Annotated in this window: 77 protein-coding genes, 2 tRNA genes, 1 other RNA gene and 1 pseudogene; 49 read left to right on the top strand and 32 right to left on the bottom strand. The window is 69.5% G+C overall.

What is annotated here, in order from left to right; all coding sequences use genetic code 11:
- The 7 genes from lpxK to QSG27_RS02675 all read left to right on the top strand — a co-directional run.
- Positions 1-825 (top strand): tetraacyldisaccharide 4'-kinase (gene lpxK / locus QSG27_RS02705; protein WP_306703609.1); only part of this gene is annotated, 825 nt, incomplete at its 5' end.
- Positions 818-1,726, top strand: a complete 909-nt coding sequence (locus QSG27_RS02700) for a lipid A biosynthesis lauroyl acyltransferase (protein WP_306703608.1) — start codon at positions 818-820, stop codon at positions 1,724-1,726. The genes lpxK and QSG27_RS02700, both read left to right, overlap by 8 nt.
- An 11-nt stretch (positions 1,727-1,737) precedes the next feature.
- Positions 1,738-2,406 carry a LysE family translocator gene (locus QSG27_RS02695; protein ID WP_306703607.1) on the top strand — a complete coding sequence of 223 codons (669 nt, stop codon included), beginning with the start codon at positions 1,738-1,740 and terminating at the stop codon, positions 2,404-2,406.
- Between the two features lie 129 nt (positions 2,407-2,535).
- Entirely contained in the window at positions 2,536-2,928 is a 393-nt protein-coding gene (locus QSG27_RS02690) for an NADH:ubiquinone oxidoreductase subunit NDUFA12 (RefSeq protein ID WP_306703606.1), read from the top strand.
- Between the two features lie 30 nt (positions 2,929-2,958).
- Positions 2,959-3,444 carry an outer membrane lipid asymmetry maintenance protein MlaD gene (gene mlaD / locus QSG27_RS02685; protein WP_306703605.1) on the top strand — a complete coding sequence of 162 codons (486 nt, stop codon included), beginning with the start codon at positions 2,959-2,961 and terminating at the stop codon, positions 3,442-3,444.
- Between the two features lie 148 nt (positions 3,445-3,592).
- Positions 3,593-3,874 (top strand): hypothetical protein, encoded by a 282-nt coding sequence (locus QSG27_RS02680; protein ID WP_306703604.1) that lies wholly within the window; start codon positions 3,593-3,595, stop codon positions 3,872-3,874.
- A gap of 90 nt (positions 3,875-3,964) precedes the next feature.
- On the top strand, positions 3,965-4,405 hold the full coding sequence (locus QSG27_RS02675; RefSeq protein WP_306703603.1) for a DUF2155 domain-containing protein: 441 nt from the start codon (positions 3,965-3,967) through the stop codon (positions 4,403-4,405).
- Positions 4,406-4,423: 18 nt separating this feature from the next.
- On the opposite strand, the gene aat is transcribed toward QSG27_RS02675, so the two are convergent.
- The gene (gene aat / locus QSG27_RS02670) at positions 4,424-5,062 is read right to left on the bottom strand and encodes a leucyl/phenylalanyl-tRNA--protein transferase (protein WP_306703602.1); all 639 of its coding nucleotides are present in this window, start codon (positions 5,060-5,062) and stop codon (positions 4,424-4,426) included.
- Between the two features lie 125 nt (positions 5,063-5,187).
- Between aat and QSG27_RS02665 the strand changes: the two genes are divergently transcribed.
- Both QSG27_RS02665 and QSG27_RS02660 read left to right on the top strand, forming a co-directional pair.
- Positions 5,188-5,841 (top strand): ribonuclease T2, encoded by a 654-nt coding sequence (locus tag QSG27_RS02665; RefSeq protein ID WP_306703601.1) that lies wholly within the window; start codon positions 5,188-5,190, stop codon positions 5,839-5,841.
- An 86-nt stretch (positions 5,842-5,927) separates the two neighbouring features.
- On the top strand, positions 5,928-6,224 hold the full coding sequence (locus tag QSG27_RS02660; protein WP_306703600.1) for a hypothetical protein: 297 nt from the start codon (positions 5,928-5,930) through the stop codon (positions 6,222-6,224).
- Here the strand turns inward: QSG27_RS02660 and accC are convergent.
- The 5 genes from accC to QSG27_RS02635 form a co-directional block, all read right to left on the bottom strand.
- On the bottom strand, positions 6,179-7,522 hold the full coding sequence (gene accC / locus QSG27_RS02655; protein ID WP_306703599.1) for an acetyl-CoA carboxylase biotin carboxylase subunit: 1,344 nt from the start codon (positions 7,520-7,522) through the stop codon (positions 6,179-6,181). The two genes, QSG27_RS02660 and accC, sit on opposite strands and share 46 nt — an antisense overlap.
- 20 nt (positions 7,523-7,542) lie before the next feature.
- Complete coding sequence (accB, locus tag QSG27_RS02650) at positions 7,543-7,992, bottom strand: acetyl-CoA carboxylase biotin carboxyl carrier protein (protein WP_306703598.1); 450 nt, start codon at positions 7,990-7,992, stop codon at positions 7,543-7,545.
- A gap of 23 nt (positions 7,993-8,015) precedes the next feature.
- A complete protein-coding gene (gene aroQ / locus QSG27_RS02645; RefSeq protein WP_014241158.1) occupies positions 8,016-8,465 on the bottom strand; it encodes a type II 3-dehydroquinate dehydratase in 450 nt (149 codons plus the stop codon).
- A gap of 125 nt (positions 8,466-8,590) precedes the next feature.
- Positions 8,591-9,355, bottom strand: a complete 765-nt coding sequence (locus tag QSG27_RS02640) for a substrate-binding periplasmic protein (protein ID WP_306703597.1) — start codon at positions 9,353-9,355, stop codon at positions 8,591-8,593.
- A gap of 33 nt (positions 9,356-9,388) precedes the next feature.
- Complete coding sequence (locus QSG27_RS02635) at positions 9,389-10,852, bottom strand: dynamin family protein (RefSeq protein ID WP_306703596.1); 1,464 nt, start codon at positions 10,850-10,852, stop codon at positions 9,389-9,391.
- Between the two features lie 186 nt (positions 10,853-11,038).
- On the opposite strand from QSG27_RS02635, the gene QSG27_RS02630 reads away from it, so the two are divergent.
- Positions 11,039-12,031, top strand: coding sequence for a cation diffusion facilitator family transporter (locus tag QSG27_RS02630; protein WP_306703595.1), 993 nt, complete (start codon positions 11,039-11,041; stop codon positions 12,029-12,031).
- Between the two features lie 70 nt (positions 12,032-12,101).
- Positions 12,102-12,671: a hypothetical protein gene (locus QSG27_RS02625; protein WP_306703594.1), complete on the top strand. Its 570-nt coding sequence runs from the start codon at positions 12,102-12,104 to the stop codon at positions 12,669-12,671.
- A 196-nt stretch (positions 12,672-12,867) separates the two neighbouring features.
- On the opposite strand, the gene QSG27_RS02620 is transcribed toward QSG27_RS02625, so the two are convergent.
- Complete coding sequence (locus QSG27_RS02620; RefSeq protein ID WP_306703593.1) at positions 12,868-13,197, bottom strand: hypothetical protein; 330 nt, start codon at positions 13,195-13,197, stop codon at positions 12,868-12,870.
- 110 nt (positions 13,198-13,307) lie between these two features.
- Positions 13,308-15,746: a methyl-accepting chemotaxis protein gene (locus QSG27_RS02615; protein ID WP_306703592.1), complete on the bottom strand. Its 2,439-nt coding sequence runs from the start codon at positions 15,744-15,746 to the stop codon at positions 13,308-13,310.
- A 503-nt stretch (positions 15,747-16,249) separates the two neighbouring features.
- Here QSG27_RS02615 and QSG27_RS02610 point away from each other — a divergent pair.
- Positions 16,250-16,514: pseudogene (locus tag QSG27_RS02610) on the top strand (helix-turn-helix domain-containing protein); the annotation flags it as partial.
- A gap of 520 nt (positions 16,515-17,034) precedes the next feature.
- On the opposite strand, the gene QSG27_RS02605 reads toward QSG27_RS02610, so the two are convergent.
- Both QSG27_RS02605 and QSG27_RS02600 read right to left on the bottom strand, forming a co-directional pair.
- Positions 17,035-18,213: a baeRF3 domain-containing protein gene (locus tag QSG27_RS02605; protein ID WP_306703591.1), complete on the bottom strand. Its 1,179-nt coding sequence runs from the start codon at positions 18,211-18,213 to the stop codon at positions 17,035-17,037.
- A 186-nt stretch (positions 18,214-18,399) separates the two neighbouring features.
- Complete coding sequence (locus QSG27_RS02600) at positions 18,400-18,996, bottom strand: DUF882 domain-containing protein (RefSeq protein ID WP_306703590.1); 597 nt, start codon at positions 18,994-18,996, stop codon at positions 18,400-18,402.
- 332 nt (positions 18,997-19,328) lie between these two features.
- Between QSG27_RS02600 and QSG27_RS02595 the strand changes: the two genes are divergently transcribed.
- Entirely contained in the window at positions 19,329-20,549 is a 1,221-nt protein-coding gene (locus QSG27_RS02595) for a L,D-transpeptidase family protein (RefSeq protein WP_306703589.1), read from the top strand.
- Positions 20,550-20,619: 70 nt separating this feature from the next.
- Here QSG27_RS02595 and QSG27_RS02590 read toward each other — a convergent pair whose 3' ends face one another.
- Positions 20,620-21,204, bottom strand: coding sequence for an HPF/RaiA family ribosome-associated protein (locus QSG27_RS02590; protein WP_306703588.1), 585 nt, complete (start codon positions 21,202-21,204; stop codon positions 20,620-20,622).
- A gap of 54 nt (positions 21,205-21,258) precedes the next feature.
- The gene (locus QSG27_RS02585) at positions 21,259-21,552 is read right to left on the bottom strand and encodes a DUF2934 domain-containing protein (RefSeq protein ID WP_306703587.1); all 294 of its coding nucleotides are present in this window, start codon (positions 21,550-21,552) and stop codon (positions 21,259-21,261) included.
- 268 nt (positions 21,553-21,820) lie between these two features.
- On the opposite strand from QSG27_RS02585, the gene QSG27_RS02580 reads away from it, so the two are divergent.
- Complete coding sequence (locus QSG27_RS02580; RefSeq protein WP_306703586.1) at positions 21,821-23,101, top strand: polysaccharide deacetylase family protein; 1,281 nt, start codon at positions 21,821-21,823, stop codon at positions 23,099-23,101.
- Positions 23,102-23,134: 33 nt separating this feature from the next.
- On the opposite strand, the gene QSG27_RS02575 is transcribed toward QSG27_RS02580, so the two are convergent.
- From QSG27_RS02575 to treZ, 5 genes are all read right to left on the bottom strand, one after another.
- Entirely contained in the window at positions 23,135-23,500 is a 366-nt protein-coding gene (locus tag QSG27_RS02575; protein ID WP_306703585.1) for a hypothetical protein, read from the bottom strand.
- Between the two features lie 108 nt (positions 23,501-23,608).
- A complete protein-coding gene (locus tag QSG27_RS02570; protein ID WP_306703584.1) occupies positions 23,609-23,935 on the bottom strand; it encodes a hypothetical protein in 327 nt (108 codons plus the stop codon).
- A gap of 519 nt (positions 23,936-24,454) precedes the next feature.
- Entirely contained in the window at positions 24,455-25,627 is a 1,173-nt protein-coding gene (locus tag QSG27_RS02565; RefSeq protein ID WP_306703583.1) for a PAS domain-containing sensor histidine kinase, read from the bottom strand.
- Between the two features lie 251 nt (positions 25,628-25,878).
- Entirely contained in the window at positions 25,879-27,945 is a 2,067-nt protein-coding gene (locus tag QSG27_RS02560; protein WP_306703582.1) for an amylo-alpha-1,6-glucosidase, read from the bottom strand.
- Positions 27,938-29,926 (bottom strand): malto-oligosyltrehalose trehalohydrolase, encoded by a 1,989-nt coding sequence (gene treZ / locus QSG27_RS02555; RefSeq protein WP_306703581.1) that lies wholly within the window; start codon positions 29,924-29,926, stop codon positions 27,938-27,940. The genes QSG27_RS02560 and treZ overlap by 8 nt, the downstream gene beginning before the upstream one ends.
- A 115-nt stretch (positions 29,927-30,041) precedes the next feature.
- Here treZ and QSG27_RS02550 point away from each other — a divergent pair, with 115 nt between their 5' ends.
- Positions 30,042-30,788, top strand: coding sequence for a ThuA domain-containing protein (locus tag QSG27_RS02550; protein WP_306703580.1), 747 nt, complete (start codon positions 30,042-30,044; stop codon positions 30,786-30,788).
- 43 nt (positions 30,789-30,831) lie between these two features.
- Here QSG27_RS02550 and QSG27_RS02545 read toward each other — a convergent pair whose 3' ends face one another.
- From QSG27_RS02545 to QSG27_RS02535, 3 genes are read right to left on the bottom strand one after another with little or no spacing between them, the layout of a single operon-like run.
- The gene (locus QSG27_RS02545; RefSeq protein WP_306703579.1) at positions 30,832-32,007 is read right to left on the bottom strand and encodes a zinc-dependent alcohol dehydrogenase; all 1,176 of its coding nucleotides are present in this window, start codon (positions 32,005-32,007) and stop codon (positions 30,832-30,834) included.
- A complete protein-coding gene (locus QSG27_RS02540; protein ID WP_306703578.1) occupies positions 32,004-32,756 on the bottom strand; it encodes an SRPBCC family protein in 753 nt (250 codons plus the stop codon). The genes QSG27_RS02545 and QSG27_RS02540 overlap by 4 nt, the downstream gene beginning before the upstream one ends.
- A complete protein-coding gene (locus tag QSG27_RS02535; protein WP_306703577.1) occupies positions 32,753-33,187 on the bottom strand; it encodes a DUF3775 domain-containing protein in 435 nt (144 codons plus the stop codon). The genes QSG27_RS02540 and QSG27_RS02535 overlap by 4 nt, the downstream gene beginning before the upstream one ends.
- Positions 33,188-33,327: 140 nt before the next feature.
- Here QSG27_RS02535 and QSG27_RS02530 point away from each other — a divergent pair, with 140 nt between their 5' ends.
- From QSG27_RS02530 to leuA, 4 genes are all read left to right on the top strand, one after another.
- A complete protein-coding gene (locus QSG27_RS02530; protein WP_306703576.1) occupies positions 33,328-33,978 on the top strand; it encodes an alpha/beta hydrolase in 651 nt (216 codons plus the stop codon).
- A 99-nt stretch (positions 33,979-34,077) separates the two neighbouring features.
- Entirely contained in the window at positions 34,078-34,464 is a 387-nt protein-coding gene (locus tag QSG27_RS02525; RefSeq protein WP_306703575.1) for a CidA/LrgA family protein, read from the top strand.
- The gene (locus QSG27_RS02520) at positions 34,461-35,183 is read left to right on the top strand and encodes an LrgB family protein (protein WP_306703574.1); all 723 of its coding nucleotides are present in this window, start codon (positions 34,461-34,463) and stop codon (positions 35,181-35,183) included. The genes QSG27_RS02525 and QSG27_RS02520 overlap by 4 nt, the downstream gene beginning before the upstream one ends.
- A 416-nt stretch (positions 35,184-35,599) precedes the next feature.
- Entirely contained in the window at positions 35,600-37,297 is a 1,698-nt protein-coding gene (leuA, locus tag QSG27_RS02515; RefSeq protein ID WP_306703573.1) for a 2-isopropylmalate synthase, read from the top strand.
- 162 nt (positions 37,298-37,459) lie between these two features.
- Here the strand turns inward: leuA and glyS are convergent, their stop codons facing one another.
- The 3 genes from glyS to QSG27_RS02500 form a co-directional block, all read right to left on the bottom strand.
- The gene (glyS, locus tag QSG27_RS02510; protein ID WP_306703572.1) at positions 37,460-39,547 is read right to left on the bottom strand and encodes a glycine--tRNA ligase subunit beta; all 2,088 of its coding nucleotides are present in this window, start codon (positions 39,545-39,547) and stop codon (positions 37,460-37,462) included.
- 1 nt (position 39,548) lies between these two features.
- On the bottom strand, positions 39,549-40,436 hold the full coding sequence (locus QSG27_RS02505) for a glycine--tRNA ligase subunit alpha (protein ID WP_149470337.1): 888 nt from the start codon (positions 40,434-40,436) through the stop codon (positions 39,549-39,551).
- An 89-nt stretch (positions 40,437-40,525) separates the two neighbouring features.
- Positions 40,526-40,795 carry a hypothetical protein gene (locus QSG27_RS02500; protein WP_306703571.1) on the bottom strand — a complete coding sequence of 90 codons (270 nt, stop codon included), beginning with the start codon at positions 40,793-40,795 and terminating at the stop codon, positions 40,526-40,528.
- A 181-nt stretch (positions 40,796-40,976) separates the two neighbouring features.
- Here QSG27_RS02500 and QSG27_RS02495 point away from each other — a divergent pair, with 181 nt between their 5' ends.
- Positions 40,977-41,204, top strand: coding sequence for a type II toxin-antitoxin system HicB family antitoxin (locus QSG27_RS02495; protein WP_306703570.1), 228 nt, complete (start codon positions 40,977-40,979; stop codon positions 41,202-41,204).
- A gap of 7 nt (positions 41,205-41,211) precedes the next feature.
- Here QSG27_RS02495 and QSG27_RS02490 read toward each other — a convergent pair whose 3' ends face one another.
- From QSG27_RS02490 to QSG27_RS02480, 3 genes are read right to left on the bottom strand one after another with little or no spacing between them, the layout of a single operon-like run.
- Positions 41,212-42,096 carry a S49 family peptidase gene (locus QSG27_RS02490; protein ID WP_306703569.1) on the bottom strand — a complete coding sequence of 295 codons (885 nt, stop codon included), beginning with the start codon at positions 42,094-42,096 and terminating at the stop codon, positions 41,212-41,214.
- Positions 42,097-42,147: 51 nt separating this feature from the next.
- Positions 42,148-42,894, bottom strand: coding sequence for a tRNA1(Val) (adenine(37)-N6)-methyltransferase (locus tag QSG27_RS02485; RefSeq protein WP_306703568.1), 747 nt, complete (start codon positions 42,892-42,894; stop codon positions 42,148-42,150).
- Positions 42,891-43,106 carry a putative signal transducing protein gene (locus QSG27_RS02480; protein ID WP_306703567.1) on the bottom strand — a complete coding sequence of 72 codons (216 nt, stop codon included), beginning with the start codon at positions 43,104-43,106 and terminating at the stop codon, positions 42,891-42,893. The genes QSG27_RS02485 and QSG27_RS02480 overlap by 4 nt, the downstream gene beginning before the upstream one ends.
- A 110-nt stretch (positions 43,107-43,216) precedes the next feature.
- On the opposite strand from QSG27_RS02480, the gene QSG27_RS02475 reads away from it, so the two are divergent.
- The 4 genes from QSG27_RS02475 (at position 43,217) to QSG27_RS02460 (ending at position 45,204) form a co-directional block, all read left to right on the top strand.
- Entirely contained in the window at positions 43,217-44,233 is a 1,017-nt protein-coding gene (locus tag QSG27_RS02475; RefSeq protein WP_306703566.1) for a polyprenyl synthetase family protein, read from the top strand.
- A gap of 109 nt (positions 44,234-44,342) precedes the next feature.
- Positions 44,343-44,419: transfer RNA gene (locus QSG27_RS02470), tRNA-Pro, on the top strand.
- 181 nt (positions 44,420-44,600) lie between these two features.
- A tRNA-Pro gene (locus QSG27_RS02465) sits at positions 44,601-44,677 on the top strand.
- A 122-nt stretch (positions 44,678-44,799) separates the two neighbouring features.
- Complete coding sequence (locus tag QSG27_RS02460) at positions 44,800-45,204, top strand: hypothetical protein (RefSeq protein ID WP_306703565.1); 405 nt, start codon at positions 44,800-44,802, stop codon at positions 45,202-45,204.
- Between the two features lie 4 nt (positions 45,205-45,208).
- On the opposite strand, the gene QSG27_RS02455 is transcribed toward QSG27_RS02460, so the two are convergent.
- On the bottom strand, positions 45,209-45,598 hold the full coding sequence (locus tag QSG27_RS02455) for a carboxymuconolactone decarboxylase family protein (RefSeq protein ID WP_306703564.1): 390 nt from the start codon (positions 45,596-45,598) through the stop codon (positions 45,209-45,211).
- A gap of 246 nt (positions 45,599-45,844) precedes the next feature.
- Between QSG27_RS02455 and QSG27_RS02450 the strand changes: the two genes are divergently transcribed.
- On the top strand, positions 45,845-47,974 hold the full coding sequence (locus QSG27_RS02450) for a hybrid sensor histidine kinase/response regulator (RefSeq protein WP_306703563.1): 2,130 nt from the start codon (positions 45,845-45,847) through the stop codon (positions 47,972-47,974).
- A 37-nt stretch (positions 47,975-48,011) separates the two neighbouring features.
- On the opposite strand, the gene QSG27_RS02445 is transcribed toward QSG27_RS02450, so the two are convergent.
- Both QSG27_RS02445 and QSG27_RS02440 read right to left on the bottom strand, forming a co-directional pair.
- The gene (locus tag QSG27_RS02445; RefSeq protein ID WP_306703562.1) at positions 48,012-48,212 is read right to left on the bottom strand and encodes a hypothetical protein; all 201 of its coding nucleotides are present in this window, start codon (positions 48,210-48,212) and stop codon (positions 48,012-48,014) included.
- A gap of 165 nt (positions 48,213-48,377) precedes the next feature.
- Positions 48,378-48,608 carry an SMc00767 family acetate metabolism repressor gene (locus tag QSG27_RS02440; RefSeq protein WP_306703561.1) on the bottom strand — a complete coding sequence of 77 codons (231 nt, stop codon included), beginning with the start codon at positions 48,606-48,608 and terminating at the stop codon, positions 48,378-48,380.
- A 367-nt stretch (positions 48,609-48,975) separates the two neighbouring features.
- On the opposite strand from QSG27_RS02440, the gene QSG27_RS02435 reads away from it, so the two are divergent.
- On the top strand, positions 48,976-49,869 hold the full coding sequence (locus tag QSG27_RS02435; protein ID WP_306703560.1) for an NAD(P)-dependent oxidoreductase: 894 nt from the start codon (positions 48,976-48,978) through the stop codon (positions 49,867-49,869).
- Positions 49,870-49,920: 51 nt separating this feature from the next.
- Here QSG27_RS02435 and QSG27_RS02430 read toward each other — a convergent pair whose 3' ends face one another.
- The 3 genes from QSG27_RS02430 to QSG27_RS02420 form a co-directional block, all read right to left on the bottom strand.
- Entirely contained in the window at positions 49,921-51,324 is a 1,404-nt protein-coding gene (locus QSG27_RS02430) for an FAD-binding oxidoreductase (protein ID WP_306703559.1), read from the bottom strand.
- Positions 51,325-51,598: 274 nt separating this feature from the next.
- Positions 51,599-55,207 (bottom strand): hydantoinase B/oxoprolinase family protein, encoded by a 3,609-nt coding sequence (locus QSG27_RS02425; protein WP_306703558.1) that lies wholly within the window; start codon positions 55,205-55,207, stop codon positions 51,599-51,601.
- 94 nt (positions 55,208-55,301) lie between these two features.
- Entirely contained in the window at positions 55,302-55,856 is a 555-nt protein-coding gene (locus tag QSG27_RS02420) for a GNAT family N-acetyltransferase (RefSeq protein WP_306703557.1), read from the bottom strand.
- Between the two features lie 320 nt (positions 55,857-56,176).
- Here QSG27_RS02420 and QSG27_RS02415 point away from each other — a divergent pair, with 320 nt between their 5' ends.
- The 23 genes from QSG27_RS02415 (at position 56,177) to lpxC (ending at position 82,367) form a co-directional block, all read left to right on the top strand.
- Positions 56,177-56,914 carry a TerB family tellurite resistance protein gene (locus QSG27_RS02415; RefSeq protein WP_306703556.1) on the top strand — a complete coding sequence of 246 codons (738 nt, stop codon included), beginning with the start codon at positions 56,177-56,179 and terminating at the stop codon, positions 56,912-56,914.
- A gap of 115 nt (positions 56,915-57,029) precedes the next feature.
- Entirely contained in the window at positions 57,030-58,853 is a 1,824-nt protein-coding gene (locus QSG27_RS02410) for an ATP-binding cassette domain-containing protein (protein WP_306703555.1), read from the top strand.
- On the top strand, positions 58,850-59,728 hold the full coding sequence (locus tag QSG27_RS02405; protein WP_306703554.1) for a DMT family transporter: 879 nt from the start codon (positions 58,850-58,852) through the stop codon (positions 59,726-59,728). Before QSG27_RS02410 ends, QSG27_RS02405 begins: the two co-directional genes overlap by 4 nt.
- Positions 59,729-59,738: 10 nt before the next feature.
- Complete coding sequence (locus QSG27_RS02400; RefSeq protein ID WP_306703553.1) at positions 59,739-60,437, top strand: N-acetylmuramoyl-L-alanine amidase; 699 nt, start codon at positions 59,739-59,741, stop codon at positions 60,435-60,437.
- A gap of 179 nt (positions 60,438-60,616) precedes the next feature.
- Positions 60,617-61,019, top strand: an RNA gene (gene rnpB, locus QSG27_RS02395) — RNase P RNA component class A.
- A gap of 554 nt (positions 61,020-61,573) precedes the next feature.
- A complete protein-coding gene (locus tag QSG27_RS02390; protein ID WP_306703552.1) occupies positions 61,574-62,071 on the top strand; it encodes a division/cell wall cluster transcriptional repressor MraZ in 498 nt (165 codons plus the stop codon).
- On the top strand, positions 62,068-63,081 hold the full coding sequence (rsmH, locus tag QSG27_RS02385; RefSeq protein WP_306703551.1) for a 16S rRNA (cytosine(1402)-N(4))-methyltransferase RsmH: 1,014 nt from the start codon (positions 62,068-62,070) through the stop codon (positions 63,079-63,081). The genes QSG27_RS02390 and rsmH overlap by 4 nt, the downstream gene beginning before the upstream one ends.
- A complete protein-coding gene (gene ftsL, locus QSG27_RS02380; protein WP_306703550.1) occupies positions 63,078-63,818 on the top strand; it encodes a cell division protein FtsL in 741 nt (246 codons plus the stop codon). The genes rsmH and ftsL overlap by 4 nt, the downstream gene beginning before the upstream one ends.
- Positions 63,815-65,620, top strand: coding sequence for a peptidoglycan D,D-transpeptidase FtsI family protein (locus QSG27_RS02375; protein ID WP_306703549.1), 1,806 nt, complete (start codon positions 63,815-63,817; stop codon positions 65,618-65,620). Before ftsL ends, QSG27_RS02375 begins: the two co-directional genes overlap by 4 nt.
- Positions 65,601-67,055: a UDP-N-acetylmuramoyl-L-alanyl-D-glutamate--2,6-diaminopimelate ligase gene (locus QSG27_RS02370; protein ID WP_306703610.1), complete on the top strand. Its 1,455-nt coding sequence runs from the start codon at positions 65,601-65,603 to the stop codon at positions 67,053-67,055. Before QSG27_RS02375 ends, QSG27_RS02370 begins: the two co-directional genes overlap by 20 nt.
- Complete coding sequence (locus QSG27_RS02365) at positions 67,052-68,545, top strand: UDP-N-acetylmuramoylalanyl-D-glutamyl-2,6-diaminopimelate--D-alanyl-D-alanine ligase (protein ID WP_306703548.1); 1,494 nt, start codon at positions 67,052-67,054, stop codon at positions 68,543-68,545. The genes QSG27_RS02370 and QSG27_RS02365 overlap by 4 nt, the downstream gene beginning before the upstream one ends.
- Before the next feature lie 10 nt (positions 68,546-68,555).
- Positions 68,556-69,641 (top strand): phospho-N-acetylmuramoyl-pentapeptide-transferase, encoded by a 1,086-nt coding sequence (gene mraY, locus QSG27_RS02360; protein WP_306703547.1) that lies wholly within the window; start codon positions 68,556-68,558, stop codon positions 69,639-69,641.
- A 13-nt stretch (positions 69,642-69,654) separates the two neighbouring features.
- The gene (gene murD, locus QSG27_RS02355; protein WP_306703546.1) at positions 69,655-71,058 is read left to right on the top strand and encodes a UDP-N-acetylmuramoyl-L-alanine--D-glutamate ligase; all 1,404 of its coding nucleotides are present in this window, start codon (positions 69,655-69,657) and stop codon (positions 71,056-71,058) included.
- Positions 71,058-72,179, top strand: coding sequence for a putative lipid II flippase FtsW (gene ftsW, locus QSG27_RS02350; protein ID WP_306703545.1), 1,122 nt, complete (start codon positions 71,058-71,060; stop codon positions 72,177-72,179). Before murD ends, ftsW begins: the two co-directional genes overlap by 1 nt.
- A 7-nt stretch (positions 72,180-72,186) precedes the next feature.
- Entirely contained in the window at positions 72,187-73,341 is a 1,155-nt protein-coding gene (gene murG, locus QSG27_RS02345) for an undecaprenyldiphospho-muramoylpentapeptide beta-N-acetylglucosaminyltransferase (protein WP_306703544.1), read from the top strand.
- A complete protein-coding gene (locus tag QSG27_RS02340; protein ID WP_306703543.1) occupies positions 73,338-73,589 on the top strand; it encodes a hypothetical protein in 252 nt (83 codons plus the stop codon). The genes murG and QSG27_RS02340 overlap by 4 nt, the downstream gene beginning before the upstream one ends.
- 7 nt (positions 73,590-73,596) lie before the next feature.
- Positions 73,597-75,012, top strand: a complete 1,416-nt coding sequence (murC, locus tag QSG27_RS02335; protein ID WP_306703542.1) for a UDP-N-acetylmuramate--L-alanine ligase — start codon at positions 73,597-73,599, stop codon at positions 75,010-75,012.
- Positions 75,013-75,023: 11 nt separating this feature from the next.
- Positions 75,024-75,950 carry a UDP-N-acetylmuramate dehydrogenase gene (gene murB / locus QSG27_RS02330; protein ID WP_306703541.1) on the top strand — a complete coding sequence of 309 codons (927 nt, stop codon included), beginning with the start codon at positions 75,024-75,026 and terminating at the stop codon, positions 75,948-75,950.
- A complete protein-coding gene (locus tag QSG27_RS02325; protein WP_306703540.1) occupies positions 75,947-76,897 on the top strand; it encodes a D-alanine--D-alanine ligase in 951 nt (316 codons plus the stop codon). The genes murB and QSG27_RS02325 overlap by 4 nt, the downstream gene beginning before the upstream one ends.
- 59 nt (positions 76,898-76,956) lie before the next feature.
- Entirely contained in the window at positions 76,957-77,844 is an 888-nt protein-coding gene (locus tag QSG27_RS02320) for a cell division protein FtsQ/DivIB (protein WP_306703539.1), read from the top strand.
- A 70-nt stretch (positions 77,845-77,914) separates the two neighbouring features.
- On the top strand, positions 77,915-79,177 hold the full coding sequence (gene ftsA / locus QSG27_RS02315) for a cell division protein FtsA (RefSeq protein WP_306703538.1): 1,263 nt from the start codon (positions 77,915-77,917) through the stop codon (positions 79,175-79,177).
- Between the two features lie 126 nt (positions 79,178-79,303).
- Positions 79,304-81,073, top strand: a complete 1,770-nt coding sequence (ftsZ, locus tag QSG27_RS02310; RefSeq protein ID WP_306703537.1) for a cell division protein FtsZ — start codon at positions 79,304-79,306, stop codon at positions 81,071-81,073.
- Between the two features lie 379 nt (positions 81,074-81,452).
- The gene (gene lpxC / locus QSG27_RS02305) at positions 81,453-82,367 is read left to right on the top strand and encodes a UDP-3-O-acyl-N-acetylglucosamine deacetylase (protein ID WP_306703536.1); all 915 of its coding nucleotides are present in this window, start codon (positions 81,453-81,455) and stop codon (positions 82,365-82,367) included.
- The last annotated feature ends 486 nt before the right edge of the window (positions 82,368-82,853 follow it).

Here is an 82,853-nt window from a genome sequence, read left to right as displayed (position 1 = left end):
ACGCCGGTGTGCATCGCCGTCGCGGAGGCGCTGCGCGCCCGCGGCATCGCCCCCGCCTTCCTCACCCGCGGCCATGGCGGGCGGGAGCGCGGCCCGCTGTCCGTCGATCCCGGCATCCATGATTCCGCCGCGGTGGGCGACGAGGCGCTGCTGCTGGCCGCCCACGGTCCTTGCTGGGTGGCGCGCGACCGCGCCGCCGGGGCGCGGGCGGCGGTGCGGGACAGGGCGTCGGTCCTGGTGATGGACGACGGTTTCCAAAATCCCGGCCTTGCCAAGGATCTGTCGCTGATCGTGGTGGACGGGGCGGTGGGCTTCGGCAACGGCCATCTCGTCCCCGCGGGCCCCCTGCGCGAGCCGGTGGCCCGCGGGCTGGCCCGCGCCGGGGCCGTGGTGGTGGTGGGCGAGGACCGCGCCGGGGTGGAGCGCCGGGTGGCCGGCGCCCTGCCCGTCCTGCACGCCCGGCTGGAACCGGCGGAGGAAACCCGCGCGCTGGCCGGGCAAAGGGTCCTGGCCTTCGCCGGCATCGGGCGCCCCGGGAAGTTCTTCGCCACGCTGGAGGCGCTGGACGCCCGCGTGGTGGAGCGCGTCCCCTTCGCCGACCACCACCCCTACCGCCCCGAGGAGGTGATGGCCCTGGTGGACCGCGCCGCCGCTCTGGGCGCGCTGCCCGTCACCACGGCGAAGGACGCCGTCCGCCTGCCCGGCGCCCTGCGCGCCCTGGTCCGGGTGGTGCCGGTGCGCGCCGTCTGGCGCGAGCCCGCCGCGCTCGACCGCCTGCTCACCCCCCTTCTGACTGGGCTTCCGACTGGAGTTCCGAATGGCTAAGCCGCGCGGCCCCCTGGCAACCTGGCTGACCCGCCGGGTCGGCTACCCGCTGGAGGCCGTCCTCGTCTACGGCTTCTGCGGCCTGTTCCGTGCCCTGCCGCTCGACCGCGCCTCGGCGCTGGGCGGCTGGATCGGGCGGACCGTCGGCCCGCGCCTGCCCGGCACGCGCACCGCACGCCGCAACCTGGAGCGCGCCTTCCCCGAGAAATCCCGCGCGGAGATCGACGCCATCGTCCTCGGCATGTGGGACAATCTGGGCCGCGTCATCGCCGAATACCCGCATCTGGAGGCGATCAGCGATTACGGCCCCGGCGGGCGGACCGAAGTGATCGGGGGCGAGCACATCCTCGCCCTGCGCGACGACGGCAAGGCCGGCATCCTGGTGTCCGGCCATTTCGCCAATTGGGAGGTGCAGTCCGTCTGTTCCCGCAAGATGGGGGCGGAACTGGCCGTGGTCTACCGCGCGCCCAACAACCCCTATGTGGGGCGCCTGCTGACCGAACTGCGCGGGGCGGCCTCCGGCACCCAGATCCCCAAGGGGTCCGAGGGCGCGCGCACGCTGCTGCGCGTCCTGACCAGGGGCGGGCATGTCGGCATGCTGATCGACCAGAAGATGAACGACGGCATCCCCGTCCCCTTCTTCGGGCGCGACGCCATGACCGCCCCGGCGGCGGCGCAGCTCGCCCTGCGGCTGGGCATCCCGCTGGTGCCCGCGCGGGCCGAGCGGCTGGACGGCGCGCGCTTCCGCATCACCGTGCTGCCGCCGGTCGAACCGCCGGACACCGGCGACCGCAACGCTGATGTGCGGATTTTGATGGAGCGCCTGAACGCTCTGTTGGAGCAATGGATTCGGGAACGCCCTGCCGAATGGCTGTGGCTGCACCGGCGCTGGCCCGACTGACGGAGAACATCATGCCCCTCGACCCGCATCTGCTTCAGCTCTACCTCGTCGCGGCGCTGGTGTTGACGGTGGCGCCGGGGCCGGATTCGCTGCTGGTCCTGTCGCGCAGCGTCATGGACGGGCGCAACGCCGGGGTGGTCGCCACCGCCGGCATCACGCTGGGCAACCTGATCCACGCGCTGCTGGCCGCCGCCGGCATCTCCGCCCTGGTCGCCGCCTCGCCGGCCCTGTTCGACGTGCTGCGCTACGCGGGCGGCGCCTATCTGGCCTGGATCGGCGGGCGGGCGCTGTGGAGCGCCCTGCGGACCGGCTTCGGCGGCCGCGACGGCGGCGAGGACGCGGCCCCGGCCAAGCCCGAGTCGGCCCCGGCGCACCGCGTCTTCCTCCAGGCGCTGCTGACGAACCTGCTGAATCCGAAGGTCATCCTGTTCTACCTCGCCTTCGTGCCGCAATTCGTCGCACCGGCGCTCGGCCATGTCGCCCTGCAGATCTTCCTGCTGGGCTCGATCCTCGGCGGGATCGGCTGCCTCTATTTGCTGGGGGTGGCGGCGCTCAGCGCCGGGGCGGCGCGGCGGGCGCTGTCCAACGCGCGGGTCCGGGCCGTTCTGGACGGCGTCGCGGGGGTCCTGTTCCTGGGATTCGCGCTGCGCCTGCTGCTGACCGACCGGCGCATCGCCTGACGGCAAATCCGTCAGGCGGGAAAAGACGTTGCAGAGTCTGTGGACGAGCGTGGCCGGGGGTGTCATAGTGCCGCCCGCGTTTAACCGGCCAGCCTGACGGGCCGATTGGCTTACCGACCGCGAGCGACGATGAGCGAGAAGATCTCCCTGATCACCTGGATGGCGAACATCCACATCCGGTTTGTCACCTGGCGCCGGGGCAACAAGGTCGGCACCGACCGCTTCGGCAACACCTACTACCGTTCCCCCAGCGCCATTGCCGCCGTGAAGGAACGCCGCTGGGTGATCTACGCCGGGGAGCCGGACGCCTCCAAGGTGCCGCCGGAATGGCACGCCTGGCTGCATCACACCACCAAGGCCCCGCTGCCCGAAGGCAACAGCGCCTTCCACAAGCCGTGGCAGAAGGAGCATGTGCCGAACCTGTCCGGCTCGCTCGGGGCTTATCGTCCGCCCGGACACCAGTATGCGGGCGGGCAGCGCGTGCGCGCCACCGGCGATTACGAACCCTGGACTCCAGGCTGAGACGCCCGCGCGGTCCTTTAGGAATCATTCATGCGCCGCAATGTGATCGAAACCGTGCTCGGCGGGGTCGTCCTCGCCGTGGCCGGCTTTTTTCTGGCCTTCGCCTACACCAGCGCCGATCTGCGCAAGGTGAACGGCTATGCCATCACCGCCAACTTCTCCAGCATCTCCGGCCTGCAGAGCGGGGCGGACGTGCGGATCAGCGGCGTGAAGGTGGGGTCGGTCACCGAACTGACGCTCGACCCGAAGAGCTATCAGGCGGTCGTGCACATGTCGATCCACCCGGACATCCAATTGCCCAAGGACACCGCGGCGGTCATCGCCTCCGAAAGCCTGCTGGGCGGCAAGTTCCTGTCGCTGGAGCCGGGCGGCGAGCCGGACATGATCAAGCCGAACGGCCGCGTCGAGTACACGCAGAGCACCCCCGGCATCGAACAGCTTCTGGGTCAGGTCATCTTCTCGCTGCAGAACATGAGCAAGCCCGGCCAGGAGGGTGGCGAGCCGCCCAAGCTGTAAGCGCCGCGGCAAGGACGCCGAGCGAACGGAGGGGCCTCACGGCCCCTTTTTTCGTTTCGGCATCCCTTTTCCCCTTCGCCTTCGGAACAGCCCCGGCCACGCTGCCGTTTCCTCCCGCAGACCCATCCCATCACGGAGGAGATCAGCGATGAAAGCGCGTTTCCTGGTTCTCGGCCTCGCCCTGCTCGCCGCCGCCTGCGGCGTCAACACGGAGGAGAAGGCCGCCAGCGGTGCGCTGGGCGGGGCTGCGGCGGGGGCCGTGGTCGGCGGGCCGGTCGGCGCGGTGGTCGGCGGGGCCGCGGGCGCCGGGGCCGGCACCGCCACCCAGAAGGTCGAGGAGAAGAACGGCACCGCCGGGCCATCCACCAGCACCAAGTCCACCGGCAGCAAGTCAAGCGGCACCAAGTCCGGTGGCGTCGTCACCCAGTAAGCGGGCATTCAGTGGACGGGGCGCCGCTTCCGGGATAGAAGGCTGTCGGGTTCCGGCCCACGCCGTTCGACATCACGGAAGCGATCCCCTGTGACGACAGTGACGACGACCTTGAAGACCCTCATCGGCAAAAGCGTTTGCGGCGCGGCCCTGGCGGCGGCGCTGCTCGGGCTTGCGGCCCCGGGCCTGCCCGGCCAGGCCGCCGCCGCCCCGGTGCCGGAGGAGATGGTGAGCCGCCCCGCCGCGAAGCTTCAGGGGTTGGACAAGATCACCGCCCGCACCTCCACCTTCACCATCGCGGTGGGAGAGACCAAAGCGCTCGGCAGCCTGCGCATCACGCTGCGTGCCTGCAAGGAGAATCCGCCCATCGAGCCGCCGGAAGCCGCCGCCTTCCTCGAAGTCATCGAGAACAAGCCCGGCGAGCAGGCGGAAGCGGTGTTCAGCGGCTGGATGTTCGCCTCCAGCCCCGCCCTGTCGGCGATGGAGCACCCGATCTACGACGTCTGGGTCCTGTCCTGCGAAGGCAATTGAGGCGAACCGGACGGTTCCTCAGTCCTTCCCCAGAAGCACCGCGATGGCCCTGTCCTGGTCCACGCCGCCGAAGTCCGTCGGCACCGCCAGCGCTGCGGTCAGCCGGCGGCGGTATTCGGTGCGTGGGATTTCCATGGCGCCGAACTGGCTCAGATGCTCCGTCACGAACTGCGCGTCCAGCAGCGTGTAGCCCGCCGCCCGCAGCCGGGCGACCAGATGCACCAGCGCCACCTTGCTGGCGTCGGTGGCGCGGCTGAACATACTCTCCCCGAAGAAGGCGCCGCCCAGCGCCACCCCGTACAGACCGCCGACGAGCCGGTTTCCGCACCAGCATTCCACGCTGTGGGCGAAGCCGCGCTCGTGCAGTTCGGTGTAGAGCCGCAGGATGTCGCCGTTGATCCAGGTCTTCGGGCGGTCCGGAGTCGGCTCCGCGCAGGCTTCGATCACCGCGCGGAAGGCCGTGTCGAAGCGCAGGTCGAACAGACCCCGCCGCACGGTCTTGCGCAGCTTGCGGGGGACGTGGAAGCCGTACAGCGGCAGGACGCCGCGCCGCTCCGGATCGAACCAGTACAGCTCTTCGGAGTCGGCGTTCTCCGCCATCGGAAAGATGCCGGCGGCGTAGGCGCGCAGAAGCAGCGATGCGGACAGCTCGATCATCGCGGCCACTATACCCGTTTGACCCCTCGCCCCCGCAACGTTATCTCAGCGCACCACTTCCGCGCGACAGGTGGTTCCCACCATGGTATGCAACGGATGAGCGCGTCCAAAGAAGGAAATCCAGCATGACGAAGCTATTGCCGGCCATCGCCGTCGCGGTGGTTGCGTTTCTCTTGATGACCGGCACGTCATGGGCGCAGCGCAAGGCGGAGCCCGGCACCTTCGATTATTATGTGCTCAGCCTGTCCTGGTCGCCCACCCACTGCGCCAGGAATCAGGGCGACGCCGATCCCGACCAGTGCGGGGTGGAGCGCAAGTTCGGCTTCATCGTCCACGGCCTGTGGCCGCAATACACCAACGGCGGCTACCCGGCCACCTGCACGCGCGATCGCACGGTTCCCCGCGCCGTCGTGGATGCCACCATGCCGGTGATGCCCAGCGTCGGGCTGATCGTGCACCAGTGGACCAAGCACGGCACCTGCACCGGCCTGCCCGTTTCCGACTATTTCGCGCAGGTCCGCGGTGCTTTCGCCAAGGTGAAGATCCCCGAGGCGCTCCAGGCACCGAAGCCCGACCTGTCGATCCCGGCAACCCAGGTGGAGCGGCTGTTTGTCCAGGCCAACCCAGGGCTGGAGCCGGAGTCGGTGGCGCTGGTCTGCTCCAAGCGCGACGTGGCGGAGGTGCGGCTGTGCCTGAACAAGGAGCTGGCCTTCATCCCCTGCGGCGCCAAGGTGGTGGACCGCTGCCGCCGCGACGCGATGCTGACCGCGGCGCCGTGACGGGGGATAAAATTCTCGGGTGACAACAGGGTCTTCACGGATTCAGGCACGGATTTCACGGATTTTTTTTTGGGCTTGCTCAGCCATTGCCGATCGAACAAGCGCGCGCTGGGCACGAATTGAAAAAAATCCGTGAAATCCGTGAAATCCGTGAAATCCGTGAAATCCGTGAAATCCGTGAAATCCGTGAAATCCGTGAAATCCGTGAAATCCGTGCAGTCCGTGAAGACCCAGTTACCCGCGAGAATCCTACACCCGCGCAAACGAAGAGAGCCCTTCTTCCCCGCCGGGAAGAAGGGCTCTCTTCATTCAGCCGTTTGGCCAGCCGTTCGACGCCTTACTTCTTCATGCCCATCAGCTGTTCGAGCCAGTGGATGTCGTAGTTGCCGTCGATGAAGTCCTGCTGCGCGATGATGCGCTGGTGCAGGGGCAGCGTGGTGTCCACGCCGCCGATCACATACTCCTCGATCGTCCGGCGCAGCCTCATCAGGCACTCGTTGCGGGTGGTGCCGTGGACGACCAGCTTGGCGATCAGGCTGTCGTAATGCGGCGGGATGCGGTAGCCGTCGTAGAGCGCCGAGTCGACGCGCACGCCCAGGCCGCCCGGCGCGTGGTAGCCGTCGATCTTCCCCGGCGAGGGGATGAAGGTTTCCGGATGCTCCGCATTCACGCGGCATTCGATCGAGTGGCCCTGGAACCGGATGTCCGCCTGCCCGTAGCCGAGCGGGGCGCCGGTCGCCACGCGGATCTGCTCGCGCACCAGATCGACGCCGGTGATCATCTCGGTGATCGTGTGCTCGACCTGGAGGCGGGTGTTCATCTCGATGAAGTAGAACTGCCCGTCCTCGAACAGGAACTCCATCGTGCCGACGCCGCGGTAGCCGATGGCCGCCGCCGTCTTCGCCGCCAGTTCGCCGATGAAGGCGCGCTGCTCGGCGTTCAGGGCCGGCGACGGGGCTTCCTCGATGACCTTCTGGTGGCGGCGCTGCACGGAGCAGTCACGCTCGCCGAAATGCACGCAGTTGCCGTGCTCGTCGCCGAGAAGCTGGATCTCGATGTGCCGGGGCTTGCCGAGATACTTCTCGATGTAGACCTCGTCGTTGCCGAAGGCGGCGCGCGCCTCGCCGCGGGCGAGCTGGTAGGCTTCCTTGAGCTGGTCGGGGTTGCGGGCGACCTTCATGCCCTTGCCGCCACCGCCCGCCGCCGCCTTGATGAGGATCGGATAGCCGGTCTCGCGGCCGATCTTCTCCGCCTCCTCCAGCGTCGGCACCGGGCCGTCGGAGCCGGGGACCACGGGCAGCCCCTGCTCCATCACCGTCTTCTTCGCGGTGACCTTGTCGCCCATGATGCGGATGTGCTCCGCGGTCGGGCCGATGAAGGTGAAGCCGTGCTCCTCCACCATCTCCGCGAACTGGGCGTTCTCCGACAGGAAGCCGATGCCGGGATGGATCGCGTCCGCCCCGGTGATCGACGCCGCCGACAGGATCGCCGGAATGTTCAGGTAGCTTTCGCGGGCCGACGCGGGGCCGATGCACACGCTTTCGTCCGCGAGGCGGACGTGCATGGCGTCGGCGTCGGCGGTGGAATGCACCGCCACGGTCTGGATGCCCATTTCGCGGCAAGCGCGGTGGATGCGCAGAGCAATCTCACCGCGGTTCGCGATCAGGACCTTCTCGAACATCGCCAAGGGACGGTCCCCGCTCACTCGATGATCATAAGGACTTCGCCGAACTCCACCGGCTGGCTGTCGGAGACCAGAACCTCGACAACCGTGCCGCCCCGCGGGGCCTTGATGGGGTTCATGACCTTCATCGCCTCGATGATGAGGACGGTCTGGCCGGCCTTCACCGTGTCGCCGACGCGCACGAAGGGCGTGCCGCCCGGCTCCGCCGCGGCATAGGCCGTGCCGACCATCGGCGAGGTGACGGCGCCGGGGTGGCTGGCCGGCTTGCCGGCCGGGGCGGCGGCCGAAGCCGCGATGGGAGCGGGAGCGGCGACCGGAGCGTGCACGGCCACCGTCTGGGCGGCGGTCGGGCGGGTGACGCGGATCCGCTTCTCGCCCTCGGCAAACTCGATCTCGCTCAAGCCCGTCTCACGCAGGAGATCCGCGAGCTTGCGGACCAGATCGCCGTCGATGTCGAAGCTTGCCATGGTGTTCGTAATTCCCGTGTTCCTTAGTCGCGCTCGAGGATATTCGCCATGGCGTCCAGCGCCAGCAGATACCCGTGCGGGCCGAAGCCGCAGATCATCCCCTTGGCCACCGCGGAAATGTGCGAGTGGTGGCGGATGGCCTCACGCTTGTAGATGTTGGAGAGATGCACCTCGACGATCGGCAGCTCGGACAGGATCAGCGCGTCCATGATGGCGACGGAGGTGTGGCTGTAGGCGCCGGCGTTGATGACGATGCCGTCATGCTCCGTCCGCGCCTGCTGAATCCAGGAAACGAGTTCGCCCTCGTGGTTCGACTGCCGGAAATCGATGGCCAGCCCGAGCTGTTCGGCGCGTTCCTGGCACGCGCCTTCCAGATCGTCGAGCGTCATGGAGCCGTAGATGTGCGGTTCGCGCACGCCCAGCATGTTCAGATTCGGTCCGTTCAGGACCAGAACGGAAGCGTCGATGGCCACGGGCCACGCCCCTTTTCCAAGATCGAGTCCGCGCGTTTATAGCACTTTGCGTCGCGCTGGCAATGCCGCATGGAGCGGTTGCCGCGCCCATTCGGCGTGTTCTGCCCCATTCGATGCGCAACGCTTCACGGTGCCGCGGACAGGTGGCGGCGCAGGATTTCCTCCATTGCGCCACCGTCCTTCAGCTTCTTCAATCCAGCGTTGAATGCCGCCAGGATCGCCGCCGCTTCCGGCGTGGCGCGGGAAAGAACCAGATGCTGCCCGGCGCGGGCGTAGGGCAAGGGGGCGATGCGGATCCCGTCGCCGGCCATCGCCTTGGCAATGGCGCTCTGCCCGGTGAATTCGTCGATGACGAAGGCGTCCACCCGGCCCGAGGCGACCATCCGCACGCAGGCCGGCAAATCCGCCGGGCTTTCCCGCGTCAGCGCGCCCGACGCGGCAAGCTCCGCCAATTCCGGCGGCAGGGCGTGGCCGACCGGCGCGCAGACCGTCCGGCCCCGGAAATCCTCCGGCCCGCGGAACGCCATGCTGCTGTGGGTGGAGAGATAGACGAGCTGCCGCGCCTCCAGAAGCGGGTCGGAGAACAGCATCTCCATCTCGCGGTCCCGCGTGCGGACATAGGGGAAGGTTCCCAGGAACTTGCCCGCCAGCACCCCATCGTAACCGCGGCGCCAGGGCATGAAGCGGATCTCGTAATGCAGCCCGACCTCGCCGAAGGCGCGGCGCACCATCTCGGTCAGCAGGCCGCCCTGCGGCAGCTCTTCCCCGGTGAAAGGCGCGAAGTCGTTGCCGGTGACGAGATGCAGGGTGGAATCGAGCGGCGCCGCCCGGGCGGTGCCGAGTGCCGCCAGCAGCAGGAGCATGCCCAGAAGGCACCGCCGGCCCGCCATCGTCCGTTTCCCCCCTGCCCTACGGCCGTCCGCTCACTCCGCCGCGGCGCGGTTGCGCCGCCCGGCGGGGTCGGTGAACAGGTCGTTGATGCGCTGGACATGTTCCGCCACCGCCTCGCGGATGGAGAAGATGCGCTTCTCGGCGCCGCCGCTCCAGCCCGCCGGCTTCTTGCGGAAGATCGAGCGGAAGAAGCGGGTGTTGCGCAGGAAGCCCTGCTGCAGGTTCAGGTCCACGTCGCCGAAACGCTCCGGCAGGCTGTGGGCGACCCGGCGGGCCAGGAAGGAGCGCAGCCAGAAATGCCCGGCGCCGAACAGGCCGGCCAGCAGCGCCAGCGCCACCAGCACCCCGACCGGCAGGCCACCGGCCCAGGCCGGCGGCGACTGGCTCAGCCAGGACAGGAAGGCCGACACCGTGTCCCCGCCGGCGAGGCTGGCGATGCCGCCGAACAGAGCGGCCAGGAGCGCCGCCCACACGGCGTCGCCGATCAGCACCAGCTTGCGCCAGCGCTTCATCGCCGCGACGAGCTGCGGCACGATCTCGCCCTTCAACTCCTTCACCAGGCTGTCGATCATGCCGACGATGCGGTAGGCGCGGGCGACCTCCACCTCGTTGATGCGCACCTGGAGTTCGGCAAGGTCGGCGTCGCGCCGCGACTCGTAGCGGGCGCGCACCGCGTCGTCGGCGATGGCCACCGCCGACTTGCTGTCGTAGAGCGCGTAGAAGCGGCCCGACACCAGCCCGGCCTGGGCGATGGCGCGCTGCCACGCGCCGAACACGGCCTCCAGATTGTCTTCCTTCGCCGTGGTGTCGATCTGGTTCAGGATGTAGCAGACCTTGCGGGCGTCGGCGCGGTCCACCGTCTTCGACACCAGATGCTTCAGCGTGTCCTGCATCGCCCCCGGCTCCGGGTGGCGCCCGTCGAAGAAGACCAGCACGAGGTCGGACAGCTCGACGATGTGGTCGACCAGCCGCAGGACGGAACGGCGCTGGTCGTCGGCGTCGAAACCCGGCGAATCGATGAAGATCTTGCCGCGCGCCCGGTCGCCGGACAGCGTCTTCAGTTGCAGATAGTTGTCGATGCGCTTGCCCTCGCCCGCCGCCACCTTCTCGATCTCGTCGGCGATCCGGTAGAAGGGAAAGCGCGGGTCGGCGTTCAGCGCGGTGCCCGGCAGGGCCTCCCGCCGGGTTTCCGGCCCGTGGCAGATCACCGTGAACTTGTCGTCCACCGCCTGGTTGCCGGTGTTCTGAAGCGGCGCGCCGAGATAGCCGTTGAGGAAGGTCGACTTGCCCGCGGAGAAGGTGCCCAGCACCGCGATCATCGGCCACCAGGGAATGCGCGTGGTCAGCGACTCGTGCGGCCCCAGCAGGCCCAGCCGGACCAGAACCCGGTCGAAATTGCGGAAGGTCGGAATGACCGGGAGAAGGTTCGGGTTTTCCGCACGGAGATGCGCGTCCAGCGCGGCGAGGCGCTGCTGGAGGGCTTGCCTGGGGGTCATGGCCGGCCGGGTCCCGTCTGCTGTGAATTGAGTGAGGTCTCGTGTCGGGGGCACTCTCTAGCACGAGGCGCCGTGTCGATGGACAGCGAAATCGCCGTGACCGGAAACGCCGTGACGGCGGCGCGGCATCGGTCCTATCCTGTGCGGACTCGTCCGTTTCCGTGCATGTCGGCAAGGGGCAGGCCAGTGACGCAAGGACCGCAGGGCGACGGCGCCCATCATCACGATCATCACCATCATCACGGGCATGGCCGCGGGCATGGGCATGGACATGACCACGGGCATTCCCACGCCGCGGCGGTGACCGCGGACAGCGAGCGGCGGATCCTGCTCGTTCTGCTGATGACCGCCAGCCTGATGGTGGTGGAGGTGGTGGGCGGCCTGCTGTCGGGGTCGCTGGCCCTGCTGGCCGACGCCGGGCACATGCTGACCGACGCGGCGGCCCTGGCGCTGGCGTGGCTGGCCTTCCGGCTGGGGCGGCGACCGTCCGACCGGCGGCGCAGCTTCGGCTATCACCGGCTCCAGGTGCTGGCCGCCTTTGTCAACGGCCTCAGCCTGTTCCTGCTGTCCGGCTGGATCCTGTGGGAGGCGGCGCAGCGGCTGATGCAGCCGCAGCCGGTCATGGGCGGCACCATGATGGCCGTGGCGGTCCTGGGCGGGCTGGGCAACCTCGCGGGCTTCTTCATCCTGCACCGCGGCGACCGCGAGAACCTGAACGTCCGCGGCGCCGCCCTGCATGTGCTGGGCGACCTGCTGGGCTCGGTGGCGGCGGTTGTGGCGGCGGGCGTCATCCTGCTCACCGGCTGGACGCCCATCGACCCGATCCTGTCGGTCGTGGTCGCCCTGCTGATCCTGCGCGGCGCCTGGGAGGTGGTGCGGCAGAGCGCCCACATCCTGGTGGAGGGCACGCCCGTGGGCATCGACGTGGACGACCTGCGCCGCACCCTGCACGAGGCGGTGCCGGCGGTGACCGACATCCACCACGTCCATGTCTGGTCCCTGACCGCGGAGCGCCGCCTGCTGACCATGCACGCCGTGGTGCCTCCGGGAACCGACCGGGACGCGGTGCTGCACGATCTGGTGGACACGCTGCGCGGGCGTTTCGGCATCGGCCACGCGACGGTGCAGGTCGAAACCGGCCCCTGCCCGGATCGCCGGGAAACCCGGCATGCGGCCTGACCCGCGCCACCTTTTGTGACCTTCTTTGGTGGTATGGATCGAAGGCGGCCGCTGAAACGTTGCTTTCGGCATGACTGCCGAACACGACCCTGACGACGCTCCCGGAAACGATGGCGGCGCCCTGCGCCTGACCGCGGAGGAACTGGCTTTCCTTCTCAGCGATCCGCTGGCCCAGGCGGACCGCGAGGAGCGCAACGCCCGCGCCAACCGGGCGCGCACCGAACGGCGCCGCAGCGACCCCGCCTATGCGGAGCGGCTGCGCAACGAGGACCGGCTGCGGCAGCGGCGGCACCGCGCCAAGGCGGCCATCGGCAGGCCCGAGCGGGAACCGGACCCGCCCGTCCCCCTGCCCGCCCTGTCGGCGGCGGACGCGCTCCGGCGCCTGGAAGCCCATCTGGACGGCGCCGCCACCGCGCAGGCCGCCCAACTGCGCCGCCGTCCGGAGGCTCTGCGGCGCTATGCCGCGGCCTTCGAGATCTACCGGTCCCTCGCCGACCGGGGGGAGCGCCCGACCCGCGGCGCCCTCGCCGCCGCCTTCGCCGCCCGACTCGGCCTCACGCTCACCCCGTCCCAGATCCAGAAGCTCCGCGATCAGGTGGAGGGTTTCGCCCGTCCCGGCGGCCCCTGGCACGCCGGCTGACCGGAAGGACGGAAAGGCCGATACAGCGCGTCACGCAGCGGGGCCGATGCGGGCTCCGTTCGGCCCGCAAACGGTCATTAACCCACTCTTAACCATGAATTAAGGAACCGTTAAGCCTGTTCGGGCGCTCCGCAGCGCCTTGCGATCCCCGCCGGGGCGCTGCGTGACGGGGTGTATCGGGCTTTGGGGGATCGTCTCACAGATCGGTCGGGGCGTCCGGTGCCGCAGCCCCAGGCTTGGTTTCGGGTTTCTGCGGCGCGGGCTCGGACGGCGCCGGACGGTTGCGGTCGAGCCGGCGGATGACGATGTCGCCTTCCGGCGTCACTTCCGGAGCCGCGAACATCGGCATCTGCCGCACCCAGCCCTCCAGGGCCTTCATCAGCAGATCGAGCCCTTGCCGGGCCTGTTCGCCCGGCTGGGCCGGCGGCGGGGCGGCGCCGGGCGGGGGCGGCGTGTCGGCGGCGCCCGCCGGAACCGCCCACAGGGCGCCCACGAGAATCAGAGGGATAAGGCGGCGCGCGGTCATGGATCGTCACTCCCGGTCGGTGAGGTGTCTTTCCCTGACAAACGTCCGCGCCGCCATTTTCATCGCACGGTTTTTCAAGCCACCCCGCCGAGGAGTGGCCGGTGGAGACCTCAGAACTCCTTCCAATCGTCCTCATCGGCGGAGGCGCGCTGCAAGGTGGCCGACGCCGCCTTGGGCCCTGCCGAACGGGCGGGAGCCGCCGCCTTGCGCACCGCCGGCTTGGTTGGGGCGATGCTGCGCCGCAGGGCCGGAGCCGCCGCGGCGTGGCCCGTTCCGCCGTGATGATGCGCGGCGGGGGCCGCCGCGAAGGCCGAGGCGTCCAGCTTGAAGAAGCTGACCAGCGACCGCAGGTCGGTCGCCTGGTTGGCGAGCGACTGGGCCGCCGCGGTGGTCTCCTCCACCAGGGCGGCGTTCTTCTGGGTCATCTCGTCCATCTGCGAGACGGTGGCGTTGATCTCGTCGAGCGCCGCCGCCTGCTCGCTGGAGGCGGAGGCCATCTCGGCGATCAGCCCGGCGACCTGATGGACGCCCGACACGATGCCCTCCAGCGCGTCGCCGGCCTTCTTGACCAGCTCCACCCCGTCCTTCACCTGGGCGTCGCTGTCCAGGATCAGGCCCTTGATCTCCTTGGACGCCTGAGCGGAGCGCTGGGCGAGATTGCGCACCTCCTGGGCCACCACCGCGAAGCCGCGCCCCGCATCGCCGGCCCGCGCCGCCTCGACCGCCGCGTTCAGCGCCAGCAGGTTGGTCTGGAAGGCGATCTCGTCGATCACCCCGATGATGTCGGTGATCTTGCGGCTCGCCTCCTCGATGCGCTTCATCGCCTCGATGGCCGAATCCGCCACCGTCCCGCCGGACTCCGCGGCGGTGCGGGCGTCGGAGGCCATGCCGTTGGCGCGCTGGGCGTTGTCGGCGTTGGAGCGCACGGTGGCGCCCAGCTCCTCCATGCTCGCCGCCGTCTCCTCCAGCGAGGACGCCTGCTGCTCCGTCCGCTCGGCCAGATCGCTCGATCCCAGCGAGACTTCGGACGCGGCGCCGGAAATGGCGTCGGTGGCGCGCAGGATCTGGCCGACGATCTCGCCCAGCTTGGCGGAGGTGGTGTTGACGTCGCTCTTCAGCGTCTGGAAGGCGCCCTGGTAGTCGCGCTCGACCCGCTTGTTGAGGTCGCCCTGGGCGAGCGCGCTGAGCACCGCGCCGAGGTCGGCGATGACCGCCTCCACCGTGTCGGTCAGGCGGTTGATGCCCGCCGACATGGTCTTGTAGAAGCCGTCCTTGCCGGTCAGGTCGAGGCGGCGCGACAGGTCGCCCTTGGACACGCCGTCGATCAGCGCGGCGATCTCCTCGCCGATCGCCGTCTCGCGGGCGCGCTGCGCCTCGTCGGCGCGGCGTTCCGCCTCCAGACGCTCGCGCTCGGCCTCGTCCATCGCCTTCTTCTGGATGGCGTTCTCCTTGAACACCTGGACCGCCTGGGCCATCTGCCCGATCTCGTCGCGGTTGGCGAGCGCCGGGATGGTCACCGTCAGGTCGCCGCCGGCCAGGTTCGTCATCGTCTCGGTCATCGAAACGACCGGCTTCACGATGGACCGCGCCACCGCCCAGGCCAGCAGCAGGCCGAACAGGAAGGCGCCGCCGGCGATCGCCATGTTGGCCGACAGGGTGCGGTCCAGGCTGGTTTCGGTATCGGCCTTGACGCCGTCGCGGTCCTTGGTCTCAAGCGCGACGGTGCGGTCGGACAGGTCGGCGAACTCCGCCCCGCGCGCGGCCATCGCGTCGATCAGCTTGGCGTTCTCCAGCATCACGGCGGCGGTTTCGCGGAACAGGGCGACGTAGCGGTCGGAGAGCTGGTCGGCGGACTGCGCCGTCGCCCGGCGCGCCGGGTTGCCCAGCCGCTCGGTCAGCCGGCGGATGGACTCGCCGAAGGCGTCGTTGCGCGCCGACACCTCGGCGATGATCGCCTCGTTCGGGCTGGTGAAGAAGCGCGAGGCGGTTAGGCGCGCCAGCAGAAGCTGCTCCTGCGCGAGGCCGGCGCCGGCCGCCGCCTCGTGCTCGCCGTCGGCGATCAGGGTTGAGACGAGCTGCGACACGGTTTCCCGCGCCTTCTCCCCCGCCGGGACGAGCTGCTCGGCGTAGAGGCGGTCACGGCGCTGGCGGAGCTCCACCAGCGCGTTGAAATCGGTCATGTAGCCGGCGAAGAGCTGGTTCATCCGCTCCAGCAGGACGCGGCGCTCCCCGGTCGTCCCGTCCAGGGCGCCCCGCAGGTCCTTGGCGAGGGTCGCCTGAACGGCGCGCACCTGCTCCGCCACCTTCGGATCGCCGGAGTTGTTGAAGTTGACCACGAGGCGGCGCATCTGGGCGACCTGCCCGTCGATGGCGCTGACCTGGATCGAGTGGTTGCTCACCGCCGCGTAGGATTCGAAGCCGTCCCGCGCCACCCCGAGGCCCCGCACGCCGATGGCGACGACCACCGCCAGCAGCAGCAACACCACGAGGAAACCGAAATAAATGCGGGTTCCGACCTTGAAGCGCCCCGCCAGACTGCTTGTCTGCATCGACCTGATCCTTTGATTGCGACCCGGCGGCGCCAGGGGACCGTCACCGCCGACCATCGCCGCCAACCGGCCCCGCCGGCCCGGCACCACCGGCCCGGCGCGGCCTGTGGCGCGAATTCTATTCCATGCGACCTATCCGAATTTGATTATCAAAGTGTTTCCACACCGCCCCGCCGGATCAGATCGCCACAATTTGAAATATTAAATATCATAACGGCGAGACAACATTCCATTTGTTCCCACGCCACGACGGCGCCGGACGCCGCAACCGGCACGCGCGATGCGGGCGGAGCACCGCAATCAGCGCCTTCATCATCCGTGCACCGGAAAGACGCCTGAAAACCCGTATTTCAAACCCATACTCCACTATGTGTATCCAAATCATGGTTCCGGCGCAGTAATTTCAGAGATTCCGCTTGCCTGACGCCAAAGCCTGTGTGAACAATCCGGTCAACATACTCAAATCCTACATATTTATTCGTAAGCATTGGAGTTCCAGGTCCATGAGCGAACCAGTGGTGCGCAAAAGGGGGCGACGCGGCTCGCCCGAATCCTGGTCGGTCGATGCACATGTGGGGCAGCGCGTCCGCATGCGCCGCACTTTGCTTGGCATGAGCCAGGAAAAGCTGGGTGAGGCCATTGGGCTGACGTTTCAGCAGGTCCAGAAATACGAACGCGGCTCGAACCGCATTTCCGCCGGAACGCTTTACCGCCTGGGACAGGTACTGGACGTTCCGGTCAGCTTCTTCTTCGATTGCTACGACGACCCGCAGGCCGCGACGGGAAAGGCGCCCGCCGCGGATGGAGCACGGATCGGCGACGGCGCCATCAGCCGCCGCGAGGCGCGGATGCTGCGCCTCTGGCGGGCCGCTCCGGAGGACGTGGGCGACGAACTGCTCTCGCTTCTCAGCTCCCTGTCACCGCACCTCCGCGACGCGCGGGACGAGGAGGACACCCCCTCGCCCGACGCCGTTCTGCCGGGCGCCTTTCACGGGGCCGGAATCGCGCTGGCCGTCCCGGTCCCGTCGAGAACCGCGGCCCCCTCCGACGGCATGGGACACGGCAAGGTCGTGGCGAAGGCCGTCAAGCACCGCGTGAAGGCCGAAAGCACCGGAACGGGCAAGCGGCGGCGTCATGGCGCCGTCTGGGACCCGGCGGACATCTACCGGGCCGGGAAACCGCCCGCCGGAAAGCCGAACAAGGCTTCCAACTGACGGCCTGAACGACGTCGGGGCGACGCCCCCCGGACGCCGCCCCGCCGATTTTGATGCCTTCAGAAAAGCCGGGTTCAGAAGCGCAGGATCGCCGCGGCCGAGGCGCCGGACGGCAAATCCGCCTTGCTCACCACATGCACCTCCCCGCCCCGCAGCAGCGTTTCCGTGGCGGCATGCTCGACGAGGTCGATGGCGCCGTCCGCCTCATGATGCAGGGGGAAGGCCCGGTGATAATCCTCCCGGAAATGCCCCCAAACCTTGTCGTTCTCGGCCACCAGCAGGACACCGACCCGCCCTTCGCGGGCCGCCACCATCACCTCTTCGGCCCGGGTCGTCGTGCGCTCCGCCGTGCTGCGGTCGCCATAGAGGGCGTTGAAGCGCTCCACCGCCGTCCGGCGGGTCGACTCGAACATCGGCTTGACCACCGCATAGGCCCGGCGGCGCAGTTCCTCCGCCTCCAGCGCGTCGGGGTTCGTCACGACGCCGCCCTGCATCAGGCCGTGCAGATGCGTGTCCTTGCGCAGGAGCCCCTGGATCTCCTCGTCGGCGACCACGACGAGCGGGCCGTGGAAGGGCTTCAGATGATCGCGCGCGCGGGCGCCGACCCGCCCGACATAGTCGATCAGATGAGCCTTGCGCAGCTCCTCCGGGTCGTCGCCGAAGCTGTGCGTCTTGACCATGGAGATGCCGCCCCGGTCCGTGCGGTCGGCGTGGCGGGCGGGCGGCGCGGAGTGCCGGTTGTTCTGGTCGTAGTCGGTTTCGGCGTCGATGTCCGCCACCCCCCGCGGCAGGTCCGCGTCCTCTTCCGCGATGCCGTTGCGGGTCGCGGAGAAGAGGCGGGCCCGCCCGGCGGTGACGGCCAGGATCATGAAGGTCCCGTCATCCGCCAGCAACGGCAGCAGGGGCCGCAGCGTGAAGCGGGAATTGATGGTCACCTCCTCCGGCAGTTCCACCGGCACGCGGTGAATGGCCGACACGCCCCTGGCCAGGAAGACAGCCAGACCGCGGTCCATGTGGCGCCAGAACTCGCCCTGCTCCAGCAGGTCGGACGCCGGCTTCAGGAACGCCTCCGCGTCGGGCCGGCGCAGGCCGTGCTTTTCGCACAGCTCGTCCTGGGCCTTCGAGATCAGGTTCCGCAGCCGGATCACGTCCTGGCGGATGTCGCGCCCGGCGATGTGGGTGGGCAGGAAGATGGACACCGCCGGCGCGGCGTCGACGGCCAGGAGCCGTTCCAGATCGTGTTTGCAGAACATCGCCTTCGTCGCCTTCTCGTGTTGCTCGTTCGGAGAGTTCCGACCGGAGCAACCGGCGCGTCGGCCTATGGTTCCGGGTCCCCTACCGACAGGGCAGGCGCCCGGACCGGGGGATACGGCAACTCAGTCTATGACGACGGTAACGATGGCTCGAACGATGGTTTGGCCCCGCACCGGGCCTGGGATTCACCAGGTCCGGACCGGGCCGGTGTCGATGTGCACGAAGCCGCTGCGCGGGTAGAAGCCGACCCCCCCGGCCTCCAAGCCGCGGGCGGCGGAGGCGATGGCCTTCAACTCCACGTCCGGCAGCATCACGTCGATGGCCATGCCGCGGGTGTGATAGCTCTCCTTCGCGACCCCGCGGGACCGGCGGCGGGCCATGGCGTTGGTCCGGCGGGACCGGTAGCCGCAGATGACGCGGAAGGGTTCGTCGCTGTCCAGCGTCCGGTGCAGCCGGGCCAGCACGTCGAACAGGCGCGGGTCGAAATGGCCGACCTGCTTGGCGCGGTGGTCGCGCAGCAGCACGTCCAGCTTCTTCAGCGCGTCCGGACGGTAAGCGCCATCGGCCCAGTAGACGCCGCTGAAACGCTCGTCGGTGTTGACGTTGTGGAGAGACAATCGGCGCACGCCACCGGCGAGGGGGGCCGCAAGGGCCGGGGCGGCGGGCACCAGGGCCGGAACGGCCAGGGCGGTCAGGGTCGCGGCGGCGAAGGTCAGAAACCCACGGCGGCCGGTCTCGCGCCCGTTCATCGGCGCGGCACGGTCGTCAGTCCCCAAAAGCATCACTCCCTAAATGCATTTTGGTGATCGGGCCGCGCCGTTCCATCGCCGGGCGACCCCTATGGATTGCTCGAATTAAGACCAAAATATTGTGGTCATACCGAACGTATATCCCTATAGGCTAGGGCTTGACCGGGATCAACCCGAAAATGGCCCGAATCGGTCACAAATCGGCCTCCGGCGCCGGCGCGGCGCGGCGGGCGGTTCCTGGCCGGACGGCCGTACGCCGATTTCCCGACCCCGCGACAGCATGCCCTCGCCTCGCCGGGTGGGGGTTGGCGTACTACATTCGATTGGAAGGACGGGGATCGGCCCCCGCCAGGCAAGGACGGACCATGCAGGCACTTCGGACGCTCAACAACCAACGGCGACGCCCGGCACCGATCCTGGCCGCGCTGACGCTGGCGCTGTCCGTCCTGGCCGGCACGGCCACCGCCCAGACCGTCTCCTACCGCGACACGCTGACCGGCTGGGCCGACCGGCTGGACGCCGCCGCCGCGGTCCTGGAAACGGAACCGGACCGTCCCATCGCCCGCATCGGGTCCGGCCCCCTCCTGAAGAAAGGCAGCAGCGGCGAGCGCGTGGAGCGGCTGACGCAGCGGCTGGCGGAGCTGGGCTTCCTCGACCGGGCTCGGCACGGCGACCTGTTCGATGACGGCGTGGACACCGCCGTGCGCGCTTTCCAGTTCAGCCAGCGCATGAAGGTGGATGGGCTGGTCGGCGGCGGCACGCGGGTGGCGCTGGACCGCAGCCCGCAGGAGGCGGCCACCCAGATGCGGCGCAGCGCCATGTCGATGCGCGCCTTCCGCGACACCGCACCGGACACCGTGATCCTGGTGAACCTGCCCAGCCAGACCACCACGCTGGTCCGCGACGGGCAGGAGGCGCTGACCATGCGCTCCATCGTCGGACGCCCGTCACGCGAAACGCCGATGCTTCAGGACCGGATCACCCACGTCATCGTGAACCCCACCTGGACCGTGCCCCCCACCGTCCTGAAGGAGGACAAGCTGCCGCTGCTGCGGGCCAAGGGCTCGCCGGGCATCGCGAACGCGGTGGTCTATCTGGACGGGGAGCCGGTGGAGCCGGCCATCGTGGACTGGCACAACGTGTCGCCGCGCCGTGTCCGCATCGTCCAGCAACCGGGCGACCACAACGCGCTGGGCCGGTTCCGCTTCAACCTGACCAACCCCTACAACATCTATCTGCACGGCACCAACGAGCCGAAGCTGTTCGACCGCGAGATCCGCACCGTCAGCTCCGGCTGCGTGCGCCTGGAGGACGCCCGCGGCATGGCCGAGGCGCTGCTGGCGAGCGAGCACATCTCGACGGCGCGGCTGGACCGCATGCTGGAGCGGCAGGAGCCGCAGTGGGTGAAGCTGAGCCAGCCGGTGCCGGTGCGCTTCGTGTACTGGACCGCGACGGTGGACGAGCGCGACGCGGTCCGCCTGCACCCGGACATCTACGACCTGAACGAGGACACGGCCCCCGCCGCCGCGCCGGAGTCCGCCGCCCCCGGCTCGCCCGATCCGATGCCCCCGGCCCAGCGGGCCTGAGGGCCGACGGCCCGGCGGGCCTGAGAGCCTGACGTGAAAAGCCCCCGCGCATGACGCGGGGGCTTTTGCTTCAGGTGGCGTGCAGTTCGGTGTCGGAACCGGCGGCGCGCCAGACCTTGGCGGCGGTCGGGCCGGTGTCGCCCGCGGTTTCCACATACTTCACCGGATCGCCGGTCTTGAGCTGGTCCATGTCCACGTTCAGGCAGCTGTTCCGGTGGAAGTAGAGCTGCGTCCCGGTGTTGGTCGTGATGAAGCCGTGGTCCTCCTTCGGGTAGAGCTGCGCCACCCGGCCCGGCTGTTCCGGATCGTGGGTCTTCACGTCGCGGCGCAGCTTGTCCTTGTACTCCTTCAACTGCCGCTCCGCGGCTTCGAAGGCGTCGCGGATCGAGGTCCGGACGTCCGGGTTGGCGTAGCGCTCCTTCGCCTTGTTCGGCTTGCGGCTGACCACGATGTCCTGGCCCGGCACCATCAGCTCGATATGGACATCGAAGACGTTTCCGGTCTTGTGCTGGCGGTGCTGGGCCTCCACGGCGACCCTCATGCCGACCAGCCGGTCGAACAGTTTCTCCGTCTTCTCCGCCCGTTCGCGGATGTAGGCTTCCAGCTCCGGCTGGGAATCCATGTTGTGGAAGGCGATTTCCAGGTTCGTGTCCATGGGATGTCCTCGTTAAGCACGGGGGAAGGCGGGCAGCGCGGCGGGGGGCCGCGCTCAGGACTCGCGGGCTTGGCCGGGAATGCGGAATTCCTCGCCCTGGTCGGCGATGCCCGGCATCTCGCCCTGGCTTTCCATGCTCAGCACCGGTTCGACCGGTTCGGTCCGTTCGGCGGTGTCGTCCGGACCGCGGGCCGGGTTCGGGCGCAGCGTGCCGCGGTAATTGTCCTCGATGGCGATCTCCTCGCTGGCCAGCTCCCAGTGGTCCCGGGCGCGGCCCTCCGGACGGCCCTCGCGTTCCCAGATCTGGTGAGCGCGCGCTCTGATCCGGCCTTCCAAATCATCCGCCATCCGGGCTGCCTCCTTTCCGTTCCCGTTCCGCACCCCGCCTCCTTGGGCGCACCCTTTGGGGAGCAGGCGCGCTTCCCGTCAACCGCGCCCGGACGCCGAAGGTTCCGCGCTCCGCAACAGCCGAAGCGGAGACGCTGGCCAAAGCGGCGCCGGCCAAAGCGGCGCCGTTTGAATTAATCCCGAAGGGGTGGTATTCGACGGATGCGACGGTCCGGGGGACATCTTTGAGACCCGGTCCGAGCAAGGAACCGAAGACGGGACCAGGATCTTGAACGAAGCGCCCCCCGCAAGGCCCACCGTCGCAAGCCCCCTCACGGCCCGTTTCGCCGAGGGCGCCCACCGTTTCCGCTCCGCCCTTCTCGCCTTGCCGCTGGCCGCGGCGTTGCTTTCCGCTCTGCCGGACGAAGCGGCCCATGCCGCGGACGGTCAACCGCTGCTGCAACTCGGCCTTTTCCAGAAGGAAGGGGATGCCTGGTGGGCATGGGACAGCCTGCGCCGGCGCTCCCCCGAACTGGCGGACGGACTCAGCCCGGCGGTCGTGCCGCTGGACACGCGGCGCCAGGGCGAGGGCGTCGCCTTGCGGGCCATCGCCCCGGCGGGGCTGGACGTGAGAACGCTGTGCCGCCGCATGGTCGGTGCCGGATTCGGCTGCCTCGTGCTCGACGCCGCACCGCCGCCCTCGCCGTCGCCGGTGCCGGTGGACAGCGCCAAGCCCGAACCGGACCGGACCGGCGGCAACGCCAACAGGCCGGACGTCGCCGTCACCTACCCGCCGGAAGCGGCACGGACCATGGCCGCCATCGAGAAGTCCGGGCGCCGCAAGGGCCGGTTGGGGGCGGTGATCCCCGACACGGCGCTGGACGTCATGCCGGCGACGCTGAAGGAGGAGGGCTGGAACCTCTGCGCCCTCACCTTCGACGACGGGCCGCACCGGGTGGTCACGCGCCAGATCCTGGACGTGCTGAACCGGGAGAAGATCCCCGCCACCTATTTCCCGGTCGCCAGCGTCGCGGAGAACCAGGGCGAGGTGATCCGCGACTTCATCGCCGCCGGACACGAGATCGGCAACCACAGCCTGACCCACTCCGACCTGCGCGCCATGGACGCCGAGGCGCAGCGGCACGAGATCGCCGAGGCCAACCGCATCCTGCGGGGGTTCGGCGCCGACCCGGTGCTGTTCCGCCCGCCCTACGGGCGCTACACGCCGGACCTGCTGGCCATCGCCCGCGAGGAGAAGATGAGCCCGGTGCTGTGGACCGTGGACACCCGCGACTGGCAGGTCCGCGACCCCGACCGGATCGTGCAGCATGTGAAGACGGAAGCGGGAACCGGCAGCGTGCTTCTGCTGCACTCCACCTACCCGTCCACCCTGACCGCCCTGCCCCGCGTGATCGCCGCGATGCGCGCGAAGGGCTGCGAGTTCGTCACCCTGTCGGAATGGATCGAGCGGATGCACCAGATCGCCACGCCGGCCATGGCGCCGACCATGGTGAAGGCGAACGGACCGGCGATGGACGCCAGCCGCCCGGCCCTGCGCACCGCCAACTGACCGGCGCCGGGCCGGCTTCGGGCCGGGCGCTTCCTACTTTCCAGCCTTCTGCTTGCGGATTTGCAGGTACTTGCGGATGGTCGCCTCGACCTCCGGCGGCAGCATGTTCCAGGCGCCGGACACCGATCCGCCCTTCACCTCCTCGATGGTGACGGTGGCGGCGAAGGTGAACTTGCCGGAGGCGTCGTCGACCCGCACCGTGATGCGCGCGGTCTGGCTGGGGATCAGGGACCCGTCGAAGCCCGTCGCCACGAAGCCCTTGTGGCTGATGGCCGCCAGCGGAAAGCTCTTGCCGTCGAACTCGATCACGCTGGACGATCCATTGGACGGGCCGGCGCGGCGCGGTGCGGTCTTCTTCTCGTCCTTGACGGTCACTTTCAGAAAATCGAACAAGCCCATGCCAGCCCCCGCCGATCAGCGCCGCCCATCGCCACGGCGCCTGAACTTTATGCGCGGACTAACGATGGGGAAGCAACCGTGATTTCCCCGGCCGGCGGCACGTCAACCTTACGGCGATACGATCCCCCCGCGGCGCTCCCGCCCGACGGACAGGGCGTCCTGCGCCCGACGGACGCACAGCAGGGCGAAGGGAAGCAGGATCACCAGGACCGCGGCCATGCCCACCGCCACCGTCAGCACCCCCGCCACGTCGGCCCCGCCCAGATGGGAGGCGAAGGTCAGCAGCAGATGGAGGATCAGAGCGGACAGCATCGCCGCCCCCAGCGCCGGCATGGCAAATCCCTGCAGGCGGCGGTCGCGTGGTCCACCGGTCGCCGCGCGTCCCGGCCAGCGCGGACGCGCCACCGGGCAAGACGTCCCATAGACATCCAGCATGGGCACCCCTCCCGTCACTGTTCATCCGGCGCCGGTTGGATTGGGGCAACACGGCGGGATGAGGCGCGGCCACTATAGCGGCAAAAACGCGCGGAGCCTAAAATCTGAAGTACTTATTCTGATTGGACGGGCCTCCCGCCAAAGGTTATGGGCGCGGTGGCGGCCCCCATCACCTCCCGCGTAGGCTCTCCACAGAGTCTGTGGATAACTGTGTTGACAAGACGCGGCTTTTGCCGATTCGAGGCAGGCGCCACAAGGCCATAGCCCGATTTGCCCAAAAATTGGGCATGTCACACAAACCATTGAAAGACATTGCCTTTCCCGGTTTGCGGAGGTGTTGCAGCGCTCCCGCCTGTCAAACGGATTCTGCCGCGGGACTCCCGATGCGGCGATTTCGCGCGGAGCTGTGCCCTGTTGACAACTGAATGTTCGGATTCCCCGCAAGGGGCACTCCGAATCCGCCGCATCCTCTCCGGGCGGCGAGGCCGGAGCGCCCGGCCACCCGCGCGAACGGCGGCATCACCGGCCGGCGCACACCCCTTGGGTCAGGGTCACCGTCACGGCGGTTCCGCCGCCCGGCTTGCTGTAGACCCGGATGCTCCCGCCCATGCGCTCCACCAGCGCCTTGCAGATCAGCAGGCCGAGGCCGCTTCCCACCTCCCCGTCGGCACCGGGTACGGCGTGGTGCAGATCGATGCGGAACAGATAGGGCTGAAGCTCCTCCGGGATGCCCAGCCCGTTGTCCTGGACCCGCACGGTCACCCGCCCGTCCACCATGGCGGCGGACAGCATGACGATGCTGCCCGAGGGCGAGAAGCGCACCGCGTTCTCGATCAGATGCTTCAGCACCGTGTTCAGCGCGGACAGGTCGCCCAGCACCGGGGTGGCGAAGATGCGGTTGACGATCAGGATGTCGCGGGCACGGGCGCGCGGCTCCAAATCCTCCAGAACGTCCTGGAGCAGGCCGCCCAGCTCATAGGCCCGCAGGTCCAGGGGAACCTGATTCAGTTGCAGGCGGGACCACAGCGACAAATTCTCGATCGTCCGCATCATCTGCCGCCCGGCGTCGCTGCACAGATCCGCATAGGCGCCCAGACGCGCCGTTCCCCGGCCTTCCCCGCCGCCCCCCAAATCGGACGCCACATCGGACGAGATCATCTGCGTGGCCCCCAGGATGGCGCTCAGCGGGTCCTTCAACTCCTGGCAGATCTGCCCCAGGAAGCGGTTCATGCGCGCGACCGTGTCGGCAAGCTGGTCCACCCGCAGGGTGCGCTGCGCCTCCTCGTCGTGGCGGCGGGTGATGTCGGTGACGAAGATGCAGGAGCCCGCCGCCGTGCCGCCGTCCGGGCCGGAGTCGCCGTCCAGCCGCGATTCGTTGAAGATCACATGGAGCGGCGTCCCGTCGGAGCGCGTCAGGGTGACCTCGTAGCTGCGGTGCGGGGTGAGGTCGCGGATGGCCGCCTGCCGCTCCAGGACGCTTCGGCTCTCCTCCGTCGCATAGGCCAGGAGATGGGTCCCGGCCAGCTCCCCCGCCCGGTAGCCGAGCAGCGCGCACAGCGCCGGGTTGACGCCGATGGTGACCAGATCGCGGTCCACCACCCAGCAGGCTTGGGCGCTCTGGTCCAGAATCCGGCGGCTCAGCCCGTCCCAGTCCACCGTGGGGCGCGAAGCCTTCGACAACAGCGTCAGCATAAGCCCTCCCGTCCTCATCCGGCCGGGTGAACACACGGAAGCATGTTCGTGTACTTCCCATTCACCCCGCCCTCGATGATAGGCACGGGCGGCAAAAACCTTCAACAGAATGTGGGTTTCATGTCGGTTAAATTGTCGTCATCGATTCGTTTTTTTCCGCATTGCAACTTTCTTTTCAGTAACCGGACGCATTCCATGACGATTCGTCTTGCGTTCTTACCACGCCTTTCATGGGCGCGGCGGCGGCAGGGTCAGGATGTTTCGTCCTCCGCCGTCGCCGCCCAGCAGCGCAGCACCTCCGCGACGCTCCAGGCCTGCGAAATGCAGCCGCGGGGGCTGAAGGGCGGTTCGGCGTCGAAGATTTCGGCGATGGTGCCGATCCCCGCCTGATCCAGATGCGGCAGAAAGCCGCGGAGCAGGTCCCGCGCCCCGGCCTTGTCCTCCGGATGCAGCTTCAGCCACGCCTCGACATAGGGACCGATCAGCCACCCCCACACCGTGCCCTGGTGATAGGCGGCGTCGCGGGCGCGCAGGTCGCCGAAGTACTTCGGCTTGTAGTCGCGGTGCCCCGGCGCCAGCGAGCGCAGCCCGACCGGGGTCAGCAGCCGCTGCCGCACCGTCTCCACCACCGGGTCCCAGCGGGCGCGGTCGAGCACCGGGTTGTCGAGCGAGACGGCGAAGATCTGGTTGGGCCGGCAGGCGTCGTCGTCCCCCCGCTCCCCGTCCACCACGTCGTACAGGTGCCCGGCCCCGGCGCACCAGAAGCGCGCGTTGAAGGAGGCGCGGGCCTGCTCCGCCAGTTCCGCCAGGGGGCGGGCGGCCTGGGCCTCCCCCTCCTCCGTCAGCCAGCCGGCGGTCAGGCACAGCGCGTTGTACCAGAGCGCGTTGATCTCCACCGCCTTGCCCCGGCGCGGGGTGACCACCCAGTCTCCGACCTTCGCGTCCATCCAGGTGAGCTGATAACCCTCCCGCCCCTGGCGCAGCAGCCCGTCGCCGGTGTCCACGGCGATGCCGAAGCGGGTGCCGCGCCGGTGGTGGTCGATCACATCCACCAGCCGGGGCAGCAGCAGCCGCAGCGTGTGCCGGTCCCCGGTCGCGCGGACATAGCGGTTCAGCGCGTGGAAGAACCACAGCGTCGCGTCGGCGGTGTGGTACAGCCCCTCGTCCTTGCCGTCGGGGAACATGTTGGGGATCAGCCCGTCGCGGATGTAGTGCGCGAAGGTGCGCAGGATCCAGCCGGCCTCCATGTGGCGCCCGGTGGTCAGGGTCAGCCCCTCCAGGCTGATCATGGTGTCGCGGCCCCAGTCGGTGAACCAGTGGTAGCCGGCGATCACCGTGCGCACCTCGTCCCCCTCGGCGCGGGCGCGCATCTGGTCGGCGACGCGGCCCGCCGGAACGAACAGGAAGCTGTCCGCCGACAGAACCAGCTCCGCCATCGGCCCGTCGCGCAGCGAGGGGTGCGCGGCCCCGACGATGCGCCGCCGCCGCTCCTTCTCGAAGCGCAGCACGTCGGCGGGCGGCAGCGCCCAGAGCCGCTGCCAGGGCTCCGTGGCCGCGACGAAGCTGAGCGTCTGGCCCTGGCTCAGCGGGCCGCTGAAATAGCCGGGGGTCCACAGCGAGCCGCGCGACTCGTAGCCGCGCTCCGCCTCCACCGGATAGACGATGTCGCGCCGCGCCCCGCCGTCCAGGGTCAGGGGAAGCTCCGCCCCCTCGATGGTCATGCGCAGCACCGGCAGTTCCGGCCCGGCCCAGATCTCATACTCGTGGCCACGGGCGGTGACGCGGTAGTCGCGGGCCAGCGGCTCGTCCACCGCCGACTCCAGCTTGCGGAAGGCCATCACCGGGCGAAGCCTCAGGCAGATCGGCTGCGGCGCCGTCACCACCCGGTAGGTGACGTGGACGATGTTCTGCAGGTGCGGCAGCACGACCTGCTTTTCGATCACCACGTCGCCGAACTCGTAGCGCCAGACCGGCAGCCCCGACTCCATCCGGAACTCGGCGAGGCCGGAGGGGGCGGCGTCCGACGGGTAGTTCGGGTCGGGCCATTGGTCCGCCTGCGGGTTGTGGCCGGTCAGCCGCCGTTCGGTGCCGTCCGGCTGGATCAGCACGTCGTTGAGCTGGCTCAGCATCACCACGCGGCCCAGCGGCGCCGGAAGCGCCGCCACCAGCAAACCGTGGTAGCGCCGCGTCACCGCCCCCGACAGGGAGGAGGAGGCGTAACCGCCCAGCCCGTTGGCGACCAGCCATTCGCGGGAAAGCGCGGCGTCCGGCGCGGATCGCAGGACGTCGCGCGTGATCTTGCGGACGAAATCAGCCATGGGTCTCCTGAGCGCTCGCGCTGTTGCGTTCGTCCCCCTCACGCTCCTCATCGGGGGTCTTTCCGGGGGCGTCTGCGGGGGCCAGGACGACCGCCGCATGGCCGGGGACCCGCCAGCCGCCGTCCGGCAACGCCACCGCCGCCATCCCGCAGCCGCCGTAGCGCGGGTCCTCGCTGGACCACAGCAGCGCCCATTCCCGGCCGAGGGGGGGCGCCAGCAGCGGTTCCGGCAGAATGTCCAGCCGCAGGTCGCGCCCCAGATTGACCAGCAGCAGCCGGTCGTCCCCGTCCCCGCCGAAGAAGCGGAGGACGAAGCTCTCCTCCCCCAGCACCGCGCCGTCCAGCCCGCCGTCCCCCTGCGCGCGGAACACCGGGTCCTCGCGGCGCAGGCGCAGGAGGTCGCGGTGCAGCGCCCAGACCTCCGCGTGGGTTTCCCGTTCGCGATGGTCCAGCTTGGAGCTTCGGAAGGTCTCCACGTCCTGCGGACGCTTCAGGCGGGCGCGCATGGCGGGTGTGGCGAGGCTGGGGAACTGGGACAGGAAGTCCGCCCGCCCCTCCTCCACCCTGGCGGCCAGGTCCGGTTCGTGGTCGGCGAAATAGTGGAAGGGGCTGCTGGCCGCGAACTCCTGGCCCTGGAACAGCATCGGCGTGCCCGGACCCAGCAGGGTCAGCGCCGTCATCGCCCGGCAGCGCCCCGGCGTGGTCAGGACGTGGACCCGCAGGCCCCGCCCGGAATTGGCGATCTGGTCGTGGTTCTGAAGGAAGGCGACGAAGGCCGGGCGCGGCAGGCCATAGGCCGGCGTGCCCCGCCGCTGGCTCTGCCAGCGGTACCATTGCCCCTGATAGAGGAAGCCGTGCCTGACGGCGGACACCAGCTCCTGCGGCGTGCCGCGGTAGTCGGTGTAGTAGGCTTCGTTCCGCCCGGTCAGCGCGACCAGGGCCGCGTGGTGGAAATCGTCGTTCCAAAGGGCGTCCAGCCCATGGCCGCCCCGCTCCGCCGGCGTCGCCATGGCGGCCTGCTGGGACTCGTTCTCCCCGATCAGCAGCGTGGCCCGCCCGCGCGCCGCCCGGCGGACGGCCCGCCCGATCTCCTGGATGATGTGCGGGGTGGAGCGGTCGAAGATCTGCTGGGTGGCGTCCAGCCGCAGCCCGTCCAGATGGTACTCGTCGATCCAGAAGGCGGCGTTCGCCAGGAAGAATTCCCGCACCGGCCCGCAGCCGGGGCCGTCGAAGTTGATCGCGTCCCCCCACTCGTTCCGGTAGCGGGTGGTGAAGTAATCCGGGGAAAAGCGGGACAGGAAATTCCCGCTGGGACCGAGGTGGTTGTAGACCACGTCCAGGATCACCGCGAGGCCCAGCGCGTGCGCGCGGTCCACGAAGCGCCGCATGTCGTCCGGCTCCCCGTAGAGCCGGGTCGGGGCGAACAGGTCCACCCCGTCATAGCCCCAGCCGAAGCGGCCTGGAAACTCCGCCACCGGCATGAGTTCCAGAACCGTCACCCCCAGCTCGGCCAGAGACGCCAGTTCGCGCATCGCCGCGTCCCAGGTGCCCTCCGGCGTGAAGGTGCCGATGTGCATCTCGTAGACCACCTGCCCCCGCAGGCTGCGGCCCGCCCAGCCGGCGTCGGTCCAGGCGAAGGCGGACGGGTCCACGACCTGCGACGGCCCCTCCGGCCCGTCGGGCTGGAAGCGCGAGGCCGGGTCGGGGAAAGCCGGGCCGTCGTCCAGCCGGAACCGGTAGAGGCTGCCCACCGGCACTCCCTCCGCCACCGCGGAGAAATAGCCGCCGCCCTCCGCGTCCAGCGCCACCGTTCGTTCCCCGGACTCGCTTTTCGGCCCGACCAGCAGGCTGACGCTGCGGCAGGCGGGCGCCCAGACCCGCGCCAGCACCCGGTCGCCCGGTGCGGGCTCGACGCCTATGGGGCAACGGCGGGCCGGGGTGACCAGACCGTCATGACGCGCTGCATCGGGGAGACTCGACACTTGACCTTCACACCGCAATGTTTCGACCATCGTCCCCCAAACAGGCGCCGGCCCCCTTCGTCCCACAAGGAGCCGCTCCGGCGCCGGTTCGATCCGCCCTGGAAGGTCATCCGCCATGCCGAACCCCGCGCCGCGCGTCCTGATCTGGAACGAGTTCCGCCACGAGCGCCGGGACGAGACCGTGAAGGCCCATTACCCCCAGGGCATCCACGAGGCGCTGGCAGCACCCCTGCGCGCCGCCGGCCTGACCGTGGACACCGCCACGCTGGACGAGCCGGAGCACGGTCTGCCCGAGGAGCGGCTGAACGCCGCCGACACGCTGGTCTGGTGGGGCCACCGCGCCCACGCGGAGGTGCCGGACGCGGTGGCGGAGCGGGTGAAGCGGCGGGTGACCGAGCATGGGCTGGGCCTCGTGGCGCTCCATTCCAGCCATTTTTCCAAGCCCTTCGTGGCGCTGATGGGCACCGGCTGCTACCTGAAGCACCGCGTGGCGGCGGAGAAGGAGCGGCTGTGGGTGGTGGACCCCGGCCACCCGGTGGCGGCGGGCATTTCCGACCGCATCGAACTGGACCGGGAGGAGATGTACGGCGAGCCTTTCGACGTCCCGCCGCCGGACGATCTGGTCTTCGTGAGCTGGTTCCAGGGCGGCGAGGTCTTCCGCAGCGGTTGCGGCTGGCGGCGGGGGCTGGGCCGAGTCTTCTACTTCCGGCCCGGCCACGAGACCTACCCCACCTACCACCACCCGCAGATCCAGCGCGTGATCCTGAACGCCGTCCGCTGGGCGGCAAGGCCGGAGGGGCTGGAGGCGCCGGTGCGGGGACGGCGGGACACCCCGCTGGAGCCTCTCCCGCCCCGCTCGTAAAGGGCTCAGCCCCACACCCCGAGGCTTTCCGCGGCGGCACCGGTCACGGCGCGAAGACGACCCGCATGCAGTCGTCGGCCTTTTCCTTGAACATGCGGTAGCCCTGCGGCGCGTCGTCCAGCGCCCATTTGTGGGTCAGCAGGTAGGAGGGGTCGAGTTCGCCCTTCCCGATGTGCTCGAACAGGCGCTTGACGTAACGCTGTCCGTGCTGCTGCCCCATGCGGAAGGTCAGCGCCTTGTTCATCGCCGCCCCCATCGGGAACTTGTCGATGAACCCGCCGTAGACGCCGACGATGGACAGGGTCCCGCCCTTGCGGCAGCACTGGATCATCTGGCGCAGGACGGCGGGCCGGTCGCTCTCCAGCCGGAGGGCCTGCTTGCCGCGGTCGTACCAGTCCTCCAGGGCGGAGGCGCCGCTGTCGGCCTCCATGCCCACCGCGTCGATGCAGACGTCCGGCCCGCGCCCGCCGGTCATCGCCAGCAGGGCGTCGTAGATGTCCACGCGGCTGTAATCCAGCGTCTCCGCCCCCGCCTTCATCTGGGCGGCGCGCAGCCGGTCCGGAAAGCGGTCGATGCCGATCACCCGCTCCGCCCCCATCAGGGACGCGCTCCTCATCGCCATCTGGCCGACGCCGCCGCAGCCCCAGACGGCCACCACGTCGCCCGGCTTGATGCCGCCCATGTCGGCGGCCATGTAGCCGGTCGGCACGGCGTCCGAGACGAAGACCGCCTGCTCGTCGGTCACCCCCTCCGGCACGCGGAAGCAGTTGGTGTCGGCGAAGGGGACGCGGATGTATTCGGCGTGGCTGCCGGCGTAGCCGCCGAAGGCGTGGCTGTAGCCGAAGATGCCCGCGGTGCAGTGCCCGTAGGCCATCTCCTCGAAGGCCGGCTGCGGGTTGGAATTGTCGCACAGCGAGAATTCCTCGTGCCGGCAGTGCCAGCATTTGCCGCAGCCGATGATCGACACCGTGATCACCCGGTCGCCGCGGTTCAGCCGCGTCACCTCCGGCCCCTTCTCCACCACCTCGCCCAGGAATTCGTGGCCGATGATGTCGCCGGCCCGCATGGTGGGGACGTAGCCGCCGATCAGGTGCAGATCGGACCCGCAGACCGAGGACAGGCCGACCTTGACGATGGCGTCCCGCGGCCCGAGGATCGTGGGGTCCGGCACGCGCTCCACCCGCAGGTCGTTGACGCCGTTCCAGCAAAGCGCCCTCATCCCGTCACCTCCTGCATGCTCGGCAGCGCCCGGGAACGCTCGGCCCTCCCGCTCGGCTGCCCGTCGATGGTCGGAAGTTCCCCAACTTCCATGATCCGTTTCAGGCGGCGCAGCGCCTCGCGCGCCTGCTGTTCCGGCGCCATGCCGAACAGGCGGGACACGGCGTGGCCGCCTTCTCCGCCCGGCGGGTGGTAGGCCAGCGTCAGGCTGACCTCCGTCCCGCGCCCGCCCGGCGCCGGCCGGAACAGGACGGTGCCCCGGTGCGGCAGGTCCGCCCCCTCCAGCGTGTGCCAGGTGATGAGTTCGTTCTCGCGCAGCTTGTCCAGCCGGCTGGTCCAGACCACCGGCACGCCACCGGGACCGTGGGCCTTCCAGCGGCTTTCGGTGTCGGACAGCACCTCCACGGCGTCGAGATGGGGGAACAGGGCCGCCAGATGGCGGACGTTGCGCCAATGGCGGAACAGCCGGTCCGCCGGGACGGCGACGGTGACGTTGGCCTGGGTGGTCGCCGGTTCGCGGCGCAGCGCCGGCAGCGCGGCCTGCCGCAACGGGCTGGACAGCGGCACGCCCGCCGCCCCGGCCAGGAACAGCCCGCCGCCGAGCGCCGCCAGCGCCCAGCTTCCCCGCCGCGCCCCGGCATAGCCCAGCGCCGTGCCGCCCAGGATGGCGGCCCAGCGTTCGAGCGCGCCGGCGGAGCCTTCCATGCGCCGCCCGCCCATGCGCCGCCTGCCGTCCCGGCTCCCGGTCATTGCCCGTCCTTCCTTTTCAGCAGATCCAGCTCGTACAGCCCCTTCATCAGGTCGTCGTGCAGGTCGATGCGCTCCGCAATGTCGGTGTAGTGGGTGGCGTCGGGCGCCCGCCCCGCCTCGTCCAGCGCGCGGTCCCACTGGTTCCCGGCGAAGTCGCCGCGCCCCACGAGCATGACGGCGCGCAGTTCCATCCGCTGTTCGGGCGAAAGGTCCTCCAGCATCCGGCGAAGCTGGTCCAGCGCGCCGCTGGCGTCGGAGGACAGGATGCTGAGGGCGTCGAGATCGGTCGGGTTCCGCGAACCGCGTTCGCTGCGCTGCTCCCCGAGGTCGATGTTGCGCATTCCCGCAAGGAAACGCTGACGGTCGGCCACGGCCTCGTGCGCGAGGTCGGCGGCCTGCTTCACGGTATCGACCGAAATCTGTTTGAGCATGGGTCGCACTTCTTTTCAGTTGCACGGCTTTGCCCGACGCCAACAGCCGGACCGGGGGTTCGTCCCGCCGAAAGCGTTAAGCAACGCGAAGCGGGGGAGCGGTGTTACATCGGCAGAGTTCCGGCGAGCAGGAGAATCCCATGCCGCTTCTGTCGGCCCAGACCGCTGATGTGACGGAGGATGGACACGCGCCCGTGACCCTGGACACCGACCGGGGGACCGTGGAAGGGCGCCTTTATCCGGCACCGGCTCCCCATGGCGGTCTGGCCGTCCTGTGGATCGGCGGCGTCGGCGGCGGATTCGATTCGCCGGCCCGCGGGCTTTACCCGCGGCTGGCCCGGGACCTGACCGCGGACGGCATCGCCTCGCTGCGCGTCCGCTACCGCAACCCCCGCGCGCTGGACGAGGCGGTGTACGACGTGCTGTGCGGCCTGACCTTCCTCGGCCGGATGGGCATCCACCATGTGGCGCTGGTCGGCCATTCCTTCGGCGGGGCGGTGGCGATCCAGGCCGCGGCGTCGAACCGCGGGGCGGTCTGCACGGTGGTGACGCTGGCGACCCAGGGCCTTGGCACCGACGCGGTGGCGGACCTGAGCTGCCCGGTGCTGCTGATCCACGGCGAGGGCGACGAGGTGCTGAAGCCCATGTGCTCCATCCACGTCCACCGCATGGCGCGCGAGCCGAAGAAGCTGGTCCTGATGCCCGGCGCCGGGCATGGACTGGACGAGACCGCCGAGGCCGTCTGCCACGAGGTACGCGACTGGCTCAAGGCTCAACTGCTGGAGCGTTAGGGCATATCCTCTCCCCGGCGGCGGCGTCAGGGATTAGGGTGCGGCCATCCTCCCGAAAGGCCCCCCGATAAGCCTCCCTGAAAAGCCCGGAGCCCGCCGATGCTCGGCACCCTGACGCTTCTCCTCTCCTGCCAATTGGCGGGCGAGCTGACCGCCCGCCTGCTGCACCTGCCCGTACCGGGTCCGGTGCTGGGCATGGTCCTGCTGTTCGTCGGCCTGCTGGTCCGCGGCACCGTGCCGGGGCCGCTGCAGGAGACGGCGGGCGGCATCCTGCGCCACCTGTCGCTTCTCTTCGTTCCGGCGGGGGTCGGGGTGATGGCCCACCTGAACCGGCTGGGCGAGGAGGCCCTGCCCATCGCCGCCGCCCTGCTGGGCAGCACGCTGATCGGCGTCGCACTGACCGCCTGGGTGATGAGCGTGATGAGCCGCCGCGGTCCCGACGCTGAAGGCTCGGGCGGGGCCGGAAACGGAAAGAACGCCCGATGAGCCCCGATTTCCACGAGATCTGGGTCTACCTGTCGGCCAGCCCGCTCGCCGGCCTGACCCTGACGCTGGTCGCCTATCAGGCGGGGATGTGGGTGTTCGAACGGTTCGGGCGGCGGCCCGCGCTGAACCCGGTGATGATCGCGGTGCTGCTGATCGCCGGCATCCTGATGGTGACCGGCATCGATTACCGCACCTATTTCGACGGCGCGCAGTTCGTGCATTTCCTGCTCGGCCCCGCCACGGTGGCGCTGGCGGTCCCGCTCTACCGGCAGTTCCAGCAGGTCCGCCGCTCCGCCGTGGCGCTTCTGGTGGCTTTGCTGACCGGCTCCGCCGCGTCGGCGCTGAGCGCCGTCGCCATCGCCTGGGCGCTGGGCGCGTCGGAGCGCACGCTGCTGTCGCTGGCGCCCAAGTCGGTGACCTCCCCCATCGCCATGGGCGTGTCGGAGCAGATCGGCGGCCTGCCCTCCCTCACCGCGGTTTTCGTGATCCTGACCGGGATCGTCGCCGCGTCCTTCGGCACCTGGGTGCTTAATCTCGTCCGGGTGAAGGACTGGCGGGCACGCGGCTTCGGCCTGGGGGTGGCCGCCCATGGCATCGGCACGGCCAGCGCCCTTCAGGCGAACGAGGTGGCCGGGGCCTTCGCCGGGCTGGGCATGGGGCTGAACGGGCTGGCGACGGCGATCCTTCTGCCCGTCCTCTACCGCCTGTTCTTCGGATGACCCGTTCTTTGGAGGAGCGGGGTTGAAAACCCGTTTCCGCGAAAGAAGATTTCATGCAATCGCGGCTTGACACAGCAAGCCTGCCTGCGCAGAGTGTGGGCCATGATCCGCATCGACCACACGAACGCCCTTCTGCGACTTATCACCCCGGCGCTTTGAGCGTCCGGGCTGTCTGCGTTCGCCTGTCCTGTTTCCTGGTCGAAGTGTCTGTTTTCCCATGAGCACCCACAGTCTGCGCCATTTCGGCACGCGCCCTTGCGGGGCGAAACGTGTCTCCCGGCTGGGGCCGGGGCTGCGACTTAGGAACGGTCGCTGAGCCGCCCGGCAGCTCGGCGACCGTAGTCCCGCCGGTCCCCACACGACACGAGACAACGCCCCGCACAGAATCCGGGGCTCCCAAGGGATCACGAAGCGTCATGAACCACATCGCCACCCCCGCCGCCGCCACCTCCGCCAAGCACGAGAAGTACGTTCCCTTCGCCCCGGTGAAGCTGACCGACCGCCAGTGGCCGAACCGCTCCATCGAGAAGGCGCCGGTCTGGTGCTCCGTGGACCTGCGCGACGGCAACCAGGCGCTGATCGAGCCGATGGGTCCGGACCGCAAGCGCGCGATGTTCGACGCGCTGCTGAGGATGGGCTTCAAGGAAATCGAGATCGGCTTCCCCGCCGCCTCGCAGACCGACTTCGACTTCTGCCGCGAGATCATCGAGGGCGGCAAGATCCCCGACGGCGTAACCATCCAGGTGCTGACCCAGGCCCGCGAGGAGCTGATCCGCCGCACCTTCGAGGGCATCAGGGGCGCCAAGCGTGCCATCGTCCATCTGTACAACTCGACCTCCGAGCTGCAACGCCGCGTCGTCTTCGGGCTGGACCGCCAGGGCATCGTGGACATCGCCATCGCCGGCACCAAGCTGATCAAGCAATTGGCCGCCGAGCATCCGGAAACCGAGATCGTCCTGCAATATTCGCCGGAGAGCTTCACCGGGACGGAGCTGGACTTCGCCCTGGAGATCTGCGAGGCGGTGATGGAGACCTGGGGCGCCGGCGCCGACAACAAGGTCATCCTGAACCTGCCGGCGACGGTGGAGATGTCCACCCCGAACATCCACGCCGACCAGATCGAGTGGTTCTGCCGCAGCATGAAGAACCGCGAGGCGGCGATCATCTCGCTCCACCCGCACAACGACCGCGGCACCGGCGTGGCGGCGGCGGAGTTGGGCATGCTGGCCGGCGCCGACCGCGTGGAAGGCACCCTGTTCGGCAACGGCGAGCGCACCGGCAACGTGGACGTGGTCACCCTGGCGCTGAACCTGCTGACCCAGGGCGTCGATCCGGAGCTGCGCATCGACGACATCAACGAGATCGTCCGCGTCTCCGAATACTGCACGCAGTTGCCGGTCCATCCGCGCCACCCCTATGCGGGCGAGCTGGTCTTCACGGCCTTCTCCGGTTCGCACCAGGACGCCATCAACAAGGGCCTGAAGGCGCTGAGCAAGTCCAACCACGGCAAGTGGGAGGTTCCGTACCTGCCCATCGACCCGCAGGACCTGGGCCGCAGCTACGAGGCGGTGATCCGCATCAACAGCCAGTCGGGCAAGGGCGGCATCGCCTATGTGCTGGAGAAGGACTACGGCATCCAGATCCCGCGCCGCCTGCAGATCGAATTCTCCAAGACCGTGCAGCGCATCGCCGACGAGACCGGCAAGGAGTTGGCCCCCGCCGACATCCACGCCGCCTTTAAGGCCGAGTATCTGGACATCGACGCCCCGCTGGCCCTGATCGAGCATTCGACCGAGCCGCGCGGCCCGAACTCCGGCGCCCGCGTCCTGAACGTGGTGGTGTCGCGCGACGGCGTGGTCCGCACGCTGAAGGGCTCGGGCAAGGGTCCGATCGACGCCTTCCTGGACGCTCTGCGCCAGGGGGCCGGCATCGACCTGCATGTGGTGGACTACCGCGAGCACGCCGTGGGCGAGGGCGAGGACGCCCAGGCCTGCGCCTATGTCGAGGTGAAGACCAAGGACGAGCGCACCCTGTTCGGCGTCGGCATGGACGCGGACATCGTGACCGCCTCGCTGCGCGCCCTGGTCAGCGCCGCGAACCGCGCCGCGCGGTAAGGGGTTCGGGGAAAGGAAAAGGGGCGCCCGGCTGGGGCGCCCCTTTTTTGTTGGGCGGGTGGGAGTGTCCGAGACGGGCCCCCTCCCTAACCCTCCCCCGCTCCGCAGGGGAGGGAACTTTGGAAACGACCCCTCTCCCGCGCAGCGTGGGAGGGTGGGGGCTTACCCCTCGATGCGCGAGAAATCCGCCACGGCGTTCAGCGTCGCCCGGATCTGGCTGAGCAGGCGCAGGCGGTTGGCCCGCAGGTCGGCCTGCTCGGCGTTGACCGTCACCTTGTCGAAGAAGGCGTCCACCGGGCCGCGCAGGCTGGCCAGCGCCGCCATGGTGCCGGTGAAGTCCTCCTTCGCGAGCAGCGGCTGGGCCGTCTCACCAGCGCCGGACAGGGCGCCGTAGAGGTCCTTTTCCTCCGCCAGAGACAGCAGGGCCGCATCGACCGGCTGGTCGTAGGCCTTGCCGTCCTTCTTCTCCTCGATGCGGACGATGTTGCTGGCGCGCTTGTAGGCGGCGAGCAGGTTCGCCCCCTCTTCCGACCCGACGAAGGTCTGGAGCGCCTTGACGCGGGCCAGCAGCCGGACGAGGTCGTCCTCGCCGCCCAGGGCGAACACCGCATCCACCAGATCGTGCCGCACGCCCTGGTCGCGCAGCGTGACCTTCAGCCGGTCGGCGAAGAAGGCCATCAGGTCGGCGGCGACCCCATCGGCGGCGGCAAACCCGCCGACCGTGTAGGCGCCGTGCGCGGCCTTGAAAAGCTGCGTCAGGTTCAGCCGCAGCCCGTTCTCCAAAATCAGCCGGATGATGCCCAGCGCGGCGCGGCGCAGGGCATACGGGTCCTTCGACCCCGTGGGCTTCTCGTCGATGGCGAAGAAGCCGACCAGCGTGTCCAGCTTGTCGGCCAGCGCCACGGCGACCGACACCGGGGCCGTCGGGCACGAATCGGACGGGCCGAGCGGCTTGTAATGCTCGGCGATCGCCTCGGCCACCGCCGGGTTCTCGCCCTCGCCCAGCGCGTAGTAACGGCCCATGATGCCCTGGACCTCGGGGAACTCGCCGACCACCTCGGTCACGAGATCCGCCTTGGACAGCAGGGCGGCGCGGGTCGCCGCGTCCGCGTCGGCGCCGATGGCGCGGGCGATCTCCGCGGCCAGGACCTGAACCCGCGTGACCTTCTCCGCCACCGTGCCGAGCTTCGCGTGGAAGGTGATGGCGCCAAGCTTGGACACGCGGTCTTCCAGCTTCGTCTTGCGGTCCTGGTCCCAGAAGAACTTGGCGTCGGACAGACGGGCGCGCAGGACGCGCTCGTTGCCGGCGACGATGGCCTTGCCGCCGTCCGCCGTCACCGTGTTGGCGACCACGACGAAGCGCGGAGCCATCTTTCCGGCCTTGTCCAGCAGGGCGAAATACTTCTGGTGCGTGCGCATGGAGGTGATGAGAACCTCCGACGGCACGTCCATGAACTTTTCGTCGATGGTGCCGACCAGCGCGACCGGCCATTCGACGAGGCCGGCGACCTCCTCCAGCAGCCCGTCGTCGGGGGAGAGGGTCAGCCCCTCCTGCGCGGCCAGCGCCTCGGCGTCGGCCTTGATCTTGGCCTTGCGCTCCGCGCGGTCCAGCACGACATGGGCGGCGCGCAGCTTGGCCTTGTAGTCGGCGAAATCGGTGACCGTGAAGGCGTCCGGCGACAGGAAGCGGTGGCCGCGGGTCGTATTGCCGAAGGCCAGCCGCCCTTGCGCCCCGCCCAGGTCGAAGGAGCCGTCCAGCACCGCCCCGCCGAACAGCGCGATGATCGAATGCAGCGGGCGCACCCAGCGCACCGTGCCGGTGCCCCAGCGCATCGACTTCGGCCAGGGGAAGTCGCCCATGACCGCCGGGATGATCTCGGCCAGCACCTCCGCGGTGGCGCGGCCCTTCTTCTCCGCCACGGCGAAGTAGAAGACGCCCTTGCCCGTGTCGCGCTGCTCGCACTGGTCGAGGCTGGTCAGGCCGGCGGACTTCAGGAAGCCGGCGACCGCCTGCTCCGGCGAGCCGACGCGCGGCCCCTTCTTCTCCTCGCGCACGTCGGCGGTGCGCTCGGCCAGGCCGTCGATCACCAGCGCGAGGCGGCGGGGGGTGGAATGGGCCTCGGCCTTCTCGAAGGACAGGCCGTTGGCGGCCAGCTTCTCGGTGACGAGGCGCTTGAGGTCGTCCGCCGCACGCGCCTGCATGCGGGCCGGGATTTCCTCGGAAAAGAACTCGATCAGAAGCTCGGGCATGTTACTTGGCCCCCCCGGCGGTCCACGCCTCGCAGCAGGCTTTGGCCAGCGCGCGCACGCGGCCGATGTAGGCGGCGCGCTCCACGACGCTGATGACGCCGCGCGCATCCAGCAGGTTGAAGAGGTGCGACGCCTTGATGCACTGGTCGTAGGCCGGCAGCGCGACGCCCTTGGCGATCAGCGACTGGCACTCCGCCTCGGCGTCCTTGAAATGCTGGAGCAGCATGTCGGTGTTGGCGTGCTCGAAGTTGTGGGCCGAATACTCGACCTCGGCGCGCTTGAACACGTCGCCGTACTTCACGCCCTGGCCGTTGAAGTCCAGGTCGTAGACGTTCTCCACGCCCTGCACATACATGGCCAGACGCTCCAGCCCATAGGTCAGTTCGACCGCGACGGGGTCGCACTCGATGCCGCCGACCTGCTGGAAGTAGGTGTACTGGGTGACCTCCATGCCGTCGCACCAGACCTCCCAGCCGAGGCCCCAGGCGCCCAGCGTCGGGCTTTCCCAGTCGTCCTCGACGAATCGGATGTCGTGCAGCGACGGGTCGATGCCCAGCACCTTCAGGCTTTCCAGATACAGCTCCTGCGGGTTGGCCGGCGAGGGCTTCAGGATCACCTGATACTGGTAATAGTGCTGGAGCCGGTTCGGGTTCTCGCCGTAGCGGCCATCCTTCGGGCGGCGCGAGGGCTGCACATAGGCCGCCTTCCACGGCTGCGGACCGAGCGCCCGCAGCGTCGTCGCCGGGTGGAAGGTGCCCGCACCCACCTCCATGTCGTAGGGCTGGAGGATCACGCAGCCCTGCTCCGACCAGAACTGGTGGAGCTTGAGGATCAGGGCCTGAAAGGACAGGCCGCGGCTGTCTTGGGAAGACCCGCTCTGGGAGGCCATCGGCGGTCACTTATGATTGGTGTGGAAAATCGCGCCGCACGATACGCGGCGGTATCCCCGGAATCAAGCGCCCGCCAAGGGTTTAAGGTTCAGCGCCCGTAGGGGCAGGCCGGGCGGCCGCAGGCCACGGCGGAGCGCGGGGCGACGTAGGCGCCGCACTCCGGGCACTTCTCCATGTCCTCGGTGGTCACCTGGGGCGAGCCGCCGCCGGTGGTGGAGGCGGGCTTTCCGGCGCCGCGCCGTTCGCGTTCGCGCAGGCGTTCCCGCCCGACCGCGCCGACGCGGTTGTACCAGCGCCAGCCGAACCACACGGCGCCGATCACCAGGATCAGGAACAGGAGCTTGGAGAGACTGAACATGGGGGAGGATTAGGGCCTGCGGGGCGGCCCGGTCAAGAGCGGCCTTCACCCCAAAAGGTTGGTCCGCCGAAAATGGACCGAATATCGAAAGATGCAGCCGTCCAGCGCAAAGAATCCTTGTCGTCCGGAGCGGAAGCGGCACCTAATGGAGGAAAACCGCGCCCAGAGGAGACGCACCGTCATGAACGCCAGCGCCTATCCGGTCATCGTCCGCCCCCTGCCCCCGGAACAGGGCGTCGGCTATGTGGCCGAGGTGCCCGACCTGCCGGGCTGCACGGCGGGCGGCGCCACCCCCGCCGACGCCAGCACGGCGGCGCTCGACGCCATCGCCGCCTGGATCGAGAACGCCCGCCGCAGCGGCGAGCCGGTCCCCCCGCCGTCCGAGCGCCTGCGCGAAGTGACCCAGTGACGCCGGCTCAGAGGCCGTAGCGCGACCACAGGGCACGTTCCTCCACGGCGGCCAGCGCCGCCGCGGGGAGGTCCGCCGCGAGCCGGTCCAGCGCGCCTGCACCCAGGATTTCGCCCACCGGCGCCTCCACGCGGAAGCCCATGCGGCGGAACCAGCGCCGGTCGTCCTGCACCACGCGCAGCCGCACCTTCTCGCCGAAGCGGCCCCGCATGACGGTGCGCAGGTCGCCGATGCCGTCGATCAGCCCCAGTTCCAGCGCGCGCCGCCCCGCCCAGAAGGCGCCGGAGAACAACTCCTCCTCCGGCCCGCTCAGACGGGCGCCGCGGCGGTCGCGGACCATCGCCTTGAAGGCGTCGTGAATCTCCGCCTGGATCGCCTTCAGATGGGCCACCCCGTCCTCCCGCTCCGGCGAGAAGGGGTCGAGGATCACCTTCTTGTCGCCCGCGGTGTAGAGCCGGCGCTCGATGCCGTAGCGCTGGATGAACTCGTGCGCGCCGAAGCCGGAGGACACCACGCCGATGGAGCCGAGGATGCTGCTCTCGTCCGCCCAGATCTCGTCCGCCGCGCAGGCCAGCCAGTAGCCGCCCGACGCCGCCGCGTCCTCGCAGAAGGCGAAGACCGGCACCTTCTTCTCGGTGGCGAGGTCGCGGATGCGCTTGGCGATCAGCGCCGACTGCACGGGCGACCCGCCGGGCGAGTTGACGACCAGCGCCACCGCCGCCTGTGTCTTCGGCGCGAAGGCGCGTTCGATCAGCCCGGCCGTGCCGGCCATGGTCAGACCCTGCCGGAAGGCTCCGGCCTGCCCGATGATGCCGGACAGGCGGAGGACGGACACGATCGGCCCGGCGTCGCGCCAGGGGCCGAACGGGAGTTTGGCGAGCAGCTTCGTCATGTTCATCGCCGGTTGAAATGGTGGCGCTGAGGCTGGATTGAAAGCACCGGCTTAAACGATCAGCGGTTCCATGCCGCACAGAATCCGCTGCGCCTGCGCGCTGTAAGCGCCGTCGGGGCCGTGCAGCACCAGCCCCGCGGTGAAGCGCGCCGGTGAGCGCCCCCCTTTTTTCGCCGCCAGCAGGATGCGCCGGGCCTCCTCCCCCGGTTTCGGCCAGAGCGGGACGAGCACAAGAGAACCGAATCGGGCGCCGTGCAGGGCGGCCAGGATCTCGTCCACCCGGTCGGCCCGATGGACCATGGTCAGCGTGCCGCGCGGCTTCAGCAGGACGGCGGCGAAGCGCACCCAGTCGGTCAGCCCCGCCTGCCCCTCCACATTGGCGGCGGCCTTCCAGGGGTCGGGGGGCAGGCTGGCCGCCCCGGCCCGCAGGTAGGGAGGGTTCATCATCACCCGGTCGAAGCTTCCGGGAACCAGATCCGGCGGCGGGGCGAGCAGATCGCCCTCGAGGACGGTCACCCGGTTTTCCATTCCGTTGAGGGCGGCGTTGCGCCGGGCGAAGTCCGCCGCCTCCGCGCGCTTCTCCAACCCGGCGATGGCGGCACCGGGAACGCGCGCGGCGAGGCACAGCGCCGCCGCCCCGGTGCCGGTGCCGGCGTCGAGCACCCACTCGCCGGGCTCCGCGGCGGTGAAAGCGGCGAGCAGAACGGGGTCGATGGCGGCGCGGTAGCCGGCCTGCGGCTGAAACAGGCGCACCCGGCCGTTCAGAAGGGTGTCGAACGCTTCGTCCCCCACCCTCACGCCCCCAACTCCTCTCCCGCCTCGCGGAGCAGGCGGCAGGCGCGGGCGTGGTCGTCCTCGGCCACCATCAGGCGGCGCGGGATGGCGCCGATGGAACCCTCCAACACGCTGGTGTGGGTGTCCAGCACGATCCCCTCGATTCCCGCGTCGGCCAGCAGGGCCAGAAGCCAGCTCAGGCGGACCGGATCGGTGGTGCGCAGCAGTTCCTTCATGAAATCCCGGCTGTTCTGCGTCCCTGGACGCCTTGCGGACTTGACCGAAGAGGCTATGCCGTTATGCTCCCTGCCGGAATTCGTCACGTCAATCATCATTGGAGTCGACCTTGGCGGTCGTGACCAACCTCGAGCCGAAACGGCGGAAGTCCACCCCGCTCGACGATCTGACCGCCCTGGTGGCCGATGACCTGAGCGCGGTCAACGAGATCATCGTCCAGCGGATGCATTCGTCCGTGGAGATGATCCCGCAGCTTGCCGGCTACCTCATCGCCGCCGGCGGCAAGCGGCTGCGCCCCGTCCTCACCCTCGCCGCCGCCGAGCTGTGCGGCTACAAGGGCGAGGATCACAAGATGCTGGCCGCGGTGGTGGAGTTCATCCACACCGCCACCCTGCTGCACGATGACGTGGTGGACGAGAGCGACCTGCGCCGCGGCCTCGCCTCGGCCAACGCGGTGTTCGGGAACAAGGCCAGCGTGCTGGTCGGCGACTTCCTGTTCTCCCGCAGCTTCGAACTGATGGTCGAGGTCGGGTCGCTGGACGTGCTGCGCATCCTGTCCAAGGCGTCCGCCGTGATCGCCGAGGGCGAGGTGCTGCAGCTCCGCACCACCAACGACACCGAGACCAGCGAGCAGGCCTATCTGGAGGTCATCAAGGCCAAGACGGCGGAGCTGTTCGCCGCCGCCTGCCGCGTCGGCGCCGTCGTGGCCGCCCGCCCGCAGGCGGAGGAACTGGCGCTCTACGACTACGGCATGAATCTGGGCATCGCCTTCCAGCTCGTGGACGACGTGCTGGATTATTCGGCCTTCCAGGCGAAGCTGGGCAAGACGGTCGGCGACGACTTCCGCGAGGGCAAGATCACCCTGCCGGTCGTGCTGGCCTTCCGCCGCGGCAACGACGAGGAGCGGGCCTTCTGGCGCCGCACCATGGAGGAGCTGGACCAGCGGGAGGGCGACCTGGAGCGCGCCCAGGAGCTGATGGCCAGGCACAACGCGCTGAAGGACACGGTGGAGCGCGCGCGCCACTATGGTTCCATCGCCCGGGACGCGCTGGGCCTGTTCCCCGACACGCCGGTGAAGGCCGCCCTGCTGGAGGTGCTGGATTTCGTGATCGAGCGCGATTTCTAAGCACACCGAACTTTTTCGCCGCCGGGGGTGATTTTCACGTTGCAGCCCCCGGTTCAAGCGGCTATATACGCGGCCCACGGTGACGCCGGCCACGGCGCCACCGACGGACCGGAGAGTAGCTCAGCCTGGTAGAGCACTGCTTTCGGGAGGCAGGGGCCGGAGGTTCGAATCCTCTCTCTCCGACCAGTACGGCAAAGGGCCGGTGCGGCAACGCACCGGCCCTTTCGCTTTTCCGGCCAAACGCTTCCTCTCCGCCCCCCGGCAAAAAAACATACCGCAAATGCCGCTTAATACCGTTGCAGCCGGTCCGCAAAGGGTCTATACACCCGGCCCACGGCGACGCTGGCAACGGCGGCACCGATTGGACCGGAGAGTAGCTCAGCCTGGTAGAGCACTGCTTTCGGGAGGCAGGGGCCGGAGGTTCGAATCCTCTCTCTCCGACCATCACGCAAAGGGCCGATGCGGCAACGCATCGGCCCTTTCGCCTTTTCCCTCTCCGCCGCCGCGGCACAGGCCGCGCTCCCGCCTGTTGTTCGTTTCAGGCGGAACCGGCAGGGAGCGGACCCATGGAACAGGCGATCGGACGGGAACCCCAGGCGGCGGGCGGCCCCGTGGGGATGGAGATCGACGTCCAGGCCGTGGCGGTGTCCCGCGCGGTGCGCGATCTGGTCCAGCCGCAGGGCTTCCGCCCCCGCGACATCGGCGGCGGCGGCATGGCCTGGAACCGCCGCGGCGGCGACGACACGCACGAGATGATCACCTGCAACGGACGGCTGAACGGCGACCCCGACCGCGCGGAATGGACCGCCGGACGCTACGGCGACCGCGGCGGCTTCGTGGAGGTCACCGGCCTGACGCTGCGCGGGGCGCTGGACGCGCTGGCCGTGCTGCCCAGGCCGGTGCGGGTGGACGGGTCGCTCGCCGAGGGCATCTATCCGTCGCTGGAGGACGCCCTCGACGACATCGCCTGACGGATCACTTCAGCGCCTCGTCGATCTCCACCTGATAGCCCTTGGCGAGGCGGTTGGTCTCGTTGGCCATGCCGACGACGGCCATCAGCTCACCGAACTGGGCGTCGGTCATGCCGGCCCGCCGGGCGGCGGCCTCGTGCGAGCGGATGCAGTAGTCGCACCCGTTGGTCACGCTGACCGCGACGAAGATCATCTCCTTCACCAGCGGGTCCAGCGCGCCGGGGGCCATCACCTCCTTCAGGCTGTCCCAGGTGCGCTTCAGCGTCGGCGGGTGGTGGGCGGCCATCTTCCAGAAATTGTTGACGTCCGGCACGTTGCGGGCCGCCTTGATGTCGTCGTAGACGGCGCGCACCTCGGGAGCGGCGTCGGCGTGCTCGATGGGCTTCAGGGCCATGGGGGCTGTTCTCCGGGCAGGGGACGTGTGGTTCGGCGCCATTGTCGCCGCTTCCGCCCCGCGGAGCCATGAAGAAGGACGGCGGGAAGGGCGGCGCCCTCATCCCTCCTGCAACCGAAAGGCATAGGGCCGCCGGAAAGTTCAGGTTGCCCCGGATGCCAGGGACCGGCATAGCTTTCCGCTCAAGCCCTGCGCACGGTGCCCACCCGCCGCGGCCCCTCCTCCCCGCCCCCAACCCGGCAGCCCATGCCCCTTCGCTACCTCGACGCCCTGGCAACCGAATCGGCGGGAATGGTGCGCCTGCTGCGCATCCTGCTGGTGGCTTCCGTCCTGGTCCCCAGCCTGCTGTTCGCCGCCATCGCCTGGCATGACCATGGCGAGGTGGAAGCGGAGGCGGAACGCAACATCCGCAAGACCGTGCTGATCCTGCACGAGCATACGCGGAAGGTGTTCGACACGGTCGAACAGGTTCTGGACCGGATGGACGAGCGGACCGCGGGCATGAGCTGGGACGAGATCGGACGTTCCGAAGACCTGCACGGCTATCTGCGCACGCTGATCGAGGAATTGCCGCAGATCGGCATCGTCGGGATGATCGATCCCAACGGCACGGTGCGCAACGGCAGCCGCCTGTTCCCGATCCCGCCGACCAACGTCGGCGACCGCGAGTATTTCCGGACGCAGGCATCCGCCGACGCCGGCGCCTTCATCAGCGAGGCGATCACGGGCCGCGGGTCGGGCAAGCGGCAGTTCAACGTCACCCGCCGCCGCTCCGCCGCGGGCGGGAGGCCGTTCGACGGCATCCTGCTGACCGCGGTGCCGACCGACTATCTGGTGGACTTCTACCAGCTCGTCGTCTCCGATCCGAAGGAATCGATTTCCCTCGTGCGCCGCGACGGTTCCGTCCTCGTGCGCTTCCCCTCGATGGGCGACCGGCAGACGCGCCACGCGGCGGACAGCACGCTGCTCGGCGCCATGGCGGAAGGGCGGACGGAGGGCGTGTTCCGCACGCGGGGCCGCATCGACGGCGTGACGCGGCTGAACGGCTTCATGCATGTCGCGCCCTATCCGATCTACGTCACCTACGGCGTGCCGATGAACGAGATCCGGGCCGGCTGGGCGCGGAACCTCCTGATCTACGCCGCCTTCGCCGTGCCGGCGACACTGGCGCTGGTCGGCATCACCCTGCTGGCGCTGCGCCGCGCGCAGAGCGAGATGCGGGCGGTGCGCCGCTGGTCCCAGGAGGCCCGCGCCCGCGAGGCGCTGGAGAACGCGCTGCGCCAGTCGCAGAAGCTGGAGGCGCTGGGCCAGTTGACCGGCGGCGTCGCCCACGACTTCAACAACCTGCTGACCGCCGCCCTGGCCAACCTGCACCTGATGGAACGGCATCTGCCGGCGGACGGCATCCGCTACCTGGACGGCACCCGCACCGCGCTGGAGCGCGCCCGGACGCTGACCGGGCAGTTGCTGGCCTTCTCCCGCCAGGAGGCGGTGGACCCCAAGGTGCTCGATCTGGGGGACAGCCTGCGCACCATGGCCGATCTCTTGGAACGCTCCATCCGCGCCGACATCGCGCTGGACTGGACGCTTCCCGTCGCGCCGGTGCGGGTGGAGGTGGACCCGGTCCAGCTGGAGCTGGCGGTGCTCAACCTCGTGGTCAACGCCCGCGACGCCATGCCGGCGGGCGGGCGCATCCGCATCGCCGCGCGCCGGGAGGACACGCCCGACGGCCCCCTGGCCGTTCTGGAGATCACCGACACCGGCAGCGGCATGCCGCCGGAGGTCGCCGCCCGCGCCTTCGAACCCTTCTTCACCACCAAGCCGCACGGCAGGGGGACGGGGCTGGGGCTGTCGATGGTCTACGGCTTCGCCCGGCAGTCGGGCGGCAACGCCACCATCTCCAGCGCTCCGCGCCGCGGCACCGTGGTCCGCGTCACCCTGCCCCTGTCCAGCCGGACGCCGGAGCCGGAAGCGGTGCCGGAGGCGGCGGCGGAGATGCCGGACGGCCCGGTGCGGCTGCTGGTGGTGGAGGACAACGCGCTGGTCCTGATGGCCACCGTGGAAGGGCTGACCCAGGAAGGCTTCGAGGTGGTGACCGCCGACCATGGCGCCGCCGCCCTGGAGATCCTGGAACGGGACGCGGCCTTCGACGTGATCGTGTCGGACGTGGTGATGCCCTACGGCGTGTCGGGAATCGATCTGGCGCGGCGGGTCCAGGAGCGCTGGCCCGGCATCCGGATTCTGCTGATTTCCGGCTACAGCCCGGAATCGCTGACCGGGCTGAAGGCCGACGCCGCCGTCCTGCCCAAGCCCTTCACCCCGGACCAGCTCGCCGCCCGCGTCCGCGCCCTGCTGCGTCCCGTGAAGGCCGCCTGACGGGCTAGGCGGCCGGTCACGCGGCCGGGAAGGCGGATCAGAGCAGCACGCTGATGAACATCGGCGCCCACAGCACCGCCGACCAGACGAGGCCCAGGAAGATGCCGTGCGTCAGATCGGTGAAGGTCGGCTCCGACAGGCAGTGCATGCGCCAGAACGCTTCACGGTCCGCCGTGCCCTGACGCTGCCCCTGACGCTGCCCCTGACGCTGTGGAGGGAGTTTCTGCGCGTCTTTCATGACCGTTCCCTTGTTGCGGCCCAAATGGGAAAGGAACCGGCGAAGGGCGCCGCGGTTCCGCGCCGGGGCGGGAACATTGGTTGGGCAGGATGAAGGATACCGAAAAAGGAAAAGGCCCCCTGCCCTTTCGGGCGGGGGGCCTTCCATACGAATGGGATGAGCCGCTTACTTCGTGCGGATCATCGGGGTGAGCTGGTCGCCCCAGTTGCCCGTCGCGTTGTGATAGCGGGCGGTGCGCATCAGCTCGACCGTCACGCCGGCTTCCACGGCCTTGACGACCGCGTCGTTCAGGCGGTGCAGGCTGTTGGCGAGGACGCGGATGGCGCTTTCCTGCTCGGCGGTGAGGTTCGTGCCCTCGTCCGGCGGCGCATCCTGGAAACCCGGCTGATTCGTCATGCGGCTATCCTTCCCTTGTTCTCCGGCCCGGGTCTTGCGGCCCCGGCTCTGGCCCTGGTTCACCGGCACCGCTGCGCCGGCATGGCCGGGTGCTGCGCTGCAAACCCGGCATTCAACGTCTTAACACATCACGCGCCGGGAGCAAGGGCGCGGCGAGACAACCTCGTTCGAAAGATCCATGCCTCCCGCGGCAGAGTGCCGCTGGCCGGGAGCACCGGAACGGGGAACGGTCCCGCCGCACTTCAATCATGCGGCGCCCCGTCGGACGGCATTTGATCGGAAGGCGCCGCCGGCCTAGCTTTGCGGTCCAAGGGCAGCCGCCGACAAAAACAATCCGCAGCCGACAACAACGAAGAAAGACAGGAACATGGCCGACACCGCGACCGACTCCCGCTCCGTCGCCTTTCTGGGGCTTGGCACGATGGGCTTTCCCATGGCCGGCCATCTGGCCGTCCGGGGCGGCCACCGGGTGACCGTCTACAACCGCACCGCCGCCAAGGCCGACGCCTGGGTGTCCCGCTTCGGCGGCGCCACCGCCTCCACCCCCGCCCTCACCCCCGCCGAGGCCGCCCGCGACGCCGAGTTGGTCTTCCTCTGCGTCGGCGGCGACGACGACGTGCGGGCCGTGGCCGGCGAGGCCATGAGCGCCATGAAGCCCGGCACGATCATCGCCGACCATTCGACCGTCTCCGCCACCGTGTCGCGCGAGATGGCCGCGCTTGCCCACGAGCGCGGCCTGTTCTTCCTCGACGCGCCGGTGTCCGGCGGGCAGGCCGGGGCGGAGAACGGGGTGCTGACGGTGATGGTGGGCGGCGACGCCGACGCCTTCGCCCGTGCCCAGCCGCTGATGGGCTGCTATGGCCGCTCCGTCACCCACATGGGGCCGTCGGGCGCCGGGCAGTTGACGAAGATGGTCAACCAGATCTGCATCGCCGGGCTGGTCCAGGGGCTGGCCGAGGGCATGGCCTTCGCGCAAAAGGCCGGGCTGGACGGGCACAAGGTGGTGGACGTGATTTCGAAGGGCGCCGCCCAGTCCTGGCAGATGGACAACCGCGCCAAGACCATGCTGGACGGCCGGTTCGACTTCGGCTTCGCGGTGGACTGGATGCGCAAGGATCTGGGCATCGTGCTGGACGAGGCACGCAACAACGGCGCCACCCTGCCCGTCACCGCCCTGGTGGACCAGTTCTACGCCGACGTCCAGGCGATGGGCGGCAACCGGCTGGACACCTCCAGCCTGATGAAGCGCCTGACCCGCTGAGCGGAGGGGGGAGCGGAGGGGGGAGCGCCGGGACACTCCCCTTCCCTCACCTCACACCCGGACGACCTTGCCGGGGTTCATCAGGTTGTCCGGGTCGAAGGCGCGCTTCAGCTCGCCCATCACGGCGAAGGCGGCGCCGGCCTCCTTCTCCAGGAACTCCAGCTTGCCGTAGCCGATGCCGTGCTCGCCGGTGCAGGTGCCGCCCATGGCCAGCGCCCGGTCCACCATGCGGTCGTTCAGGCGCTTGGCCTCGGCCAGCTCCTCCGGCTTGTCGGGGTCGATGACGTAGACGAGGTGGAAGTTGCCGTCCCCCACATGGCCGACCAGCGGGGCCAGCATGGAGGAGTCGGCGATGTCCTTCTTGGTCTCCAGGATGCAGTCGGCCAGCCGCGAGATCGGCACGCACACGTCGGTCGGCCAGCCCTTCGAGCCGGGGCGCAGCGCCAGCGCGGCGTAGTAGCCGTCATGACGGGCCTGCCAGAGCTTGGAGCGGTCCTCCGGACGGGTCGCCCAGGTGAATTCGGTCCCGCCATTCTCGCCGGCGATGGCCGAGACCATCTCCGCCTGCTCCGCCACCCCGGCGGCGGTGCCGTGGAACTCGAAGAACAGGGTCGGGGCGACCTTGTAGTCCAGCTTGGAATACTTGTTCACCGCGTCCATCTGCACCTCGTCCAGCAGCTCGATGCGGGCGACGGGGATGCCGGACTGGATGGTCTGGATCACCGTGTCCACGGCGCCGCGGATGTCGGCGAACGGGCAGACGGCGGAGGAGATCGCCTCCGGAATGCCGTAGAGGCGCAGCGTCACCTCGGTGATGATGCCGAGCGTGCCCTCCGCCCCGACGAACAGGCGGGTCAGGTCGTAGCCGGCGGCGGATTTGCGGGCGCGCCCGCCGGTCTTGATGATCCGGCCATCGGCCAGCACCACGGTCAGCCCCAGCACGTTCTCGCGCATGGTGCCGTAGCGCACGGCGTTGGTGCCGCTGGCGCGGGTGGAGGCCATGCCGCCCAGCGAGGCGTCGGCGCCGGGGTCGATGGGGAAGAACAGGCCGGTGTCGCGCAGATGCTCGTTGAGTTGCTTGCGGGTCACCCCGGCCTGGACGGTGACGTCCAGATCCTCCGGGCTGACGCGCAGGATGTCCTTCATGCCCGACACGTCGATGCAGACGCCCCCGGCCAGCGCCGCCACGCCGCCTTCCAGCGAGGTGCCGGTGCCGAAGGGCACGATGGGCAGCTTGTGCTTCGCGCAGAGCTTGACGATGGCGCTGACCTCCTCGGTGGAGGTGGCGAAGGCAACGCCGTCGGGCGGGAAGTTGGGGTGGTAGGACTCGTCCTTGCCGTGATGCTCGCGCACCGCCGCGGCGGTGGTGAAGCGGTCCCCAAGCAGGGCCTTGAACTCGGCCTTCATCTCGTCGGTGAAGGCGACGCGCGGCTGGGCGGCGGGTACGGCGGTCATGGACGGAATCTCCCGGGGGTCCTTCTGGCACGGTGATGTGCGGTGGTAGGACCGGAGAAGCTAAGCCCCGCCGCCCGCACAGGCAAGCCGGACCATGCGCATGGGTGGGACGAGGGTTCCGATCCCCTCTCCCGCCCCGGGAGAGGGTGGCGCCGAAGGCGCCGGGTGAGGGTCAACCGAAGATCAATGAACCTATTCTCGGCAGCACCCTCACCCTTCCCGCGCGTCGCGCGGGCCCCTTCCCTCTCCCCAGGGGGGAGAGGGGGTTGCTCCCTCACGCCTCGCCGTAGCCGCCGCCGCCCGGCGTCTCCACAACCAGCACGTCGCCCTCCGCCATCGCCGTCTTGTCCTGGGGGCCGAGTTCCTCCACGGACCCATCGGCGCGCTGGACCCAGGTGCGCCCGATCTGACCGGGGGCACCGCCCTTCAGCCCGAAGGGGGGCACGCGGCGGTGGTTGGACAGGATCGCGGCGGTCATCGGCTCCAGGAACTTCAGCCGCCGCACCACCCCGTCGCCACCCCGCCAGCGCCCCGCACCACCCGATTCGCGGCGGATGCGGAAGCTCTCCAGCAGCACGGGGAAGCGCCATTCCAGCACCTCCGGGTCGGTCAGGCGGGAGTTGGTCATGTGGGTGTGCACCGCGTCCGTCCCGTCGAAGCCGGGACCGGCGCCGGAGCCGCCGCAGACCGTCTCGTAATACTGGTAGCGCGCGTTGCCGAAGGTCGTGTTGTTCATCGTCCCCTGGGCCGAGGCCAGCACCCCCAGCGCGCCATACAGCGCGTCGGTCACGCACTGGCTGGTCTCGACGTTGCCGGCCACCACCGCGGCGGGATGGCTCGGCGACAGCATGCTGTCCGGCGGGATGACGATCCGGATGGGCTTCAGGCAGCCCTCGTTCATCGGGATCTCGTCGTCCACCAGCGTGCGGAAGACGTAGAGCACCGCGGCCCGGCAGACCGCCGTGGGGGCGTTGAAGTTGCTGGAAAGCTGCGGGCTGGTGCCGGTGAAGTCCACCGTGGCGGTCCGCTCGTCCTTGTCGATGGTGATGCGGACCTTGATGACCGCGCCGTTGTCCAGCTCCTGCACGAATTCGCCGTCGGTCAGCACGTCGATGGCGCGGCGGACCTGCTCCTCGGCGTTGTCCTGGACCAGCGTCATATAGGCGTTGACCGTCTCCAGCCCGAACTGGGCGACGACGCGGCGAAGCTCGCGCGCGCCCTGCTCGTTGGCGGCGATCTGGGCCTTCAGGTCGCCCAGGTTCTGCGCCACGTTGCGCGCCGGCTGCGGGCCGGCGGTGAACAGGGCGACGACCTCCTCCTCCAGGAAGCGGCCCCGCTCGACCAGTTGGACATTGTCGAGAAGGACGCCCTCCTGGCCGATGTCCGTGCTGTCCGGCGGCATCGAACCGGGGGTGATGCCCCCCACATCGGCGTGGTGCCCGCGCGAAGCGATGTAGAACAGCACGCGCCCGCCCGCCTCGTCGAAGACCGGGGTGACGACGGTGATGTCCGGCAGATGAGTGCCCCCGTGGTAGGGGTCGTTCAGCATGTAGACGTCGCCGGGATTCATCGTGCCCCGGCGCCGCTCCACGACGGCGCGCACGCTCTCGCCCATGGAACCCAGATGCACCGGCATGTGCGGCGCGTTGGCGATCAGCCCGCCGTCCGCGTCGAACAGGGCGCAGGAGAAGTCCAGCCGCTCCTTGATGTTCACCGAATAGGCGGTCTTCTCCAGCGTGAAGCCCATCTGCTCCGCGATGGACATGAACAGGTTGTTGAAGACCTCCAGCATCACCGGGTCGGCCCTGGTGCCGATGGCGAGGCGTTGCGGCAGCTCCTCGAAGCGGGTCAGCACGAGGTGGTTCTTGCGGGTGACCTCGGCGATCCAGCCCGGCTCGACCACCGTGGTGGCGATCTTCTCCTTGATGACGGCGGGGCCGGTCACGCGGTTGCCGGGCTGAAGCTGGTCGCGGTCATAGACCGGGGCCTCGCGGTCCGTGCCGCCGGTGTGCAGGGTGACGGTGGCGAGACGGCGCGGCAGGGCGCCGGTGACGTTGGGCAGATCCGCGTCGTCGGCGCTCTCGGTGCGGCCCACCGCCTCCACCGACACGGCCTCGACCACCAGGGCCTTGCCCTCCATCATGAAGCCGTAGCGCTGGCGGTGCGCCGCCTCGAAGGCCGCGGCCATGGCGTCGAGCGGCCCGAAATCGACGACCAGCGGGCTGTCGGAGCCCTCCACCTTGATGTGCGCCTTGCGCAGCACGGACAGCCGGTCCTCCGGCACGCCCTGGCGGGTCAGCTCCTTGCGCCCTTCGGCCTCCAGCGCGGCGAGCGTCCCGGACAGCTCGTCCACCAGCGCCGCGTCCAGCCGGGCTTCCACCGCGCGCTCGCGGATCGCCACCGTGTCGGCCAGACCGATGCCGTAGGCGGACAGCACGCCGGCGTGCGGGTGCAGGAACACCTTCTTCATGCCCAGCGCGTCGGCGACCATGCAGACATGCTGCCCCGCCGCCCCGCCGAAGCCGTTCAGCGTGTATTGGGTGACGTCGTAGCCGCGCTGGACCGAGATTTTCTTGATGGCGTTCGCCATGTTGTCCACGGCGATCTTCAGGAAGCCCTCGGCCACCTGATGCGGGGTCATCGCCGTCCCCAGCGCCTCGTTCACCTCGTCGGCCAGATCGGCGAACCGCTCGCGCACGATGGCGGCGTCCAGCGGCCGGTCGGCCTCCGGCCCGAAGACGTGGGGGAAGAAGTCGGGGTGCAGCTTGCCGACCATCACGTTGCAGTCGGTCACTGTCAGCGGCCCGCCGCGGCGGTAGCAGGCCGGGCCGGGGTTGGCCCCGGCGCTTTCCGGTCCCACCCGGAAGCGCGCCCCGTCGAAGAAGCAGACCGAGCCGCCGCCCGCCGCCACGGTGTGGATGTGCATCATCGGGGCGCGCATCCGCACCCCGGCCACCACCGTGTCGAAGGCGCGCTCGTACTCCCCGGCGTAGTGCGACACGTCGGTGGAGGTGCCGCCCATGTCGAAGCCGATCACCCGGTCGAATCCGGCCATGCGCGCGGTGCGCACCGCCCCGACGATGCCGCCCGCCGGGCCGGACAGGATGGCGTCCTTGCCCTGGAACCAGCGCGCGTCGGTCAGGCCGCCGTTCGACTGCATGAACATCAGCCGGACGCCCGACAGCTCCCCCGCCACCTGCTCCACATAGCGGCGCAGGATCGGCGACAGGTAGGCGTCCACCACGGTGGTGTCGCCGCGCCCGACGATCTTCATCAGCGGGCTGACCTGATGGCTGACCGACACCTGGGTGAAGCCGATGGAGCGGGCCAGCGCCGCCACCTGCTTCTCATGCTCCGGATAGCGGTAGCCGTGCATCAGCACCACCGCGGCGGCGCGGAAGCCGTCGCGGAACGCCTGCTCCAGTTGCACCCGCACGCCGCGCAGGTCCACGGGCTTCAGCACCGTGCCGTCGGCCTTCACCCGCTCCGGCACCTCGGCCACCCGCTCGTACAGCAGTTCGGGAAGGACGATGTGGCGGGCGAAGATCTTCGGGCGGGCCTGATAGCCGATGCGGAGCTGGTCGCCCAGCCCCTCGGTGATCAGCAGGAGGGTGCGCTCGCCCTTGCGCTCCAGCAGGGCGTTGGTGGCGACGGTGGTGCCCATCTTGACCGCCTCGACCTCTTCCGCCGGGATCGGCTGGCCGGGGGCGAGGCCCAGCAGGTCGCGGATGCCCTGGATGGCGGCATCGCGGTAGCGCTCCGGATTCTCCGACAGCAGCTTGTGCGTGATCACCGACCCGTCCGGGCGCTTGGCCACGATGTCGGTGAAGGTGCCGCCGCGGTCGACCCAGAACTGCCACCGGCCCTGCGCTTGGGACGCCATATCCCACTCCCTGATGTCTTGGCTTTCGGGGAGTGTGACGATACGCCGCCGCGGGTCAAGCGGTGGAGGGCGAAAGGGTGGGATGCGGCGTGTTTCAGGCGGCCTTGAGCAGGGCCGGCAGCCCGTCCAGCACGGCGTTCATGGCGCCGGCCCCGTCCTCGAACGCTTCCAGCGCCAGCGAGAACTGGGAGGGGCGCGGCAGGTCGAAGGTGATGGCGAACTCCCCGCCCTCCCGCTCCATCGTTCCGCCGAAGCGGCGCGACAGGGCGCGCATGCGGGTGTTGTCGGCCAGGCACATCATATGGACGCGCCGGATGCCCCGGTTGGCGGCGATGGACAGCGAACGGCGGACCAGGGTGGACCCGACCCGCCGCCCCTGAAGGCCCTTCTCCACGCTGATCGCCAGTTCCGCGGCGCCGGGCCACAGCAGCCGGTCGAAGCACAGCTCCACCGCGCCGCGCAGCTCGCCCCGGTCGAACACGCCGACCAGCGTGGTGCGCGTCCAGTCCAGCGATTCGCAGTGCTTGACGATGGTCGCGTCGGAGACGGTGCCGGTGAAGCGGGCGTAGCGGTCCGCCGCGTCCAGCCGCAGCAGATGCGCCTGGTATTGGCCGCGTTCGGCGGGAAGAAGCTTGCGGATGGCGGACATGGGGAGACTCGCGGTGCTTGATTCGGGACATCGCACTGTCTTGCGGCGTCCGCTTCCCCCATCGGCGCCCTGACCGGCGCCTCGTTTTGTTGCAATGCAACATGGCGGAGACTAGGCCGAAGGGCAAGGCCCCTTATGACAAATGCATGATGCTGTTGCGGTGCAGCAACAGGAGCCGGAGGCCGGGAATTCCATACCCCGAATGGATGAAAAAGCCCTTCCGTGCGAAGATGCTGGAAAACAACGCAAAAGGATGGGCCGGTTGGCGCGTTGCCGGACAGCCGGTATGCTGCGCCCAGCGGTCGAAAGGCGGATAAGACATGAGCATCTGGGGCAGCGTCCTGGGCGGGGCGGCCGGTTTCACCATCGGCGGCCCGATCGGGGGCCTGATCGGTCTGGCCGCCGGCTTCGCGGTGGGGCGCGGCATCCGCGGCCTGTGCGGCCCGGCGGACGCCACCAAGTCCATTGCTTTCACCATCGGCGTGATCGCCCTGTCGGCGAAGATGGCCCGCGCCGACGGCGTGGTGAAGCGGGTGGAGGTCGACACCTTCAAACGCCTGTTCCGCGTCCCGCCGGAGGAGCTGGACACGGTGGGCCGCGTCTTCGACCTCGCCCGCCAGGACACCCACGGGTTCGAGGAGTACGCCCAGCAGATCGCCGGCCTGTTCGAGGACCGCCGCGCGGTGCTGGAGGAGCTTCTCGACAGCCTGCTGGCCATCGCCGAGGCCGACGACGAGCTGCACGAGACGGAGGTCGAGTATCTGCGCACCGTCGCCCATATCTTCGGCTTCGCCGACGCCGAGTTCGAACGCATCGTCGCCGGGCACCACATCGCCGGCACGCCGAACGAGACCGATCCGTATGGCGTACTCGGCGTCTCGCGCCGGGCCAGCGACGAGGCGATCAAGGCCGCGCACCGGCGGCTGGTCCGCGAGCATCACCCGGACGTGCTGATCGCCCAGGGCATGCCGCAGGAGTTCGTCGATCTGGCGACGCAGAAGGTCGCCGCCATCAACGCCGCCTACGACCGGATCGGGAAGGAGCGCGGGCGGGGGTGAGGGGCCCCCAACGAAACACCCCCGCAACGCATCCCCGCCCCGGCGCAATCGGGTGTCGCGGCCCTGGTGACCGCACGCTATATAAGCACACCTCCGCACACCGCACCGTTGGGTCATGGCTCCTCCCGCTCCGATCACCGCGCTCCAGGGCGTGTCCGTCACCTTCGGCGGACGCCCGCTGTTCGAAACCATCGACCTGTCCATCGGGCGGGGCGACAAGGCCTGTCTGGTCGGGCGGAACGGGTCCGGCAAATCGACGCTGATGAAGGTGCTGGCCGGCATGATCCAGCCGGACGGCGGCACCGTCTTCACCCAGCCCGGCGCCCGCATCGCCTATCTGCCGCAGGAGCCGGACTTCACCGGCTGCGCCACCGTGCACGACTATGTCGCCGCCGGCCTGCCCGCCGACGAGCGGGACGAGGCGCACCGCGTGGACGCCGTGCTGGACCGGCTCCAGGTGCCCGGCCACCTCGACCCCAACACCCTGTCGGGTGGCGAGGCGCGGCGCGCGGCGCTGGCCCGCACGCTGGTCGGCGCCCCCGACGTGATGCTGCTGGACGAGCCGACCAACCACCTCGACCTCCCCACCATCGAGTGGCTGGAGGAGGAACTGCTGGCCTACCGCGGCGGGCTGCTGCTGATCTCGCACGACCGCAGCTTCCTGAACCGGCTGGCGAAGCGCACGCTGTGGCTGGACCGCGGGACGGTGCGCGCCACCGACCGCGGCTTCGCCGAGTTCGAGACCTGGCAGGCCGAGGTGTTCGAGTCGGAGGAGATCGCCGCCCAGAAGCTGGACCGCAAGATCGAAGGCGAGATGAAGTGGCTGCGCGAGGGCATCTCGGCCCGGCGCACCCGCAACATGGGCCGCGTGCGCGCCCTGCTCCAGCTCCGCACCGACCGCGCCGAGCGCATCAAGGGCGGCCAGCAGGCCAAGCTCGCCGTCGCCGAGGCCGAGCGCGGCGGGCGTCTGGTCATCGAGGCCGAGCGCATCGCCAAGGGATTCGATTCGGCGGATGGCCGCAAGACCATCGTCAAGGACTTCTCCACCCGCATCCTGCGCGGCGACCGGGTGGGGCTGATCGGGCCGAACGGGGCCGGCAAGTCCACCCTGCTGAAGATCCTGACCGGCCAGATGGAACCCGACAGCGGGACGATCCGGCTGGGCACCAACCTGGAGACCGCCTATTTCGACCAGCGGCGCGAAGGGCTGGACCCGGAGGACACGATCCGCAAGGTGCTGTGCCCCTTCGGCGGCGACAGCGTGATGGTCAACGGCCAGCCGCGCCACGTCGCCGGCTACATGCGCGACTTCCTGTTCGACACGCGCCAGCTCGACAGCCCGGTGAAGGCCCTGTCCGGCGGCGAGCGCAACCGGCTGCTGCTGGCCCGGCTGTTCGCGCGGCCCAGCAACATGATGATCCTCGACGAGCCGACCAACGACCTCGACATGGACACGCTGGACCTGCTGGAGGACGTGCTGGGCGATTATCAGGGCACGCTGCTGCTGGTCAGCCACGACCGCGACTTCCTCGACCGGCTGGTGACCAGCACCATCGCGGTGGAGGGGGACGGGGTGATCGCCGAATATCCCGGCGGCTATTCCGATTATCTGGTGCAGCGCCCGCCGCCCAAGGAGAAGGAGAAGGCCGCCCCGGTCAAGGCGAAGCCCGCCGCCGCGGCGCCCAAGCCGAAGGGCAAGCTGAGCTACAAGGACCAGCGGGAGTTGGACGACCTGCCGGCCCGCATGGACAAGCTGACCGCCGAGGTCACGAAGCTCGAATCGGCGCTGGCCGACCCCAACCTGTTCGCCCGCGACGCTGCGAAGTTCCAGAAGACGTCCGATCAGTTGCAGGCGAAACAAAGCGAGCTGGCCGCCGCCGAGGAGCGCTGGCTGGAGTTGGAAGCCCTGCGCGAGGAGTTGGAAGGCGGGCGCGGATGAGTCTGCGCGACTCGCTGCTGGCGCTCCTGGTCATGGCGATCTGGGGCCTGAACTTCGTCGTCGCGAAATGGGGCCTGGCGGAGTTCCCGCCCCTCTTCATCATGGCGCTGCGCTTCATCGCGGTGGCGGCGCTGATCCTGCCCTTCAAGCGCATCCCCTGGCGCGCGGTGCCGCCGATCGCCCTGCTGTCGGTGACCTTGGGCTCCGTGCATTTCCCGCTGATGTTCATGGGGCTGAACGGCATCGACGCGGCCACCGCCTCGCTGGCCGCGCAGGCGCAGGTGCCCTTCTCCTCCCTGCTGGCCGCGCTGATCTTCAAGGACACGCTGGGCTGGAGCCGCGCCATCGGCATGGCCGCCGCCTTCGCGGGCGTCGTGGTCATCGCGGGGGAACCGCGGCTGTCCGGGTCGCTGGTGCCGCTGTTCATGATCCTGGGCGCCAGCTTCGCTTTCGCCATCGCCAGCATCCAGATGAAGATGATCGTCGGCGTGGACGGATTCGCGCTGAACGGCTGGATGGCCCTGTTCGCCGCCCCCCAGCTTCTGCTGCTCTCCCTCCTGTTCGAGGAGGGGCAGATGGCCGCGCTGTCCAACGCCACCCTGTGGGGCTGGGGGGCCATCGCCTACATGGCGGTGGGCGTGACCATGGGCGCCTATGGGATGTGGTACCCGCTGCTGCGGAAATACTCGGTGAACCAGACCATGCCCTTTCTGCTGACCGTTCCGGTCTTCGGCGTGGCGGCGGGCGTTCTGCTGATGGGCGATCCCTTCACCCTGCGCCTGCTGCTGGGCGGTCTGTTGACCGTGGGCGGCGTGGCGGTCATCGTGAAGCGCCGCCCGGCGGCGGTGGCGGAGAAGGTCACGAATCCGACCTGAGGGAGCCGGAATGACGCGCACGGGCACCGGATGCATCGACCGCCCCTCCCCCAACCACGGCCCCCGGCCCGAGGGGGCGCGGGTGGAGCTGCTGATTCTCCACTACACGGGCATGCCCACGGCGGACTCGGCCCTGACGCGGCTGTGCGATCCCGAGGCCCAGGTCAGCGCCCACTACACGGTGGACGAGGACGGCACCGTCTACGCCCATGTGCCGGAGGACCGGCGCGCCTGGCACGCCGGCCTGTCGTCCTGGCGGGGGCGCAGCGACGTGAACAGCCGCTCCATTGGAATCGAGATCGTCAACCCGGGGCACGAGTTCGGCTACCGCCCCTTCCCCGCGGTCCAGATGGCCGCGGTGGCGGATCTCTGCCTGGACGTCATGGGCCGGCATGGGATCGCGCCCGCCGACGTGCTCGGCCACAGCGACATCGCCCCCGCCCGCAAGGAGGACCCCGGCGAGCTGTTCGACTGGCCGGGACTGGCCGCCCGTGGAATCGGGCTGTGGCCCGACCCCGCCGCCGCGGACGACTCGTGCGATTCCGCGGAGGATGTGGCGGCGCTTTTGGGACGCTATGGGTACGACGCCGCCGAATCGCGGGCGCTGCTGTCCTTCCAGCGCCATTTCCACCCCGAACACCTGACCGGCGAGGCCGATTCGGAAACGCTCCTGCGTTTGCGCGCCCTGCTGCGGATGACCGGGCGCTGAGGGCCGGAGGGCGACCACAGAGGCACGGAGACACAGAGGGCCGTCCGGCTTCATGCCGCCGAATCGAATCCCGAATGTCTGCGCGCCCCCATCCCTCCGTGTCTCTGTGGTGAATTCCCCGACCGGAGGCCGAAACCCGCCATTGCGAATCGGGCGGCGACCCTATACACAATGCCGCGCCAGATGGCCGGATGGCCGCCTTCGACCTTTTGGATCGGGGGAGGAAAGTCCGGGCTCCACGGAAACACGGTGCCGGCTAACGGCCGGCGGGGGCGACCCTAGGGAAAGTGCCACAGAAAGCAAACCGCCACCGGCCTCGTGCCGGCGGTAAGGGTGAAAGGGTGCGGTAAGAGCGCACCGCGCGCCTGGCAACAGGGGCGGCACGGTAAACCCCACCGGGAGCAAGACCGAATAGGGGCGGCACGGCCCGCCATCTCTTATGGGATGGTCTGGGGCCAAGCGCGTTTCCGCGCCGCCGCCCGGGTTGGTTGCGTGAGGCGCCGGGCAACCGGCGTCCCAGATGAATGGCCATCCATCAGGGTAACCTGAGGACAAAACCCGGCTTACAGGCCATCTGGCACTTATCCCCACCACGTCCGGATTACTGACCTACCCCTTTGCCGCAGGCGCGGCATGGGATGGCCCCCCGCTGTCCCCAGATTTCCCCAGCTTCATCCACAGCCGGTGGATAACTGTGGGGCAAATTCCCATGCCGTCCCATGCCACATCTCGCTAGGTTACCCCAGCAGGCTATACCATTCGTAGGGTACGATTCGACCTTATGGAAAGCCACATCATAGGAAGCATTCGCGGGAGTCCTGGAACATCCTGCGAACTCTGTTAGGCAATGGCGCGTTTTTGCTCATTAGAGCGCTGATATATTGCCGATTCTCGCCGATTCCGCTCACCTATTTGCACGGCGGCAACACATCAGGCGAAAAGTCTTGACAGCACCATCTGAATACTGGCGGGGGCGTTGACGCCCACCCTGTCCCATGCTATCCCATGAAAGCCCAGTTCGGAGGGGGAACTACCCAATCAAGGTAGCCAAACCGGGCGCGTTCAGCGGCAAGAGCGGATAGGGCCTCGCGACGGCGGGGTCCGGCAACGGGAGAAGGGGGGCGTTCGTCAGGCCGATGGCCATTTTCCTGTCCACATACGTCAACAAGGTTGACAGGAAAGGCCGCTGCTCCATCCCGGCGCAGTTCCGGCAGTCGCTTGCCAAAACGTCGGCTCCCGGCACCGTCTATCTCTGGCCCTCGCTGAACCATCAGGCGCTGGAAGGCGCCGATCAGGACTATCTCGACGTCCTGTCCGAAAGCCTGGAATCCCCCGATCTGGATTCGGACGAGCGCGACATGATCGAGACCTTCATCTTCGGCAAGCTGATCCCCGTCTCGCTGGACGGCGAAGGCCGGATCGTCCTGCCCAAGGAACTGGCGGAATTCGCCGGAATCGACGAGGAAGCCGCCTTCATCGGCCGCCGCAAGACCTTCCAGATCTGGGAACCCGGCGCCCTGAAGGCCCATGAACAGACGCTGCGCGACCAGGTCGTGCGCAAGGACATTTCGCTGAGCCAGATCGTCGCCAAGGCGTCCCGCGCCGCCGCCGGCCGGGCGGGGGAGGGCGCATGATCGTGAAACCCCCTGCCCCCGCCCCCATCCCCTCCGCCGCCCCGGCCTCGCCCCACATCTCCGTCCTGCTGAACGAGGTCGTGGACGCGCTCGCCCCGCGCGACGGCGGCGTCTATGTGGACGGCACCTTCGGCGCCGGCGGTTACACCCGCGCGATTCTCGACCGGGCCGACTGCCGGGTCTGGGGAATCGACCGCGATCCGGAAGCGATCGAGCGGGGCCGCAAGCTCGCCCTCGCCTATCCGGGCCGGCTGGAGATCGTCGAAGGCCGATTCGGCGACATGGACCGGCTGCTTGCCGAACGCGGAATCGAATCGGTGGACGGCGTGGCGCTGGACATCGGCGTCTCCTCCCCGCAGATCGACGAGCCGGAGCGCGGCTTCTCCTTCCGATTCGACGGCCCGCTCGACATGCGCATGGGACGGGATGGGCCGACCGCCGCCGACGTGGTGAACACCGCCACACAGGCCGAACTGGCCGACATCATCTTCCACTACGGCGAGGAGCGCATGGCCCGCCGCGTGGCCCGCGCCATCGTCGCCGCGCGTCTGGACACCCCCTTCACGCGCACGAAGCAACTGGCCGACGTGGTGCGGTCGGTGGTGCCGAAGGGGAAGGGCGACGCCATCGACCCGGCGACCCGCACCTTCCAGGCGCTGCGAATCCATGTGAACGACGAGCTGGGCGAGCTGCGCCGCGGCCTCGCCGCCGCCGAATCGCTGCTGAAGCCCGGCGGGCGCCTCGCCGTCGTCTCCTTCCATTCGCTGGAGGACCGGGATGTGAAGACGTTCCTGAAGGAACGCTCCTCACCCCCGCCCTCCCCGTCCCGACACGCGCCGAGCCTCGCGGCGGACGCGCGGTCCCCGTCCTTCCGACTCCTGTCGCGCAAGCCCATCGTGCCGACGGACGAGGAAGCCCACAGCAACCCCCGCGCGCGCTCCGCCCGGCTGCGCGCGGCAGAACGCACGGCGGCGCCGGCCTATCCGGCGCCCGGCAAGGAGGCGGCATGAAATACAAATCCGCGCTTTTCTGGGGTGGCCTGATCGCCGCCGCCGGCTTCGTCCTGTTCGAGACCAGCTACGAGGTTCAGGAGCTGGAGGAAAAGCTGGGCTCGCTCAACCGCAAGATCATGGTGGAGCAGGAGGCCATCCAGATTCTGAAGGCCGAGTGGAGCTTCCTGAACGACCCGACGCGCCTGGAGAATCTGTCGCGCGAGCATCTGACGCTCCAGCCGACCGAGGCGCGCCAGTTCGTGGCGATGAACGTCGTCCCGATGCGCCCGACTCCCGCCGTGGCGCCGGAGGAGGCTCCGGCCCCGCTGCCGCCGATGGTCCGCAACCAGACTCCGGGCAAGGCGCCGAACGTGGCGACGGCCTCCACCGGGGACAGCGCCGTGGGCGGCGGCGCCATTGTCCAGGGCGGCGTTCAGGGCGGCGTCCGCGGCGGCGTGATTCCGGCCTCGGCCACGCCCATGAAGCCGGCCCCGATCAAACCCTCGGCCATCGTGCCCGCGTCGGCCAAGGCCCCGCCCCTGCCCGCCGCCGCCAAGGCCGCCCCGGCCCCGGTGCTGACCACCCGGCCGACGGAGATCGCCACCAAGCCCGCGGGCGTCCTGCCCAAGACGCTGACCCCGCCGCCCGCCGCCCGTCCGCAGCCGCAGCAGGCCGGCTTCCAGGCCGCCCCGCCCCCGCCGCAGGCCCATGACAGCATCGGCGTCCTGGTCGCCCGCCTCGGAGCCAACCGATGAACGTTCCGCCGCCCGGCATCGATCCCGCGCACGGCGCCTACGGCGTTCCGCCCCCGGCTTCCAAGCCGCGGACGTCGCTGTCGGTCGCGCTGGAACAGAGCCGGAACCGGTTGATGGTGACCGCGGCCATGGTCGCCGTGGTCTTCACCGCCATCGGCGTGAAGCTGGTGGACGCGACCCTGTTCAACCACGCGGCGGAACCGCGCCCGCGCATGGCCGCGGAGGTGGACGCCCCGCCGGTCAACCGCGCCGACATCGTGGACCGCAACGGCAACCTGCTGGCGACCTCGCTCGCCACGCAGTCGCTCTACGCCGACCCGAAGCTGATCAGCCGCCCGGACGAGGTGGCGCGCAAGCTGACCACCGCCCTGCCGGAGCTGGACTACAAGGATCTGCTGGGCAAGCTCAGCGGCGACAAGCGGTTCGTCTGGATCAAGCGCAACCTGACGCCCAAGCAGCAGGCCGCGGTGTTCCGGCTGGGCCTGCCCGGCGTCTATTTCGAGCGGGAGGAGCGCCGCTTCTACCCGGCCTCCAACCTGACCTCCCATCTGGTCGGCTTCACCGGCGTGGACAACAACGGCCTCGCCGGGCTGGAGCAGCAGTTCAACAAGCGCCTGACCACCGACCCGAAGCCGTTGCAGCTTTCGATCGACCTGCGCCTTCAGCACATCCTGAAGAAGGAGTTGCAGGCGACGATCGAGGAGTTCAGCGCGATCGGCGCCACCGGCATCGTCTACGACGTGCGCAACGGCGAAGTCCTGTCGATGGTGTCGCTTCCCGACTTCGATCCGCACAACCCGACGGGGCTCGACCCGGACACGCTGTTCAACCGCGCGACGCTCGGCGTGTACGAGATGGGCTCCACCTTCAAGATCTTCAACACGGCGATGTCGCTGGATTCGGGCAAGATCCGCGTCTCCGACACCTTCGACACCATCAACAACATCCAGGTGGGCCGCTTCACGATCCGCGAATACCACCCGTTCCGCCACAACCTGACGGTGGCGGAGGTGTTCCAGGAATCGTCCAACCTCGGGTCGGTGCGCATGGCCCTGACGCTGGGCGTGCAGCACCAGAAGTCCTTCCTGACCAAGCTGGGCATGACCCGCCCGACCGCGCTGGAGCTGCCGGAGAACGGCTGGCCGCTGGTGCCGAACCCGTGGCGGGAGGTCAACACCATGACCATCTCCTTCGGCCACGGCATGTCGGTCAGCCCGATGCACACGGTGAACGCCGCCGCGGCGATCATCAACGGCGGCGTGCTGCACCCGCCGACCCTGCTGAAGCGCGACCCGGCGGCGGAGATTCCCGGCGAGCAGGTCATCAGCCCGAAGACCTCGGCGATGATGCGCCGGCTGTTCCGCTTCGTGGTCACCGACGGCACCGCCAAGGCGGCCAACGCCAAGGGCTACGTCGTTGGCGGCAAGACCGGCACGGCGGAGAAGCAGAAGGGCCGCAGCTACGCCCGGAACTCCCGCATGTCGTCGTTCCTCGGCGCCTTCCCGATGCACGACCCGCGCTACGTCGTCTATGTCCTGGTGGACGAGCCGAAGGGCACCAAGAAAACCTACGGCTTCGCCACCGGCGGCTGGGTCGCCGCCCCCGCGGTCGGCCGGATCGTGAAGCAGATCGGCCCGCTGCTGGGCGTCCAGCCGGTGGACGAGGCTTCGCCCGAGATCGTCAACGCCACCTTCATCAACACCGCGGGTCAGACGACTCCGCCCGCACCGCCGCCTCCGCCCGCGCAACCGAAAGGCAGCACCGTTGCTTCTGTCCCACCTGCTGGCAACAAGCCGCGCTGACGCGGCGCCCTCCTCCGTCGAGGTGCCAGCCGTCACTGTGACCGGGCTGACCGCGGACAGCCGCGCGGTCAGGCCCGGTTTCGTCTTTGCGGCCCTGCCCGGCGCGAAGGCGGACGGGCGCGCCTTCATCGCCGACGCGCTGGCCCGCGGCGCCGTCGCGGTGGTGGCGCCCATGGGGACCGCCCTGCCCGCCGGCAGCGCCGCGCTTCTGGTCGAGGACACGCAGCCGCGCCGGCTGTTCGCGCGTCTGGCCGCGGCTTTCCACGGGCGGCAGCCGGACACGGTGGTGGCGGTGACCGGCACCAACGGCAAGACCTCCACCGTCCAGTTCGCCCGCCAGATGTGGGACCTGATGGGCCTGAAGGCGGCCAGCCTGGGCACGCTGGGGCTGATCGGGCCGGGGCTGGACGATTACGGCGGGATGACCACGCCGGACCCGGTGTCGCTGCACCGCGACCTCGCCGCCGTGAAGGACAAGGGGATCGAGCATCTGGCCATGGAGGCGTCCAGCCACGGGCTGGAGCAGTTCCGGCTGGACGGCGTGGTTCTGAAGGCCGCCGGCTTCACCAACCTGACCCGCGACCATCTGGATTATCACGGCACCATGGAGGCTTACCTCCAGGCGAAGGCGATGCTGTTCGGGCGGGTGCTGCCCGATGGGGGAACCGCCGTCCTGAACGCCGACAGCGGGACCTTCGCCGAGCTTGCCGGGATTTGTTCACAGCGCGGTCACCGCGTCTTCGGCTACGGTCTGGCCGGCCGCGAGATCCGGGTGAACGGGGTCGAGCCGCTGGCCCATGGCCAGCGCCTGGACCTGACGGTCCTGGGCCGCGATCTCACCGTGGACCTGCCGCTGGCGGGCCGCTTCCAGGCGTGGAACGTGCTGTGCGCGCTCGGCCTGGTGATCGGCTCGGGCGCGGACCGCGACGCGGCTCTCGCCACCCTGACGCGCCTGGACGGTGTGGCGGGACGCCTGCAGCACGTCGCCACGCACCCCTGCGGGGCGGCGGTCTATGTCGATTTCGCCCACACGCCCGACGCGCTGGAAACGGTGCTTCTGGCGCTGAAGCAGCACGCCCGCAACCGCCTGATCGCGGTGTTCGGGTGCGGCGGCGACCGTGACCGGGGCAAGCGGCCGGTGATGGGGGAGCTGGCCGGCCGTCTGGCCGACCGCGCCATCGTCACCGACGACAACCCGCGCACCGAGGTGCCGGCGGCCATCCGCAAGGAGGTCCTGGCGGGCCACCCGGCCCTGGAGGAGATCGGCGACCGGCGCGAGGCCATCCGCGCCGCCGTCCGCAGCCTGCGGCCCGGCGACGTGCTGGTGATCGCCGGCAAGGGACATGAGCATGGTCAGATCGTCGGGACGGAGGTCCTTCCCTTCGACGACGCGACCGAGGCAAGGGCCGCCGTGGCGGAGGTTGGAGCAGCATGAGCGAGGCAAGGACCGTCCTGTGGACCGCCGAGGACGCCGCCGCCGCCACCCGCGGCCAGGCGACGCGCCCCTGGGCGGCGACCGGCGTCGGCATCGACAGCCGCAAGGTGGCGCCGGGCGACCTGTTCGTCGCCGTCAAGGGACCGAACTTCGACGGGCACGACTTCGTGGCGAAGGCGCTGGAGGCCGGCGCCGCCGCCGCGCTGGTCAGCACCGTGCCGCCCGGCGTGCCGGGCGACGCCTCCCTGCTGGCGGTGGAGCAGGACACGCTGGCGGCGCTGGGCGACCTCGGCCACGTTGCGCGGCTGCGCACCCAGGCCAGGGTGGTGGGTGTCACCGGATCGGTCGGCAAGACCAGCACGAAGGAGGCGCTGCGCCACGTCCTGTCGGCGCAGGGGCGGACCTTCGCCACCGAAGGCAGCCTGAACAACCATTGGGGCGTGCCCCTGTCGCTGGCCCGCATGCCGGCGGACAGCGAGTTCGGCGTGTTCGAGCTGGGCATGAACCACGCCGGCGAGCTTGGGCCCCTGTCGCGGCAGGTGATGCCCGACGTGGCGGTCATCACCACGGTCGAGGCGGCGCATCTGGAGTTCTTCGACTCCGTCGAGGCCATCGCCGACGCCAAGGCCGAGATCTTCGAGGGCATGAACCCCAACGGGGTCGCCGTGCTGAACCGCGACAACCCGCATTTCGGGCGGCTGCTGGCCGCCGCGCGCACCCGGGGGTTGAGCCGCATCTGGAGCTTCGGGTCCCACGCCGACGCCGACGCGCGTCTGGTGGATTTCTCCCTGCACGCCACCTGCAGCACCGTGACCGCGGCCGTCCGGGGCGAGCGCATCCAGTATTGCCTGGCCCTGCCCGGCAAGCATTGGGTGATGAACAGCCTCGCCGTCCTGCTGGCGGTGAAGGCGCTGGGCGCCGACGTGGCCGCGGCGGCGCGCGCGCTGTCCACCATCGAGCCGGTCAAGGGCCGCGGCACGCGCAAGCGCGTCCACGCCGCCCAGGGCGCCTTCACCCTGATCGACGAGAGCTACAACGCCAGCCCCGCCGCCATGGCCGCGACCTTCGCGGTCCTCGGCAGGATCGACCCCGGCGCCGGCGGCAGGCGCCTCGCCGTGCTGGGCGACATGCGGGAGCTGGGCGACCGCGCCGACACCCTGCACGCCGGGCTGGCCGAACCGCTGCGCGAGGCGCATGTGGACGCGGTCTACGCCTGCGGCCCGCACATGCACGCGCTGTTCGACCGTCTGCCCGCCGCAATGCGCGGCGCCTGGACGGAGACCAGCGCGGAACTGGCCCCGATCGTCGCCGGGGCGGTGCGCGGCGGCGACGTCCTGCTGATCAAGGGCTCGCTGGGCAGCCGCATGGCGACGGTGGTGGACGCCCTGTCCGCCCTGGACACGGACAACGCACGACCCGAAAAGAACAACAACGGCTCCCCGCCCGCGGCTGACACGGATCAGGCCGCGGCGCGCGGACACAAAGGCTGACCGCTCCACGATGCTCTACAACCTGCTCTTCCCCCTGGCGGACGTCTTCACGCCGTTCAACCTGTTCCGGTACCTGACCTTCCGGACGGGCGGCGCGGTGCTGACGGCGCTCGTCATCAGCTTCGTCTTCTTCCCGCGCCTGATCGCGTGGCTGAAACGCAAGCAGGGCGAAGGCCAGCCGATCCGCTCGGACGGGCCGGAAAGCCATCTGAAGAAGAAGGGCACGCCCACCATGGGCGGCCTGATGATCCTGATCGCGGTGTCGATCAGCACGCTGCTGTGGGTGGACCTGACCAACGCCTACACCTGGATCGTGCTGCTGGTGACGATCGGCTACGGGCTGATCGGTTTCGGCGACGACTATCTGAAGCTGACCAAGCGCAACACCAAGGGTCTGTCCGGGCGCTTCCGCCTGACCTGGGAGATCATCATCGGCGTCGCCGCCGCCGCCGCCATCATGTATGTGTCGGCGCCGCCGCTGTCCGGCGGTCTGGCCGTGCCCTTCGTGAAGGATTTCCTGATCCAGCTCTCCTGGTTCTTCATCCCCGTGGGCGCCTTCGTCATGGTGGGCGCCTCCAACGCGGTGAACCTGACGGACGGGCTGGACGGGCTGGCCATCGTGCCGACGATGATCGCGGCGGGCTGCTTCGGCCTGATCGCCTACCTCACCGGCAACGCGATCTTCGCCAACTATCTCCAGATTCACCATGTGCCCGGTGCTGGTGAGCTTGCCGTTTTCTGCGGGGCTCTGGTCGGTGCGGGGATCGGATTCCTCTGGTACAACGCGCCCCCCGCCATGGTCTTCATGGGCGACACCGGCTCGCTGGCCCTCGGCGGCGCGCTGGGAGCCGTCAGCGTGGTCACCAAGCACGAGATCGTGCTGGCGATCATCGGCGGCCTGTTCGTGCTGGAGACGGTGTCGGTGATCGTCCAGGTCGCCTCGTTCAAGCTCACCGGAAAGCGGGTGTTCCGCATGGCCCCCCTGCACCATCACTTCGAGAAGAAGGGATGGGCGGAGTCCACCGTGGTCATCCGCTTCTGGATCATCGCCTCCATCCTGGCCCTGGTCGGCCTGTCCACGCTGAAGCTCCGCTGAGGGTTCCCGCCCGATGATCAACCTGTTCTACATGGAAGGACTGCCGGTGGCGGTCATGGGGCTCGGCAAGTCCGGCCTCGCCACGGCGGAGGCGCTCAGCGAAAGCGGCGCCGAGGTGTGGGTGTGGGACGACAACGCCGCCAGCCGCGCCGCAGCCCTGGACAAGGGTTACAAGGTCGTGGACCTGACCACGGCGGACCTGTCGGAGCTGACCACCATCGTCTGGTCGCCGGGCATCCCGCACACCCACCCGGCCCCCCACCCGGTGGCCCTGCGCGCCCGCGCCGCGAACATCGAGCTGGTCTGCGACATCGAGCTTCTCGCCCGGTCGGAGCGGGATTCGGCCTACATCGGCATCACCGGCACCAACGGGAAGTCCACCACCACGACCCTGATCGGCCATGTGATGGACGCCGCCGGGCGGCGCATCGCGGTGGGCGGCAACCTGGGCACTCCGGCGCTGACCTTCCCCTCGATGGGGGCCGGCGGCAGCTACGTGCTGGAGATGTCGAGCTACCAGCTTGAGCTGACCTACTCCATCACCTTCGACGTGGCGGTGCTGCTGAACATCACGCCGGACCATCTGGCCCGCCACGGCGGCATGGACGGCTATGTCGCCGCGAAGAAACTCGTCTTCCACCGCCAGACCAGGCCGCGCACCGCGGTGATCGGCGTGGACGACCCGCATTGCCGCGCGATTTACGACGAGTTGAAGGCCAAGGGCGATCAGGTGATCTGGCCGGTCTCCGCCCTGGGTCCGGTGCCCGGCGGCGTCTATGCCGAGGGCGGCTGGCTGATCGACGACACCCAGGGCGACGCGGAGCGCGTGGCCGACCTCGCCACCTTCCCGGCGCTGCTCGGCACGCACAACCGGCAGAACGCCGCCGCGGCCTATGCGGCCTGCAAGGCGGCGGGCGTGCCGGCCCCGGCCATCGTCGCCGCCATGACGACCTTCCCCGGTCTGGCCCACCGCCAGCAGCTGGTGCGGACCATCGACGGGGTGCGCTTCGTCAACGACAGCAAGGCGACCAACGCCGACGCGACGGAAAAGGCGCTGGCGACCTTCGACCCGATCTATTGGATTCTCGGCGGTCAGGCGAAGGAGACCGGGCTGGACGGGCTGGAGGCTTACGCCCCCCGCGTCCGCCACGCCTTCCTGATCGGCGAGGCGTCGGACCGCTTCGCGGCGTGGCTGGAGGCCAACAAGGTCCCGCACACCCGCTGCGGCACGCTGGACGTGGCGGTCAACGCCTCGGCGGAGCTGGCGCTGGCCGAGGCTCTGCCCGGCGCCTGCGTGCTGCTGTCGCCGGCCTGCGCCTCCTGGGACCAGTTCGCGAATTTCGAGAAGCGCGGCGAGGCCTTCGCCGATGCCGTGAACCGCCTGGAAGGCAACAGCGAACCGGGAGAGCGCGCCTGATGGTGACCTTCGACCGCACCGACCAATCCGTCTTCGGCCGCTGGTGGTGGACGGTGGACCGCTGGCAGCTTGCCGCGCTGGCGGTGCTGATGGCGCTCGGCACGGTCTTGATCACCGCGGCCAGCCCGCCGGTGGCGGAGCGCATCGGCATCCAGGACACCTTCCATTTCGTCGAGCGCCACCTGCTGATGCTGATCCCCAGCGTCGCCATCATGTGCGGCGTCTCGCTGCTCAGCCCGCGCGGCGTGCGGCGGGTGGCCCTGGTGGTCTTCCTGATCGCGGTGGCGCTGGTCTACGCGACCCTGGTCGTCGGCGTGGAGATCAAGGGCGCGCGGCGCTGGATCCATGTTCCGGGCCTGTCCATCCAGCCGTCGGAGTTCGTGAAGCCCGCCTTCGCGGTGGTCGGGGCGTGGCTGTTCTCGCTGTCGCGCACCAACCCGGGCTTTCCCGGCACGATCCTGTCGATCCTGCTTTACGGCGTCACCGTCGGCGGCCTGCTGCTCCAGCCCGACCTGGGCATGACGGTGGTGGTGTCGGCGGTGTGGTTCTCGCAGTTCTTCCTGGCCGGGCTGAACATCATGCTGGTCGCCGGCCTCGGCGTGGCCGGCGTCGCCGGGCTCATCGGCGCCTACTTCATGCTTCCGCACGTCCACAGCCGCATCAACCGCTTCCTCGACCCGTCCAGCGGCGACACCTATCAGGTCAGCCGCTCGCTGGAAGCCTTCGCCAACGGCGGGCTGATGGGCACCGGCCCCGGCCAGGGAACGGTGAAATACTCGCTGCCGGACAGCCACGCCGACTTCATCTTCGCCGTCGCGGGCGAGGAGATGGGGCTGATCTTCTGCCTCGTCATCATCCTGCTGTTCGCCTTCATCGTGCTGCGCGGCTTCGCGCGGGTGTTCAACGACACCAACTATTTCGTGCTGCTGGCGGCGAGCGGCCTGCTGATCCAGTTCGGCCTTCAGGCGGCGATCAACATGGGCTCCGCCCTGCACCTGATGCCGACCAAGGGCATGACGCTGCCCTTCATCTCCTATGGCGGCTCCTCGCTGCTGGCGCTGGGCTTCGGCATGGGGATGGTGCTGGCGCTGACCCGCAAACGCTTCGGCCCGGCGGAGTGACCTGACCATGGCCGACACCACACAGCGACCGATCGTCCTCGCCGCCGGCGGCACCGGCGGGCACTTCTTTCCGGCGGAAGCGCTGGCGCGGGAACTGCTGGCCCGCGGCGAGGCCGTGGCCCTGGTCACCGACAAGCGCGGCCAGGCCTTCGGCGACAGCCTGCCGGAGGTGCCGGTCCACCGCATCCGCTCCGCCGCCCCCGGCGGCAACCTGCTGGCCAAGATCAACGCGGCGTGGCAGATGGGCCTCGGCCTGCTGGGCGCCAACGCGCTGATGCGCCACCTGAAGCCGGCGGCGGTCGTCGGCTTCGGCGGCTACCCCTCCGTGCCGACCGTCTACGCCGCGGCGCAGGCCCGCGTGCCGGTGATGCTGCACGAGCAGAACGCCGTGCTGGGCCGCGCCAACCGGATGCTCGCCGCCGCCGCCCGCCGCATCGCCGTGGCCTTCCCCGAGGTCGCCGCGGTGAAGGAGGAGCACCGCTCCCGCCTGGTCCGCACCGGCAACCCGGTCCGCCCCGCCGTCGCCGACCGGCGCGACGCGGCCTACGCCGTTCCCGCCCCCGGCGGCCCCGTCCGCATCCTGGTGATGGGCGGCAGCCAGGGCGCCCGCGTCTTCTCCGAGGTGATCCCGGAGGCGCTGGGCCGCCTGCCCGCGGACCTGCGCGCCCGCATCCATCTGGCGCAGCAATGCCGGCCCGAGGATCTGGAGGCCGCTCGCGCCGCCTACGCCCCGATGGGCCTGGGCGGGCTGGAGCTGGAGAGCTTCTTCCGCGACGTGCCGGACCGGCTGGCCTCCTGCCACCTCGCCGTCACGCGGGCCGGCGCCTCGACCATCGCGGAGCTGACCTGCATCGGGCGCCCGGCCATCCTGGTGCCCTACCCCCACGCCATGGACGACCACCAGACGGCCAACGCGCGGCAACTCGCCGCCGCCGGGGCTGCGTGGCTGATGCCGCAGACGGACTTCACCGCCGCCGCGCTCGCCGCCCGCCTGACGGAGCTTCTGGAATCGCCGGACGCCCTGTCCGCCGCCGCGCGGGCCGCCCACGGCTGGGGCATGGCCGACGCCGCGCGCCGGCTGGCCGACGCCGTGCTGGACATGATCGCCAGCCCGAACCCCACCAACCCGAACCACGCCCGAACCAAGGAAGCCGCGGAATGAACAAGGCCACGCGCAGCCCCTTCGCACGCCCCCGCTCGTCCCGGCCCCTCTGCGACTGGCCGGCGGACATGACGCGGACCGAAGGCGCCTGGAGCAACCGGCCCGCCTGCCCGCTGCTGCCGCGCGCCGGCGCCGGCTTCCTGCGCGACCGTCTGCACGTCGCCACCGGCGCCCAGCCCCTTCCCTACGGCCTGTCCGACATGGCCGTGGACGCCACCCTCAGCCTGATGCTCCGCCGCGGAAAGTAATCCAGACATGCGCGCCCTCCCCCTCTCGATCGGCACCATCCATTTCGTCGGCATCGGCGGCATCGGCATGAGCGGCATCGCCGAAGTGCTGCGCAACCTCGGCTACACCGTCCAGGGCTCCGACCTGGCGGAGAGCGCCAACGTCAAGCGCCTGCGCGGGCTGGGCATCCGGATCGACATCGGCCACCGCGCGGAGAACATCGCCGGGGCCGCGGTTGTGGTCGTCTCCTCCGCCGTCAAGCGCGACAACCCGGAGGTCGTGGCCGCCCGCGCCGCCCTGGTCCCGGTGGTCCGCCGGGCGGAGATGCTGGGCGAGCTGATGCGCCTGAAATGGGCCATCGCCATCGGCGGCACCCACGGCAAGACCACGACCACCTCGATGGTCGGCAACATGCTGGAGCACGCCAACCTCGACCCCACGGTGATCAACGGCGGCATCATCAACGCCTACGGCACCAACACGCGGCTGGGCTCCGGCGACTGGATGGTCGTGGAGGCGGACGAGAGCGACGGCACCTTCATCAAGCTGCCGGCCTGCATCGCCGTCGTCACCAACATGGACCCGGAGCATCTCGACTATTACGGCACCTTCGACAACGCGCGGGCCGCCTTCGACAGCTTCGTCCAGAACATCCCCTTCTACGGCTTCGCGGCGCTGTGCATCGACCACCCGGAGGTGCAGGCGATGATCCCGCGCGTGTCGGACCGCCGCATCATCACCTACGGCTTCAGCCCGCAGGCCGACGTGCGCGCCGTGAACATGCGGCTGGGCACCGAGGGCGCCGAGTACGACGTGGTGATCGACGACCGCCACACCGGCGAGAGCCGGACCATCGCCGGCGTGCGCCTGCCGATGTACGGGCCGCACAACGTCCAGAACTCGCTGGCCTGCTTCGCCGTAGGCAACGAGATGGGCCTGCCCGACGTGGTGATGCGCGACAGCATGGCGAAGTTCCAGGGCGTGAAGCGCCGCTTCACCAAGACCGGCGTGTCGAACGGCATCACCGTCATCGACGATTACGGCCACCACCCGGTGGAGATCGCCGCCGTCCTGAAGGCCGCCCGCACCGCCGGCACGGGCCGCACCATCGCCGTCGTGCAGCCGCACCGCTACTCGCGCCTCGCCAACCTGTTCGAGGAGTTCTGCACCTGCTTCAACGACGCCGACGCGGTGATCGTGGCCGACGTCTATGCCGCCGGGGAGCAGCCGATCGAGAACGTCAACCGCGACAGCCTCGTCGAGGGCCTGCGCATGCACGGCCACCGTCAGGTGCTGGCCCTGCACGGGCCGGACGAACTGCCGCAGCTCGTCCGCGAGATCGCGCGGTCCGGCGACCTCGTGGTCTGCCTGGGCGCCGGCAACATCACCCAGTGGGCCAACGCCCTGCCGGGCGAGCTGGACAAGCTGCCGGGCAAGGCGTGACGGGTCTTCCGATGACAGCCCTCTCCTCCACCCTCATCGACCGGATGCCCGCCTGCCGCGGACGGCTGACCGCCGCGGCGCCGCTGGCCAACGTGACGTGGTTCCGCGTCGGCGGTCCGGCGGAGGTGATGTTCCGCCCGGAGGACGCCGAGGATCTGGCGGGCTTCCTGGCCGCGCTGCCGGACGACGTGCCGGTGACGGTGCTGGGTGTGGCGTCCAACCTGCTGATCCGCGACGGCGGCATCCCCGGCGTGGTCATCCGGCTGGGCCGCGGCTTCGCCGGCATCGCGGCGGACGGGACGACGCTGGAGGCCGGGGCCGCGGCGCTGGACCTGAACGTCGCCGGCGTGGCGCGCGACGCCGGCATCGCCGGGCTGGAGTTCCTGTCCGGCATCCCCGGCACCATCGGCGGCGCGCTGCGCATGAACGGCGGCGCCTATGGGCACGAGATCAAGGACGTTCTGGTCTCGGCCCAAGGCGTGACCCGCCGCGGCGGGCGCGTGTCCTACGACAACGCCGGCATGGGCTTCACCTACCGTCACGCCGGGGTGCCGGAGGACGTCATCTTCACGGCGGCGACCCTGCGCGGCGCGCCCGGCGACCCGGCGGAGATCACGCAGCGCATGGCGGAGATTTCCGGCAAGCGCGCCGACACCCAGCCGGTCCGCTCCCGCACCGGCGGCTCCACCTTCAAGAACCCGCCGGGCCACAAGGCGTGGGAGCTGATCGACCGGGCCGGCTGCCGCGGCCTGACGCTGGGCGGCGCGCAGGTGTCGGAGAAGCACTGCAACTTCCTCATCAACCAGGGCGCGGCCACCGCCGCCGACCTGGAGGCGCTGGGCGAAGAGGTCCGGCGCCGCGTGTTCGAGACCTCCGGCGTCACGCTGGACTGGGAAATCAAGCGGGTCGGCGTGGCCCGCGAAGGAGCGTCCGCATGACCACCCCCCACAAGAAGCACGTCGCCGTCCTGATGGGCGGCTGGTCGGCGGAGCGCGAGGTGTCGCTGGTCAGCGGCGCCGGCGTCGCCAGGGCGCTGGAGGAGGAAGGCTACCACGTCACCGCGGTGGACGTGCAGCGCGACCTGGACGGGCTGCTCAAGGCGCTGACCGACCCGCGCCCGGACGTGGTGTTCAACGCCCTGCACGGGCGCGGCGGCGAGGACGGGACCATCCAGGGCGTGCTGGAATTCCTCGGCATCCCCTACACCCATTCCGGCGTGCGGGCCGCCGCGGTCGCCATGGACAAGGCGATGACCAAGGCGCTGCTCGCCCCGGTCGGGGTGCGCTCGCCCAAGGGCCTCGTCCTCACCAAGGGCGAACTGACCGGCGGCGCGCACCCGATGCCCGCCCCCTACATCGTCAAGCCGGTGGACGAAGGCTCGACCGTCGGCGTCACCCTGGTGCGCGAGGGACAGAACAGCCCGGTCGGCGACGCCTGGACCTTCGGCGAGCGCGCCCTGGTCGAGGAGTTCATCCCGGGCCGCGAGTTGACCGTGGGGGTCATGGGCGGATTGGACGGTGATATCCGTGCCCTGACCGTAACGGAGATCCGGTTCGAAGCACAGGTGTATGACTACACGGCTAAATACAGCGCCGGCCACGCCGTCCATACTGTGCCCGCGCAGATTCCCGAGGACATCGCGGAGGAAGCCAAGAGATTGGCCGTACTGGCGCACCGAACATTGGGGTGCCGCGGCGTTTCGCGCAGCGACTTCCGCTGGGATGATAGTAAAAGTGGTACCGAGGGACTGTATTTTCTGGAAATCAACAACCAGCCCGGGATGACCCCGCTGTCGCTGGTGCCTGAACAGGCCGTGTCCGTGGGGCTCTCCTACGGGGCTCTTGTCGCTTGGATGGTGGAGAACGCCGCATGTCAACTCGACTGAGCATCGATCCGCAGTTCCGTGCCGGCTTCGGGGGTTCTGCGAACCGGGGCCGCGACGACATGCCCGTTCCGCCGCGCGCCATGGCGAAATCGGCCCAGAAAGGCAACCGCCGCCGCGCCTGGCCGCGCTGGACCCGCCCGGCGGTCAAGGCGGCGATCCTGCTGACCCCGGTCCTGGTGGTCGCCGGCATGGCCGTGTCGGCGTGGCAGCGCGGCACCTTCGCCGAGACGACCGCGGCGCTTCAGGAAAGCCTGATCCGGACCAGCGCGTCCGCCGGATTCGCCATCGCCGACGTGCTGGTCGAAGGCCGGACCGAGACCGACCCCGCGTCCATCCTGCGCGTGATCGGCGTGCAGCGCGGCGACCCGATCCTGGCCGTCACCCTGGCCGACGCGCGGGAGAAGCTGGAAAGCCTGCCCTGGGTGGCGTCGGCCTCCATCGAGCGCCACCTGCCCGACACCCTGTTCGTCCGCCTGACGGAACGGGAGCCGATGGCGATCTGGCAGCACGACCGCAAGTTCACCGTCATCGACCGCGAGGGCCGCCCCCTGGCCGACGCGGCCGAGTTGGCGCGCCGCGGCAACCGCCGGATCGAGACGCTGCCGCAGGTCGTCGGCGCCAACGCGCCGATGCAGGTGCCGAAGCTGCTCGCGGCCCTCGACAACGTCCCGGCGCTGCGCGAAAAGGTGAGCGCCGCCACCTGGGTCGGCGACCGCCGCTGGGATCTGAAGCTGAAGAACGGTGTCGTGGTGAAACTGCCGGAAGCCCGCATGCAGGCCGCGCTGCGCCAGTTGGCGGAGATGGACGCGACGGGCCAGGTCCTCGACCGCGACATCGTGGCCGTCGACCTGCGCCAGAACGACCGCGCCGTGCTGCAGACCTCCGCCACCGCCGTCCTGCCCTGGACGGAGGAGGAGAACAGGAAGAAGCCGGGCAAGAAGACGTGACGACCCTCCGCCGACCCCCTTCCCGAACCACGAACGACCGGACGCATCGAGGCCATAGGGTTTGCTGAACATGGGCTTCAACGGGGCGAAAAAGCCAAAACGGGCCACACGCGGCGGGATCGTCGCCGCGCTGGATGTCGGCTCCACCAAGGTGTGCTGCTTCATCGCCCGCGTCGAGGATGCGGGTGCGGTGCGCATCCTGGGGATCGGCCACCAGATCGCCACGGGCGTGCGCGCCGGCGCCATCATCGACATGGAGGCGGCGGAAACCTCCATCGGCGCCGCCGTCCACGCGGCGGAGCAGATGGCCAACGAGACGATCCGCGACGTGATCGTCAACGTGTCCTGCCCGATCTCCCACGGCTTCAACGCCGAGGTCGCCGTCTCCGGCCAGGAGGTGACGGACGGCGATGTGCGCCGCGCGCTGGCCCACGCCCGCAGCCTGCAGATCGGCCCGGACCAGGCGCTGGTCCACGCGATTCCCGTGGGCTTTTCGTTGGACGGCAGCCGCGGCATCCGCGACCCCAAGGGCATGTACGGCGAGCGGCTGGGCGTCCAGGCCCACGTCATAACCTCGCCCGCGGGGGCCGTGCGCAACCTTCAGACCTGCATCGCCCGCTGCCACCTGGACATCGAAGGTCTGGTGGCCAGCCCCTACGCCTCCGGCCTCGCCTGTCTGGTCGACGACGAGATGGCGATGGGGTCGGCCTGCATCGACCTGGGCGGCGGCACCACGACGATCTCCGTCTTCTCGGAAGGCACGCTGGTCTGGTCGGACTGCATCCGGCTGGGCGGCAACCACGTCACCAACGACATCGCGCGCGGGCTGACCACGCCGGTCGTCCATGCGGAGCGCATGAAGACGCTGCACGGCAGCGCCATCACCAGCCCCGCCGACGAGCGCGAGATGATCGACGTCCCCCAGGTCGGCGAGGAGGAGCGCCTCGGCGCCAACAACCTGCCGAAATCCTATCTGGTGCGCATCATCCAGCCCCGGTTGGAGGAAATCTTCGAGCATGTCCGCTCGCGGCTGGAGCATTCCGGCTATGCGAAGCTGGTCGGGCGGCGCGTCGTCCTGACCGGCGGCGCCAGCCAGTTGCCGGGCATGCGCGAGCTGGCGCAGCTGATCCTGGACAAACAGGTCCGCATCGGGCGACCGACGCGGATCACCGGCCTGAACGAGGCGCAAGGCGGTCCGTCCTATTCGACCGCCGCGGGCCTTCTTCTGCACGCCGTGCGCAATCCGGCGGAACTTCCCGTGGCGGGCCATGAGGCTGGCTCCGGCTCGGGGTTCTTCGGGCGCGTCGGCCTGTGGCTGCGGGAGAACCTTTGACGGCAACCTAAAAAAGGCTCCCGCCGCACCACGGCATTCCTGCCTAAAAACACCACCCGGACCCAACCGGGGAAAACCCGCGACGCAAAACATCGAACCAAATGAAAAGGTTGTGGAGGCCATAGAATGATCAACGTGACCATCCCCAGCATCGAACCCGAACTGAAGCCCCGCATCACCGTCTTCGGTGTCGGCGGCGCCGGCGGCAACGCCGTGAACAACATGATCAAGTCCAACCTCGAAGGCGTGGACTTCGTGGTCGGCAACACCGACGCGCAGGCCCTGAAGGGCTCGCTCTGCGAGAAGCGCGTCCAGCTCGGCACCACCATGACCCGCGGCCTGGGCGCCGGCTCCAAGCCGGACGTCGGCCGGGCCTCCGCCGAGGAGCAGCTCGAGGAGATCATCGGTCACCTCGAAGGCGCCAACATGGTGTTCATCACCGCCGGCATGGGCGGCGGCACCGGCACCGGCGCCGCCCCGGTCATCGCCCGCGCCGCCCGCGAACGCGGTCTGCTGACCGTCGGCGTGGTGACCAAGCCCTTCCATTTCGAGGGCGCGCACCGCATGCGGCTGGCCGAATCGGGCATCGCCGAGTTGCAGCAGTATGTCGACACGCTGATCATCATCCCGAACCAGAACCTGTTCCGCATCGCCAACGAGAAGACGACCTTCGCGGACGCCTTCAAGATGGCCGACGACGTTCTGCATTCCGGCGTGCGCGGCGTGACCGACCTGATGGTGATGCCCGGCCTGATCAACCTCGACTTCGCCGACATCCGCTCGGTGATGACCGAGATGGGCAAGGCCATGATGGGCACCGGCGAGGCCGGCGGCGAGCGCCGCGCCATCGAGGCCGCGGAGGCCGCCATCTCCAACCCGCTGCTCGACGACGTGTCGATGAAGGGGGCGCGCGGCGTCCTCATCAACATCACCGGCGGCTACGACATGACCCTGTTCGAGGTGGACGAGGCGGCGAACCGCGTCCGTGACGAGGTCGATCCGGACGCCAACATCATCTTCGGCTCCACCTTCGACAGCTCGCTGGACGGCGTGATGCGCGTGTCCGTGGTCGCCACCGGCATCGACGCCGCGGCGATGGCCAACCCGCGCACCCTGCACCCGGTCAACCTGTCGCTGGTCTCCGACCGCAACGGCGGCAATGGCGCCAAGAAGCCCGCCGGTCCGGCCGGCCTGACCCAGGCCGCCCCGGCGCCGATCGCTTCCGCCGCTCCGGTCGCCCCGGCCATTCCCGGCGCCGGCCTGGCCCAGCGCCCGATGGGCACGCACCAGATGGGCGTCCCGCAGCCGCCGCAGGCCCAGCCGGTCGAGGTGCAGCAGCATGTTCCGGTCCATCAGCCGGTTCATCAGCAGCCGGTCGAGCCGATGGTCCAGCATGCGCCGCAGCATATGCCGCAGCATGCGCCGATGACCCACGACGCCATGCAGCCGGTGGAAACCGCCCCGGTCCGCAACGTCGCCACCGGTCCGCTGCACAGCGAGCGCCGCGACGGCCACTTCATCGCCCCGAAGGCCGCCGACCCCGGCCCGCGCCAGCCGATGAACGCTCCGCCGATGTCGAGCCAGCTCGCCGCCGCCGCCCACGCGGAGCCTCCGGCCCGCAAGCCGAACTTCCTGTTCGGCCTGGTCACCGGTCTGGCCGGCCGCAAGGCCGAACCGGCCCCGCAGCCGGTCCCCCAGCCGCAGCCGCAGCACCACCATCAGCCCCAGCATCATCAGCCGCAGCACCAGCAGCCGGTGATGCAGCAGCCGATGGCCGCCCCGCAGCAGCCGATGCAGGCCCCGCGCCCGCAGGCTCTGGGCGTCGACGGCACCACCCAGAAGATCGACGAGGAGGCGCTGGACATTCCCGCCTTCCTGCGCCGTCAGGCCAACTGACGCGTCAAAGAGGCTGGCCCAATTGATCTGAGGGCAACAGCAACCCGCCGGTCGCCGCCGCCTCTTTCGAAGCGGCATCGGCGGGCATCCACAACCTGTTTGACTTCAACCGCCTCCGGAGCTTCGCAAGAACGCACCGGGGGCGGTCTTTTCATGTCCGATCCATGCCTGCGGACTACCCCTTATCGCCCTGCAACAAACGGTAACAAAGAGTGATTTGTCCTCCACAGGGGCCAATGATACCTAGCATATGCGGTCATAAGCGCTGACCCGCCCCGCTCCCAGAGGAGACAGGCGGCAAGTCGCGGACGGACCGCCCGAAGACAAAGATTGAAGCGGGACAGACACCGTGGCTCAGAATCGCATCAAGACCGAAGGCATGCTGCAGCGTACCCTGGCGAAGCCGGTACGTTGCTCCGGCGTCGGGCTGCATACGGGCGCGACGGTCACCCTGACGATTTCCCCGGCCGAGCCGAACACCGGCATCGTCTTCCGGCGCACCGACCTGAGCGGCCCCGCCGCGGTGATTCCGGCGCGCTGGGACCATGTGGTCGACACCAGGCTGTGCACGGTCATCGGCAACGCCCACGGCACCACCATCGGCACCGTCGAGCATCTGATGTCGGCGCTGGCCGGCTGCGGCGTGGACAACGCCCTGGTCGCGCTGGACAACATCGAAGTGCCGATCATGGACGGCAGCGCCGCCCCCTTCGTGGAGGCCATCGAGCGCGTCGGCACCGTGTCGCAGAACGCGCCGCGCCGCGCCATCCGCATCCTGAAGCCGGTCACCGTGACCGAGGGCAACAAGAGCGCCACCTTCACGCCCGACCACGCGACGGGCTTCAGCTTCGAGATCGACTTCGCCAGCAAGGCCATCGCCCAGCAGAGCCACGACATGGAACTGGACGCCGAGACCTTCCGCGACGAGATCAGCGCTGCCCGCACCTTCGGCTTCCTGCACGAGGTCGAGGGGCTGCGCAAGATGGGCCTCGCCCGCGGCGGTTCGCTGGACAACGCGGTGGTCATCTCCGGCGACGAGGTGATGAACGAGGGCGGCCTTCGCTTCGACGACGAGTTCGTGCGCCACAAGATCCTGGACGCGGTGGGCGACCTCTATCTGGCCGGCGCGATGTTCATCGGCCACTTCCACGGCGTCCGCTCCGGCCACGCCCTGAACAACCAACTCCTGCACGCGCTGTTCGCCGACACCAGCGCCTGGTGCTACGAAACCCCGCCGAGCACGGCGCTGCCGGGCGTCATCTGGCACGAGGCCGAGCGGCTCGCCGTCGCCTGACACGCGCGTCCCGGTTCCGTCTTACCCCTGCCCTCCCCTTCCGGGGAGGGCATTTTCGTTTTTGCGCACTCCCCTCCCCTCTCGGATTCGCGCAAGGCGAGTCTTGCGCGCACTCCCCTCCCCTTCCGGGGAAGTGGAGGCGACGATTTTGCGCGACAATTCAAGAATCACGGTAATATTGAATTACATCAATACTTTATGTCGTGTTCTTGAGATCTTTTCTGAAATTTCCCATTTCCCTCTTCCGCCCCGGAAGAGGATGGCTCAAAGGGCCGGGCGAGGGTCGTCCGAGGATCATGGAACGGATCCTTGCCGGCGCTCTCACCCTTCCCGCACGTTGCGTGGGCCCCTTCCCTCTCCCGAGACGGGAGAGGGCTCAAGCCCTAAAGCGAACGTCGGTTCGCTTTAGTGGTGCATCCGCTAAATGAGGGCGACGTTTGGGAGGGCGGCGACGCCGAAGCGTTTTGTCGTCCGGTGGCGCCGTCG

This window comes from Azospirillum isscasi (assembly GCF_030849505.1).
GTDB lineage: Bacteria > Pseudomonadota > Alphaproteobacteria > Azospirillales > Azospirillaceae > Azospirillum > Azospirillum isscasi.
The sequence above is the reverse complement of the archived record's forward strand: the minus strand, read 5'-3'. Positions and strand labels throughout refer to the sequence as shown.

Coding starts and splice junctions, on each gene's coding strand:
- QSG27_RS02575 (WP_306703585.1), bottom strand. CDS start 23,500: ATGGGCTTGTTCGATTTTCTGAAAGTGACCGTCAAGGACGAGAAGAAG.
- QSG27_RS02460 (WP_306703565.1), top strand. CDS start 44,800: ATGGAACAGGCGATCGGACGGGAACCCCAGGCGGCGGGCGGCCCCGTG.
- mraY (WP_306703547.1), top strand. CDS start 68,556: ATGCTCTACAACCTGCTCTTCCCCCTGGCGGACGTCTTCACGCCGTTC.
- ftsW (WP_306703545.1), top strand. CDS start 71,058: ATGGTGACCTTCGACCGCACCGACCAATCCGTCTTCGGCCGCTGGTGG.
- QSG27_RS02615 (WP_306703592.1), bottom strand. CDS start 15,746: ATGCAGACAAGCAGTCTGGCGGGGCGCTTCAAGGTCGGAACCCGCATT.
- QSG27_RS02375 (WP_306703549.1), top strand. CDS start 63,815: ATGAACGTTCCGCCGCCCGGCATCGATCCCGCGCACGGCGCCTACGGC.
- QSG27_RS02570 (WP_306703584.1), bottom strand. CDS start 23,935: ATGCTGGATGTCTATGGGACGTCTTGCCCGGTGGCGCGTCCGCGCTGG.
- QSG27_RS02635 (WP_306703596.1), bottom strand. CDS start 10,852: ATGACCCCCAGGCAAGCCCTCCAGCAGCGCCTCGCCGCGCTGGACGCG.
- QSG27_RS02620 (WP_306703593.1), bottom strand. CDS start 13,197: ATGACCGCGCGCCGCCTTATCCCTCTGATTCTCGTGGGCGCCCTGTGG.
- leuA (WP_306703573.1), top strand. CDS start 35,600: ATGAACCACATCGCCACCCCCGCCGCCGCCACCTCCGCCAAGCACGAG.
- aat (WP_306703602.1), bottom strand. CDS start 5,062: ATGATCGAGCTGTCCGCATCGCTGCTTCTGCGCGCCTACGCCGCCGGC.
- QSG27_RS02545 (WP_306703579.1), bottom strand. CDS start 32,007: ATGAGGGCGCTTTGCTGGAACGGCGTCAACGACCTGCGGGTGGAGCGC.
- QSG27_RS02435 (WP_306703560.1), top strand. CDS start 48,976: ATGGCCGACACCGCGACCGACTCCCGCTCCGTCGCCTTTCTGGGGCTT.
- murG (WP_306703544.1), top strand. CDS start 72,187: ATGGCCGACACCACACAGCGACCGATCGTCCTCGCCGCCGGCGGCACC.
- QSG27_RS02565 (WP_306703583.1), bottom strand. CDS start 25,627: ATGCTGACGCTGTTGTCGAAGGCTTCGCGCCCCACGGTGGACTGGGAC.
- QSG27_RS02420 (WP_306703557.1), bottom strand. CDS start 55,856: ATGTCCGCCATCCGCAAGCTTCTTCCCGCCGAACGCGGCCAATACCAG.
- accB (WP_306703598.1), bottom strand. CDS start 7,992: ATGGCAAGCTTCGACATCGACGGCGATCTGGTCCGCAAGCTCGCGGAT.
- murB (WP_306703541.1), top strand. CDS start 75,024: ATGACAGCCCTCTCCTCCACCCTCATCGACCGGATGCCCGCCTGCCGC.
- QSG27_RS02560 (WP_306703582.1), bottom strand. CDS start 27,945: ATGGCTGATTTCGTCCGCAAGATCACGCGCGACGTCCTGCGATCCGCG.
- ftsZ (WP_306703537.1), top strand. CDS start 79,304: ATGATCAACGTGACCATCCCCAGCATCGAACCCGAACTGAAGCCCCGC.
- QSG27_RS02680 (WP_306703604.1), top strand. CDS start 3,593: ATGAAAGCGCGTTTCCTGGTTCTCGGCCTCGCCCTGCTCGCCGCCGCC.
- mlaD (WP_306703605.1), top strand. CDS start 2,959: ATGCGCCGCAATGTGATCGAAACCGTGCTCGGCGGGGTCGTCCTCGCC.
- QSG27_RS02695 (WP_306703607.1), top strand. CDS start 1,738: ATGCCCCTCGACCCGCATCTGCTTCAGCTCTACCTCGTCGCGGCGCTG.
- QSG27_RS02535 (WP_306703577.1), bottom strand. CDS start 33,187: ATGCTCAAACAGATTTCGGTCGATACCGTGAAGCAGGCCGCCGACCTC.
- QSG27_RS02340 (WP_306703543.1), top strand. CDS start 73,338: ATGAACAAGGCCACGCGCAGCCCCTTCGCACGCCCCCGCTCGTCCCGG.
- QSG27_RS02550 (WP_306703580.1), top strand. CDS start 30,042: ATGCCGAACCCCGCGCCGCGCGTCCTGATCTGGAACGAGTTCCGCCAC.
- QSG27_RS02690 (WP_306703606.1), top strand. CDS start 2,536: ATGAGCGAGAAGATCTCCCTGATCACCTGGATGGCGAACATCCACATC.
- QSG27_RS02530 (WP_306703576.1), top strand. CDS start 33,328: ATGCCGCTTCTGTCGGCCCAGACCGCTGATGTGACGGAGGATGGACAC.
- QSG27_RS02525 (WP_306703575.1), top strand. CDS start 34,078: ATGCTCGGCACCCTGACGCTTCTCCTCTCCTGCCAATTGGCGGGCGAG.
- QSG27_RS02520 (WP_306703574.1), top strand. CDS start 34,461: ATGAGCCCCGATTTCCACGAGATCTGGGTCTACCTGTCGGCCAGCCCG.
- QSG27_RS02450 (WP_306703563.1), top strand. CDS start 45,845: ATGCCCCTTCGCTACCTCGACGCCCTGGCAACCGAATCGGCGGGAATG.
- murD (WP_306703546.1), top strand. CDS start 69,655: ATGATCAACCTGTTCTACATGGAAGGACTGCCGGTGGCGGTCATGGGG.
- QSG27_RS02430 (WP_306703559.1), bottom strand. CDS start 51,324: ATGACCGCCGTACCCGCCGCCCAGCCGCGCGTCGCCTTCACCGACGAG.
- QSG27_RS02605 (WP_306703591.1), bottom strand. CDS start 18,213: ATGTTCTGCAAACACGATCTGGAACGGCTCCTGGCCGTCGACGCCGCG.
- QSG27_RS02400 (WP_306703553.1), top strand. CDS start 59,739: ATGACGCGCACGGGCACCGGATGCATCGACCGCCCCTCCCCCAACCAC.
- QSG27_RS02505 (WP_149470337.1), bottom strand. CDS start 40,436: ATGGCCTCCCAGAGCGGGTCTTCCCAAGACAGCCGCGGCCTGTCCTTT.
- QSG27_RS02480 (WP_306703567.1), bottom strand. CDS start 43,106: ATGAAGGAACTGCTGCGCACCACCGATCCGGTCCGCCTGAGCTGGCTT.
- QSG27_RS02700 (WP_306703608.1), top strand. CDS start 818: ATGGCTAAGCCGCGCGGCCCCCTGGCAACCTGGCTGACCCGCCGGGTC.
- glyS (WP_306703572.1), bottom strand. CDS start 39,547: ATGCCCGAGCTTCTGATCGAGTTCTTTTCCGAGGAAATCCCGGCCCGC.
- QSG27_RS02600 (WP_306703590.1), bottom strand. CDS start 18,996: ATGCTTTTGGGGACTGACGACCGTGCCGCGCCGATGAACGGGCGCGAG.
- QSG27_RS02445 (WP_306703562.1), bottom strand. CDS start 48,212: ATGAAAGACGCGCAGAAACTCCCTCCACAGCGTCAGGGGCAGCGTCAG.
- QSG27_RS02590 (WP_306703588.1), bottom strand. CDS start 21,204: ATGGACACGAACCTGGAAATCGCCTTCCACAACATGGATTCCCAGCCG.
- murC (WP_306703542.1), top strand. CDS start 73,597: ATGCGCGCCCTCCCCCTCTCGATCGGCACCATCCATTTCGTCGGCATC.
- lpxC (WP_306703536.1), top strand. CDS start 81,453: ATGCTGCAGCGTACCCTGGCGAAGCCGGTACGTTGCTCCGGCGTCGGG.
- QSG27_RS02490 (WP_306703569.1), bottom strand. CDS start 42,096: ATGACGAAGCTGCTCGCCAAACTCCCGTTCGGCCCCTGGCGCGACGCC.
- QSG27_RS02455 (WP_306703564.1), bottom strand. CDS start 45,598: ATGGCCCTGAAGCCCATCGAGCACGCCGACGCCGCTCCCGAGGTGCGC.
- ftsA (WP_306703538.1), top strand. CDS start 77,915: ATGGGCTTCAACGGGGCGAAAAAGCCAAAACGGGCCACACGCGGCGGG.
- QSG27_RS02325 (WP_306703540.1), top strand. CDS start 75,947: ATGACCACCCCCCACAAGAAGCACGTCGCCGTCCTGATGGGCGGCTGG.
- rsmH (WP_306703551.1), top strand. CDS start 62,068: ATGATCGTGAAACCCCCTGCCCCCGCCCCCATCCCCTCCGCCGCCCCG.
- QSG27_RS02320 (WP_306703539.1), top strand. CDS start 76,957: ATGCCCGTTCCGCCGCGCGCCATGGCGAAATCGGCCCAGAAAGGCAAC.
- QSG27_RS02640 (WP_306703597.1), bottom strand. CDS start 9,355: ATGGCGGGCCGGCGGTGCCTTCTGGGCATGCTCCTGCTGCTGGCGGCA.
- ftsL (WP_306703550.1), top strand. CDS start 63,078: ATGAAATACAAATCCGCGCTTTTCTGGGGTGGCCTGATCGCCGCCGCC.
- QSG27_RS02540 (WP_306703578.1), bottom strand. CDS start 32,756: ATGACCGGGAGCCGGGACGGCAGGCGGCGCATGGGCGGGCGGCGCATG.
- QSG27_RS02625 (WP_306703594.1), top strand. CDS start 12,102: ATGACTGCCGAACACGACCCTGACGACGCTCCCGGAAACGATGGCGGC.
- QSG27_RS02665 (WP_306703601.1), top strand. CDS start 5,188: ATGACGAAGCTATTGCCGGCCATCGCCGTCGCGGTGGTTGCGTTTCTC.
- QSG27_RS02365 (WP_306703548.1), top strand. CDS start 67,052: ATGAGCGAGGCAAGGACCGTCCTGTGGACCGCCGAGGACGCCGCCGCC.
- QSG27_RS02410 (WP_306703555.1), top strand. CDS start 57,030: ATGGCTCCTCCCGCTCCGATCACCGCGCTCCAGGGCGTGTCCGTCACC.
- QSG27_RS02440 (WP_306703561.1), bottom strand. CDS start 48,608: ATGACGAATCAGCCGGGTTTCCAGGATGCGCCGCCGGACGAGGGCACG.
- QSG27_RS02585 (WP_306703587.1), bottom strand. CDS start 21,552: ATGGCGGATGATTTGGAAGGCCGGATCAGAGCGCGCGCTCACCAGATC.
- QSG27_RS02405 (WP_306703554.1), top strand. CDS start 58,850: ATGAGTCTGCGCGACTCGCTGCTGGCGCTCCTGGTCATGGCGATCTGG.
- accC (WP_306703599.1), bottom strand. CDS start 7,522: ATGTTCGAGAAGGTCCTGATCGCGAACCGCGGTGAGATTGCTCTGCGC.
- QSG27_RS02495 (WP_306703570.1), top strand. CDS start 40,977: ATGAACGCCAGCGCCTATCCGGTCATCGTCCGCCCCCTGCCCCCGGAA.
- QSG27_RS02425 (WP_306703558.1), bottom strand. CDS start 55,207: ATGGCGTCCCAAGCGCAGGGCCGGTGGCAGTTCTGGGTCGACCGCGGC.
- QSG27_RS02595 (WP_306703589.1), top strand. CDS start 19,329: ATGCAGGCACTTCGGACGCTCAACAACCAACGGCGACGCCCGGCACCG.
- QSG27_RS02500 (WP_306703571.1), bottom strand. CDS start 40,795: ATGTTCAGTCTCTCCAAGCTCCTGTTCCTGATCCTGGTGATCGGCGCC.
- QSG27_RS02390 (WP_306703552.1), top strand. CDS start 61,574: ATGGCCATTTTCCTGTCCACATACGTCAACAAGGTTGACAGGAAAGGC.
- QSG27_RS02415 (WP_306703556.1), top strand. CDS start 56,177: ATGAGCATCTGGGGCAGCGTCCTGGGCGGGGCGGCCGGTTTCACCATC.